Below are 108,757 nucleotides of genomic sequence, written 5' to 3'. Positions count from 1 at the left end.
GCTCGCCCCAATAGCTCAGTCGGCAGAGCGTCTCCATGGTAAGGAGAAGGTCAACGGTTCGATTCCGTTTTGGGGCTCTGGTGTGGCTGGTTCCCGTCGCGAGGCGGGGGCCCGATCACATCAAAGCGGTGTAGCTCAGTCGGTAGAGCAAGCGGCTCATAATCGCTGTGTCACCGGTTCAAGTCCGGTCACCGCTACTGACAGTAGCCGATTGTGGGGTCGGTCCTTCGATCGGCTACTCTTCTTGCGTTAAACAGTCCATCCGTTCGTCTTAGGAGCACTCACGTGGCTGCCACCGACGTCCGCCCGAAGATCACGCTGGCCTGCGTGGAGTGCAAGGAGCGGAACTACATCACCAAGAAGAACCGGCGTAACAACCCGGACCGTCTTGAGATGAAGAAGCACTGCCCGCGTTGCAACGCGCACACCGCGCACCGCGAAACGCGATAAACAGGCTCGTACACGAGGCCGTTCCCGAGTGATCGGGGGCGGCCTCGCGTCGTTGAATGACCCGTACCGTTCAGTAGCGGAACCAGGAGGTGCCGGGCCATGGCGCTCGACCAGTCCTTCGTGGGGCGGACGTACCCGCCCACCGAGCCCTACGAGGTGGGCCGGGAGAAGATCCGTGAGTTCGCCGAGGCGGTCGGGGACGCCAACCCGGCGTACACGGACGCGGAGGCCGCCAAGGCGCTCGGCCACCCCGATGTGATCGCGCCGCCGACCTTCGTCTTCTCGATCACGTTCAGGGCCGCCGGGCAGGTCGTCCAGGACCCCCAGCTCGGCCTGGACTACAGCCGGGTGGTGCACGGCGACCAGAAGTTCGCCTACCGCCGCCCGGTCCGTGCCGGCGACCGGCTCACGGTCACCTCCACCATCGAGTCGATCAAGTCCCTCGCGGGCAACGACATCCTGGACATCCGCGGCGAGGTCCACGACGAGGCCGGCGAGCACGTCGTGACCGCCTGGACCAAGCTCGTGGCCCGCGCGGCCGAGGAGGCGTGAGCGATCCCATGACGGCGAAGATCTCCTACTCCGACGTCGAGGTCGGCACCGAACTGCCCGCGCAGAGCTTCCCTGTGACCCGCGCGACCCTCGTTCAGTACGCGGGTGCCTCCGGCGACTTCAACCCGATCCACTGGAACGAGAAGTTCGCCAAGGAGGTCGGACTGCCGGACGTCATCGCGCACGGCATGTTCACCATGGCCGAGGCGATCCGCGTGGTCACCGACTGGACCGGCGACCCGGGCGCGGTCGTCGAGTACGGCGTCCGCTTCACCAAGCCCGTCGTCGTCCCGAACGACGACCAGGGCGCCGTGATCGAGGTCGCCGGCAAGGTCGCGGCCAAGCTCGACGACAACACCGTCCGCGTGGACCTCACGGCGACGAGCGCGGGGCAGAAGGTGCTCGGCATGTCGCGTGCGGTCGTGCGGCTGGCCTGAGACGGCAGACGACCGGGTAAGGGGCGCTCTCCATGGTGGGGCGCCCCTTACTCGCACCCAGTCATCGACACTCGTACGCGGCCATCGACCGCTTGACGTAGTTAGTGATTGAGTACTAACTTACTTGCATGGCCAGGATGAGCGCGGAGGAGAGGCGCGAGAGCGTCATCCGTGCGGCGACGATCGAGTTCGCCCGCGGTGGCTACCACGGCACGTCGACCGAGGCGATCGCCCGGCGGGTCGGCGTCTCGCAGCCGTATCTCTTCAGGCTCTTCCCCGGCAAGAAGGCGATCTTCCTGGCGGCGGCCGAGCGGTGCGTGGAGGACACGATCCGCACGTTCGCGGAGGCCTCCGAGGGGCTGGAGGGCGAAGAGGCCCTGCACGCCATGGGGAACGCGTACACCAAGGTCATCGCGGAGCAGCCCGAGCGGCTCATGATGCAGATGCAGATGTACGTCGCCGTGAGGGCCGCCGAGGAGGAGGGCGACCACGAGTTCGGCGAGTCGGTGCGCGCCGGCTGGATGCGGTTGTGGGACACGGTTCATCTGCCGCTGGGCGCCGACGTCAACGAGACGACGACCTTCATGGCCTACGGGATGCTCATCAACTGCCTGGCGGCCATGGGCTTCCCTCCCGAGCACCGCGTCTGGGAGGGGCTGTACCCGTCGGCGCGGCTCAAGGGCCGGCTGGAGATCTGACAGGGAAGGCGAGAGTGCCGCGCTTTTTCGTGATCTCAAAAGTTAGTGATCAATAACTAAGCAGATCGAGCGAATCACCTCTCTGGGGGAGAGATGTCACAGCAGACCGCACGCCGCGGGGGAGCCGCCTGGGCCCTCGTCATCACCAGCGTCGCCGGATTCATGGCGGCTCTCGACAACCTCGTCGTCACCACCGCCCTGCCCTCCATCCGGGAGGACCTCGGCGGCGGACTGCACGACCTGGAATGGACCGTGAGCGCCTACACGCTCACCTTCGCCGTCCTGCTGATGTTCGGCGCGGCCCTCGGCGACCGGTTCGGCCGCCGCCGGCTCTTCATCGCCGGGCTCGCCGTCTTCACCGGCGCCTCCGCCGCGGCGGCACTCGCGCCCGGAATCGACTCCCTCATCGCCGCCCGCGCGATCCAGGGCGCCGGCGCGGCGGTGATGATGCCGCTGACGCTCACCCTGCTCACCGCGGCCGTGCCCGCCGCCAAGCGGGGCATGGCCTACGGCATATGGGGAGCCGTCAACGGACTCGCCGTCGCCTCCGGGCCGCTGGTCGGCGGCACTCTCACCGAGCACATCTCCTGGCAGTGGATCTTCTGGCTGAACGTCCCGCTCGGTCTGGCCCTGCTGCCCCTCGCCCGCCTCCGCCTCGCCGAGTCCCACGGCACCGGCGCCCCGCTCGACATCCCGGGCACCCTGCTCGCCAGCGGCGGCCTCTTCGGCATCGTCTACGGCCTGGTCCGCGGCCCCGTCGACGGCTGGACCGGCTCGATGGTCCTGACGGGCCTGTTCGCGGGCTCCGCGCTCCTCACCGGCTTCGTCCTCTACAGCACGCGTGCCGCCAACCCCATGCTCCCGATGCGGCTCTTCCGCTCCCGGGCCTTCGCCGGCATCAACGCGGCGAGCCTGCTGATGTTCCTCGGCATGTTCGGCTCGATCTTCCTGCTCAGCCAGTACATGCAGGGCGTCCTCGGCTACTCGCCCACCGAGGCGGGCCTCAGGATGCTGCCCTGGACCGGCATGCCGATGCTGGTCGCCCCGATCGCCGGCATCCTCGCCGACCGCATCGGCGGCCGCCCGGTCGTCGCCGCGGGCCTGTTCCTCCAGGCACTGGGCCTCGGCTACATGTCGGTCGTGGCCACGGCGGACGCCTCCTACGCCGCCCAGCTGCCCGCCCTGATCGTCAGCGGCATCGGCATGGCCCTGTTCTTCGCCCCCGCCTCGCACCTGGTGATGTCCAGCGTCCGGCCCTCGGAGCAGGGCATCGCCTCCGGTGCGAACAACGCCCTGCGCGAGGTGGGCGGAGCGCTCGGCATCGCCGTCATGGCGTCGATCTTCGCGGCGCAGGGCGGCTACGAGACCGGCCAGACCTTCGTCGACGGCATGCGCCCCGCACTGGTGACCGGCTCCGCGGTGGTCGCCCTCGCGGGCGTCGCGGCCCTGCTGATCCCGACCCGGCGACGCGCCGAGCCGCAGGCCGCCCCGGCCGAACCGGCCCCCGTGCTGGATACCGCCTCCCGCTGACCCCGACGACCCGAAGGAGGAACGGTCATGCCCACCCTTCCCTGGACCGTCCCCAACACCCCGCCCCGCGACACCGAGGTGCACGTCTTCGCCTCCCGGTTCGAGACGCGCACCCGGTGGGGAGCGCTGAAGTTCCTCGCCGGGACGCCCGCCGTCTGGCGCCAGGTGCGCCGCAGCCCCGGCGTCTACGGGGCGACCCTGAAGGCGAAGCCCCTCCGACGGACCTTCTGGACGCTGTCCGCCTGGGAGTCCAAGGCCGCACTCCAGGACTTCGTCCGCGCGGGCGCCCACGGACCCGCTGCCCGGGGCCTCGCCCCGCAGATGAAGGACGCGAGCTTCACCACATGGCAGGCCAGCAGCGACGACCTCCCGCTCTCCTGGCCGGAGGCGATGCGTCGCCTGCCCTGACCGACACCCCGCGCGTGCGGCCCCCGCTTCCCGGACGGGGGCCGCACGCACGCGTGCCGGAGCCTGTCGGTGCCGTCTCGTACTCTTGAGCGCGTGCAGGAACTCCACGACGCCCCCCTCGCCCCGCTGACCACCTTCCGGCTGGGCGGTCCCGCGACCCGGCTGGTCACCGCGACGACGGACGACGAGGTGATTTCCGTCGTACGCGAAGCCGACGAGACGGGCACCCCGCTGCTCCTCATCGGCGGCGGCTCGAACCTGGTCATCGGCGACAAGGGCTTCGAGGGCACCGCCCTCGTCATCGCCACCAAGGGCTACTCCCTCGACGGCACGAGACTGGAACTGGCCGCCGGCGAGGTGTGGACCGACGCCGTCGCCCGCACGGTTGAAGCGGGCCTGGCCGGCATCGAGTGCCTGGCCGGCATCCCCGGATCGGCCGGCGCGACCCCCATCCAGAACGTCGGGGCGTACGGCCAGGAAGTCTCCTCGACGATCACGGAGGTCGTCGCCTACGACCGCCGGACCGGCGAGACGGTCACCCTGGCCAACGAGGACTGCGCCTTCTCCTACCGCCACAGCCGCTTCAAGTCCGACCCGGAGCGATACGTGGTCCTGCGCGTCCGCTTCTCCCTGGAGGACGCGGACGGCCTCTCCGCCCCCCTGAGGTACGCCGAGACGGCCCGCGCCCTCGGTGTCGAGGCCGGCGACCGCGTCCCGCTCGCCTCGGCCCGCGACACCGTGCTCAAGCTGCGCGCCGGCAAGGGCATGGTCCTGGACCCCGAGGACCACGACACCTGGTCGGCGGGCTCCTTCTTCACCAACCCGATCCTCACGGACGCCGATTTCGCTACGTTCCGCGCGCGGGTGCGGGAGCGCCTCGGCGAGGGGGTGGAGCCGCCCGCGTATCCCGCGGGGGAGGGTCGTACCAAGACCTCCGCGGCCTGGCTGATCGACAAGGCGGGCTTCACGAAGGGGTACGGCGACGGGCCGGCCCGCATCTCCACGAAGCACACGCTGGCGCTTACGAACCGGGGTACGGCGACCACGGAGGATCTGCTCGCCCTGGCCCGCGAGGTGGTGGCCGGGGTTCGTGAGGCCTTCGGGATCACGCTGGTGAACGAGCCGGTGACGGTGGGAGTGAGCCTGTAGGCACCCGGCCTCGGTGCTGAGGCCGGGTGGGTGCGCAGCTCGGCGCGACGAGGTGCCGCTGCGCCCACCCATGCCGCCCCAAGCGGCACGACTGCCCGCAGCGGCGGCGGTTACGGCGGCCCGCAGCGCGGCGGCCTGCGGCAGCTAAGCCACCACACGCCCGCACCCGCCTACGGCGAGAAGGGGACGTGTCGGGGGGTGTCCGCCCGCAGCGGTTGGCGTGTCAACGGGGAGTTAGTCGGTATGCAAGTCCATCGCGCCGTTCCGAGGACGGACACCCCCCGGCGCGGCCCCGACCCACCGCACCCCCACAGGCACTACGACCGCAACCAGTCGTCCACCCCGGCCAGCAGCTTCGCCTTCACGTCCTCCGGTGCCGCCGACCCCCGGACCGACTGTCGCGCCACCTCCGCCAGTTCCTCGTCCGTGAACCCGTGATGCCGCCGCGCGATCTCGTACTGCGCGGCAAGACGCGACCCGAACAGCAACGGGTCGTCCGCGCCCAGCGCCATCGGGACCCCCGCCTCGAACAGCGTCCGCAGCGGCACGTCCTCCGGCTTCTCGTACACCCCCAGCGCCACGTTCGACGCCGGGCACACCTCACAGGTCACACCCCGCTCGGCCAACCGCCGCAGCAGCCCGGGATGCTCCGCCGCCCGCACCCCGTGCCCCACCCGGTCCGCCCCCAGGTCGTCCAGACAGTCCCGCACCGACGACGCCCCGGCCAGCTCGCCCCCGTGCGGCGCCGAGAGCAGCCCGGCCTCCCGGGCGATCGCGAACGCTCGGTCGAAGTCCCGCGCCATGCCCCGCCGCTCGTCGTTCGACAGCCCGAACCCGACGACCCCCCGGTCCGCGTACCGCGCCGCCAGCCGCGCCAGGGTGCGCGCGTCCAGCGGATGCTTCATCCGGTTCGCCGCGACCAGCACCCGCATCCCGAGCCCGGTCTCCCGCGACGTCGTCTCCACCGCGTCCAGGATGATCTCCAGCGCCGGGATCAGCCCGCCCAGCCGCGGCGCGTACGACGTCGGATCGACCTGGATCTCCAGCCACCCCGACCCGTCCCGCAGATCCTCCTCCGCGGCTTCCCGCACCAGCCGCTGGATGTCCTCCGGCTCCCGCAGACACGAGCGCGCCGCGTCGTACAGCCGCTGAAAGCGGAACCAGCCCCGCTCGTCCGTCGCCCGCAGTCTCGGCGGCTCACCGCCGCTCAGCGCCTCGGTCAGCGCGTCTGGAAGACGCACCCCGTGCTTGTCGGCCAGTTCCAGCACGGTCGTGGGCCGCATCGACCCGGTGAAGTGCAGGTGCAGATGGGCTTTCGGCAGCTCAGAGACATCACGTACACGCTCCATTCCAGGATCCTGCCGTACGCCCCAGCCGTCCCGGAAGCTGTTTCCCCTTTCGTGGTCTTGCTCGCACAAACAAATGGGGGCACATACCGAATTAGGTATGTGCCCCCAGCCGGGAGGCCGGCGAGAACGGACCTCAGTCCTTGGCCTCCGCCAGCAGCTTCTGCATCCGGCTCACGCCCTCGACGAGATCCTCGTCACCCAGCGCGTACGACAGCCGCAGATACCCGGGCGTACCGAACGCCTCACCCGGCACCACCGCGACCTCGGCCTCCTCCAGGATCAGCGCGGCCAGCTCGACCGTGTCCTTGGGCCGCCGGCCCCGGATCTCCTTGCCGACCAGCGCCTTCACCGACGGGTAGGCGTAGAACGCGCCCTCCGGCTCCGGGCACACGACGCCGTCGATCTCGTTCAGCATCCGCACCATGGTCTTGCGGCGCCGGTCGAAGGCCTCCCGCATCCTCTCCACGGCGACCAGGTCACCGGAGACGGCGGCCAGCGCGGCGGCCTGGGCGACGTTGGACACGTTCGACGTGGCGTGCGACTGGAGGTTCGTCGCGGCCTTGATCACGTCCTTCGGGCCGATGATCCACCCGACCCGCCAGCCGGTCATCGCGTACGTCTTCGCGACACCGTTCACCACGACGCACTTGTCGCGCAGCTCGGGCAGCACCGCCGGCAGCGACACGGCCGAGGCGTCGCCGTAGACCAGGTGCTCGTAGATCTCGTCGGTCATCACCCACAGGCCGTGCTCGACGGCCCAGCGGCCGATCGCCTCGGTCTCCTGCTCGCCGTAGACCGCGCCGGTCGGGTTCGACGGCGAGACGAAGAGGACGACCTTCGTCTTCTCCGTACGGGCCGCCTCCAGCTGCTCGACGCTCACCCGGTAGCCGGTCGTCTCGTCGGCGACGACCTCCACCGGGACACCCCCGGCCAGCCGGATCGACTCCGGGTACGTCGTCCAGTAGGGCGCGGGCACGATGACCTCGTCGCCCGGGTCGAGGATCGCGGCGAAGGCCTCGTAGATGGCCTGCTTGCCGCCGTTGGTGACGAGGATCTGCGACGCGTCGACCTCGAGGCCCGAGTCGCGCAGCGTCTTCGCGGCGATCGCGGCCTTCAGCTCGGGCAGGCCGCCGGCCGGCGTGTAGCGGTGGAACTTCGGGTTCTTGCAGGCCTCGATCGCGGCCTCGACGATGTAGTCCGGAGTCGGGAAGTCGGGCTCACCGGCGCCGAAGCCGATCACCGGCCGCCCGGCGGCCTTGAGGGCCTTGGCCTTGGCGTCCACGGCGAGGGTGGCGGACTCGGAGATCGCGCCGACTCGGGCGGAGACCCGGCGCTCGGTGGGAGGGGTTGCAGGGCTCATGCGCCCCATCGTTTCAGACCGGAAACGTGCGCGGCACGGGGGTTTCACAGACTGAACAACGCCGGGCAAATCCCTGAACAACAGTGCGGATCGGCCGCACGGCCTGGGCGATCTTCACCCGGAGCCCTGTCGTCCGCTCCCCGCTCCACAGGCGATCTTCCGCCAACGAGGCCTTGCCGGAGCCCTTTCTGTTCGACGACCGGCCGCAGACCACGTACACTCTCACCTCGTTGGCCTCTCGCAGGCCGCGCCCGTTCGGTGCACACCAGGCATCCGGACGAATGCGGTACGTTGGGGGACACACAAAGGGTCGTAGCTCAATTGGTAGAGCACTGGTCTCCAAAACCAGCGGTTGGGGGTTCAAGTCCCTCCGGCCCTGCTACACACACCTTCGCCAGGATGTGTGCGCATGTACGTACAGCAATGCACCGCCGTGCGGCTCAGACCGGGCGCGGCACGGCCACGACCCGGAATCAGGTGAGGACGAGTGACGGACGCCGTGGGCTCCATCGACATGCCTGATGCCCAGGACGAGGCGCCGGAGTCCAAGAAGACCCGCAAGGGCGGCAAGCGCGGCAAGAAGGGCCCGCTGAAGCGGCTTGCCCTCTTCTACCGCCAGATCGTCGCGGAACTGCGCAAGGTCGTCTGGCCGACCCGCAACCAGCTGACGACGTACACGACCGTGGTGATCATCTTCGTGGTCGTCATGATCGGCCTCGTCACCGTGATTGACTATGGACTCAGCAACGCCGCCAAGTACGTGTTCGGCTGAGCCGCCCGCGAAGAGCGCCGAGGTACCCGGCGCTCCTTTCGCATGTTCCACCCCTATGTATCCAGGAAGAAGCAGCCACCGTGTCTGACCCGAACGTGAACGACGCCATCGAGCCTGTCGAGTCCGTCGAGGACGAGCTCGACACCGTCGAGGGCGCGGACAGCGAGGACACCGAGACCTCCGCCGAGGTCGAGGCTGCCGACGCCGTCGCGGACGACGCCGCCGAGGCGGAGACCGAAGACGCTGAAACGGACGCCGAAGAGGCCGCGGAAGAACTCGAGGAAGAGCCCGAGGACGACCGCGACCCGATCGAGAAGCTCCGCGAGGAACTGCGGGTCCTGCCCGGCGAGTGGTACGTCATCCACACCTACGCCGGCTACGAGAACCGCGTGAAGACCAACCTGGAGCAGCGCGCCGTCTCGCTGAACGTCGAGGACTACATCTTCCAGGCCGAGGTGCCGCAGGAAGAGGTCGTCCAGATCAAGAACGGCGACCGCAAGACGATCAAGCAGAACAAGCTCCCGGGCTACGTCCTGGTCCGCATGGACCTGACGAACGAGTCCTGGGGCGTCGTCCGCAACACCCCGGGTGTCACAGGCTTCGTGGGCAACGCCTACGACCCGTACCCGCTGACGCTGGACGAGATCGTCAAGATGCTCGCCCCGGAGGCCGAGGAGAAGGCCGCCCGCGAGGCCGCCGAGGCCGAGGGCAAGCCGGCTCCGCAGCGCAAGGTCGAGGTCCAGGTGCTGGACTTCGAGGTGGGCGACTCGGTCACCGTCACCGACGGCCCGTTCGCCACGCTCCAGGCGACCATCAACGAGATCAACCCGGACTCGAAGAAGGTCAAGGGCCTCGTGGAGATCTTCGGCCGCGAGACGCCGGTCGAGCTCTCCTTCGACCAGATCCAGAAGAACTAGCACCACCCCGGCTTCCGAGCAGGTCAGACGGGCTCCCGGAGTCCGCCTGACCTGCTCGGTTTTTGGCCGCGCATAGATACCCGTTATCGTTGTGCGGTATGCCTCCATCCGGCTGATCCGGTTCGGAGGCTGGAAAACTCTCACTAGGACCCGGAGAGAGCACATGCCTCCCAAGAAGAAGAAGGTCACGGGGCTCATCAAGCTCCAGATCCAGGCCGGTGCCGCCAACCCGGCCCCGCCGGTCGGCCCCGCGCTGGGCCAGCACGGCGTCAACATCATGGAGTTCTGCAAGGCCTACAACGCCGCGACCGAGTCGCAGCGTGGCTGGGTCGTGCCGGTGGAGATCACGGTCTACGAGGACCGTTCCTTCACCTTCATCACCAAGACCCCGCCGGCCGCGAAGATGATCCTCAAGGCCGCGGGCGTGGCGAAGGGCTCGAGCGAGCCGCACAAGACCAAGGTCGCGAAGATCACGCGTGACCAGGTCCGCGAGATCGCCACCACCAAGATGCCCGACCTCAACGTCAACGACCTGGACGCCGCCGAGAAGATCATCGCCGGCACCGCCCGTTCCATGGGCGTCACGGTCGAGGGCTGAGCCCCAACCCCATCCGCAGAAGTGGCAGGGCCTGCTCGGCCCGGACCACGACTCCTAAGAATCCACAGGAGCAGTAGTGAGCAAGCGCAGCAAGTCCCTTCGCGCTGCGGACGCCAAGATCGACCGGGAGAAGCTCTACGCCCCGCTCGAGGCCGTCCGTCTCGCCAAGGAGACCTCCACGACCAAGTTCGACGGCACCGTCGAGGTCGCCTTCCGTCTGGGTGTCGACCCGCGCAAGGCCGACCAGATGGTCCGTGGCACCGTGAACCTCCCGCACGGCACCGGTAAGACCGCCCGGGTCCTGGTCTTCGCGACCGGCGACCGTGCCGAGGCCGCGCGTGCCGCGGGCGCCGACATCGTCGGCGCCGACGAGCTGATCGACGAGGTGTCGAAGGGCCGTCTGGACTTCGACGCCGTCGTCGCCACCCCGGACCTCATGGGCAAGGTCGGCCGCCTCGGCCGCGTGCTCGGTCCGCGTGGTCTGATGCCGAACCCGAAGACCGGCACCGTGACCCCGGACGTGGCCAAGGCCGTGACCGAGATCAAGGGCGGCAAGATCGAGTTCCGTGTGGACAAGCACGCGAACCTGCACTTCATCATCGGCAAGTCGTCCTTCGACGACACCAAGCTGGTGGAGAACTACGGCGCCGCGCTGGAGGAGATCCTCCGTCTGAAGCCGTCCGCCGCCAAGGGCCGGTACATCAAGAAGGCCGCCATCACCACCACGATGGGCCCCGGCATCCCGGTCGACCCGAACCGCACCCGCAACCTCCTCGTCGAGGAGGACCCGGCCGCGGTCTGAGCCTGACGGCTCACGCAACCGGTCACGGGCCCCGCACCTCTCACAGGTGCGGGGCCCGTTCCCTTTTCCGGTACGTACGCTTACGTACGCCTTTTCGGTACGTACGCCCGTGGCCTGGGTTAACGTGCGGGAACCGGATGCGAACGGGGGAACGTATGAAGGGCACGACCGTGCGCAGCGTGGGCCTGGTGCTCGCGGTGGCGAGCGCGCTGACGGGGATGGCCGCCTGTACCTCCGCGGACTCCTCCGACGGCTCCGGCAAGGACGACCGCGCCGCCCACGGCCGGTCCGTCGCGGCCCTGCGCGCCGCCGAGCGCGCCACCCAGCGGGCCGGCTCCGCCCGGGTCGAGTCCACGACGACCATGGGCTCGATGATGTCCATGACCGCCGACGGGACCCTCGGCTGGGGCGACGGCATCACCGGCACCCTCAGCATCAGATACACCGGCGGCACCCTGGCCGACACCATGCGCAGGCTCGGCAGCACCTCCATGGAGGCCCGCTACCTGCCCGACGCCTACTACGCGCGCATGGGCCAGAAGTTCGCCGAGCAGGTCGGCGGCAAGCACTGGATCCGGTACGCCTACGAGGACCTGAAAGCCCTCGCCGGGGGCTCCGGAGCCCATCTCGGCGACCAGATGCGCAGCACCACACCGAACCAGTCGGTGAAGCTCCTGCTGGCCTCCGGGGACGTCAGGAAGGCCGGCGAGGAGTCCGTGCGCGGCCGGCCCGCCACGCACTACTCCGGCACCGTGGCCGCCGCGGACGTCACCGACGCCGCCCTGAGGAAACAGCTCACCGAGGCCGGTGTCACCACCGAGACCGTCGACATCTGGATCGACGACCGGAACCTGCTGGTCAAGAAGGTGGAGAAGGCGCGGATGAGCACGGGCCTGATGACCCAGACCGCGCACTACGGCGACTACGGCGTGCGGGTCCGGACCCAGCGGCCCCCCGTGTCCGACACCGGGGACTTCGAGGACCTGATGCGGAAGAAGGCGGGTACGCCCTGAGCTCCCCGGGAATCCCCATAGATCACTTGTGCCCTCTGGGATAGGCTCACGGCCTTGCTGTGAAGCAATCGCGTATTCCTTGGGGGGAATCAATGAAGGCATCCATACCTGTCGCCGGACTGGGCGCCCTGCTGCTCGCCGCCGGTGCGGTCGGCTGCGGTGCGGAGCAGTCGCCGGAGATGACGCCCGCGGCCGCCGTCGCCAAGGCTGCGAAGAACACCGACGACATCACGTCCGTGCGGTACCGCCTGAGCGGTACGTCACCGGAGTCCGGCAAGGTCAAGGGCGACGCGTCGATGCGCCTGAAGCCCACGATCGCCATGAGCATGAAGATGACGGGGCCGGTCGACGGAGCCGCCGAGACCGTGGAGATCCGCCTCGTCGACAAGGCCATGTACCTCGGTGGGGGAGCCGAGATGGCCAAGGAGATGGACGGCAAGACCTGGTTGAAGTTCGACCTGTCCGGCTCCGACGCCGGCAAGGAGCTGGACCGGTCGGGGTCCGCGAGCCAGGCCGAGCAGAACCCGGCGGCGGAGTCCACCTTCCTCACGAGCGCCAAAGACGTGAAGAAGGTCGGTACCGAGAAGGTCGAGGGCGTCGAGACGACCCACTACACGGGCACGTTCACCCTGGCCGATCTGCGCGCCTCCCTGAAGGGCAAGAACGCGAGCATCCGCGAGAACCGCGAGAAGAGCATCAAGCAGTACGAGAAAATGGGCGTCGAGAAGTTCACGATGGACACGTGGATCGACGGTGACGACCACACCAAGCAGTTCCGGATGAAGGGCGCGGCCGACAAGGGCCCGCTCGACATGACCATCACCTTCCTCGACTACAACAAGCCGGTGAACGTCACGGCCCCGCCGGCCAAGGACGTCGCCGACCTCGCCGACCTGTTCAAGGAACTCGACGCGAGCTGATCCGTCGTACGGGCGGATTTGCTTGACAGCCATCCGGTCCCGTACCCTCCTACAGAAGCCAAAGACCGCTGGTCGTTTACCGCGCGCTCGGACGAGGGTGCGGTGGCCGAAGGATCCGCTGAACGGCGGACGGCCCGCGCAGGTGACACTTGGAGAAGCTCCCGTAGTCCGCCCGCCTCGTGCGTGCGTACAAACGGTCGAGCTGCGCCCCGTGCCCCTGCGCCGGGGCGTTTCGTTTTCCCCAGTCCTCCTTCGGGTCCGCGCGGTCCGAATCACCCGGAAGGAGGCCGAGGCTCATGGCGAGGCCTGACAAGGTCGATGCCGTCGAGGAGATGCGGGACAAGTTCCGCGACTCCAACGGCGCTGTCGTTACTGCGTACACCGGTCTCACCGTGGCGCAGCTGCAGCAGCTGCGTCGTTCACTCGGTGAGAACGCTCATTACCGTGTGGCGAAGAACACGCTGACCAAGATTGCGGCCAACGAGGCCGGGATCACCGCGATCGACGACCTCTTCACGGGTTCGTCGGCCGTCGCCTTCGTGACCGGTGACCCGGTCGAGGCGGCGAAGGGTCTCCGTGACTTCGCCAAGGACAACCCCAACCTGGTCATCAAGGGCGGCGTCCTTGACGGCAAGGCGTTGTCCGCCGATGAGATCAAGAAGCTTGCGGACCTCGAGTCCCGCGAGGTTCTGCTCTCCAAGCTGGCCGGTGCCATGAAGGGCAAGCAGTCCCAGGCTGCCTCTGTCTTCCAGGCGCTGCCGTCGAAGCTCGTCCGCACCGTGGACGCGCTTCGTGCCAAGCAGGACGAGCAGGGCGGTGCCGAGTAACTCGGCTCGCATCCCGGCCGCCGCTGCCTGAACGCGGCGACCGTCGCGGGCCAGTAGTACGCCCGCCTCACATGTACATCCGGCACCTGCCGATTTAGTGGAAGGACCGCCAATCATGGCGAAGCTCAGCCAGGAAGACCTGCTCGCGCAGTTCGAGGAGATGACCCTCATCGAGCTCTCCGAGTTCGTGAAGGCGTTCGAGGAGAAGTTCGACGTCACCGCCGCCGCGGCCGCCCCGGTCGTCATGGCCGGTGGCGCCGGTGGCGCCGCCGCCGCCGAGGCCGAGCCGGAGAAGGACGAGTTCGACGTCATCCTCACGGGTGCCGGCGACAAGAAGATCCAGGTCATCAAGGTCGTGCGTGAGCTGACCTCCCTGGGCCTGAAGGAGGCCAAGGACCTGGTCGACGGTGCGCCGAAGCCGGTTCTGGAGAAGGTCAACAAGGAGGCCGCCGACAAGGCCAAGGAGTCCCTCGAGGGCGCCGGCGCCTCCGTCGAGGTCAAGTAAGACCTCCCGGATCCGCCAGGATCCACAACACGTCCCACTGGGCGTGTAACGCGTAAGCGCCGATGAGCGATCATCCATCCGGGTGGTCGCTCTTCGGCGTTTCCGGGGTCCGGCCACGGTTGCCTTGCACCCTCTGTGACGGGGGGTATGGTGATCTTCGTCGTGTCTCTGGGCCGGCCCCGGTTCGGGCAGGGGGGCCTTGACGAACCGCACGCAGCGCGCAATTCTCAGGACGCGTCGTCACAAGGATCCGAATCCGAGGTATGGATCGGCGACGAAGAGGGCAGTATCAACGTGCGTTGAGGGCAGCGCCTTGTCGCAGGAGTGGAACAACGAGGGTCAACACGGGTTTCACAACCCGGACTGGACATCAGTGTGCCGTGTGGCTACACTGACCCTTTGCGCTGCCTGTTAGCTGTCCCCTGCCCGTCACCAGGGGTCTGCCCTCGCCCGAGCATCGACGACAAGAGCTGTCTGACCTGGCCTTTCGGCCGGACCGACGCAGCTTGTCTCTGTGTACGGGAGAGGGGCCGGTACGCGCGTAGTGAGTCCGAGCCCTCGGAAGGACCCCCTCTTGGCCGCCTCGCGCAACGCCTCGACCGCGAATACGAACAACGCCGCCAGCACTGCCCCGCTGCGCATCTCTTTTGCAAAGATCAAGGAGCCTCTCGAGGTTCCGAACCTGCTCGCGCTGCAGACCGAGAGCTTCGACTGGCTGCTCGGCAACACCGCCTGGCAGAGTCGGGTCGAGGAGGCTCTCGAGAACGGTCAGGACGTCCCCACCAAGTCCGGGCTCGAGGAGATCTTCGAGGAGATCTCCCCGATCGAGGACTTCAGCGGGTCGATGTCGCTGACCTTCCGCGACCACCGCTTCGAGCCGCCGAAGAACTCGATCGACGAGTGCAAGGAGCGCGACTTCACGTACGCGGCCCCGCTCTTCGTCACCGCCGAGTTCACCAACAACGAGACCGGTGAGATCAAGTCCCAGACGGTCTTCATGGGCGACTTCCCGCTCATGACGAACAAGGGCACCTTCGTCATCAACGGCACCGAGCGTGTCGTGGTGTCGCAGCTCGTCCGTTCGCCCGGTGTCTACTTCGACTCCTCCATCGACAAGACGTCCGACAAGGACATCTTCTCCGCGAAGATCATCCCGTCCCGGGGTGCCTGGCTGGAGATGGAGATCGACAAGCGCGACATGGTCGGTGTCCGCATCGACCGCAAGCGCAAGCAGTCCGTCACCGTCCTGCTCAAGGCGCTCGGCTGGACCACCGAGCAGATCCTCGAGGAGTTCGGCGAGTACGAGTCCATGCGCGCCACCCTGGAGAAGGACCACACCCAGGGCCAGGACGACGCGCTGCTCGACATCTACCGCAAGCTGCGCCCGGGCGAGCCCCCCACGCGTGAGGCCGCGCAGACGCTGCTCGAGAACCTCTACTTCAACCCCAAGCGCTACGACCTGGCCAAGGTCGGCCGCTACAAGGTCAACAAGAAGCTGGGTACGGACACCCCGCTGGACGCCGGGATCCTGACCGTCGAGGACATCATCGCGACGATCAAGTACCTGGTGAAGCTGCACGCCGGCGAGACCGAGACGGTCGGTGACAACGGCACCTCCGTGGTCGTCGAGACCGACGACATCGACCACTTCGGCAACCGCCGCCTGCGCAGCGTCGGCGAGCTCATCCAGAACCAGGTCCGTACGGGTCTGGCGCGTATGGAGCGTGTCGTCCGCGAGCGGATGACGACCCAGGACGTCGAGGCGATCACGCCGCAGACCCTGATCAACATCCGGCCGGTCGTCGCCTCCATCAAGGAGTTCTTCGGCACCAGCCAGCTGTCCCAGTTCATGGACCAGAACAACCCGCTGTCGGGTCTGACGCACAAGCGGCGTCTGTCCGCGCTCGGCCCGGGTGGTCTGTCCCGTGAGCGGGCCGGCTTCGAGGTCCGTGACGTGCACCCCTCGCACTACGGCCGCATGTGCCCGATCGAGACCCCTGAAGGCCCGAACATCGGTCTGATCGGCTCGCTCGCCACCTACGGCCGTGTGAACGCGTTCGGTTTCGTCGAGACCCCGTACCGCAAGGTGTTCGAGGGCCAGGTCACCGACCAGGTCGACTACCTCACGGCCGACGAGGAGGACCGCTTCGTCATCGCGCAGGCCAACGCGCCGCTGACGGACGAACTCCGCTTCGCCGAGGCCCGCGTCCTGGTCCGCCGCAAGGGTGGCGAGGTCGACTACGTCACCGGCGAGGAAGTGGACTACATGGACGTCTCGCCGCGCCAGATGGTGTCGGTCGCGACCGCCATGATCCCCTTCCTGGAGCACGACGACGCCAACCGTGCCCTCATGGGCGCGAACATGATGCGCCAGGCCGTTCCGCTGATCCAGGCGGAGTCCCCGCTCGTCGGCACCGGCATGGAGTACCGCTCCGCGGTCGACGCCGGCGACGTGGTCAAGGCCGAGAAGGCCGGTGTGGTCCAGGAGGTCTCCGCGGACTACATCACCACCGCCAACGACGACGGCACGTACATCACGTACCGCCTGGCCAAGTTCGCCCGCTCCAACCAGGGCACCTCGGTCAACCAGAAGGTCATCGTCGCCGAGGGCGACCGGATCATCGAGGGCCAGGTCCTGGCCGACGGTCCGGCCACCCAGAACGGCGAGATGGCGCTGGGCAAGAACCTGCTCGTGGCGTTCATGCCGTGGGAGGGTCACAACTACGAGGACGCGATCATCCTGTCGCAGCGCCTCGTGCAGGACGACGTCCTCTCCTCGATCCACATCGAGGAGCACGAGGTCGACGCCCGTGACACCAAGCTCGGCCCCGAGGAGATCACCCGGGACATCCCGAACGTCTCCGAGGAGGTCCTCGCCGACCTCGACGAGCGCGGCATCATCCGTATCGGTGCCGAGGTCATCGCCGGTGACATCCTCGTCGGCAAGGTCACGCCCAAGGGTGAGACCGAGCTGACGCCCGAGGAGCGCCTGCTGCGCGCGATCTTCGGTGAGAAGGCCCGTGAGGTCCGTGACACCTCGCTGAAGGTGCCGCACGGCGAGACCGGCAAGGTCATCGGGGTGCGCGTCTTCGACCGCGAGGAGGGCGACGAGCTTCCCCCCGGTGTGAACCAGCTGGTGCGCGTCTACGTCGCGCAGAAGCGCAAGATCACCGACGGTGACAAGCTCGCCGGCCGCCACGGCAACAAGGGCGTCATCTCGAAGATCCTGCCGATCGAGGACATGCCGTTCCTGGAGGACGGCACCCCGGTCGACATCATCCTCAACCCGCTCGGTGTCCCGTCCCGAATGAACCCGGGACAGGTCCTGGAGATCCACCTCGGCTGGCTCGCCAGCCAGGGCTGGGACGTCTCCGGCCTGGCGGAGGACTGGGCGCAGCGCCTGCAGGCCATCGACGCCGACCAGGTCCCGCCGCGGACCAACGTCGCGACGCCGGTCTTCGACGGTGCCCGCGAGGACGAGCTGGCCGGCCTGCTGAACCACACCATCCCGAACCGCGACGGCGAGCGCATGGTGCTCCCGTCCGGCAAGGCGCGGCTGTTCGACGGCCGCTCCGGTGAGCCGTTCCCGGAGCCGATCTCGGTCGGCTACATGTACATCCTCAAGCTGCACCACCTGGTCGACGACAAGCTGCACGCCCGTTCGACCGGTCCGTACTCGATGATCACCCAGCAGCCGCTGGGTGGTAAGGCCCAGTTCGGTGGCCAGCGCTTCGGTGAGATGGAGGTGTGGGCGCTGGAGGCTTACGGCGCCGCGTACGCCCTCCAGGAGCTGCTGACCATCAAGTCCGACGACGTGACCGGCCGCGTGAAGGTCTACGAGGCCATCGTCAAGGGCGAGAACATTCCCGAGCCCGGCATCCCCGAGTCCTTCAAGGTGCTCATCAAGGAGATGCAGTCCCTGTGCCTCAACGTGGAGGTGCTGTCCTCGGACGGCATGTCCATCGAGATGCGCGACACCGACGAGGACGTCTTCCGCGCTGCGGAGGAGCTTGGCATCGACCTGTCCCGGCGTGAGCCGAGCAGCGTCGAAGAGGTCTGACGGGAGTCCGGCGGCCTTCGTCATGAAGGCCGCCGGCCCCAGGACCCCCGTATCAGACCCCATGACTTACAACCCTGAGAGGGATTGACGCATAGTGCTCGACGTCAACTTCTTCGACGAGCTCCGGATCGGTCTGGCTACCGCTGACGACATCCGTCAGTGGAGCCACGGCGAGGTCAAGAAGCCCGAGACGATCAACTACCGCACGCTCAAGCCCGAAAAGGACGGACTCTTCTGCGAGAAGATCTTCGGTCCGACCCGGGACTGGGAGTGCTACTGCGGCAAGTACAAGCGTGTCCGCTTCAAGGGCATCATCTGTGAGCGCTGCGGCGTCGAGGTGACGCGCGCCAAGGTGCGGCGTGAGCGGATGGGCCACATCGAGCTCGCCGCGCCCGTCACGCACATCTGGTACTTCAAGGGCGTTCCGTCGCGGCTGGGTTACCTGCTCGACCTCGCCCCGAAGGACCTGGAGAAGGTCATCTACTTCGCGGCGTACATGATCACGTACGTCGACGAGGAGCGCCGTACGCGCGACCTGCCCTCGCTGGAGGCCCACGTCTCCGTCGAGCGCCAGCAGATCGAGCAGCGCCGCGACGCCGACCTGGAGGCCCGCGCCAAGAAGCTCGAGACCGACCTGGCCGAGCTCGAGGCCGAGGGCGCCAAGGCCGACGTGCGCCGCAAGGTGCGCGAGGGTGCCGAGCGCGAGATGAAGCAGCTGCGCGACCGCGCGCAGCGCGAGATCGACCGTCTCGACGAGGTGTGGAACCGCTTCAAGAACCTCAAGGTCCAGGACCTCGAGGGCGACGAGCTGCTCTACCGCGAGCTGCGTGACCGCTTCGGCACGTACTTCGACGGTTCGATGGGTGCCGCGGCGCTGCAGAAGCGCCTGGAGTCCTTCGACCTCGACGAGGAGGCCGAGCGTCTCCGCGAGATCATCCGCACCGGCAAGGGCCAGAAGAAGACCCGTGCGCTCAAGCGCCTGAAGGTCGTCTCCGCGTTCCTGCAGACCAGCAACAGCCCCAAGGGCATGGTGCTGGACTGCGTGCCGGTCATCCCGCCGGACCTCCGCCCGATGGTGCAGCTGGACGGTGGCCGCTTCGCGACCTCCGACCTGAACGACCTGTACCGCCGTGTGATCAACCGGAACAACCGCCTGAAGCGGCTTCTCGACCTCGGTGCGCCCGAGATCATCGTGAACAACGAGAAGCGCATGCTCCAGGAGGCCGTCGACGCGCTGTTCGACAACGGCCGCCGTGGTCGCCCGGTCACCGGTCCCGGTAACCGCCCGCTGAAGTCCCTCAGCGACATGCTGAAGGGTAAGCAGGGTCGCTTCCGTCAGAACCTGCTCGGTAAGCGTGTGGACTACTCCGCGCGTTCCGTGATCGTCGTCGGTCCGCAGCTGAAGCTCCACCAGTGCGGTCTGCCGAAGGCGATGGCGCTGGAGCTCTTCAAGCCGTTCGTGATGAAGCGCCTGGTCGACCTGAACCACGCGCAGAACATCAAGAGCGCCAAGCGCATGGTCGAGCGCGGCCGCACGGTCGTGTACGACGTGCTGGAAGAGGTCATCGCGGAGCACCCGGTTCTGCTGAACCGTGCGCCCACGCTGCACCGCCTCGGCATCCAGGCCTTCGAGCCGCAGCTGGTCGAGGGCAAGGCCATCCAGATCCACCCGCTCGTCTGCACCGCGTTCAACGCGGACTTCGACGGTGACCAGATGGCCGTGCACCTGCCGCTGTCCGCGGAGGCGCAGGCCGAGGCCCGCATCCTGATGCTGTCCTCGAACAACATCCTCAAGCCCGCCGACGGCCGTCCGGTGACGATGCCGACCCAGGACATGGTCCTCGGTCTGTTCTTCCTCACCACCGACGGCGAGATGCGCGAGCTCAAGGGCGAGGGCCGTTCCTTCGCCTCGGTCGCCGAGGCGATCATGGCCTTCGACGCGGGCGAGCTGTCGCTCCAGTCGAGGATCGACGTCCGCTTCCCGGTCGGCACCATCCCGCCGCGTGGCTGGACCCCGCCGGCGCGTGAGGAGGGCGAGCCCGAGTGGCAGCAGGGTGACAGCTTCCGGCTGAACACCACGCTGGGCCGCGCGCTCTTCAACGAGCTGCTGCCCGAGGACTACCCGTTCGTCGACTACGAGGTCGGCAAGAAGCAGCTCTCCGAGATCGTCAACGACCTCGCCGAGCGCTACCCGAAGGTCATCGTGGCGGCGACGCTCGACAACCTGAAGGCGGCCGGCTTCTTCTGGGCGACCCGTTCCGGTGTCACCGTGGCCATCTCCGACGTCGTCGTTCCCGAGGCGAAGAAGGAGATCGTCAAGGGTTACGAGGCGCAGGACGAGAAGGTCCAGAAGCAGTACGAGCGCGGTCTGATCACCAAGGACGAGCGCACGCAGGAGCTCATCGCGATCTGGACCAAGGCGACCAACGAGGTCGCCGAGGCGATGAACGACAACTTCCCGAAGACCAACCCGATCTTCATGATGGTGAACTCGGGTGCACGAGGCAACATGATGCAGATGCGTCAGATCGCCGGTATGCGTGGTCTGGTGTCGAACGCGAAGAACGAGACGATCCCGCGTCCCATCAAGGCCTCCTTCCGTGAGGGTCTGTCCGTGCTGGAGTACTTCATCTCCACGCACGGTGCCCGTAAGGGTCTGGCGGACACCGCTCTGCGTACCGCCGACTCGGGTTACCTCACCCGTCGTCTGGTCGACGTCTCCCAGGACGTCATCATTCGCGAGGAGGACTGCGGCACCGAGCGCGGTCTGCGTCTGAAGATCGCGAGCCGGAACGCCGAGGGCACGCTGCTCAAGGCCGAGGACGTCGAGACGTCCGTGTACGCGCGCTGCCTCGCCGAGGACATCGTGGTCGACGGCAAGGTGCTGGCCCCGGCCGGTACCGACCTCGGCGACGTGCTCATCGACGAGCTGGTCCGCCACGGCGTCGAGGAGGTCAAGACCCGCTCGGTCCTGACCTGCGAGTCCGCCGTCGGCACCTGCGCGATGTGCTACGGCCGTTCGCTGGCCACCGGCAAGCTGGTCGACATCGGTGAGGCGGTCGGCATCATCGCCGCCCAGTCCATCGGTGAGCCCGGTACCCAGCTGACGATGCGTACCTTCCACACCGGTGGTGTGGCCGGTGACGACATCACCCAGGGTCTGCCGCGTGTCGTCGAGCTCTTCGAGGCCCGTACCCCGAAGGGTGTCGCCCCGATCTCCGAGGCCTCCGGCCGCGTGCGGATCGAGGAGACCGAGAAGACCAAGAAGATCGTCATCACGCCGGACGACGGCAGCGACGAGACGGCGTACCCGATCTCGAAGCGCGCCCGACTCCTGGTCAGCGAGGGCGAGCACGTCGAGGTGGGCCAGAAGCTCACCGTGGGTGCCACCAACCCGCACGACGTGCTGCGCATCCTGGGCCAGCGTGCCGTCCAGGTCCACCTGGTCGGCGAGGTCCAGAAGGTCTACAACTCGCAGGGTGTGTCGATCCACGACAAGCACATCGAGATCATCATCCGGCAGATGCTCCGCCGCGTGACGATCATCGAGTCCGGCGACGCCGAGCTGCTGCCCGGCGAGCTGGTCGAGCGCTCGAAGTTCGAGACCGAGAACCGTCGTGTGGTGCAGGAGGGCGGTCACCCGGCCTCCGGTCGTCCGCAGCTCATGGGTATCACCAAGGCCTCGCTGGCCACGGAGTCCTGGCTGTCGGCGGCGTCCTTCCAGGAGACGACCAGGGTCCTCACGGACGCGGCGATCAACGCCAAGTCCGACTCCCTGATCGGCCTCAAGGAGAACGTCATCATCGGTAAGCTCATCCCGGCCGGTACGGGTCTGTCCCGCTACCGCAACATCCGGGTGGAGCCGACCGAGGAGGCCAAGGCCGCGATGTACTCGGCCGTCGGCTACGACGACATCGACTACTCGCCGTTCGGCACGGGCTCCGGCCAGGCCGTGCCGCTGGAGGACTACGACTACGGTCCGTACAACCAGTAAGCGAGTCGCTTGAGCCGAGGGCGGTCATCCTTTGGGGTGACCGCCCTTTGGCGTGTCTGCGACGCCCCAAGCGGACGCACCGGTGCCGGATGCGGCGCTTCGGCGCATCATGGAAGGACTCCGGCTCCAGGAGAGGTGCTCCGTGTCGCAGCCGCCCTATCCGTCCTGGCAACCCTGGCAGGGTCCCAGCGCCCCGTCGATGCTCGCCTCGCACGCCGATCGGGAGCGGGCCGTGGACGTGCTCAGAGCGGGGTACGGCGAGGGGCGGATGGAGCACGACGAGTTCGAGAAGCGGGTGGCCCGGGCGTACGCGGCGCGGACCGTGGGGGAGCTGACGGTGCTCGTCGCGGATCTGCCGCAGGGGCCCCTGCCGCAGCCTGCCGGGGCCCTGCCCGTGCCGCGGACATTCGCGCCCGTGCCGCGGCCGCAGACGAACGGGAAGGCGGTGGCGGCCGGCGTGTGCGGGCTGCTGTGCGTGCCGACGATGGGACTGACCGGGATTCCGGCCGTGGTGCTGGGACATGTGGCGCGGGCCGAGATCCGCAGCCGGGGAGAGCTGGGGGACGGACTCGCCCTGACCGGTCTCGTACTCGGATGGTTGTCCACGGCCGGCTGGGCACTCGTCCTGGTGTTGCTGACGGTGGTGTCCCTCGCGGTCGGGTGACGCGCGGAATGCAGTGGCGCAGCCGGCAGCGAGAAAATTGGGTAAATCGGACAGCCCGTCATCGAAATGAAGATCGGGAACGGCCGGGGGGCTTGACATGTCCCGCGGGGTGATGCGGTCGGCACCCATTTGTTTTGACCGCAGCGAATGCGATAGGTACGCTCAGACCTTGTGCCTGGGGTGTGCCCTGGCTCTCGTGCGTGCCATCACCCGCACTGCGAGCTGACACCGGCCACCGCAATCTGCGCTTAATTCTGCCTGGCGGCGGGAGTCCGCGGGATTCGACACACCCGACCGCGTGGGTCGGAGATGTTCCAGGTTAGCTTCACCATTCGGCACACAGAAACCGGAGAAGTAGTGCCTACGATCCAGCAGCTGGTCCGTAAGGGCCGGCAGGACAAGGTCGAGAAGAACAAGACGCCCGCACTCGAGGGTTCGCCCCAGCGTCGTGGCGTCTGCACGCGTGTGTTCACGACCACCCCGAAGAAGCCGAACTCGGCCCTGCGTAAGGTCGCGCGTGTGCGTCTGACCAGCGGGATCGAGGTCACCGCTTACATTCCGGGTGAGGGACACAACCTGCAGGAGCACTCCATCGTGCTCGTGCGCGGCGGCCGTGTGAAGGACCTGCCGGGTGTTCGCTACAAGATCATCCGCGGCTCGCTCGACACCCAGGGTGTCAAGAACCGCAAGCAGGCCCGCAGCCGCTACGGCGCCAAGAAGGAGAAGTAAGAATGCCTCGTAAGGGCCCCGCCCCGAAGCGCCCGGTCATCATCGACCCGGTCTACGGCTCTCCTCTGGTGACCTCCCTGATCAACAAGGTGCTGCTGAACGGCAAGCGCTCCACCGCCGAGCGCATCGTCTACGGCGCCATGGAGGGCCTGCGCGAGAAGACCGGCAACGACCCGGTCATCACGCTGAAGCGCGCTCTCGAGAACATCAAGCCGACCCTCGAGGTCAAGTCCCGCCGTGTCGGTGGTGCCACCTACCAGGTCCCGGTCGAGGTCAAGCCCGGCCGTGCCAACACCCTGGCGCTGCGCTGGCTCGTCGGTTACTCCCGCGCCCGTCGCGAGAAGACCATGACCGAGCGTCTGCTCAACGAGCTCCTCGATGCCAGCAACGGCCTGGGTGCCGCTGTGAAGAAGCGCGAGGACACGCACAAGATGGCCGAGTCCAACAAGGCCTTCGCGCACTACCGCTGGTAGTCGCAGACCCCATCGAGACCGAGAGAAGACTGAAGCCTTATGGCTACCACTTCGCTTGACCTGGCCAGGGTCCGCAACATCGGGATCATGGCCCACATCGACGCGGGCAAGACGACCACCACCGAGCGGATCCTGTTCTACACCGGCGTTTCGTACAAGATCGGTGAGGTCCACGACGGCGCCGCCACCATGGACTGGATGGAGCAGGAGCAGGAGCGTGGCATCACGATCACCTCTGCTGCCACCACCTGTCACTGGCCGCTCGAGGGCAACGACTACACCATCAACATCATCGACACCCCGGGTCACGTCGACTTCACCGTCGAGGTGGAGCGCTCGCTGCGCGTGCTCGACGGTGCCGTGACGGTGTTCGACGGTGTGGCCGGCGTTGAGCCCCAGTCCGAGACCGTGTGGCGTCAGGCGGACCGCTACGGCGTTCCGCGCATCTGCTTCGTCAACAAGCTCGACCGCACCGGCGCGGAGTTCCACCGCTGCGTCGACATGATCAGCGACCGCCTGGGCGCGCAGCCGCTGGTCATGCAGCTGCCGATCGGTGCCGAGGCGGACTTCAAGGGCGTCATCGACCTCGTGACGATGAAGGCCCTGGTCTGGTCGGCCGAGGCGACCAAGGGCGAGATGTACGACACCGTCGACATCCCGGACACCCACGTCGAGGCTGCCGAGGAGTACCGCGGCAAGCTGCTCGAGGCCGTCGCCGAGAACGACGACGAGCTGATGGAGCTGTACCTGGAGGGCACCGAGCCCACCGTGGAGCAGCTCTACGCCGCGATCCGTCGCATCACCATCGCGTCCGGCAAGGGCGGCGGCACGACCGTCACCCCCGTGTTCTGCGGCACCGCGTTCAAGAACAAGGGCGTTCAGCCCCTGCTCGACGCGGTCGTGCGTTACCTGCCCACCCCGCTCGACGTCGAGGCCATCGAGGGCCACGACGTCAAGGACCCGGAGCAGATCATCGCGCGCAAGCCGTCGGACGACGAGCCGCTCGCCGCGCTGGCGTTCAAGATCATGAGCGACCCGCACCTCGGCAAGCTCACGTTCGTCCGCGTGTACTCCGGCCGCCTGCACTCCGGCACCGCCGTGCTGAACTCGGTGAAGGGCCGCAAGGAGCGCATCGGCAAGATCTACCGCATGCACGCCAACAAGCGTGAGGAGATCGAGTCGGTGGGCGCCGGCGACATCGTCGCCGTCATGGGCCTGAAGCAGACCACCACCGGTGAGACGCTGGCGGACGAGAAGAACCCGGTGATCCTGGAGTCCATGGACTTCCCGGCGCCGGTCATCGAGGTCGCCATCGAGCCCAAGTCGAAGGGCGACCAGGAGAAGCTCGGCGTCGCGATCCAGCGCCTGGCCGAGGAGGACCCCTCCTTCCAGGTGCACACCAACGAGGAGACCGGCCAGACCGTCATCGGCGGTATGGGCGAGCTTCACCTCGAGGTGCTCGTCGACCGCATGAAGCGCGAGTTCAAGGTCGAGGCCAACGTCGGCAAGCCGCAGGTCGCGTACCGTGAGACGATCCGCAAGGCCGTCGAGAAGGTCGAGTTCACCCACAAGAAGCAGACGGGTGGTACCGGCCAGTTCGCTCGCGTGATCATCGCGATCGAGCCGATCGAGGGCGGCGACGCCTCCTACGAGTTCATCAACAAGGTGACCGGTGGCCGTGTGCCGAAGGAGTACATCCCTTCGGTGGACGCCGGTGCGCAGGAAGCCATGCAGTTCGGCATCCTCGCCGGTTACGAGATGACCGGTGTGCGCGTGACGCTGCTCGACGGTGCCTACCACGAGGTCGACTCCTCCGAGCTCGCGTTCAAGATCGCCGGTTCGCAGGCCTTCAAGGAGGCCGCGCGCAAGGCCAGCCCCGTACTGCTCGAGCCGATGATGGCCGTCGAGGTCACCACGCCCGAGGACTACATGGGTGAGGTCGTCGGTGACATCAACTCCCGCCGTGGCCAGATCCAGGCCATGGAGGAGCGGGCCGGTGCCCGCGTCGTGAAGGGCCTCGTGCCCCTTTCGGAGATGTTCGGCTACGTCGGCGACCTGCGCAGCAAGACGTCCGGCCGTGCCAGCTACTCCATGCAGTTCGACTCCTACGCCGAGGTTCCCCGGAACGTCGCCGAGGAGATCATCGCGAAGGCCAAGGGCGAGTAACGCACAGCGTCTGCACGCCGTAGGCTTGACTCCGGAGCCTTGAGGGGCATTCCGCCGCAATCATGGTGAGAGTGCCCCGGGGCCCGGGCTTTCCAGCAAAGATCACCTGGCGCCGATGAGTAAGGCGTACCAGAACCACTCCACAGGAGGACCCCAGTGGCGAAGGCGAAGTTCGAGCGGACTAAGCCGCACGTCAACATCGGCACCATCGGTCACATCGACCACGGTAAGACGACCCTCACGGCCGCCATTACCAAGGTGCTGCACGACGCGTACCCGGACCTGAACGAGGCCTCGGCCTTCGACCAGATCGACAAGGCTCCTGAGGAGCGCCAGCGCGGTATCACCATCTCCATCGCGCACGTCGAGTACCAGACCGAGACGCGTCACTACGCCCACGTCGACTGCCCCGGTCACGCGGACTACATCAAGAACATGATCACGGGTGCGGCGCAGATGGACGGCGCCATCCTCGTGGTCGCCGCCACGGACGGCCCGATGCCGCAGACCAAGGAGCACGTGCTCCTGGCCCGCCAGGTCGGCGTTCCGTACATCGTCGTCGCCCTGAACAAGGCAGACATGGTGGACGACGAGGAGATCCTGGAGCTCGTCGAGCTCGAGGTCCGTGAGCTCCTCACCGAGTACGAGTTCCCGGGCGACGACGTTCCCGTCGTCAAGGTCTCCGCTCTGAAGGCCCTCGAGGGCGACAAGGAGTGGGGCAACTCCGTCCTCGAGCTCATGAACGCCGTCGACACCGCCATTCCGGAGCCGGAGCGCGACGTCGACAAGCCGTTCCTCATGCCGATCGAGGACGTCTTCACGATCACCGGTCGCGGTACGGTCGTCACCGGCCGTATCGAGCGTGGTGTCCTGAAGGTCAACGAGACCGTGGACATCATCGGCATCAAGCCGGAGAAGACCACCACCACGGTCACCGGCATCGAGATGTTCCGGAAGCTCCTCGACGAGGGCCAGGCCGGTGAGAACGTCGGTCTGCTCCTCCGTGGCATCAAGCGCGAGGACGTCGAGCGCGGCCAGGTCATCATCAAGCCGGGCTCGGTCACCCCGCACACCGAGTTCGAGGCGCAGGCCTACATCCTGTCCAAGGACGAGGGTGGCCGCCACACGCCGTTCTTCAACAACTACCGCCCGCAGTTCTACTTCCGTACGACGGACGTGACCGGCGTGGTGACCCTCCCCGAGGGCACCGAGATGGTCATGCCGGGTGACAACACCGAGATGAAGGTGGAGCTCATCCAGCCCGTCGCCATGGAGGAGGGCCTGAAGTTCGCCATCCGTGAGGGTGGCCGGACCGTGGGCGCCGGCCAGGTCACCAAGATCACCAAGTGAGTCTTCGGACTGGCTTGAGGGTCTGCTGACCTGAGTGGCTCGGAGGGGCCCGTACGACTTCGGTCGTGCGGGCCCTTCTGCTGTTCCCGACGCCCTTTCTACGACGGCTGGGGCGCGGCTTCGGCCGGTCCGAGGGCGAGGAGAACCAGGACCGTCACCCGCACGATGACGCCGCCGAGCAGGGCGGCGAGGAAGCCGTCGACGTGAAGGCCGTACTCCATGTCGGAACCGAGCCAGGACACCAGCAGCCAGATCAGGGTGTCCTGGGCGATGCCGACCACGCCCAGGAGCAGCAGGAGGACCGGGGGAGCGGTCCTGATGTCGCTCGGGTAGCTGTAGATCAGTTGGTTCACGATGAGGAAGACCGCGCCGGCGAGGACCACCTCCCACGGGGGCGAGTCGAGGATCGTGCTGATGCCGGGGAGGAGCGCGGTGGCCAGTGTGACTCCGAGAAAGGTGCCGAGTACGCGTCTTCGCTTGTCCATGGGGCGGATCATGACTTAGGGCATGTCTGGCGACAAGGTCGTGGTGTGTGCGGGTTCCGGCACCAGATCGTGAGACGCGTTTCGCCCAGTTGGTCAGAAGCCCAGGTACGTGATCTGGACGACGTAGACCCGCTCGCTACGGACGACGACCTGATACGTGAACATGCCGCCGGGGACGATGATGTCGCCGCTCTTCGGGTCGACACCGTCATGGGCCTGTCCGTGGACATGGAAGGCCTCGGCTGCCCTGACCAGTTCGTCCGCCTTGCTTTCCACCTCGGCGAGGAAGCTTGTGGGAGCGGTTCGTGCCGCTTCCTCCGCGCCGAAGGCGTACTCCCACTTCCAGCTCACCCGCGGACTGCCTTCATGGCTTCGTCGAGGACAGCGCTCAGTTCGCGCAGGGCCTCTTGGGCGATGGTGGGGTCATCATGCTCCAAGTTGCCTTTCGCCCGGGCGTAGCGGGTGGACAGATCGGGGCGCCGGGCGATCTCGATGTCCCTGGCCCAGGTCAGCACCCAGCTCTGCACCGGGCTCAGCGACTGCCACTCGACCGCCTTGGCGAAGGCTTCGTCCTTGGTGCCCTGCATCTCTTCCAGTCGGGCCGGATCGACGGCGGCGAGGGCCGCGCGCAGGGCGTCAGGAGTCTGCTGAGGGCGGGGGATCAGCTCATGTCCGTGGTCGGCCTGAGTGCTCATCGTGTCCACCTCCAGGGAGTGCCTCGGCCAGGCTATCCCGCCCGTGTTGCCGGTGAGCGTGGCGACGTGTGCGGCAGTTGCTCTTCTCATGCGGCCTCCAGAAGCTCGGCCCGCTCGGCCCGCTCGGGTCGGCAATCGCGGCAGTGGCCGGGGGCCGGTGCGCGGAAGGCTCGGTCGCAGCCGTCGCAGGTCTGGAGCGGGTGACGGACGGCCGGCGGGGGTGCGGGTGCGCGGAACGGGGGCGGGGGTGGCAGCTGGGCCGTGAGGCGGTGGGCCAGGAGGGCGGCTGGGCGGTGGAGGGCCTCGGGTGGGAGGTCGGTCGTCAGAGCGTGGCGTACGGCGGTGGGGGAGACGTCACGTTCCAACCAGGAGCGGCGACGCCGGGGGCGAGGTGGGCGACGTCGCGGGTGGAGAGGAGGAGGCGGGTGTCCTCGCGGTGGGGGCCTGTGAGGAGGTCCGTGGCCTGTTGGAGGAGGGCGGGTGCGGGGTAGGCCGGGTGCGGTACGGCCGGGAGGAGCTTGCTGCCGGGCGGCCTCGTCCGCTTCCTCGGGGCTGGGCGAGAGGCGTCCGTACGGCTGTGACCTGGCTGGTTGCAGGAGATCGTGCGGGTGATGATCCGGCCGCCGGGGACGCGTTCGCGCACGCGTCGTAGGTAGCCGTGGGGGTGCCGCCGGTTCGGGTGCTTCTTCCCCGTTACGGGGGTGTGGGCGTGCGAGGGCACGTTAGGGTTCTGCGTATCCATCAGGAAGTTGGAGCCTTCCTCGGTGGTCAGGCCCTCGCACTGGGATGCCAGTCCCGGCGAGGGCCGTCGCATGTCTGCGGTTGTTGCGCTGAGCGTAGGGCAGGCAAGGGCTCCCGGATCCAGCTGAGTTGGCGATGTTCACTCGCGTGAGTGAGCGAGCGAGTTTGTCGACGGCCTGGGCGGGAGGGGTGGGGTTTGGTGAGGTTCTTTCCTCCTCGTGGTCCTTGAGGGAGACGGCCTGCGGCACCGGAGCGCGAGGTGTTGGGACCCGGTGCCTCAGGTCAGAGGGTGAGTTCGGCCCAGACGGTCTTGCGGGGCGGGCAGGCCCGGGGTGACGCCCCAGCGGTCGGCGAGTGCGTCTACGAGGACCAGGCCGCGGCCCGACTCGGCATCGGAGGTGGGGAGTTGGGGCGTCGGCAGTCGGTCACCCCGGGTGTCCGTGACCTCGATGCGGAGGGTGTCGGCCACGAGGTAGAGGAGCAGGCGGAAGTCGCGGCCGGGGATGCGGCCGTGTTCCGCCGCGTTGGCCGACAGCTCTGCGACGACCTGCCTCGCCGGGTCCAACGGCAGTCCCCAGGAGCGCAGTTGTTCGGTGGCCAGGAGACGGGGCCAGGCGGGCGCCGCGTGGGGTTGGGAGACAGCTGGACGCTGAAGTTGCGGATAGGGGTGGTGAGTTCAGGGGGTTGCTGCTTCACGTCACTCAGAGTGGCCGTCCGTGCTTACAGTGAACAGTGACTCAGCGGGTGCGTACGGTAACTGTCCGGAGCTTGTCCGGTCGTGTCCGGGCTGTCGGGGCCGGGCGTACGGGTAGGGCGCTGGGCACGGTCGTACGACGGAATGGTGCGGGATGACGGCGGTCGAGGCGGACGCGGGTCGGCTCAAGGACGAGGCGGCCGAACCGGGTTGGGAGGTGGATCCGGACGACGAGTGGGGTGTCGCCGTCATCGCGACCGTCGGGCGACAGCTGAAGCTCCGGCGGGAGGCGGTGGGGATGAGGGCCGCCGAGTTCGGGACTGCCGTCGGGTACGGCGAGGACATGGTCTACAAGATCGAGGGCGGGAAGCGGATTCCCCGGCAGGACTATCTGGTCAGGGCGGATGAGGTGCTGGGGGCGGGTGGGCTGATTGCGGCGACGTGGGAGGACGTGAAGAGGGTCCGGTATCCCAAGAAGGTGCGGGAGCTGGCCAAGTTGGAGGGGCAGGCGGTTGAGATCGGGGTGTACGAGAGCATCAGCATCAACGGCCTGTTGCAGACCCCGGAGCACGCGCGATCCCTCTTCGAGTCCTGGCAGCCCGCGTACTCGCCGGACGAGGTGGAGCGTCTGGTGGCGGCGCGGACGGCCCGGCAGTCCGTGTTCGAGCGGTCGCCGGCGCCGTCGCTCAGCTTCGTCCAGGAGGAGGCGACGCTGCGGCGCCCGGTTGGGGGCACAATGGTCTGGCGTCAGCAGCTTGAGCACCTGCTGGAGGTGGGGCGGTTGCGAAACGTCAGGCTTCAGGTGATGCCGACGAGCAGCGAGGCCCATCCCGGTCTGAACGGGAGGATCGAGGTGCTGAAGTTCGGGGACGGTACTGCGGTGGGCCGGTCCGACGGCGCCTTCAACGGGCGACCGACCACTGATCCGAAGCAGATCCGAATCCTCGAACTGCGGTATGGCACCATCCGAGCTCAGGCCCTTCCCCCACGGGAGTCGCTGGCCTTCATTGAGCAACTGCTGGGAGAGACATGATCCGCAAGTCCTCGATCGGGGCCGCCTCCGAACTGGCGTGGTTCAAGAGCAGCTACAGCAGTGGCCCTGACGGCGACTCCTGCGTGGAGATCGCGACCACTCCGGAGGTGATCCACGTCCGCGACTCAAAGCAGGCCGCCGGCCCCCGGCTCACCCTCGCGCCGGAGGCCTGGTCGGACTTCGTGGCGTCCGTCTAGGCCGTGTGCCGGGGCTGAGGTCCGCGCAGTGCTGCTTCGTACGCCTCGCGGATGGGTCCAGGGATACGACCGTGGTCATGGACGAGGTAGCCGTTCGCACGGGCCCAGAGGCGTATTGCCTCGTCCTCCGGACCGCGAGGGGACATACGGCGCTGGGCGGTCGCCCCTGCGTTGCCCGAGGAGACCCCTTCCAGCCGGTCCGCCACATCCTGGAAGAAGGCGAACAGCGAGGTGTATTCGCCATCCGTGGGGGAGGACCCTTCCGACCAAGACCCGATGCTTCCCGTGCGCGCGTTCAGGAACGTCCCGTAGAAGCCGTCTGCTTCCGCGGTGATCGGCACCCATTCCCGGCGCCAGGACGGGTGGTCAGGGTCTTCGGACGGTTCCATTTCCTCCATGGCCGTCTTGTAGAGGTAGACACGCTCTATGTCCTTGAGGCCGAGGAGGAGTCCCCTGCTGGGGATGACTCCCGGGCACCCGGCATCGATGTCGTTCGTCAGAAGCCACTGCCGCATCTCCCTCGGTAGTTCGAGGCCCATGCGCGTTTCAGCTTCACTGATGGCCGTCGGGTTACCCGGCCCGCCGAGGGCAGCGAAAGCGTCAGGGGCGTGCTGCTCAAGCCACGCGGTCACCCGGCCCCAGGCCTGTCGTACATCTCCTTCCTCGTGCATCGGAGGAAGCGGCGACTGCTGATCATCCATGGACGGACCGTACGCGGGACCACTGACAACTTGCCCTAACAATGGAGCATGACTTCAGAACCGGCTCACCAGGACCTCGACCTGGAGGCGATCGAGGAACTGTGTGCGGCCACGACCCCGGACGCCGTTTTCGCCACCGAGGCCAGGGAAGCGGTGCCGCGACTTGTGGCGGAGGTCAGGCGCTTGCGCTGGCTCGTCGAGTACGGGGCGTGTCCCACGGCCGGCACGACGGGCACGGAGTTCGTGCTCGCGCTCGACGAGGAGATACTCGCGTACTTCCGTGAGATGGCGGACGTGCTGGTGGAGCGGGTCGGTATCTCCCGGGCGGAGGCGGTTGCGAGGATCAACGCCTCGTACGGGACGCGGGAGTCGGCCGCCTTGGGTGTGGAGTTGATGGGCCACGAACTGCCGGAGTACTGGGCGTACGGGACGTACTACAGCCCGGATCACCGATACCGCCTTCCGGTCGGAGACCCACTCGCCGACGCGGACATCGACTTCAGCACGCTCCCCGTGCGACCGGCCCCGCCGAAGGACTCACCGTTCTGGACGCTGGAGGAGTAGTGGCACGATGTGCGCACGAGTGATCGAGTGATCGTGTAGTCGAGCGAACGGGGAGGCCGGCGTCATGGCCCGCTACATGGAGGCACTGACCGTCGAGAGGGGCGGGTTCCGGATCAAGGTGCCGGAGTCGTGGTGGGAGTTCGACGTACGGCCGGAGTCGCGGGACGACTCGATCCGCCGGATGGTGAATGACCGGGTGCGCCAGCGGCCGGAGTTGGAGCAGTACAGGGACACGTACGTCGACTTCCTCAAGAAGGCCGCCGCGGACGCGTGGAAGTCGGGCGCGTTGTACTGCGGCTGCATGGCGGAGAGCTTCGGCGGTGACACGCCGATCACGGGCTCGGTGACCGTCTCCCTGGTCGGCGGCCGCAACGAGCGCGGCGAGCCGCTGTCGAACGACCCGGCCGTCATCGCGAGCCAGCTCGCAGTGAAGGAGGCCAAGCGGGAGGGGGACTCCTGGCGGAAGGTGACGACCGTCGACATTCCCGGAGTCGGCCCGGCGGCACGGACGTTCGGCATCGAGGACATCGCCGTACCCGGCGACGCGCTCAACCGCACGATCCGGGCCGTGCTGATGCAGACGTACATCCCCGTGCCGGGTCAGGAGGGCAAGGTGGCCCTGGTGGCGGGCAGCAGCCAGGTCCTCGACCTCGCGGACTCCTTCTTCGACATCTTCGACGCGATCACGTCGACGTTCCGGTTCACGAGCTGACCTCTCGATGTCCCGGCCGTCCTCGTGGCGCGAGCTCGTCGAAGCGTTCCCCTCGGCGGAACTCCGTGACCCCGTGGACCCCGGCACCCTCGACCGCATCGAATCGATCCTTGGCCAACGGCTCCCGGATGACCTCCGCTCCTTTCTCCTGGGGAGCGATGGGCTGGCCGATGAATACGGCACCGACGTCATCTGGTCTGCCGAGCGGATCCTCGGCGACAATCTCTCGTTCCGCAACGACGAGCGGTACAAGTCCCTGTACAGGGAGTTCGATTCGCTCATGTTCTTCGGAGACAACGGCGGCGGAGACCAGTTCGCCTTCGTCCGGCGACCCGAGCGCCACGAGGTGTTCGTCTGGGACCACGAGACGGACAGCAGAACCCTCGTGGCGCCGAGCCTGGAGCGCTATGTGCGCGGTGCGTTGGCGAGCGACGGCGAGGATTGGTATCGGTAGGGATCCTGCTCATGGCGTCCGAATGGGACTGGGAAAGCGGCAAGGGCCTGCTGGGCATCGACGACCCCGCAGAGTGGGATGCCGCGTGGGAGCGCGGGGAGAGCCATCTCGGCACAGCGGCGATCGGGTTGGCGCTCCAGTGTTCGCTGGAGGAGGCCTCGCATCGGATCGTGAGGGCGACGCAGTTGCCGCACCCTGATCAGCGGGGGTACGCCTTCATTGCCGCGGGTACCGCAGCGCGACTCAACCGGGAGCTGACGCCGGAGTTGTACGCGGTGCTGCGCGCGGAGGGGCCCAAGGGCCTGGCCGAGGACGCCATCAACGACACGCTGACCTTCGTGCAGTTCCGCAAGCTGCCGCCGTGGTTCAAATGGCGGTGGGTGCATGCGACGGTGCGGAACACGCTGGAGGGCTGGTGGCTGCGGTCCGCGGACGCCGTCGGGGAGGCGTGGCGGGCTACCGCCGAGCGAACCAGGTGGCCGTGACGTCATTGGTGAACGACCGGCGTTCCGTCACAGTGAAGAGCGTGGGGTCGAACGCCCCGTCGAACGCCGGGATACCGGCCCCGGCCACTACCGGATAGCTCTTGATGACCAGTCTGTCGACCGCCTCCGCACAGCCAGATGTCCTTCCCTTCTTCCGCCTTGGGCTTGCGGACGAGGTCGAGTGGGCTGTCGTCGACCACGGTCACCTCCGGGTCGGGGCCGGCCCCGAGCGTGCTCGACACCACGTATTGACGCAGGTGTGCGTACGGGCTGGTGATGCCCGCGTCCAGCACGGCGCGGTAGGTGCCCAGCCCCATCAGCACGGTGTCGAAGTGGAGGTTGGGCGCCTCGGCTAAGCCGTGCGCGGCGCGCAGTGCGGTGGGGACGGTCTCGGGATAGCGCTCATTCATCCAGGCGCTGTAGGCGGCTGCCTGCTCATCGTCGCCTGCCGGGTAGAAGTCGAACTCTCCGCCGGGGCCGGCGATCCGGCCGTCGAGGGAGACGGCGACGTAATAGACGAGCTCTCGCATCGATGCAACTCCATCCGCAGTACTCTACTCGGAGTGCTGTGAACGTAGTACTACGTCTGGAGTGGTATCAATGGTGCGCAGGAATGACGAACGAAGGGCGGCCCTCGTGGACGGCGCCATCGAGGTCCTGGCCAGGGAGGGCGCGCGCGGTCTGACGTTCCGGGCGGTGGACGCCGAGGCCGGTGTGCCCGCCGGCACGGCCTCCAACTACTTCGCCAACCGCGACGACCTGCTCACCCAGGCCGGCGCCCGTGTCTACGAGCGGCTCCAGCCCGACGAGGCGACCGTCGCCCGGCAGCGGGCGAGCACTCGGGACCGGGAGACCTACGCGGCCCTGATGCGCGAACTCGTCGGCCGGATCAGCGACTTCCGCACCGGCTACCTCGCCCTCCTCGAACTGCGCCTGGAGGCCACCCGGCGGCCACAGCTCCGCAAGGTGCTGACCGAACAGGTACGTGCCGACCTCTGGGCCAACGTGGCCTACCACGAGGAATCCGGCCTGCCCGGCGACGCCACCGCCGTCCAGTTGCTGTACCTCACGCTCAACTGGCTGATCGTCGAGCAGCTCACGCTCCCGGATGTGCTCTCGGAGGCCGAGCGTGAACGGCTTGTGACGGCAGCGGTCGAACGGCTGACGACGAGCCTTCCCCATCCAGGCTGACAGGCACCGTTCGTGATGTGGAAGCTCACGTTTACCTCGAATGGTTGTGCCCGGTAAGTTCACGTGCGCATACGGTTGTTGACGCAGATGTGCGCGTGACGGGGGTTGGGGTATGGCGGGGCACAGGCCTGCGGACTGGCATGTCCTGGACTTGGACAAGGATCCGACCCCTGGTGATCCGCAGCGGGTGCGCACGCTTGCGAAGCAGTTGCACGACTTCGCCGATGACGTCTCCGAGGCGCTGCGTCTGGTCAAGGGCATGGCGGGGGAGGGCACGCTCCTTGAGTGGGCCGGCAAGTCGGCGGATGTGTTCAAGGAGGACTTCGCCGACGTCCCGAAGAACCTCAAGAAGCTGAAGAAGTCCTATGAGATGTGCGGGGACGCGCTGGCGGACTTCTGGCCGAAGCTGGAGCGGGCGCAGTCGCTGGCGGACAAGGCGCTGCGCAAGGGCCGTGAGGCCCGGGACAACCTCTCCTCCGCCCAGTCGCGCCTGGCATCAGCCGACTCCTGGGTCACCCGCGCCGGCAAGGAGGCGGACAAGTACAAGGACGACCCGACCGGCAGGAAGTCCGACGCGGACAAGCCGGACGAGGCCAAGGTCCGCGCCGCCACCCGGGATGTGCAGCACGCCAAGTCGGCCCAGTCCAAGGCTCAGTCGGACGTCTCCGACGCGCAGGACGCGCTGGCCGCGGCGAAGAAGATGGCCGAGGACGCGCGCAAGATGCGCGAGGAGGCCGCGCGGGAGGCGAAGTCGAAGATCGACGAGGCCTCGGACGCGGGCATTCAGAACCGGTCGTGGTGGGAAGAGGTCGGCGACTGGTTCACGGACAACTGGGACAACATCGTCGCGGTGTGCAAGGTCGTCGTGACCGTCCTCGGGATCGTCGCGATGATCATCGGCGGCCCGATCCTGGGCGCGATCGTGCTGATCGCGGCGGCGGTCGTGCTCGCCGACACCCTCTATAAGTACTCAAAAGGACAAGCATCCCTATGGGATGTCGGGTTCGCTGCGCTGGACTGCATACCGGGCATGAAGGGCCTGACCACCCTGGGCGGCCTCGCCAAGGGGCTGAAGGCCTTCGGGAAGGTCGGCCTCAAGGGCATGGCCCAGGGCGTCAAGGGGCTGGGCAGGTCCCTGAGAGGCGGGGCGGGTGACCTCGCCAAGCGGGCCAAGGCGCTTGCGGGACGATGCCCCGGCGGTGACCCCATCGACATGGTCACCGGTGAAATGCTGATGTACGACACGGACGTCGAACTGCCCGGGATCCTGTCGCTGGTGCTGAAGCGCACCCACATCTCCACATACCGAGAAGGCCGGTGGTTCGGCAGGTCCTGGACGTCCACACTGGACGAGCGAGTCGAACTCGACAGTCAGGGTGTGCTGTTCGCCGCCGAGGACGGCATGATCCTCGCGTACCCCGTGCCTCACCCCGGCGAGCCGACCATGCCTCTGGAAGGTCTGCGGTGGCCCCTGGAATGGGACGGACCGCAACACGGCACCCTGCGCATCCAGGACCCGGCCCTCGGCGTCACACGTCACTTCGCAGCGGTCCGCGAGCCGCTGCCGGGCATGCCGTACACCCTGGCGCTCTCCGCCATCACGGACCGCAACGACAACCGGATCGACATCGACCGGAGTGCTGACGGCACCCCGACCGCGGTCCGGCACTCAGGCGGGTACCACGTCGAGGTCGAGACGACGGACGGCCTGGTGACGTGTCTTCGCCTGCGGGGCAGCACCGCTGACGACAGCACCACAACGCTGCTGCGCTACGCGTACTCATCCGACCGGAACCTCACCGAGATCTACAACTCCTCCGGGCTGCCCTTCCGCTTCGAGTACGACGACCACGCGCGCATCCTCTCCTGGACCGACCGCAACGGCAGCTGGTACAGGTTCACGTACGACAGCGAGGACCGCTGCGTGGCGGGTCAGGGCGCCGACGGGTTCCTGAACTGCGTCATCGCCTACGACCCCGGGCAGCGCCGCACGACGTACACGAACTCGCTCGGGCACGCCCTTCGGTACGAGTACAACGAGTTCCTGCAACTCGTGCGGGTGACCGACCCCCTGGGGCGGCAGGAGAGCCTCGAATGGGACCGCCACGGCCGGCTGCTCAAGCAGATCGACCCGGTGGGGCGCGAGACGACGTACACCTATGACGAAGCCGGGAACGTCACCTCGATCACCGGTCCCGACGGCCGCCGGGCCACCGCCGAGTACAACCAGTGGCACCTCCCCGTCGTGACCGTCGGTGGCGACGGAGCCGTGCGCACCTACACCTACGACGAGCGCGGGAACCGTACGTCCGTGGTGGAGCCGCAGGGCGCGGAGACCCGTTTCGGCTACGGCCCGGGCGGTGCTCTCACCGCGATCACCGACCCTCTGGGCTCGACCATGTCCATGGTCACGAACGCCGCCGGACTTCCGGTGCGGGTCACGAGCGCCACCGGTGCGGTCGTCGAGTATTCCCGGGACGCGTTCGGCCGCATCGACACCGTGACGGATCCGCTGGCCGGCGTCACCCGTATCTCCTGGACCCCTGAAGGCAGGAGGAGCGAGCGGGTCGCAGCCGACGGGAGTGTGGAGTCCTGGACCTGGGACCCGGAGGGAAACCTCCTCGTGCACACCGACGCCGCGGGGGCGACCACCAGGTCGGCGTACACGCACTTCGACCTCTTGGTGAGCAGAACCGATCCCGCGGGCGCGACTCTCCGCTTCGACCACGACACCGAGTTGCGGCTCACCGCAGTCACCAACACGTATGGCATGACCTGGAGCTACACCTATGACGCGGCCGGTCAGCTCGTCGCCGAACAGGATTTCGACGGGCGCTCGCTCACCTACGTCCACGACGAGGTGGGCCGCCTGATCCGGCAGGTCAACGGTGCAGGAGAGACGGTCGAATACCTGCGCGACGTGATCGGCAACGTCGTCGAGAAGCGAGTCGGAGACTCGACCACCGTATTCCGCTACGACGAAGCCGGGCTGCTGAAGGAAGCGCTGTCGCCCGGCGCCCGCCTCGCCTTCAAGCATGACGACTACGGCCGTGTCACGGAGGAAACAGTCAACGGGCGGACCACCACCTTCCGTTACGACCTCGCCGGTCGTCGCACGACGCGCCTCACGCCGTCCGGAGCACTGAGCAGCTGGTCCTACGCTCCGGATGGGCTGCCCCAGGAGTTGGCGGCCTTCGATCACTCCCTGCGCTTCGCGCACGACGCCGCGGGCAGGGAGACGGAGGTCCGGCTGGACGAGGCACTGTCGGTGCGGCAGGCGTGGGACGCGATGCACCGGATGCGCGAGCAGACGGTACTGCGGGTCGGCACCGCGGACCACGTCGTCCCGCGGACGACGTCCGTGGACCGCCGGTACGTCCACGGTTCGGCCGGTCCCGTCGAGACGATCGACGCTCAGGAGGGCAGTAAGCACTACGAGCTGGACACGAAGGGCCGGGTCACCGGAATTCGCGCGGAGTCGTGGACCGAGAGCTACGCGTACGACTCCGGCGGACGGCTGGTCTCCTCCCACCGGGAGCAGGGAGAAGGTCCCGGGGACGAGTCCTCACGACGCTACGAGTACTCCGGAAACCGCCTGGCGAGGGCCGGCCGCACCAGCTACGCGTACGACGCCCAGGGCCGGGTGGTCCGGCGGACGCGGAGGACCCTCTCAGGCCTCCGGAAGAGCTGGACCTACACCTGGAACGCCGACGACCGACTGACCAGCCTCGTCACCCCCGACGGAACGACCTGGCGCTACACCTACGACCCCCTTGGACGCCGAATATCCAAGGAGCGCCTGGACTCGTCCGGAGAAGTTGTAGAGGCCGTCTTCTTCGTCTGGGACGGCACCCGACTGGCGGAGGAGATACGCGACTCCGGGTCCGGTAACCGCACCACCATCACCTGGGAGTACTCGCCCGACAGTCACCGCGCGATAGCCCAAAGCCGTAGTGAGTGGCTTCGCGATGCGCCGCAGGACGAGGTCGACCGGAGATTCCGGCTCATAGTGAGCGATCTCGCGGGAAGCCCGCTGGAGATGCTCTCGCCGGACGGCGGGACGACCTGGAAGAACAGACCGCAGCTGTGGGGCGCGCAAGAAAGTGCGCAGACGCCGGAAGAAGACTGCCGTCTTCGATTTCCCGGCCAGTACTTCGATGCCGAGAGCGAACTCCACTACAACTTCTTCCGCTATTACGATCCGCACTCGGCCCGGTACATCTCGCCCGACCCTCTGGGGCTCACGGCCGGTCCGGACCACTACGCGTACGTGGTCAACCCACTGGTCTGGTCCGACCCCCTGGGGCTCCAGTCCTGTCCCACCTTCAAGGGGCTCGCCTGGCTGACCGACAAGATGCTGAAGCGTCCCTCGTTCAAGTATCAGCGCGTCGTGTCCGGCGTGGACTACGAACAGATCTGGAAGCTCTCCGACGGCCGGGCGGTGCACATGGACGGCGGCCCCACGAACGGCTGGATCATGGAAGCCAAGTTCACCGGGGGACGTGAGAGCGAGTGGGCCAAGTCCGCCTACAATCCAGAGAGCTCCCTCTACAACGAGAAGAAAATCACCGACCAGGCCGCCAAGCTTCTGCAAATGAATGAGGAGCTGGGTGGAAAGGGTGTGCGTTACGCTATTTCGAATGAGGCAGGCGCGGCCCATTTCCGCGAAGTGCTCGGCACTCATTTCCCGGAAGCAATGGCAAATGGTACGCTGGCGGTCTTTCATGTGCCCGGCAATGGTATGAGCGGAATGAGTAAATGGTTGACGTAAGCGCGGAATTGGGTCAGCTGTCCGAACTCGACGAACTCACCGGTCCGGCGGCGGCCGCCGTCCTCGACGCCTCGGGCTGGGAAGGCGAGCGCAGGAATCCGGCGAAGGAATGGGCGACAACGTGGCGTCGCGACGACGCGCACGCCTGGATCCAGGGCGACGGTCCGGTGGAGGTGGAGTTCACGCTCTGGTACCGGGAGGTCGAGGACGAGTGGCCGGACCCGGACACCTACATCGACGACTTGTACGACGCCGCTTCCGCTGAGCTCCCTCGTGTCGTCGCCCAGTTGGAATCCGGAGCGCTCGGGGCGCGACTCGAGACCGTCGACGAGGACCTTACGGGCGGGGCGGACTACATCGACCACACCGCGTGGCGGATCTCGGACAAGGTCCTCCTGGCAGGCGTCAAGCATGACGACACCGAGACGCCCGTTCAGCTGGTGGTCGTCGTGCGTGAATACGGCGCGGGCGAGCAGGACGACGAGGGGGAGTGGCTCTGACGCACCCCGTGGGCGTCATACGGCGGATCCGCAGTGGGCGAAGGCCACACACGGGGCTGGTCCCCGCGGACCGAAGAAGTGCTGCGCCGCGCGGGCTGGCGGCCAGGCCGTTCGGTGCCGACGGACACCTGGGAGTCGATCCTGCGTGAGCGTGGGTCCTTCGTGGACCACGATGCCGCGCGCCGGTTCCTCTCCGAGTTCGGCGGTCTGATGACATACGGCTGGCCCGCCGATCCGATCACCACCTCGTCGGCCGTCCGGTTCGACCCTTCCGTGGCCGGATGGCACGGCGAGCGGTTCGGGAGGGCGAGCCGGGAAGCGGGGGCACCCCTCTACGCCGTGTGGACGGCACCATGACGAACCGTGCCGACAGAACGACGGACAAGGATGGTGACGCGATGACCGACCTGCCTGGTGAGACGCTGGCGGTGTACCGGCTCCTGCCGAGCCTCGGTGAGTGCCAGCAGCTGCACCTCGACAGCGTTGGTGTGCGTCAGCTCATGCGCTGGCAGAGTGCCGACGCCGAGCCGCCCGCCCTGCTGAGCGCGGAGTGGATGGGTGAGCGGCGCTGGGCCAGGAGCGAGTTCCCCTCCGGCAGGCCGGGCGCTCCCGTACTCAGCCGGCGTCTCGCCGACGGCCTGGGGGACGCGTTGTTGTCCGCCGGTCGTCTGGTGCCGGTTGACATCAAGGGCGGCAAGGGCCAGGAGTACTTCCTCTATCTGGTGGAACAGGTGGTCGACTGCCTTGACCTGCGCAGGTCGTCGAAGCCGAAGAGGCTGGACGGGGAAGTCAAGAAGCCCGTGTACCGGGTCGAGGCGCTGCCGACGAATCTTCCGGCCTTCCGTCTGCCGCAGTTTCCCGGTGCGGTCCAGTGGAACGGCTGGGCGGCCGACCGGCTCGTCGACCTCACCGGGGACCAGATCGAGAAGCGTCTGACCTGGTCCCAGGACCCGGCAGCCAAGCTGCACCCCGACCCCTGGGGTTTCTGATCAAGCGCAGGGGGCTTCCGCCGGAGAGGCTGGTGGGCGGAACGCCCGGGGGTGTCCCCAGGGTTTGATCTACGTCACCCCCGGGGTATTCTCCTCGGCTCGATTGGCGTCGCCCCTGCCCCGTATGGCAGACTGTCCGAGTTGCTCGGTCGAGTGTTGATGCTGCGCGCCTCCCGCCGGGGGGACCGGAAGCGAGTCCCACAGTACTCGTCGCCCTAACTGCCACACGGCAGCGCTGGGGCGGACGTACGGGAATCTTTCGGGAAGTGTCAGTGCGGCGCCGGCCAGGCACCCGGTGGGCTTTCGCCTCCGGCTCGCGGTACCGGAAGGGCCGTGTGCAATCCCGCAGGGATGTTCGAACAAGGGACATCTGTGTCAGCGGGAGCGCGACACGCCCGACCGCGTGGGTCGGAGAGGGAAGAGAAACGGAACACCGGGTTCCAGAGCGTTACGAGAGACAGGACTACTGAGTAGCCATGGCGGGACAGAAGATCCGCATCCGGCTCAAGGCCTACGACCACGAGGTCATCGACAGCTCGGCGAAGAAGATCGTCGAGACGGTGACGCGTACTGGTGCGTCGGTCGCGGGCCCGGTGCCGCTGCCCACTGAGAAGAACGTGTACTGCGTCATCAAGTCGCCGCACAAGTACAAGGACTCGCGCGAGCACTTCGAGATGCGCACGCACAAGCGCCTGATCGACATCCTCGACCCCACCCCCAAGACCGTTGACTCTCTGATGCGACTCGACCTCCCGGCCGGTGTCGACATCGAGATCAAGCTCTGAGGCCGGTGATCTGAGAGATGGCTAAGCAGATCAAGGGCATCCTGGGCGAGAAGCTCGGCATGACGCAGGTGTGGGACGCGAACAACCGCGTCGTCCCGGTCACCGTCGTCAAGGCCGGCCCCAACGTCGTCACCCAGGTCCGTACGAACGATGTCGACGGCTACGAGTCCGTCCAGATCGCTTTCGGCGAGATCGACCCGCGCAAGGTGAACAAGCCCCTCAAGGGCCACTTCGCCAAGGCCGACGTCACCCCCCGTCGCCACCTCGTCGAGATCCGCACCGCGGACGCCTCCGAGTACACGCTGGGCCAGGAGATCACCGCTGAGGTGTTCGAGGCCGGCGTGAAGGTCGACGTGACCGGCAAGAGCAAGGGCAAGGGCTTCGCCGGTGTCATGAAGCGTCACAACTTCAAGGGCCTCGGCGCCGGACACGGCACCCAGCGCAAGCACCGCTCTCCCGGTTCCATCGGTGGCTGCGCCACCCCGGGCCGCGTGTTCAAGGGCCTCCGCATGGCGGGTCGCATGGGCAACGAGCGGGTCACCACCCAGAACCTGACCGTCCACGCCGTTGACGCGGAGAAGGGTCTGCTGCTCATCAAGGGCGCGGTTCCCGGTCCGAACGGCGGCCTCGTCCTGGTCCGCACCGCGGCCAAGGGGGCCTGAGGTAATGAGCACTGTTGACATCCTTTCGCCGGCGGGCGACAAGGCCGGTTCCGTCGAGCTCCCCGCGGAGATCTTCGACGTCGAGAAGATCAGCATTCCGCTGATCCACCAGGTCGTCGTCGCACAGCTGGCCGCTGCCCGCCAGGGCACGCACAAGACCAAGACCCGTGGCGAGGTCCGCGGCGGTGGCAAGAAGCCGTACCGCCAGAAGGGCACCGGTCGCGCCCGTCAGGGTTCGACCCGCGCGCCGCAGTTCGCCGGTGGTGGCGTCGTGCACGGTCCCGTGCCGCGTGACTACTCGCAGCGGACGCCCAAGAAGATGAAGGCTGCCGCGCTGCGTCACGCCCTCACGGACCGGGCCCGTCACAACCGCATCCACGTCGTCTCCGGCGTGGTCGAGGGCGAGACCCCCTCCACGAAGGCCGCCAAGAGCCTGTTCGGCAAGATCAGCGAGCGCAAGAACCTGCTCCTGGTCGTCGACCGCGCCGACGAGGCCGCGTGGCTGTCCGCCCGCAACCTGCCCCAGGTCCACATCCTGGAGCCGGGCCAGCTGAACACGTACGACGTTCTCGTCTCGGACGACGTGGTCTTCACCAAGGCCGCTTTCGAGTCCTTCGTCGCCGGCCCGAAGGCCAACGACACCGAAGGGAGCGAGGTCTGATGGCCATCCGTCACCCCGCTATCGCCTCGAAGGCCGCGAAGAAGGCCAAGGAGGCTCGCGTCAAGAAGGCGCGCCGCCACGCCACCGAGGGCAAGAACACCGTCGAGACCCCGCTGAGCAAGTCCTTCACGGACCCCCGTGACGTGCTGCTCAAGCCGGTCGTCTCGGAGAAGAGCTACGCGCTCCTCGACGAGGGCAAGTACACGTTCATCGTCGACCCGAGCGCCAACAAGACCCAGATCAAGCAGGCCGTTCAGTCGGTCTTCTCGGTCAAGGTCACCGGGGTCAACACGATCAACCGCCAGGGCAAGCGCAAGCGGACCCGCACGGGCTTCGGCCAGCGCGCGTCCACCAAGCGCGCGATCGTGACCCTCGCCGAGGGCGACCGTATCGACATCTTCGGCGGTCCGACCGCGTAAGCGGTCAGGATCGTCCGGAATCGGACGAGGACTGAGAAATGGGTATCCGCAAGTACAAGCCGACGACTCCTGGCCGTCGTGGCGCCAGCGTCGCCGACTTCGTCGAGGTCACGCGGTCCACGCCGGAGAAGTCGTTGGTCCGCCCCCTGCACAGCAAGGGTGGCCGTAACAACTCCGGTCGTGTGACCGTCCGCCACCAGGGTGGTGGCCACAAGCGCGCCTACCGCGTGATCGACTTCCGTCGTCACGACAAGGACGGCGTGCCGGCGAAGGTCGCGCACATCGAGTACGACCCCAACCGCACCGCGCGCATCGCGCTGCTGCACTACGCGGACGGCGAGAAGCGCTACATCCTCGCGCCGCGTGGCCTGTCGCAGGGCGACCGCGTCGAGAACGGTCCCGGGGCCGACATCAAGCCGGGCAACAACCTGGCCCTGCGCAACATCCCGGTCGGTACCACGCTGCACGCCATCGAGCTGCGTCCGGGCGGCGGCGCGAAGTTCGCCCGCTCCGCCGGCGCCTCGGTGCAGCTGCTCGCGAAGGAGGGCTCCATGGCCCACCTGCGCATGCCGTCGGGTGAGATCCGCCTGGTCGACGTCCGCTGCCGCGCCACTGTCGGCGAGGTCGGCAACGCCGAGCAGAGCAACATCAACTGGGGCAAGGCCGGCCGCAAGCGCTGGCTGGGCGTCCGCCCGACCGTGCGTGGTGTGGTCATGAACCCGGTTGACCACCCGCACGGTGGTGGTGAGGGCCGTACCTCCGGTGGTCGCCACCCGGTGTCCCCGTGGGGCAAGAAGGAAGGCCGTACTCGTTCGCCCAAGAAGGCGTCGAACAAGTACATCGTCCGCCGCCGCAAGACGAACAAGAAGCGCTAGGAGCGGGTTTAGATGCCGCGCAGTCTCAAGAAGGGGCCCTTCGTCGACGACCACCTGATCAAGAAGGTGGACGCCCAGAACGAAGCCGGCACCAAGAACGTCATCAAGACCTGGTCCCGTCGCTCGATGATCGTCCCGGCCATGCTCGGCCACACGATCGCGGTGCACAACGGCAAGACCCACATCCCGGTGTTTGTCACCGAGTCGATGGTCGGCCACAAGCTCGGCGAGTTCTCGCCGACGCGCACCTTCCGGGGTCACGTCAAGGACGACCGGAAGTCGAAGCGCCGCTAGCCAGCGGGGTGTGAATGATCATGACAGACACTGAAGGGACAACCATGGAAGCCAGGGCCCAGGCGCGGTACATCCGCGTCACGCCCATGAAGGCCCGCCGAGTGGTGGACCTCATCCGTGGCCTGAACGCCACGGAGGCTCAGGCGGTCCTGCGTTTCGCCCCGCAGGCCGCGAGCGTGCCGGTCGGCAAGGTGCTGGACAGCGCCATCGCCAACGCCGCGCACAACTACGACCACACCGATGTCGACAGCCTCTACATCTCCGAGGCCTACGTCGACGAGGGCCCGACCCTGAAGCGGTTCCGTCCGCGTGCCCAGGGCCGTGCCTACCGGATCCGCAAGCGGACCAGCCACATCACCGTGGTCGTCAGCAGCAAGGAAGGAACCCGGTAATGGGCCAGAAGGTAAACCCGCACGGGTTCCGGCTCGGCGTTACGACCGACTTCAAGTCGCGCTGGTACGCCGACAAGCTGTACAAGGACTACGTCAAGGAAGACGTCGCCATCCGTCGGATGATGACGTCCGGCATGGAGCGCGCCGGCATCTCCAAGGTCGAGATCGAGCGCACCCGTGACCGTGTGCGTGTGGACATCCACACCGCGCGTCCGGGCATCGTGATCGGCCGCCGCGGCGCCGAGGCCGACCGCATCCGCGGTGACCTCGAGAAGCTCACCGGCAAGCAGGTCCAGCTGAACATCCTCGAGGTCAAGAACCCCGAGACCGACGCTCAGCTGGTCGCCCAGGCCGTCGCCGAGCAGCTCTCCTCCCGCGTCTCCTTCCGTCGGGCCATGCGCAAGAGCATGCAGTCCGCCATGAAGGCCGGCGCCAAGGGCATCAAGATCCAGTGCGGTGGCCGCCTCGGTGGCGCCGAGATGTCCCGCTCGGAGTTCTACCGCGAGGGCCGTGTGCCCCTGCACACGCTCCGCGCGAACGTGGACTACGGCTTCTTCGAGGCCAAGACGACCTTCGGCCGCATCGGTGTGAAGGTCTGGATCTACAAGGGCGACGTCAAGAACATCGCCGAGGTCCGCGCCGAGAACGCCGCTGCCCGTGCGGGTAACCGCCCGGCCCGCGGTGGCGCCGACCGCCCGGCCCGTGGTGGCCGCGGTGGCGAGCGTGGCGGGCGCGGTCGCAAGCCGCAGCAGGCTGCCGGCGCCGAGGCCCCCAAGGCCGAGGCTCCCGCTGCCGCCGCTCCGGCTGAGAGCACCGGAACGGAGGCCTGACCGACATGCTGATCCCCCGTAGGGTCAAGCACCGCAAGCAGCACCACCCCAAGCGCAGTGGTATGGCCAAGGGTGGCACTGAGGTCGCATTCGGCGAGTACGGTATCCAGGCGCTGACCCCGGCGTATGTGACGAACCGTCAGATCGAGGCCGCTCGTATCGCCATGACGCGTCACATCAAGCGTGGTGGCAAGGTCTGGATCAACATCTACCCGGACCGCCCCCTCACCAAGAAGCCGGCCGAGACCCGCATGGGTTCCGGTAAGGGCTCGCCGGAGTGGTGGGTGGCCAACGTCAAGCCCGGACGCGTGATGTTCGAGCTGTCGTACCCCAACGAGAAGATCGCGCGCGAGGCCCTGACCCGTGCGGCTCACAAGCTGCCGATGAAGTGCAAGATCGTCAAGCGCGAGGCAGGTGAAGCGTGATGTCGGCCGGTACCAAGGCGTCCGAGCTGCGCGAGCTGGGCAACGAGGAGCTGCTCAACAAGCTCCGCGAGGCCAAGGAAGAGCTGTTCAACCTCCGCTTCCAGGCGGCGACTGGCCAGCTCGAGAACCACGGTCGGCTCAAGGCCGTCCGCAAGGACATCGCGCGGATCTACACCCTGATGCGTGAGCGCGAGCTGGGCATCGAGACGGTGGAGAGCGCCTGATGAGCGAGAGCAACGTGACTGAAGAGACCAAGACGGACCGCGGATTCCGCAAGACCCGTGAGGGTCTGGTCGTCAGCGACAAGATGGACAAGACCGTCGTCGTCGCCGTCGAGGACCGCGTCAAGCACGCGCTGTACGGCAAGGTCATCCGCCGTACGAACAAGCTCAAGGCGCACGACGAGCAGAACGCCGCCGGCGTGGGCGACCGGGTTCTCCTGATGGAGACCCGCCCGCTCTCGGCGACGAAGCGCTGGCGCGTCGTGGAGATCCTCGAGAAGGCGAAGTAACCAAGCGGGGACGCGAGTCCCCTGCTGACCCCCGCCGGGGGCAGCCATGCGGCCCCCGGCGTGGGTTTTCGCCCGCAGAGGCTTAAGTAATTCCTTCGGGGGCTACCCCGCAGGACAGTTCCGCCAGGCTCGCAGGTGCGTCCCGAAAGGGCCCTGCGGGAACCGGCAGACAACCAGGAGATAGACGTGATCCAGCAGGAGTCGCGACTGCGTGTCGCCGACAACACGGGTGCGAAGGAGATCCTCTGCATCCGTGTGCTCGGCGGCTCCGGTCGCCGCTACGCGGGTATCGGTGACGTCATCGTCGCCACCGTCAAGGACGCGATCCCCGGTGGCAACGTGAAGAAGGGTGACGTCGTCAAGGCGGTCATCGTTCGCACCGTCAAGGAGCGCCGCCGTCCGGACGGCTCGTACATCCGCTTCGACGAGAACGCCGCCGTCATTCTGAAGAACGACGGCGACCCTCGTGGCACCCGTATCTTCGGCCCGGTCGGCCGTGAGCTGCGCGAGAAGAAGTTCATGAAGATCATCTCCCTCGCGCCGGAGGTGCTGTGAGCATGAAGATCAAGAAGGGCGACCTGGTCCAGGTCATCACCGGTAAGGACAAGGGCAAGCAGGGCAAGGTCATCGCGGCCTTCCCCCGCGAGGACCGTGTCCTGGTCGAGGGTGTCAACCGGGTCAAGAAGCACACCAAGGCCGGTCCGACGGCTCGCGGTTCGCAGGCCGGCGGCATCGTCACCACCGAGGCGCCGATCCACGTCTCCAACGTCCAGCTGGTCGTGGAGAAGGACGGCAAGAAGGTCGTGACCCGCGTCGGTTACCGCTTCGACGACGAAGGCAACAAGATCCGCGTTGCCAAGCGGACGGGTGAGGACATCTGATGACGACCACCACCACTCCGCGACTGAAGCAGAAGTACCGTGAGGAGATCACGGGCAAGCTGCGTGACGAGTTCAAGTACGAGAACGTCATGCAGATCCCCGGTCTCGTCAAGATCGTGGTCAACATGGGTGTGGGCGACGCCGCCCGCGACTCCAAGCTGATCGAGGGCGCCATCCGCGACCTCACCACGATCACCGGTCAGAAGCCGGCCGTCACCAAGGCCCGTAAGTCCATCGCGCAGTTCAAGCTGCGTGAGGGTCAGCCGATCGGTGCTCACGTCACGCTCCGTGGCGACCGCATGTGGGAGTTCCTGGACCGCACCCTGTCGCTGGCGCTCCCGCGCATCCGCGACTTCCGCGGCCTGTCCCCCAAGCAGTTCGACGGCCGTGGCAACTACACCTTCGGTCTCACGGAGCAGGTCATGTTCCACGAGATCGACCAGGACAAGATCGACCGCGTCCGGGGTATGGACATCACCGTGGTCACCACGGCGACCAACGACGCTGAGGGCCGCGCGCTCCTTCGTCACCTCGGCTTCCCCTTCAAGGAGGCGTGAGCGAGATGGCGAAGAAGGCTCTGATTGCCAAGGCTGCTCGCAAGCCCAAGTTCGGTGTGCGTGGCTACACCCGCTGCCAGCGCTGCGGCCGCCCGCACTCCGTGTACCGCAAGTTCGGCCTGTGCCGCGTGTGCCTTCGTGAGATGGCTCACCGTGGCGAGCTGCCGGGCGTGACCAAGAGCTCCTGGTAATCCCCCCAATCAGGGATTAGCAGGGCTCTCGGTAAGCATCTGGGGCGGCAGGACGTCCAGCTCGCATGCCTTAGGCTTGTGGGGTTGGGCGTCTGCCGCCGCCCTTACGACTTACTACGCCGTAGGTCCACCGCGCCGCACCCGTCCCGTCTCGGATCGGGGAGAGGGATGGCGCACCAGGAAACCCCGGCGAGAGAGGCCGAAGGCCAATTCATGACCATGACTGATCCGATCGCAGACATGCTGACGCGTCTGCGGAACGCGAACTCGGCGTACCACGACTCCGTGGCGATGCCGCACTCGAAGATCAAGTCGCACATCGCGGAGATCCTCCAGCAGGAGGGCTTCATCACGGGCTGGAAGGTCGAGGACGCCGAGGTCGGCAAGAACCTCGTCCTGGAGCTGAAGTTCGGCCCCAACCGTGAGCGCTCCATCGCGGGCATCAAGCGGATCTCCAAGCCCGGTCTCCGGGTGTACGCGAAGTCCACCAACCTGCCGAAGGTGCTGGGCGGCCTGGGCGTGGCGATCATCTCCACGTCCCACGGTCTCCTGACCGACAAGCAGGCGCAGAAGAAGGGCGTGGGTGGGGAAGTCCTCGCCTACGTCTGGTAGTTCGGGAACGGAGGAGAGACAACATGTCGCGTATCGGCAAGCTCCCCATCCCGGTTCCCGCCGGCGTGGACGTCACCATCGACGGCCGTACGGTCGCGGTCAAGGGCCCCAAGGGCGAATTGACCCACACCGTCATCGCGCCGATCGACATCGCCAAGGCCGAGGACGGCACCCTTCAGGTGCTGCGGCCCAACGACGAGCGGCAGAGCAAGGCCCTGCACGGCCTGTCCCGCACGCTGGTGGCGAACATGATCACCGGTGTGACCCAGGGATACGTCAAGAAGCTCGAAATCAGCGGTGTCGGCTACCGCGTCGTGGCGAAGGGCTCCAACCTGGAGTTCTCCCTCGGCTACAGCCACCCGATCCTGGTCGAGGCCCCCGAGGGCATCACCTTCAAGGTGGAGTCCCCGACCCGTTTCTCGGTCGAGGGCATCGACAAGCAGAAGGTCGGCGAGGTCGCGGCCAACATCCGCAAGCTCCGCAGGCCCGACCCGTACAAGGCCAAGGGCGTCAAGTACGAGGGCGAAGTCATCCGCCGCAAGGTCGGAAAGGCGGGTAAGTAAGCCATGGCATACGGGCAGAAGATCCTTAAGGGCGACGCCTACAAGCGCGCCGCGATCAAGCGCCGCCACATCCGGATCCGTAAGCACATCAACGGTACGGCGGAGCGTCCGCGTCTGGTCGTTACCCGCTCGAACCGCCACATCGTGGCCCAGGTGATCGACGACATCAAGGGTCACACCCTGGCGTCGGCGTCCACCCTGGACAGCTCGATCCGCGGTGGCGAGGGCGACAAGTCCGCGCAGGCCAAGCAGGTCGGCGCCCTGGTCGCCGAGCGTGCCAAGGCCGCCGGTGTCGAGGCCGTCGTGTTCGACCGTGGTGGTAACCAGTACGCGGGGCGCATCGCCGCCCTGGCGGACGCCGCCCGCGAGGCCGGACTCAAGTTCTGAGTCCTGGTTCCGTAGCTAGCGGAGACAGAGAGAGGTAATTCCAATGGCTGGACCCCAGCGCCGCGGTGGCGGTGCCGGTGGCGGCGAGCGGCGGGACCGGAAGGGCCGTGACGGCGGCGCAGCTGCCGCCGAGAAGACCGCGTACGTTGAGCGCGTTGTCGCGATCAACCGCGTCGCCAAGGTTGTGAAGGGTGGTCGTCGCTTCAGCTTCACCGCGCTGGTCGTGGTGGGCGACGGTGACGGCACCGTGGGTGTCGGATACGGCAAGGCCAAGGAGGTGCCGGCCGCCATCGCCAAGGGCGTTGAGGAGGCCAAGAAGCACTTCTTCAAGGTCCCGCGTATCCAGGGCACCATCCCGCACCCGATCACGGGTGAGAAGGCTGCCGGCGTCGTGCTGCTCAAGCCGGCGTCCCCGGGTACCGGTGTTATCGCCGGTGGTCCGGTGCGTGCCGTGCTCGAGTGCGCCGGTATCCACGACGTGCTGTCGAAGTCGCTCGGCTCGTCGAACGCGATCAACATCGTGCACGCGACCGTGGAGGCCCTGAAGGGTCTGCAGCGTCCCGAGGAGATCGCGGCCCGCCGTGGTCTGCCGCTCGAGGACGTCGCCCCCGCGGCTCTGCTGCGTGCGCGTGCCGGGGCGGGTGCTGCGTGATGGCTCAGCTCAAGATCACGCAGGTGAAGTCCTACATCGGCAGCAAGCAGAACCACCGTGACACCCTGCGTTCCCTTGGTCTCAAGGGGATCAACACGCAGGTCGTCAAGGAGGACCGCCCCGAGTTCCGCGGCATGGTGCACACCGTCCGCCACCTCGTGACGGTCGAGGAGGTCGACTGATCATGGCGGAGAACAACCCGCTCAAGATCCACAACCTCCGTCCCGCCCCGGGCGCCAAGACCGCCAAGACCCGTGTCGGTCGTGGTGAGGCGTCGAAGGGTAAGACGGCCGGTCGTGGTACCAAGGGTACGAAGGCCCGCTACCAGGTTCCGGAGCGCTTCGAGGGTGGGCAGATGCCCCTCCACATGCGCCTTCCGAAGCTGAAGGGCTTCAAGAACCCGTTCAAGACCGAGTACCAGGTCGTGAACCTCGACAAGCTGGCCGCCCTTTACCCCGAGGGTGGCGAGGTCACCGTCGAGTCGCTGGTGGCCAAGGGCGCTGTTCGCAAGAACAGCCTCGTCAAGGTCCTCGGCCAGGGCGAGATCTCCGTGGCGCTGCAGGTGACGGTCGACGCCGTCTCCGGCTCCGCCAAGGAGAAGATCACCGCCGCCGGCGGTTCCGTCACCGAGCTCGTCTGAACACCACAGGCGTCTCGATGACCTGAGCGATCCCGACCGGGGATACCCCACAAATGGGGTATCCCCGGTTGGTCGTTCCTAGGGCGGCAGTCCCGCCGGTAAGGTGGCCTGCACTGCCCTCTTTTCACGGGGTGCTGTACTTCCGGCACTCTGAGCGGCAGTTGCCCGTTACCTATTCGTCGAACCTCAAGACCGTCACCCTTGACGCAGTTGCGCGGGGGTCGCAGGAGGCACCGTGCTCACCGCGTTCGCCCGGGCGTTCAAGACGCCCGACCTGCGCAAGAAGCTGCTCTTCACGCTCGGCATCATCGTGGTCTACCGGGTCGGTACGCATGTCCCGATCCCAGGCGTCGACTACCGGAACGTCCAGACCTGTATCGACAACGCTCAGGCCAACCAGGGCCTGTTCGGCCTGGTCAACATGTTCAGCGGCGGCGCGCTGCTGCAGATCACGATCTTCGCGCTGGGCATCATGCCGTACATCACGGCGAGCATCATTCTGCAGCTGCTGACCGTGGTGATCCCGCGCCTGGAAGCCCTGAAGAAGGAGGGCCAGGCCGGTACGGCGAAGATCACGCAGTACACCCGTTACCTGACGGTGGCCCTGGCCATCCTTCAGGGCACCGGCCTCGTCGCCACCGCCCGCAGCGGCGCCCTGTTCTCGGGCTGCCCGGTGGCCAGCCAGATCGTCCCTGACCAGTCGATCTTCGTCACCATCACCATGGTCATCACCATGACCGCCGGTACGGCGTTCGTGATGTGGCTCGGCGAGCTCATCACGGACCGCGGCATCGGCAACGGCATGTCGATCCTGATGTTCATCTCGATCGCCGCCACCTTCCCGTCCGCCCTGTGGGCCATCAAGGAGCAGGGCGACCTGGCCGGCGGCTGGATCGAGTTCGGCACCGTCATCGCGGTCGGCCTCGTCATGGTCGGCCTGGTGGTCTTCGTCGAGCAGGCTCAGCGCCGCATCCCGGTTCAGTACGCCAAGCGCATGATCGGCCGCCGTTCCTACGGTGGTACGTCGACGTACATCCCGCTGAAGGTGAACCAGGCGGGTGTGATTCCCGTCATCTTCGCCTCGTCGCTGCTCTACATCCCGGCACTGATCGCCCAGTTCTCCGGAGGCAAGTCGGACTGGAAGATCTGGATCGAGCAGAACCTCGCGGACCCGAAAGCCCCGTCGCACCTTGTCCTGTACTTCCTCCTGATCGTCTTCTTCGCGTTCTTCTACGTGGCGATCTCCTTCAACCCCGAGGAAGTCGCCGACAACATGAAGAAGTATGGTGGCTTCATCCCGGGCATTCGGGCTGGCCGACCGACCGCTGAGTACCTGAGCTACGTACTCAACCGGATCACCTGGCCGGGTTCGCTGTATCTGGGTCTGATCGCTCTCGTCCCGACAATGGCGTTGGTTGGTTTCGATGCAAACCAGAACTTCCCGTTCGGTGGGACCAGCATCCTGATCATCGTGGGTGTCGGTCTCGAAACGGTGAAGCAGATCGAGAGCCAGCTCCAGCAGCGCAATTACGAAGGGTTCCTCCGCTGATGCGTATCGTCCTCGTCGGGCCGCCGGGTGCCGGTAAGGGAACGCAGGCCGCGTTCCTGGCCAAGAACCTGTCGATCCCGCACATCTCCACGGGCGACCTGTTCCGGGCCAACATCAGCCAGCAGACGGAACTCGGCAAACTGGCGAAGTCCTACATGGACGCGGGCAATCTCGTGCCCGACGAGGTCACCATCGCCATGGCGAAGGACCGCATGGAGCAGGCGGACGCCGAGAACGGCTTCCTGCTGGACGGCTTCCCCCGCAACGTCTCCCAGGCCGAGGCGCTCGACGAGCTGCTCGAGACCGAGAGCATGCAGCTCGACGCGGTGCTGGACCTTGAGGTCCCCGAGGACGAGGTGGTCAAGCGCATCGCCGGCCGCCGCATCTGCCGTAACGACTCCGCGCACGTCTTCCACGTGACGTACAAGCAGCCGGCCGAGGAGGGCGTCTGCGACGTCTGCGGCGGCGAGCTGTACCAGCGGGACGACGACTCCGAGGAGACCGTCCGCAAGCGGCTGGAGGTCTACCACACGCAGACCGAGCCGATCATCGACTACTACAAGGCGCAGGGGCTGGTCGTGACCATCTCCGCGCTCGGCAAGGTCGAGGAGGTCACGGCTCGCGCCATGGAGGCGCTGCAGCGTGACGAGGACGGTCAGTAGAAGCGTTCGCGATTCCGTAAGGAAGCCCCCGTCGTCCCCTGGTGGACGACGGGGGCTTCTTTGTTTAGTGAGCGTGGCGCCCTGGTGGGTGCGGCTGCCGCGATGGCGATCGGTTTCACGGCGGTCCGGCTGCGGCCACCGATGTCGGCATTTCGCTGCCGAGCGGCCGTGGCACGATGAAGTTCATCGACGACGGGGGCGTGAGGCAGCTCCGCGCCGACGGGCGCATCGTCACCATGCTGACCATCGACGACGGTGGCGACGCCGGCTGCGACGAGAAGGAGACCGACCTCATCGGCAGGACTCCCCACGACATGCTGCTGTGCTGGCACGGCGGCGGCTGCGTGGTCTCCCCGGTCATCCGGGAGAGCTGAGCCCCGTCCTCCGCTTCGGCGTACGCCTGTACGTACGCGTATCCTGGACCGTCGCGATACCAGTGGCCAGGAGGCGCAACCCATCATGGTGCAGATCAAGACCCCCGAGCAGATCGCCAAGATGCGTGAGGCGGGGCTGGTCGTCGCCGCCATTCACGCGGCGACCCGCGAAGCCGCCGTGCCGGGGGCCACGACGAAGGATCTGGACCAGGTCGCCCGCAAGGTGCTCGCCGAGCACAACGCCAAGCCGAACTTCCTCGGCTACGGCGGGTTCCCCGCGACCATCTGCACCTCGGTGAACGAGGTCGTCGTCCACGGCATCCCCTCCGACGACGTGGTCCTCAAGGACGGGGACGTGATCTCCATCGACTGCGGCGCGATCATCGACGGCTGGCACGGCGACGCCGCGTACACGGCCTTCGTGGGCTCCGGCCACTCCCCGGAGCTGATCGAGCTGTCCCGGGTGACCGAGGAGTCGATGTGGGCCGGTATCGCGGCCATGAAGCAGGGCAGCCGGCTGGTCGACGTCTCCCGGGCGATCGAGACGTACATCCGCCGCCAGCCGAAGCCCGGCGGCGGCCGGTACGGGATCATCGAGGACTACGGCGGTCACGGCATCGGCACCGAGATGCACATGGACCCGCACCTGCTGAACTACGTGGACCGCCGGCGCGGCAAGGGTCCGAAGCTGGTGCCGGGCTTCTGCCTCGCGATCGAGCCGATGGTGTCCCTGGGGACGGCGAAGACCGAGGTCCTCGAGGACGACTGGACGGTCATTACGACGGACGGCACGTGGTCGTCGCACTGGGAGCACTCCGTCGCGCTTACGGAGGAGGGGCCGCTCGTGCTGACGGCTCCCGACGGGGGTAAGGCGAAGCTCGCCGAGCTCGGTGTTGTCGCTGCTCCGGATCCGCTGGGCTGAGCGCCTTCCGGGGAGGGTGGTGCGGATCGTCGGCGACTGCGGGGGCGTGGGGGTTGTTCGCGCAGTTCCCCGCGCCCCTTTCGGGGCGCTTAAAGATCTGTCCGCTGGGGCAGGCTTTCTCGATTCGTGTTTCCGAGGGCCCTGTCGTAGACTGACTCGTCGGCTCTTGTGCATCCGCATGTCTGCATGCGCTCGCACTGAGTCGATCAAGGTAGTCGATTCGAAGGGCGAAGCGTGGCCAAGAAGCAAGGTGCCATCGAGATCGAGGGCACTGTCGTCGAGTCTCTTCCGAACGCCATGTTCAAGGTCGAGCTCCAGAACGGCCACCAGGTCCTGGCACACATCAGCGGCAAGATGCGTATGCACTACATCCGCATTCTCCCTGACGACCGGGTCGTGGTGGAGCTGTCTCCGTACGACCTGACGCGTGGCCGGATCGTCTACCGCTACAAGTAGATCTTGCCCGCGCCCCGGCTTCCGGGGTGGTGGCACTGACCCGGAGAACCTCACCCATGAAGGTCAAGCCGAGCGTCAAGAAGATCTGCGACAAGTGCAGGGTGATCCGCCGTCACGGCCGGGTCATGGTCATCTGCGACAACCCGCGCCACAAGCAGCGCCAGGGCTGACGCACGACCGATCCCTCTGCCTTCCTCGCAGGGATTCGCGCGACGCAAGCTGAATTGTTCATACGCAGGACCCGGACCCTCGTGGTCTGACACCCCCGGTCGGAGGCCGGGGACCCAGTTCGTACCTCATACGGCGGCTGGGAGTCGGTTCTGTGGAAGACCTCCGTCAAGCAACTGGAGCCATTGAATGGCACGCGTTTCCGGTGTTGACATCCCGCGCGACAAGCGCGTGGAGATCGCCCTCACCTACGTGTTCGGCATCGGCCGGACCCTCTCGCAGCAGACGCTGGCCGCCACCGGCGTCGACCCGAACACCCGCGTTCGCGACCTCTCCGAGGAGCAGCTCGTCGCGATCCGCGAGTTCGTCGACAACAACATCAAGACCGAGGGTGACCTCCGTCGCGAGATCCAGGCCGACATCCGCCGCAAGGTCGAGATCGGTACCTACCAGGGTCTGCGTCACCGCCGGGGTCTGCCCGTCCGCGGTCAGCGCACCAGCACCAACGCCCGCACCCGCAAGGGCCCGCGTCGCGCCATCGCCGGCAAGAAGAAGCCGGGCAAGAAGTAGTCCTCAGCGGACGCTCGTCAGCGGTCTTCGCTGCAGGACCGACCACCTCCCGTAGGAGTTATAGATGCCCCCCAAGGGTCGTCAGGGCGCTGCCAAGAAGGTGCGCCGCAAGGAAAAGAAGAACGTCGCTCACGGCCACGCGCACATCAAGAGCACGTTCAACAACACCATCGTCTCGATCACGGACCCGTCCGGCAACGTGATCTCCTGGGCCTCCGCCGGCCACGTCGGCTTCAAGGGCTCCCGGAAGTCCACGCCGTTCGCCGCGCAGATGGCCGCCGAGTCGGCTGCCCGCCGCGCCCAGGAGCACGGCATGCGCAAGGTCGACGTGTTCGTCAAGGGCCCGGGTTCCGGTCGTGAGACCGCCATCCGTTCGCTCCAGGCGACGGGTCTCGAGGTCGGCTCCATCCAGGACGTCACCCCGACCCCGCACAACGGTTGCCGTCCGCCGAAGCGCCGCCGCGTCTGACGCTCCGGCTCAGGCGGACTGGCCTCCGGCTGGGGGTGTGGGGGTTATCCCCCACATGTCGCAGCACGGTTGCCGTCCGCCGAAGCGCCGCCGCGTCTGACGCGAGGCCTTCGGGTTCAGGTTTTCGGGCGGTACGGCTCCTTCGGGCCGTATCGCCCGTACCCTTGCAGTACCCGTCCCTTTTCGTCGGGGACGGTCGAGTCGGGCGTCATATAGCGGGCGCCCCCGACTGAAGGATCTGATCCACACATGCTGATCGCTCAGCGTCCCTCGTTGACCGAAGAGGTCGTCGACGAGTTCCGCTCCCGGTTCGTGATCGAGCCGCTGGAGCCGGGCTTCGGTTACACCCTCGGCAACTCCCTGCGCCGTACGCTCCTGTCCTCGATCCCCGGCGCTGCTGTCACCAGCATCCGGATCGACGGTGTCCTGCACGAGTTCACCACCGTGCCGGGCGTCAAGGAGGACGTCACCGACCTGATCCTCAACATCAAGCAGCTGGTCGTCTCCTCGGAGCACGACGAGCCGGTCGTGATGTACCTGCGCAAGCAGGGCCCGGGTCTGGTCACCGCCGCCGACATCGCGCCGCCGGCCGGTGTCGAGGTGCACAACCCCGACCTCGTCCTGGCCACGCTCAACGGCAAGGGCAAGCTGGAGATGGAGCTGACGGTCGAGCGCGGCCGCGGTTACGTCTCCGCCGTGCAGAACAAGCAGGTCGGCCAGGAGATCGGCCGGATCCCGGTCGACTCGATCTACTCGCCGGTGCTCAAGGTCACGTACAAGGTCGAGGCCACGCGTGTCGAGCAGCGGACCGACTTCGACAAGCTGATCGTCGACGTCGAGACCAAGCAGGCCATGCGTCCGCGTGACGCCATGGCGTCGGCCGGCAAGACCCTGGTCGAGCTGTTCGGTCTGGCCCGTGAGCTCAACATCGACGCCGAGGGCATCGACATGGGCCCGTCCCCGACGGACGCCGCCCTCGCCGCCGACCTGGCGCTGCCGATCGAGGAGCTGGAGCTCACCGTCCGGTCGTACAACTGCCTCAAGCGTGAGGGCATCCACTCCGTGGGTGAGCTCGTGGCGCGTTCCGAGGCCGACCTGCTCGACATCCGCAACTTCGGTGCGAAGTCGATCGACGAGGTCAAGGCGAAGCTGGCCGGCATGGGCCTGGCCCTGAAGGACAGCCCGCCCGGATTCGACCCGACCGCCGCGGCGGACGCCTTCGGTGCGGACGACGACGCGGACGCCGGGTTCGTCGAGACCGAGCAGTATTGAGAGCTCGGGCCTTCCGGTCCGTACTCGGGCGCGGGTGCGCTGTGCTTGATCGCGCCCGCGCGGCGGAGCCGCATAATGTCGCGGCCCCGCGTCCCTTCCGGGGAGCACCCCGGATCTCCGACGGGCAACCGCTCGCTCGGATACTGACCCCGGTACCTGATACGGCCGGGGCAGACACCTAGGAGAAACACCATGCCGAAGCCCACCAAGGGTGCCCGTATGGGCGGCAGCGCCGCGCACGAGAAGCTGCTCCTCGCGAACCTCGCGAAGGCGCTGTTCGAGCACGGTCGCATCACCACCACCGAGGCGAAGGCGCGCAAGCTGCGTCCGTACGCCGAGCGTCTGGTCACCAAGGCGAAGAAGGGCGACCTTCACAACCGCCGTCAGGTGCTCCAGGTCATCACGGACAAGAGCATCGTCCACACGCTCTTCACCGAGATCGGCCCGCGCTACGAGAACCGTCCGGGTGGCTACACCCGCATCACCAAGATCGGTAACCGCCGTGGCGACAACGCGCCCATGGCTGTCATCGAGCTGGTCGAGGCGCTGACGGTGGCGCAGGAGGCGACGGGTGAGGCCGAGGCCGCGACCAAGCGTGCCGCGAAGGACGCCGAGGCCTCCGAGGCTCAGGTCGATGTGACCAAGGCCGAGGACGCCGAGGAGTCCAAGGACGCCTGAGCGTCTGCCGGGGGCTGTTTGCTGGCGGCTGCGGGTTCGTTGTGGCTTGTCGCGCAGTTCCCCGCGCCCCTTGAGGGCGTTGGCGGGTCCGTTCCTTTTCAGGGGCGGGCCCGCTTTTGTGTTCTGAGAGGATCTGCGTGTGAGTGATGAAGTGGCACCCGGGTTTGTGCGTGTGCGTCTTGATCTGTCGTACGACGGGAGTGAGTTCTCCGGGTGGGCCAAGCAGGCCGGGGGGCGGCGGACCGTGCAGGGGGAGATCGAGGACGCCCTGCGGACCGTGACGCGGTCGGGGCAGACGTACGAGCTGACCGTGGCGGGGCGTACCGATGCCGGGGTGCACGCCCGGGGGCAGGTGGCGCATGTCGATCTGCCGCGTGAGGTGTGGGCCGAGCACAGCCAGAAGCTGCTGAAGCGGCTCGCGGGGCGGCTGCCCAGGGACGTGCGGGTGTGGGCCCTCAGGGAGGCGCCCAGTGGCTTCAACGCGCGGTTCTCGGCGGTCTGGCGGCGGTACGCGTACCGGGTCACCGACAATCCCGGGGGCGTCGATCCGCTGCTGCGCAACCATGTGCTGTGGCACGACTGGCCCTTGGACGTCGACTCCATGAACGAGGCCGCCCGGCGGCTGCTCGGGGAGCACGACTTCGCCGCCTACTGCAAGAAGCGGGAGGGGGCCACCACCATCCGTACGCTCCAGGAGCTGAGCCTGGACAAGGGTGCCGACGGGATCATCACGGCGACCGTGCGGGCCGACGCCTTCTGCCACAACATGGTGCGCTCGCTCATCGGGGCGCTGCTGTTCGTGGGCGACGGGCACCGGCCGCCGGACTGGCCCGCGAAGGTGCTGGCGGCCGGCGTGCGGGACTCGGCCGTGCACGTCGTACGGCCGCACGGGCTGACGCTGGAGGAGGTCGGCTACCCGGCCGACGAGTTGCTGGCCGCGCGCAACAAGGAGGCGCGCAACAAGCGGTCGTTGCCGTCGGCGTTGCCGTCGGCGGGGTGCTGCTGACCGGCTTTCCACCGTTCGTCACCGGTGGGCGGAGTTCCAGGTCCTGACCAGACCGGAAAGGGCCCTGGTGGCGGCGTCGGCGTCGGAGCCGTCGCCGCGTGCCTTGGGGGAGAGCTCCACGTGGAGGAACCTGGCGTGGTGGCGTTCCGCGGCCTTGCCCTGCACGTTCGTGGTGCCTTCCAGGGGGCAGCGAGCCGCCCAGCCCCGGCAGACCCGCAGCCCGTCGGCCTGCATGCCGTCGGCCAGGGCGGCGGCCTCGGTGAGGGTGCTGCGCGCGGCTCCGGTGGAGAGGACCGCCTCGTAGGGGCGGTCCGAGTCCTTGGCGAAGCCGTGCAGTTGCACGCCCGGGACGTCGCGTTTCTGGAGCTCCACGACGATGGAGTGGAAGAGGCTGTCCTCCTCGTGGGCGACGTCGGCGGCGTCGCCCCGTCCCGCCTCGCGGTGCGCGCCGGCGAGGACCAGCGCGCCGCCGGGGTTGTCCTCCAGGAGCCGCACGCCGAGGCGTTCGGTGTCCCGGTCGGAGACCGGGTGCGGCACCTGGGCGTTCCAGCGGACGTCGGAGTCGGCGGTGAGGTAGAGGCGCCCCCAGCGTTCGGCCCGGCCCGGGCGGGCGGCGGCGATCTCGTCGTACCTGCGGCCGGACTCGGTGTCGGTGAGGCGGGTGAGCTTCAGGCCGAGGGGGGCGAGCAGTCGTTCCGCCTGCGTGGCGTCGCCGTCCAGGAGGTGGCCGACGCCCTCGGCGACGCGCTCGCGCTGGGTGTCGCCCGGCGGGGTGTACGCCGCGTCGGGTTCCAGATCCGCCGTGTACGCGAGGATCCTGCTGCGGAGGTCCACCAGTTCCCGGGCGCCCGGAGTGGAGTCGTCCGTTGACCGGTCCGGTGCCGATTGACAGCCGAACAAGGCAAGGACGAGTCCGAATTGGACCAAAACACGAGTCAAATGTGACTGTCTTGTGACGGTAACTTCCGTGGTGCTTGTGTGCTTCATGTGAATATGATGCGGTGACACTTCGTAATCCTCTCCGGATCGCTCGGGCGGCAACCGCTTTCGTTGCCACCGTCGCCGTCGCGACCGCGTGCAGCTCCGCGGCCTCCGCGCCGCAGGTGAAGCCGGGCGGCCGCTCGTTCACCGTCGCCGCCGCCGGTGATGTGCTGATCCACCCCGAGCTGGTCGACCAGGCCGCCAAGGATGCCAAGAAGACCGGCGAGGGCGAGGCCGGGCTGGACTTCAAGCCCTTGCTCGCCGGGATCAAGCCGGTCATCAGCAAGGCAGACCTGGCGATCTGTCACATGGAGACGCCCGTCGGAAATCCGCAGGGCCCCTTCGAGGGGTACCCGGAGTTCCTCGTGCCGCCGCAGATCCTGACGACGCTCAAGGATGTGGGCTACGACACCTGCTCCACGGCCTCCAACCACACCTACGACCACGGTCTGGGCGCTGTACGGCGCACCTTGAACGCCATGGACAAGGCCGGCCTCGGCCACACGGGCTCGGCTCGCACGCCCAAGGAAGCGGAACGGATCAACATCCGTGACGTCAACGGCGTCAAGGTCGCCCACCTCTCGTTCTCCTGGATGTCGTTCCTGAACCCGACACCGGAGAAGGAGAAATGGGCGTTCAACCAGATCGACACGGACGCGATCAAGGACGCCGAGGCCCGCGCCCGCGAGAAGGGCGCCGAGGTCGTCATCCTCTCGGTCCACTGGGGCCTTGAGCACTACAACGAACCGAGTGTTCCCCAGCTGCAGCTGGCGGAGCGGCTCACCGAGGAGACCGGGGTCGACCTGGTGATCGGGCACCACGCCCACGTGGTGCAGCCGATCCAGAAGGTGAACGGCACCTGGATCGCCTACAGCCTGGGCAACCAGGTCGCAAGGCACTCCTCGCCCACCGGGCTCACCGAGGAGGGCGCGATCGGCTGGTTCGAGTTCCGCGAGACGACCGACGGCTGGGACGTCGCGGCCCGCTACGCCACGACGCTGGTGGACATCCCGCCCGAGGTGGAGGCCGGTGAGAAGCCGCCCGCCGGCGCGGTCGAGGACCACCGGGTGGTGGACGTACGGCGGGCACTCGAGACGCCGGGCGACCTCTCCGAGGAGCGGCTCGCCCGCTACCGGCTGGCGGCCGACCGCACCCGCGGCTTCCTGTACAACCGCGGGGCGCCGGGAGGCGACGGCCTGAAGGAGCTCACGCTGGAGCGTGACTAGCGCCACAGCGCCTCCGGGGCGACCGGCACAACTTCGTCGCTCCCCAACAGTCTTGTATACGGCGGTCCCTTGCCTCTCCCGCGGGAGCGGTGTTCTGAGCGGCCGTTCTTCACCCAGAGAGGCCGGAGGAGACCACCGGTGACACCCACCCGCGCCGTGCGCCCCGTGAAGGGAGGACGGCGGCGCAGCCGGAGACGCGCGGACATGCCGCTGCTGGGCGGCGTCCGTCCACCGATCGCGCTGCTGTGCGTGCTGGTGCTCGCACTCGCGGGCCTGACCGCCCAGGTGCTCGGCCCCGCCGGCGAGCAGTCCGTACCGCAGGCGGTGCTCTCCTCGCAGCAGCACTTCGCGGAGGACGGTGCCATCGCCCTGCGTGCCTCCATCGACGAGCGGGTCACCGACCTGAACCGCACCGCCGCCGCGCTGAACGCGGGGCCGCCGGTCAAGCCCGAGCGCGTCCTGTCCGACCTGGGGAAGACCTACCAGAAGTGGACGGGCACCACGGTCTTGGACCTGGAGAGCGGCAAGGTGCTGGCCGCCAGGGGTGAAACGATTCCCCTCGGGTGGCTGGACAAGGAGGTCCTCACCGGGGACAAGGCCCTCAAGCCCCGCATGGTGCGGCTGGAGACCGGCGACGTACGCCTGATGACGATGGCGGTCCTGGACTTCGAGGATGGGCCGCAGCAGCTGCTGCTCGCCTCCAACAGCCTGTCCGTGCCCGCCATCAACCTGGGCCAGTTCCGCTCCATGGCGGTCGTCGCCACCGGCGGGGAGATCCTGGCCACGGCGGGCTTCGAGCAGTCCGAGGCGCTCAACTCCGACCAGGAGCGCAAGGAGCTGGGCTTCCTCCAGAAGCAGATGAGCGGGCTGTCCGCCCAGGCGGCACGGGAGACCGAGCAGGACCCGGTCAGCGCCAGGGAGCCGGGCTCCCGCGGCTACCCAGGTGTCAGCGGGACCCTGGTCGGCGGGAGCTACAACGGCCGTGTCGCCACAGCCGGTTACGCCTCCCTCTCGTCCGCCGACCCGGAGGAGAAGAAGAGCGTCGGCGCGGGCCTCGGACTCACCGTCGTCGCCCTGCTGCCCGTGGTCCAGCAGCAGGGCGCCGCCGCGGACCGGGAGCTGTACGGGCTGCTGGCGGCCGGGGCCCTGGTGGTGCTCGGACTGCTCGCCGCGGCCGTGCTGTGGGCGACCGTGCAGCGGCCGCTGCTGCGGCTGTTCCTCGAGTCCCGCCGACTGGCCCGGGGCGACCTGACCCGCCCGGTGGACGTGCCCCGCTGGGGCGAGGCCGCGCGCATCGGGTCCGCACTGGAGAGGCTGCGCGCGCAGCTGGGCGGCCCGAGCGACGATCCCGGCGGGCGCCAGCGCGTCAAGGGGCGGTTCGGGGTGCGCGGGCCGCTCGCACTGACCGCCGTCCTGCTGTTGCTGTGGTGTCTGCCCGTCGGCCTCCTGCTGAACCGCACCGACGACTCCGTCAGCATTCCGGCCAGCATGGTCGCGGACCAGCGTGACCGCACCGACCTGGTCGCCGACCGGGTGCGCCGGGCGCTCAACGAGGCGCAGGCGGACCTGGTGTCCACGTCCCGGCTGATCGACCCGGACGACGCCGACGCCGGCCGCACGCTGCTGGAGGAGACGCTGCGCGAGCACACCCGCTACGAGGCGCTGTACCTCCTCGACGAGGACGGCGAGGTCGTCGCCCGCGCGGGCGAGGAGCCGCGCGCCGACTTCGCCGACGGGGACGACCTGCCGCTGGTCCGGGTCGCCGGCAAGGGCGGGAAGAAGCCGGTCGTCCAGGCCGCCGCGCCCCTGCCGGGCGACAAGGGCATGACTCTGGTCGGCGAGGTCCGGGTCGAGTTCCTCAACTCGCTGCTGAAGCGGCCGGGGCTCGGTGAGGTCCGCGTGGTCGACTCCAAGACGCAGACCATCGCCGCCAGTGACGGGTTCCTGGCCTTCGAGGACCTGCCACGCGACGCGCTCACCGACCTCGTCCGGGCCGGCAGCGTCCACGCCGGCGCCGGGCCCGTCGAGAACGGCCTGCTGATCCGCGAGGGACGCGGGACGACGGTCGCCGCGGCCGCCCCGTTCTCCGGTGGAGGCGTGGCGGCCGACATCGGCTGGACCGTGGTCAGCTGGCAGAACGCCAAGGACTTCCAGATCACCCCGTACGAACGCGAGGACCGCAGCGTCCTGGCCGGGCTGCTCGGCCTGGCCCTGATCGTCGTCTGTCTCGGCTGGGTGTACCTGGTCGTGGCCCGGCCGATGCGAGCGCTGGCGGCCAGTGCGGAGAAGCTGGCCGACGGCGACCTCAAGTCCGTGCTCTACCCCCGCTACCAGGACGAGGTCGGCGCCGTCGTGCGCAGCCTCGAACTGCTGCGCCAGCAACTCCACGCCCGTAAGCAGACCCAGGCGCGCCGGCTCGCGGAGCCGGAAGCCGGCGTTCGGGGAAGGTGACCCAGCCGTGCTCTATCTGTACTTCGTCCTGCTCACCGGCAGCGCGCTGCTGCTCGTGGCGGGCATCGTCGAACAGCGCCGGCACTACGCCAGCCTGCACAGCATCCCGTCGCGCGTGCTCGTGAACGGCATCCGCGGCAAGTCCTCCATCACCCGGCTGTGCGCCGGGGCCCTGCGCGGCGGCGACCTGGTCACCGTGGCGAAGACCACGGGCACGGCGGCCCGGTTCATCCACCCGGACGCCACCGAGGAGCCGGTCTACCGCAAGTTCGGCATCGCCAACGTGGTGGAGCAGATCGGCATCGTGCGCCGGGCCGCCACCTACCGGCCCGACGCCCTCGTCATCGAGTGCATGGCCGTCATGCCGGCCCTGCAGGAGGTGAACCAGAGCAAGCTGATCCGCTCCACGATCGGCGTGCTGTGCAACGTCCGCGAGGACCACCTCGCCGAGATGGGGCCCACCCTCGACGACGTGGCGCGGTCGCTGTGCCGCTCCATGCCGGAGGACGGCATCTGCGTCACCGCCGAGAAGGAACGCTTCCACATCCTCCAGGAGGAGGCCGACGCCCGTAACTGCCAGTTGATCTACGCCGACCCGGAGACCGTCACCGACGAGGAGCTGCGCGGCTTCAGCTGGTTCACCTTCAAGGAGAACGTCGCCATCGCCCTCGTCGTGGCCGAACTGCTCGGAGTGGAACGGCGGGTCGCCCTGCAGGGCATGTACGACGCCCCGCCGGACCCGGGCGTGCTGTCCGTCGAGCGCTACGCGACCCCCGAGGGCAAGCGGCTCGCCTTCGCCAACGTCTTCGCGGCCAACGACCCCGAGTCGACGCTGATGAACATCAATCAGCTGCTCGACCTCGGAGCCATCCACCGGCCGCTGAACGTCGTGATCAACTGCCGGCCCGACCGCGTGGAGCGCAACGGCCAGATGGGCGAGATCATCCCCGACCTCCAGCCGGACCACGTCTTCGTCATCGGGCACCCCGCCAAGAGCGCGATCGACGCCATCCCCGCCGAGTGGCGCGACCGCGCGATCGACCTCGGGGGTGAGCGCCGGTCGGCCGAGGAGTTCATGCCCGCCCTGCTGGAGCGCCTGGCCGCCGACTCCTCCCTGGTCGCCATCGGCAACATCCACGGCCAGGGCGAGGAACTGCTGGAGTACCTGGCCGAACTCCCGGCGGACGAGTCCGCCCCAGCCGACACCGCGCGGCCCTCGGCCACGGCCGCACCGGCCCAGCCGGCCCGCCTGGACCCCTACGCCTCGTACCCCATGGCCTACGAGGAGCGTTACCAGGCCTCCCAGACCCAGGAGATCCCGGTGATCCGCATCCCCGCCCAGCCGTCGGGGCCGTACGCCGGCACCGGGTACCCCGAGCCGGCCCCCTACCAGCAGGGGCCGTACGCCGCTCCGCAGGAGGGCCGGCAGTACGCCGACGAGCCCTACGGCTACGGGTACGTCCCGGCCGACGAGGGGGGACAGCCTCCCCGTCCCTGACGTCCACGGGCGGGACCCCACGACTCACGCCCACCGCTCGCCCGCACCCGCACCCGTGCCCGGAGACTTCGTTGACCACCGCCGCCCTGACCCCCGAGATGGCCGCCCTCGGCATCGCCATCGGCCTGTTCTTCTCGCTGCTGTGCTACCTGACCACCAACCTGTCGCCCGGCGGCATGATCACGCCCGGCTGGCTCGCCCTGACCCTCATCGAGGACCTCCAGCGGGCGGCCATGGTGGTCGGCGTCACCGCCCTCACCTACGCGGGCACCAAGGTCATGCAGCGGCTGGTGATCCTCTACGGCAAGCGGCTGTTCGCCGCGGTCGTCCTGCTGGGCGTGCTGCTCCAGGCCACCGTGATGATCGTGCTGTCGATCGAGTTCCCGCTGCTCTACGGCAACCAGACCCTCGGCTTCATCGTGCCCGGCCTGATCGCCTACCAGATGGTCCGCCAGCCCAAGGGGGCGACGCTGCTGGCGACCGGCACCGTCTCGCTCATGGCCTACATCGTCGTCGCCGCCGGACTGCTGCTCGGCATCATGCCCACCGTCTGAGACCGGCGTCCCGGCGACTGAGAACCCAGGAGAGAACACATGGCAGGGAAGAAGAAATCGAGGCCGGTCCTGTCCGGCCTCGTGGTGCTGGGGCTCGTCGCGACCTCCGGCTACCTCACCGTGGAGCTCCGCAAGCAGGAGGAGAAGGGCGTCCCGGAGATCACGAACGTCGGCGTGCTGGACGGCTCGGACCGGGCCGGCGGCGCGGCCAAGACCCGCGACAAGGGCGGGGAGACCTGGTCCCGGCTGGAGAACCCGGCCCGCTCCGTGCTGCGCGGCTCCGACGGCCAGGTCAAGGCGGTGTTCACCGACGGGGCGCGCACCGCGACCCTGACCGGACCGGCCCGCACCTTCACCGAGCCCTCCTCGACGAGCTCCAAGGTCTCCACGACGGACTGGGTCCGCCTCATGCCCGAGCCCTGGAAGAAGGGCGCGGACAAGGAGAAGTGGTTCAAGGACTGGTACAAGGAGTACGAGTCCAGCAAGGAAGACGACCTCCTGGCGATCTCCTTCCAGTACGTCGCGGGCGCCAAGCAGAAGAAGGACGAGCGGGGCACCGTCTACGCCGGTGACGCCAACTTCGGGCCCCTCAACACGAACGGGGCGGAGGGCGGCGACCTGCGCCTTGAGCAGTCCGACTTCTACGACTACCTCGGCGTCCAGTACCCCTTCCGCGACGGCGTGATCGGCCAGCCGGAGACCGCGCGCGCCCGGTCGGTCGACTGCTCGGGCTACATGCGGATGGTGTTCGGCTACCGCGCCCGCTACCCGCTGATGTCCTCGGACGAGTCGGGCGACGGCCTGCCGCGCACCGCCAACGGCATGGCCCGCTCCGACCAGGGTGCCGACATCCTGCCGCTCACCGGCATCTCGCCCAAGGACCGGCCCACCGGCATCGACCAGCTCCAGCCCGGGGACCTCGTCTTCTTCAAGCTCGACACCCGGACCAAGCAGCGCCTGGACCACGTCGGCATGGTGCTCGGCTACGACACCGAGGGCCACCTGCTCTTCGTCTCCAGCCGCGAGGAGGTCAACGGACCGACCATCGGCGACGTCGGCGGAGTGTCCCGGCTGGACGGCAACGGCTACTACGCCAAGACGCTGCGCAGCGCGAAGAGGCTGTGACCGGGCGCGCCGCGGCCGGTCACCCGTCGGCCGCGGCCGACGCCTGCGCCTGGCCGCGGCGGTGGATCTGACGGAACGTGAACAACTGCAGGTTGTCGCCCGTGGCGAACACCTTCGTGTCCTTCGTCGTCACGTCCTTGCCGCTGGTGAAGCCGGCGTTGGTGAAGTAGGCGTAGCGGCCGTAGGAGTTGCTGGTCGTACGGCAGAACCCGGACTCGCAGAAGGGCTTCACGCCGCCGCCGGAGAGCGACTTGACGAAGCTCTTCTTGTTGGTCTGGCCCTTGGCCCTGGCGGCCTGCGCCTCGGTGTCGAAGACCGCCACGCCGACCGTAACGGCAATGCCGTCCACGGAGTAGGTGGCGCGTATCAGGCGCGTGCAGTCGTTCGCCGTGAGGATCTTCGGCAGCGTGCCGCCCGAGGCCGAGGCGCAGTTCTTCGTGTCGGCCGTGGGGCCCTTCTTGTACGTCGTCTCGCCCATGGTCAGCTGCGTGCCGGGGAACAGGGTGTCCGGGCTGAGCGGAGCCGTGTCTTTCTTCGCGCTGGCGATGAAGTCCTTCGGGTCCAGCGGGGGCGGGGCGCTGGTCGGGGCGAAGGACGGGGCCGAGGCGGACTCGCTCGGGATGTCGGCCGAGGGCACCTGGGAGGTCGGGCTGCCCGCCTGGCTGTCGCCGCCCGCGGAGACCACGGCCACGGCGACGGCGGCACCGATCGCGACGGTGGCGAGCGCGCCGCCGCCGACCAGGAACAGCCGGCGTCGTTTGTTACGCGCCTCGGACGCCTCGGCGAGCGCGGCCCAGTCCGGAGACTGGCCGCCCCCGCTGCTCCAGGGCTGCTGCGACTGCGGTTTCCATGGATCCCACTGGGACTGGGGTCCCCCCTGCCCAAAGCTCATGGGGCGCATCTTAGACGGGACATCTGGCGTGCTGGTCCGCCTGGTTGGACCCTCGAACCCCTAGCGTTCCTCCCATGCGGACGGGCAAAGGCGACATCTGCGGGTGGTTGGGGCGACTGCTGCCGGCTGTGGTGCTACTGGTGTGCCTGTGGTCCTGGCCGTCGGCCGCGGCCGCGATCGGGGTGTGGCCGTCGGTCGGGTTCGGGGTGCTGCGGGCGCTGCGCGGGCCGCGCGGCGGCGGCTCCCTGCCGCGCCGGTGCGCCACGGTGCTCGCCGATGTGCTGCTGCCGGCGGTGTTTCCCTACGTGCGGCCGGTCCGGCGCCGGACACTGCGCAGGGCCGTGACTCTCTGTGCCGTCCTGTGCGTCTCCGTAGCCGATCGTCGGCGATGATCCCGCGTTTTGACCCGTGTCGTGAGCCCCGGTATTCTGCTCTTTCGTTGTGTATTGGCTTGCTCATTCTCACGGGACGGGCCCTTACACCGGTCCACCGGGCCGATGACCAGCGACCAGCACGCGGTTTGCGTCACCGCAGTGCGGTCAAGGCTGTCGTGATCGTTTCGGTGACCTGTTCAGGACCATTCACTCGAAGCGAAGGCTACGAACCGTGCGTACGTACAGCCCCAAGCCCGGCGATGTGACGCGCCAGTGGCACGTCATCGACGCCCAGGACGTTGTCCTGGGTCGTCTCGCCACCACCGCAGCGACCCTCCTCCGGGGCAAGCACAAGCCGATCTATGCGCCCCACGTCGACGCTGGTGACTTCGTCATCATCATCAACGCGGACAAGGTGCACCTGTCCGGCAACAAGCGGACCCAGAAGATGGCGTACCGCCACTCCGGCTACCCGGGTGGTCTGCGCTCCGTCCGTTACGACGAGCTGCTCGACAAGAACCCCGAGAAGGCCATCGAGAAGGCCGTCAAGGGCATGCTCCCCAAGAACACTCTGGGCCGTCAGATGCTCTCGAAGCTGAAGGTCTACAAGGGTGACCAGCACCCGCACGGCGCGCAGCAGCCGCAGCCGTACGAGATCACCCAGGTCGCGCAGTAAGTCCGGCCACCCCCTAAGACTGAAGAGAATCTGAGGAGAATCGTGGCCGAGACCACTGCCGAGCAGCCGCTCGAAGAGCTTGACATCGACAGCTACACCACCGAGTCCGAGGTGCCCGTCGAGGGCGAGTACACCTCGGAGTCCATGGCCTCCCGCTTCGGCGAGCCCCAGCCGGCCGCCGGCCTGGGCCGTCGCAAGAACGCCATCGCCCGCGTCCGGATCATCCCGGGCACCGGCAAGTGGAAGATCAACGGTCGCACCCTCGAGGACTACTTCCCGAACAAGGTGCACCAGCAGGAAGTCAACGAGCCCTTCAAGGTGCTCGAGCTCGAGGGCCGCTACGACGTCGTCGCCCGCATCGCCGGTGGCGGTGTCTCCGGCCAGGCCGGTGCGCTCCGTCTCGGTGTCGCCCGCGCGCTGAACGAGGCGGACGTCGACAACAACCGCGGCGCTCTCAAGAAGGCCGGCTTCCTCCGCCGCGACGACCGTGCGGTCGAGCGCAAGAAGGCCGGTCTGAAGAAGGCCCGCAAGGCCCCGCAGTACAGCAAGCGCTAATCGCGTCGCTGTCGTTGCGACTGTCTTCGCAACGTTGCGCCTGATTTCGCAACGATCGCCCCGGCGGCACGTTCTGTGCCGCCGGGGCGTTCCCGTACACACCCCTGCGGATGTCGGACCGTCCCCGGGGATGTACTGGAGCCGCACTCTCTCGCAATTCGGAGGACACCACAGTGGGACGACTCTTCGGCACGGACGGCGTGCGCGGTGTCGCCAACGCGGATCTGACGGCGGAGATGGCCCTCGGCCTCTCCGTGGCCGCGGCGCACGTACTGGCCGAGGCGGGCACGTTCGAGGGACACCGGCCGACCGCGGTGGTCGGGCGTGATCCGCGTGCGTCCGGGGAGTTCCTGGAGGCCGCCGTGGTCGCGGGCCTCGCCAGCGCCGGCGTGGACGTCCTGCGGGTCGGCGTGCTGCCGACGCCGGCGGTGGCGTACCTGACCGGTGAGCTCGGCGCCGACCTCGGTGTGATGCTCTCCGCGAGCCACAACGCCATGCCCGACAACGGCATCAAGTTCTTCGCCCGCGGCGGGCACAAGCTCGCCGACGAGCTGGAGGACCGGATCGAGTCCGTCTACGAGGAGCACCGCACCGGCGCCCCGTGGGACCGGCCGACCGGGGCCGGAGTGGGCCGCGTGCGCGACTCCGAGGAGGGCGCCGGCCGGTACGTCGAGCATCTGCTGCGCGTCCTGCCGAACCGGCTCGACGGGCTGAAGGTCGTCCTCGACGAGGCGCACGGCGCCGCCCACCGGGTCTCGCCCGAGGTGTTCCAGCGGGCCGGTGCCGAGGTCGTCACGATCGGGGCCGAGCCCGACGGGCTCAACATCAACGACGGGTGCGGCTCCACGCACCTGGACAAGATCAAGGCCGCCGTCGTCGAGCACGGGGCCGACCTGGGCATCGCGCACGACGGGGACGCCGACCGGTGCCTCGCCGTGGACCACACCGGCGAGGAGGTGGACGGCGACCAGATCCTGGCCGTGCTCGCCCTGGCCATGCGGGAGGCGTCCACGCTGCGGTCCGACACGGTCGTGGCGACGGTGATGTCCAACCTGGGCTTCAAGCTGGCCATGGAGCGCGAGGGCATCCGGCTCGTGCAGACCGCCGTGGGCGACCGGTACGTGCTGGAGGAGATGAAGGAGCACGGGTTCGCCCTCGGGGGCGAGCAGTCCGGGCACGTGATCATCCTCGACCACGCGACGACGGGCGACGGCACGCTGACGGGGCTGCTGCTGGCGGCGCGGGTCGCGCAGAGCGGGCGTCCGCTGCGGGAGCTGGCGTCGGTGATGGAGCGGCTGCCGCAGGTGCTGATCAATGTGCGGGACGTCGACAAGTCCCGGGTGACGACGTCGGTCGAGCTGTCCTCGGCGGTTGCCGACGCGGAGCGGGAGCTTGGCGCTACCGGGCGGGTGCTCTTGCGGTCCTCGGGGACCGAGCCGCTGGTTCGGGTGATGGTGGAGGCGGCTGACATCGAGCAGGCTCGGGCTGTGGCCGGGCGGTTGGCCGATGTGGTGAAGTCCGCGCTCGGTTAGGGAGCGGGCCGGGGGTGGGCGGTTCTGTTGTGGGCGGGCCGCGGGTCGTGTGTGGCCTGTCGCGCAGTTCCCCGCGCCCCTGAGGAAGCTGCCCCTACGGTGTGTTCTTGCGCTGCTTGGCCCAGAACCACTTCTGGGCAAGCAAGGTCAGCGTGCCGGCGACGATGATGCCCAGTAGGTTCAGCAGGAGTTGTTCCGTGGAGCCCCAGGTCTGGTTCGTGTCGCCGTAGCTCAGGGCCACGGCGGCGTTCGCGGCGGCCGGGACCGTGGTCACCGAGATGGCCACGCCCACCAGGGCGCCCGACTTGGCGGAGGTCAGGGAGAGCGTGCCGGCGATGCCGGCCAGGACCGCCACGACGAAGGAGAACCAGTCGGGGGCGTAGATGAAGTGCGTGTTGGGGCGGTCGGCATCCAACTGGGCCTGGGTGAACAGGCCGACGCCGTCCATGAAGAGGCTGAAGCCGACCGTCACCGCCATCGCCACCGCGAAGCCCACCAGGAGGGCGATCACCGAGCGCAGGGCCAGGCGTCCCCTGCGGCGGACGATCGCGGTGCAGATGCCGGCGAGCGGGCCGAACTCCGGGCCCACCGCCATGGCGCCCACGATCAGGATCGCGTTGTCCAGGACCACGCCGCAGGCCGCGATCATCGTGGCGAGGGTGATGAACGCCAGGTACGTGGCGGAGAGGGTCGACTCCTCGTGTGTCGCTTCGGTCAGCTGCTCCCACAGGACCGCGTCGGCGCCCTCGCCGGGTGCGTCGGCCTCGGCCTGGTCGGCCCGGTCGGACAGCGACAGGTCGATGGTCTCGACGGCGATGGAACCGCTGGTGTCGAGGCCGAGTTCCCGCAGGCCGGTGAGCAGTTCGTCGCCCGCCTCCCGCGCCACGTCGCACATCACGACGTCCCCGGCGGGGTCGCGGGCGGCGTCCGGCAGGACGACGAGGTGGGTCGTGCCGACCGTCTTGTCGATCAGCCGCACCACGTCGTCGGTCTTGTCGGACGGTGTGATCAGGCGCAAGTGGAGCATGGCGGCTATCTAACCGGTCTTTCCGCCGGGCGTCACAGCTTGCGCAGGCTGAGGCGCTGCACCTTGTGGTCCGGGCCCTTGCGCAGGACGAGGGTGGCGCGGCCGCGGGTGGGGGCGATGTTCTCGACCAGGTTGGGCTGGTTGATCGTGCGCCACATCGTCCGGGCGTAGTCGAGGGCCTCCTCCTCCGAGACCTGGGTGTACCTGCGGAAGTACGAGGACGGGTTCTGGAAGGCGGTCGCGCGCAGCTTGCGGAAGCGGTTGAGGTACCAGCGCTCGATGTCCTCGACGCGGGCGTCGACGTACACGCTGAAGTCGAAGTAGTCGGCGAGACCGACCCGGGTGCGGCCGTCCTTGCCCGGGAGGGCGGGCTGGAGGACGTTGAGGCCCTCGACGATCAGGATGTCGGGGCGGCGGACCGTGAGCTTCTTGTCGGGGACGATGTCGTAGATGAGGTGGGAGTAGACGGGGGCCGTGACCTCGTCCTTGCCGGCCTTGATGTCGGCGACGAAGCGGGTCAGCGCGCGGCGGTCGAAGGACTCGGGGAATCCTTTCCGCGACATCAGGCCGCGGGCCTGGAGCTCCTTGGTGGGCAGCAGGAAGCCGTCGGTGGTGACCAGTTCGACGCGCGGGTGTTCCGGCCAGCGCGAGAGCAGGGCCTGGAGGAGCCGGGCGACCGTCGACTTGCCCACGGCGACCGACCCGGCGACTCCTATGACGAACGGGGTGCCGGACTGGGAGCCCTGCTCGCCCAGGAACGTGTTGAGCGCGCCTCTGAGGCCGTCCGTGGCACCGACGTAGAGGTTGAGGAGTCTGGACAGCGGGAGGTAGATGTCCCGCACCTCGTCGAGGTCGATGACATCGCCGAGGCCGCGCAGCTTCTCGACCTCCTCGGCCGTCAGCGGCAGCGGCGTCTTGTCGCGCAACGCGCTCCACTCGGCTCGGGTGAGGTCGACGTAGGGAGTCGCCTCCGGCCGCTGCCGGTGGGCGCTCCGGGGCATCGAGGAAGCCGGAGAGATCACAGTCCATTGTTACGGGCGTACGAACGGACGGTGAGGTGGGATCCGTCACGCAGCGTCCCCGGGCTCTCCCGTTTGGGAGAAAAGTGGCCAAAGGGAGGAATGTCAGTGGCGTGCGTCACAGTTGTGGGAGAAATGGGCCCGGGCCGGGGTCCAGGAACGCCGAGGGGTGACCCATGACGTATGCGATAGAAGCGGAAGGACTGGTCAAACGGTTCAAGGAGACCGAGGCGCTGGCCGGTGTCGACCTGGCGGCCCGCAAGGGCACGGTGCTCGGACTGCTGGGGCCCAACGGCGCCGGGAAGACGACCGCGGTGCGGATCTTCGCGACGCTGCTGCGCCCGGACGGGGGCACGGCCCGGGTGGCCGGTCACGACGTGGTCCGGGAGGCCGGGGTCGTACGCGCCACGGTCGGGCTGACCGGGCAGTACGCGGCGGTCGACGAGAACCTGACCGGCACGGAGAATCTGCTGCTCATCGGCAGACTGCTGGGCCTGCCGAGACGGGAGGCGAAGGCGCGGGCGGGGGAGCTGCTGGAGCGTTTCCAGCTGACGCACGCGGCCGGCCGGGCCGTGAAGACGTTCTCGGGAGGCATGCGCCGGCGCCTGGACCTCGCGGCCAGCCTGGTGGGACGGCCCCGCATCCTCTTCCTCGACGAGCCGACCACGGGCCTCGACCCGCACAGCCGTGGTGAGCTGTGGGACATGCTGCGCGCCCTGGTCGCGGACGGTGCGACCGCCCTGCTGACCACGCAGTACCTGAACGAGGCCGATGTGCTCGCCGACGACATCGTGGTGATCGACAAGGGCCGGGTGATCGCCGAGGGCGCGCCGGACCAGCTGAAGGCCCAGGTCGGCGGTCAGGTGCTGGAGCTGCGTCCGATCCTCGGGCAGGACCTCGCGCGGGCGCACGCGCTAGTGGCCGGGGCCGCCGGCCCGGAGACGCGGATCGAGGGCGAGATGATCACCGCGCCGGTGAAGGACCCCGAGCTGATGCCGGCCGTCGTGCGCGCCCTGGACCGGGAGGGGATCGCGGTGGGCGAGCTGGCCCTGCGCCGCTCCTCGCTCGACGAGGTCTTCCTCGCCCTGACCGGCCACCGCGCCGAACCGGGCGAGCCCGAGCAGGACGGTGGCACGGCCGTCCGGGACGAGGGCGAGGGCGAGCTGGAGAAGGCGGTGAGCCGCTCATGACCGCCACCACCATCACCGCGCCGGTCACCGCGTCGGGCCGCGTGCCGCCCCTGGCCGGGGTGCGGCAGACCTTCACGATGGCCTGGCGGAGCCTGGTCGCCGTCAAGCACAACCCGCTCGAACTGGTCGACTACAGCATCACGCCGATCATGTTCGTCTTCCTGTTCACCTACGTGCTGGGCGGGCAGATGGCAGGATCGCCCGAGGCGTATCTGAAGTACGCGCTGCCCGGGATCATCGTGCAGAACACGCTGTTCATGACGATGTACACGGCCATGGCGCTCAACACCGACCTCACCAAGGGCGTCTTCGACTGGCTGCGCAGCCTGCCCATCGCGCGCTCCGCCCCGCTGATCGGGCGGATCACCGCCGACCTCGCCAAGCATGTGTGGGCGATGCTGCTGATGATCGGCCTCGGACTGGCCCTCGGCTTCCGCGTCACCGGCGGCTTCGGCGGGTTCCTGCTCGGCGCGCTGCTGCTGGTGGTGTTCGCCGCGGCCGTGTCGTGGAGCGCCGTACTGATCGGGATGCTGGCCGGTGACGCGGAGAAGGTGCAGGCCTTCGCCTTCACCCTCATCTTCCCGATCACCTTCACCAGCAGCGCCTTCGTCGTCGTCGACACCATGCCGGGCTGGCTCCAGGCGTGGAGCGACGTCAACCCGGTCACGCACCTGTCCGACGCCTTCCGCGGGCTGCTGCTCGGCGGGGCGGTGGCGGAGCCGGTGCTGTGGTCGCTGGTGTGGGCGGCGGGGATCGCGCTCGTGTTCTATCCGCTGGCGATGAGGGCGTATCGCGCGAAGGTGTGAGAGCCGAGGGACTTCGTACCCCGGTGGGAATTTCCGATTTCGGGCACGCTGCGGCAGGTTCGGCGCGGGAATCGACCCTAAGCTGCGGCCCATGTGTGGAATCGTGGGATACGTGGGGCCGCAGGCGGCGCTCGAGGTCGTGACGGCCGGGCTGAAGCGGCTGGAGTACCGGGGGTACGACTCGGCGGGCGTCGCCGTACTGGCCGACGGTGGGCTGGCGACGGCCAAGAAGGCAGGCAAGCTCCTCAACCTGGAGAAGGAACTGGACGGCAGGCCGCTGCCGACGGGCACGACGGGCATCGGCCACACCCGGTGGGCCACACACGGCGGCCCGACCGACGCCAACGCCCACCCGCACATCGACAACGCGGGGCGGGTCGCGGTCGTCCACAACGGCATCATCGAGAACTTCGCCCTGCTGCGGGCCGAGTTGGAGGAGCGCGGGCACGAGCTGACCTCCGAGACCGACACCGAGGTCGTCGCGCATCTGCTCGCCGAGGAGTTCTCGTCGTGCGCGGACCTCGCCGAGGCGATGCGGCTGGTGTGCCGGCGGCTGGAGGGCGCGTTCACGCTGGTCGCGGTGCACGCCGACGAGCCGGACGTGGTCGTGGGCGCGCGGCGGAACTCGCCGCTGGTGGTGGGCGTCGGAGAGGGCGAGGCCTTTCTCGCCTCGGACGTCGCCGCGTTCATCGCCCACACGCGGTCGGCGATCGAGCTGGGACAGGACCAGGTGGTGGAGCTGCGCCGGGACGGCGTGACGGTGACGGGCTTCGACGGCCGCCCCGCCGACGTCCGCTCGTACCACGTGGACTGGGACGCGTCGGCCGCGGAAAAGGGGGGCTATGACTACTTCATGCTCAAGGAGATCGCCGAGCAGCCCAAGGCGGTCGCCGATACGCTGCTGGGCCGGATCGACGGCTCCGGTTCGCTGAGCCTGGACGAGGTGCGGATCCCCGCGGGCGTGCTGCGGGAGATCGACAAGGTCGTCATCGTCGCCTGCGGTACGGCCTTCCACGCCGGAATGATCGCCAAGTACGCCATCGAGCACTGGACGCGTCTGCCGTGCGAGGTGGAACTGGCCAGTGAGTTCCGGTACCGGGACCCGATCCTGGACGCGCAGACCCTCGTCATCGCCATCTCCCAGTCCGGCGAGACCATGGACACGCTCATGGCGCTGCGGCACGCCCGCGAGCAGGGCTCCAAGGTGCTGGCGATCTGCAACACCAACGGCTCGACGATCCCGCGCGAGTCGGACGCGGTGCTGTACACACACGCCGGTCCCGAGGTGGCCGTCGCCTCCACCAAGGCGTTCCTGACGCAGCTCGTCGCCTGCTACCTGGTCGCCCTGTATCTGGGTCAGGTGCGGGGCACCAAGTGGGGGGACGAGATCCGGGCGGTGATCCGCGACCTGTCCTCGATCGCCGGTGCGGTGGAGCAGGTGCTGGGCACGATGGAGCCGGTGCGGGAGCTGGCGCGCACGCTCGCCTCGAAGAACACGGTGCTGTTCCTCGGCCGGCATGTGGGGTATCCGGTGGCGCTGGAGGGCGCCCTGAAGCTCAAGGAACTGGCCTACATGCACGCCGAGGGGTTCGCGGCGGGGGAGTTGAAGCACGGGCCGATCGCCCTGATCGAGGAGGATCTGCCCGTGGTCGTCGTGGTGCCGTCGCCGCGCGGGCGGTCCGTGCTGCACGACAAGATGGTGTCCAACATCCAGGAGATCCGGGCGCGGGGCGCGCGGACCATCGTCATCGCGGAGGACGGGGACGAGGCGGTGGCGCCGTACGCGGACCACTTGATCCGGGTGCCGGCCACGCCGACCCTGCTCCAGCCGCTCGTGGCGGCGGTGCCGCTTCAGGTGTTCGCGTGCGAGCTGGCGACGGCTCGCGGGAACGAGGTGGACCAGCCTCGGAATCTGGCGAAGTCGGTGACGGTGGAGTAGCGGAGCGACAGAAAAGGGGCGAACGGCCGCTCGCCGTTCGCCCCTGTGCAGCCGGTGACTACCAGTTGATGCAGGTCTTCGGGACCCAGCCGTTCACCTTGTCGCCGCCGTAGTACCACATGTTGCTCTTCTTGCCGCAGGCCGTGTACGAACCGCCCTTGTAGGCCTTGCCGTCGTTGCAGATCCCGCCGCGCTTGCCCTTGCCCCAGATGCCGAGGGCGGTGGCGGACGTCTTCGGCGAGGTGCGGACCTTGACGGTCTCCTTGGCCTTGACGTTGACGATCGCCTTGCTGCAGTCCTTCGGCGGGGCCGCCGCGGCGGTGCCGGCGGTCGCGACGGTGCCGGTGAGGGCCGTGGCGAAGAGGGCTATCGAAGTGGCCGCGGTTCCCAGCGACTTGAACTTCATGGTGGTGCGTTCCTCCCGTTGTGTGCGATGCCGTTTGCACATCGCGGTCATCGCGAACTGTACAAGGAGGAGGGGGAGTTCAAGATCGGGGGTTCAGTACGGGTAGTTCCAGGGCGGCGGCGGCTTGGGGCTGTAGGGGAGCTTGGTCCAGCCGTCGGGGGTCACCTGGTAGAAGTCCCCGTTGTCGCCGTCCATCCGCGAGCTGCCGTGCACGTGCACGACGTCCGCGCGGAGGCGGTAGTGGAAGCCGCCCATCATGCCGACCACCCGGAAGAAGATCCGTACGTCCAGACCCTCCGTCAGGGGGGACAGCGGTGGCAGGAGGTGCTCGATCTCGTCGAAGCAGCTGCCGGTGCGCTCCCGCAGCATCGCGTGGAAGTGACGCTCCAACGCCTCGGAGGGAGTGGGGAGTTGCCGCACCGCGACCGGCTCCAGGAGCTCCAGCAGATGCGTGTGGCCCCGCTCCCGCGCGATGTCCACCGGGCGCCGTCCGTCCCGGGTGCGCTGCGTGCGCCAGGCGCCGTGCGCGATCAGGCGGGAGACGACCGCGATCGTGGCGCCGTGCCAGGCGGCCTGGTGCAGCGGGGCGAACCCGCTGCGGTTCCCGGGGCGGGCGAGATTGACCCGCTCGGGATTCTTCACCAGCTCATCGAACAGGCCGTCCCAGTCGGCGTCCCGGGCCAGGTCCGAGAACCGGTCCCGCTCCTTCAGGTACCAGTCCCCGTAGCGCTCGCGATCGGTGAGGCCGTCCCATTCCATGCCGATCATGCTAGGGGGTGTCCGCAGAGTCCCGCCTGCCTCGCGGCGTCCGGCACGCTCCCCGACCGCCTCAAGGGCGTGGGAGCTGCCCCCACTTGCCGCGCCGGGCGACCACCCGCGTACAACCAGTACGCGGGCGTCCGCCCGGCACTCCCCCAGCCTTCGGCCGGGGGACCCCCAGAGCACGCACCGGACGGCGCGAGGCCCGCCCTCCGGGCGGACGGGACTTCCCGGACACACCCCTAGTCGCCGCCGTCGAGGCCGAAGGAGGGGGAGTCTCACCGTAGGGTGCTGCGCATGAGCATCATCGGGGTCGGGATCGACGTCGCCGAGATCGATCGGTTCGCGGCGTCGCTGGAGCGTACGCCCGCGTTGGCCGGACGGCTGTTCGTGGAGCGGGAGTTGTTGCTGCCCAGTGGGGAGCGCCGGGGGGTCGCCTCCCTGGCCGCGCGGTTCGCCGCCAAGGAGGCCCTGGCCAAGGCGCTCGGTGCGCCGCCCGGGCTGCTCTGGACCGATGCCGAGGTGTGTGTCGAGGACAGTGGGCAGCCCTGGCTGCGGGTGACCGGGACCGTGGCCGCGCGGGCCGCCGAGCTCGGCGTGCGGTCCTGGCACGTGTCCCTGAGCCATGACGCGGGTGTCGCCTCGGCCGTTGTGATCGCCGAGGGCTGACAGGGGCCGCGTCCCCGTACAGGAGGCGTCCGGAAGGGAAGGGCATGACCACGGTGAAGGGCGTCGACCCCCGCGGTACGCAGCACTGCGAGACGTCGGCTCTGGGTGTGCTGCTGCGGCATCAGGGGATCGACCTGTCCGAGCCCATGCTCTTCGGCCTCGGGTCCGGGCTGTCCTTCATCTACTGGGACAGCAAGAAGATGGACTTCCCCTTCCTCGGCGGGCGCGTCAAGCCCTTCGAACTCACCAGGAACCTGGCCGCCCGGCTGGGGCTGGAACTCGCGGTCCAGGAGACCGGCTCCGCCCGTAAGGCGTGGGAGAACGTGGCGACCGCCGTCGACGCCGGGCTGCCCGTCGGGCTCCAGCTCGACAGCTACCACCTGGACTACTTCACCTCGAAGGTGCACTTCGGCGGTCATGTCGTCGCCCTGTACGGCTACGACGAGCACGACGCCTACCTGGTGGACACCGACCAGCAGGGCGGCGTGGTGTCCACCAGCCTGAGCAGCCTCGCCCGGGCCCGGGCCGAGCGCGGGCCGATGACGGCCAGGCAGCGGTCCTTCACGCTCACCGCCGGCGGGAAGGCGCCCTCCTTGGAGAGTCGGATCATCCCGGCCGTCGCCGCATGCGCCGACGCCTTCCTGAACCCGCCGATCGCCAACCTCGGTCATCGGGGCATCGAGAAGGCCGGCAGGCTCGTACCCGGCTGGCTCCGGCGCACCGACGACCCGCGGCGAGACCTGCCGCAGGCGGCCCTGCTGATGGAGAAGGCCGGCACCGGCGGCGCCCTGTTCCGGAACCTGTACCGCGACTTCCTCGCCGAATGCGCCCAGGTGGTCGACAGCGGCCATCTGCGCACCGGACACAGGCTGTACTCGGAAGCGGCCGGTTTGTGGACGGACGTTGCCGCGCTCCTCACGAACGCCGGTGAGTCGGGGGATGAGCAGTGCCTCGTGGAGGCGGGTGCTGTTCTCGCCGATATCGCCCGGATCGAACGCGAAGCCATGGAGGCGCTGAGCCACCTGCGTGCGGGAGCCCCCGCCGGGTGAGGGCGAGGGCTCCACGGGCCAGGGCTTCGAAGGCCAGGGCTTCGCCGGCGCGGGCCGTCAGCAGATCGTCTGGCTGCTGTTCACCCGCGTGATGTTGCGGAACGTCGTGTTCTCACCGCACGGGCTCTCCCTGATGGCCGAGTTGGTGACCGTCAGGTTCTGGATGGTGATGTCCTTGTTGTTCGGGAACTCCGAGCGGGCGGCCAGGCGCAGTTCGCCGCCGCCCGAGATCGTGCCGCTCTGCGCCGCGAGGTTGACGTTGTAACAGTTCTCGATCAGGACCGAGTTGTTGCCGGTGTTGGAGATCGTCACCTTGTTGATCGTCGCCCCGCCGCTCTCCGAGACGCAGAACACCCCGCGTCCGCCGCCGCGCGCGATGACCTCGCCGACCCGGATGTTGGTCGGGTAGCCGCTGCCGACCCGGCCGTTGCGGTTGGCCATGCGGAAGGCGGCGTAGCCGGTGCCGGTGCCGGCGTTCTCCGCGTCCACCTTGGTGACGTTGGCGTTGACGGTCTGGTTGAGCAGCAGGCCGGACTCGCCCACGTTGCGGGCGGTGACGGTGCCGATGGTGATGCCGTCGACCCCGTAGGTCTCGACCGCGTGGCTGGACGCGCCGGAGACGTAGACGTTGTCGATGCGGACGTTGCGCGTCCACTGGCTGGTGTCGCCGCGGTTGTCGATGCGGACGCCCAGGCCGCGGGAGAGGCGCATGTCTATCTGGCCGAGCACGACGTTCTGGACGTTGCGCAGGAAGATGCCGTAGAGCGGGGTGCCGGTGAGCTTGAGGTTCTGGACCTCCACGTCGCGGGTGCCGCGGGAGTAGACCGGCGCCTGGTCGCCGGAGCCGCTGCCGGTGACGTTGATGGTGCCGCAGACGTCGAGGACGGTGTAGCTCGGCAGCGAGATGCGTGAGCCCGCCGAGATCGAGCCCGAGCCGCGGACCACGACCCGTTCCTTCGAGGTGCGTCCGGAGCTGAGGCTGTTGACGGCCGCTTGGACGGCCGCGCGCATGTCGGTTCCGGTGTAGACGGTGCTGCCGCCGCGCCGGGCGGTCCAGTTGCTGCCGTTCTGCACGGCCTCGGCCTGGAAGGAGCCGTCTCCGCAGGCAGCCGCTCGTGTGGGGGCGGCGGTGGCGGGGGCGGTCAGGGTGCCGGCGGCGGTGAGGACGGCGGTGGCACCGGCGGCGGCGAGGAATGCGGCTCTGCGTCCCATGGTGGCCTCGGATTCGTCGAATGTGGGGGGTGTGCAAGCGCTTTCTGCGCGGCCGGTGAGTCTGGCAAAGGGCAGGCAAAGCGTCAATGGATCCGACACGGTCCGCAGTTGCGCGAGATACGGGGGAGTGGCCGGGCGGTCCTACGGGAAACTCGACCGCATGCGTAGTGCGTACAGCGTGGAGACGGTCAGGACCGCCGAACGGGAGCTGATGGCGCGGCTGCCGGAGGGGGCGCTGATGCAACGCGCCGCCGCCGGACTAGCCGCGGCCTGCGCCGACCTGCTGGGGCGGGTGTACGGGAGCAGGGTCGTGCTGCTGGTCGGGAGCGGGGACAACGGTGGTGACGCGCTGTACGCCGGGGCCCGGCTGGCCCGGCGCGGGGCCGGTGTCACGGCGGTGCTGCTCGCGCCGGAGCGGGCTCACGCCGGGGGGCTCGCGGCGCTGCGGCGTGCCGGGGGGCGGGTCGTGAGCGCCGGTGGTGCCGAAGGTGCCGGTGCGGGCGCGCAGGGTGTCGAGGGGCTGGTCGAGCGGGCGGACCTCGTCGTGGACGGGATCGTCGGGATCGGTGGGAAGGGCGGGCTGCGGCCGGACGCGGTGCCGTTGGCCGCCGCCGCCGAGCGGTCGCGGGGCGCCGTGGTCGCCGTCGATCTGCCGAGCGGGGTCGACGCCGACACCGGGGAGGTGCGCGGCGTCGCCGTCCGGGCCGATCTGACGGTGACCTTCGGCACGCACAAGCCGGGGCTGCTGATCGATCCGGCACGGGAGTACGCGGGGTCGGTGCGGCTGGTCGACATCGGTCTCGAACTGCCGGCCGAGCCGGAGCTGGAGGCGTTGCAGCACGCGGACGTGGCCCGGCTGCTGCCGGTGCCGCGGGCCGAGAGCGACAAGTACCGGCGGGGTGTCGTCGGTATCGCCGCCGGGTCCGCGCGCTACCCCGGGGCCGCCGTGCTCGCCGTCGCCGGGGCGCTGCGGGGCGGGGCCGGGGCCGTGCGGTACGTCGGGCCGGCCGGGGACGCCGTCCTCACGCGGTTCCCCGAGACGCTCGTGTCTGACCAGGGGCCGAAGCACGCCGGGCGGGTGCAGGCATGGGTCGTCGGACCGGGGGCCGGGGACGACGCGGCGACGGTCGGGGAGGTGCTGGCGGCGGACGTCCCGGTGCTGGTCGACGCGGACGGGCTGCGGTTGGCCGAGGCGGGGGTCGTACGGGCGCGGCGGGCGCCGACGCTGATGACGCCGCACGCCGGGGAGGCGGCGGCGCTACTCGGGGTCGACCGGGAGGAGGTCGAAGGCGGGCGGCTGGCCGCGGTGCGGGAGCTGGCCGGGCGGTACGGGGCGACCGTGCTGCTGAAGGGGTCAACGACCTTGGTCGCCTCCTCGGAGGGCGGTGTGGTGCGGGTGAATCCGACGGGGACGTCCTGGCTGGCCACGGCGGGGAGCGGGGACGTGCTGTCGGGGCTCGCGGGGTCGCTGCTGGCGGCGGGGCTTTCGGCGGTGGACGCGGGGAGTGTGGGGGCGTATGTGCACGGGCTGGCCGGGAGGCTGGCGGCGGACGGGGCGCCGGTGGGGGCGCATGACGTGGCGGAGGCGGTTCCGGGGGCTTGGCGGAATGTTCTGGGATGAGGGAGAGGGGGGAGGCCGGGGGCCGGTGGGGATTGCCGTGGGGGTGGATCGCCCCCTCCTCCCCTTCCCGTCCCGAGTCCGGGGGCTGCCGCCCCCGGGCCCCGCTTCGGCCTGGACGGCCTCGTCCTCAAGCGCCGGACGGGCTGGTAGTGGCCGAGGGTCGCTGTTCGGTGCGGGCCGTTCGGGGGCTGGCGTCCTGGGGCCTCCGCTTTGGCGTGACGGTTTCGTCTTCAAGTGCCGGATGGGTTGGGAGTGGCTGAGCGCCGTCGTCAGGTGCGGGCCGTTCGGGGGACCCGGCCGCGCGGCAACGCCGGGCCGCCCCGGCGCCCCGTTTCTTGATCACATGACCAGCAGATGTACCGCCGGGCGCGTCATCGCCCTCCTGCTCTTCCCGTGCCGCCCGCTCCGGGGCCCCTGGGCGAGCTGGCACACGCCACGGGGTGGCTCCGCACCGGGCACCGACCGGCGGCATTGGGGTTCCGGCGCGCCGACAGGTACTGCATCCGGCCCCACGTCACGGGCCCGGCGAACCCGATGGCCGGTTTGATGCCTCACCTGGAACGCCCGGATGACCCGGCAGCCGGCCGCCGACTGCACCCCGTCCACCCTGAGCCCCAGCCACCGCTCGACCTGCCGCTGATACGGCCTGTGGCCGTTGGGGGAGGCGGTCGCGCGGGCGAGCTGCACCGGGAAACCGCCTATCACCGTGTCACCACTGTCACCGCGATGCCCGTCGGTGTCGCCGGTGCCGCTCGGATCTCAGCCGGCAGCTGACCTGGGTGCAGAAGGGGCGGAAGGTCGTGTTCGGGGCGGTGCCGATCCGCAGCGGGCGGGCCGCGTACCGGACCCGCGCCGGGTGGCGTTCTTCAGCGGCGGACAGGCCTCCCACGGCGTCTACGGCAGCCTCAACACCGCCGTCGGCTCCAGGGGCTGCGTCAATCGCTCCGTCCCCGACGCGCGGAGGCCGTGGAGCGTGCTGAAGAAGGGGGATCGCATGTTCGTGTGGGGGCGCAGGCCCGGGACGTAGGCATTGCCGTCGGGGCCGCTGCCTCGGGCGGGTCGGGCCCCTCTGAGACACTGGGCGCGATGAGCGAGAGAACAGCCCCGCGGACCGCGCCCCTGCGGGCCCGCGCGGAGATCGACCTGGCCGCCCTGCGGGCCAATGTGCGGGTGCTGCGTGCCCACGCGCCGGGCGCTGCCCTGATGGCCGTGGTGAAGTCCGAGGCGTACGGCCACGGGGCCGTGCCGTGTGCCCGCGCGGCCGTCGCCGCGGGAGCGGACTGGCTGGGCACGGCGACGCCCGAGGAGGCCCTCGCCCTGCGGGCCGCCGGGCTCCCGGGCCGCATCATGTGCTGGCTGTGGACGCCGGGCGGGCCCTGGCGCGAGGCGATCGAGGCGGACGTCGACGTGTCCGTCAGCGGGATGTGGGCCCTGGCGGAGGTCACCGAGGCCGCCCGGCGGGCGGACCGGCCCGCGCGGGTGCAGCTCAAGGCCGACACCGGGCTCGGACGGGGCGGCTGCCAGCCCGGGGACGACTGGGCCGATCTGGTCCGGGAGGCGCTGCGCGCCGAGGCCGAGGGGCTCCTGCGCGTCACGGGGCTGTGGTCGCACTTCGCCTGCGCCGACGAGCCCGGCCACCCCTCCATCGCCGCCCAGCTCGGCCGCTTCCGGGAGATGGTCGCGTACGCCGAGGAGCGGGGCGTCCGCCCCGAGGTGCGGCACATCGCCAACTCGCCGGCCACGCTCACGCTGCCCGAGAGCCACTTCGACCTGGTCCGCACCGGCATCGCCACCTACGGCATCTCGCCCAGCCCGGAGCTGGGCACCCCGGCCGACTTCGGGCTGCGCCCGGTGATGACGCTGTCCGCCTCGCTCGCCCTGGTCAAGCACGTGCCGGGCGGGCACGGCGTCAGCTACGGCCACCGGTATGTGACGCCGGGGGCGACCACCCTCGGCCTCGTCCCGCTGGGCTACGCCGACGGCATCCCGCGGCACGCCTCCTCGGCCGGGCCGGTCCTGGTCGAGGGCAAGTGGCGCACGATCGCGGGGCGGGTCGCCATGGACCAGTTCGTGGTCGACCTGGGCGGCGACGAGCCCGCGCCGGGCGCCGAGGCGGTGCTCTTCGGTCCCGGGGACCGCGGCGAGCCCACCGCCGAGGACTGGGCGCAGGCGGCCGGAACCATCGCCTACGAGATCGTGACCCGGATCGGAACGCGCGTTCCTCGCGTCTATGTGAATGAGGAACAGGACGGGTAACTCGCCCAGAGGACCGGTCACGCGCAGAACAACAGGGACCCTGACAACACCAGCACCATCGCCACCAGCATCATTGGCAGGACCACCACCAGCAGCATCGGCAGCAGCCCCGGCGAAGAGGAGCGGTACGTGAGCGAGAGCAGTGCGGAGGTCGTCGCGAACGCCGCCACCGCGGCCGTCGCGGCCTCCGCCGCGGGGGCGGCGGGAGGCTGGCGCCGGGCGACCGGCATCGCCGGTGTCGCGATAGGCGTGGTGGCCGCGGGCGCGGCCGCCGGCGTCGCCCTGGAGCGGATGACGGTCGGCCGGGGCATACGCCAGAAGGCCCGGCTCGCCCTCGACTCCGCGGGGCCCTACGGCTCGCTGCGCGGCATGCCCGGCAAGGCGTTCGCCGACGACGGCACGGAGCTGTACTACGAGGTCGACGAACTCGACCCCGAGGCCGCCCCCGCCGCCATCGGCCCCCGCCGCCGCAGGCTCTTCGGCCGGAAGGCCCCCGCCCCCGTCACCGTCGTCTTCAGCCACGGCTACTGCCTCAGCCAGGACTCCTGGCACTTCCAGCGGGCGGCGCTCAGAGGCGTCGTACGGACCGTGCACTGGGACCAGCGCAGCCACGGCCGGTCCGGGCGGGGCGTGGCCCAGGGGCGGGACGAGCCGGTCACCATCGAGCAGCTGGGCCGCGACCTGAAGGCCGTCATCGACGCGGCCGCGCCCGAAGGGCCGCTCGTGCTGGTCGGGCACTCGATGGGCGGTATGACGGTGATGGCGCTGGCCGACCAGTACCCCGAGCTGGTCCGGGAGCGGGTCGTCGGGGTGGCCTTCGTCGGGACGTCGTCGGGGCGGCTCGGCGAGGTCAACTACGGGCTTCCGGTGGCCGGCGTCAACGCGGTGCGGCGGGTGCTGCCCGGCGTGCTGAAGGTGATGGGGCAGCGGGCCGAGCTGGTGGAGAAGGGGCGCCGGGCCACCGCGGACCTGTTCGCCGGGGTCATCAAGCGGTACTCGTTCGCGTCCCGGGACGTCGACCCGGCCGTCGCCCGGTTCGCCGAGCGGATGATCGAGAGCACGCCCATCGACGTGGTCGCCGAGTACTACCCGGCGTTCAACGACCACGACAAGACGGAGGCGCTCGGGTGTTTCGCGGACATGCCGGTACTCGTCCTGGCCGGGGTGCGGGACCTGGTCACGCCGAGTGAGCACAGCGAGGCCATCGCCGATCTGCTGCCGGACGCGGAGCTGGTGCTGGTGCCGGACGCGGGGCACCTGGTGATGCTGGAACACCCGGAAGTGGTCACCGACCGCCTCGCCGACCTGCTCACCCGCACGGGTGCCGTGCCCGCAGGAGCTACCGTGAAGGGCTATGGAAGCACCAGCAGCACCGCACAACCCGGCTGAGCCCGGATCCGTCCAGATCGTCGTCACGTCCCCCGAGCAGATGCGGGAGCTGGGCCGCCGGCTCGCGAAACTGCTGCGGGCGGGTGACCTGGTGATGCTCAGCGGGGAGCTCGGGGCGGGCAAGACGACGCTGACGCGTGGGCTGGGCGAGGGGCTCGGCGTGCGCGGGGCCGTCACCTCGCCGACGTTCGTGATCGCCCGGGTGCACCCCTCGCTGGGCGACGGCCCACCGCTCGTCCACGTCGACGCCTACCGGCTCTCCGGCGGTCTGGACGAGATGGAAGACCTCGATCTCGACGTCTCGCTGCCCGAGTCCGTGGTCGTCGTGGAGTGGGGCGAGGGCAAGGTCGAGGAGCTGACCGAGGACCGGCTCCAGGTGGTGATCCACCGCGCGGTGGGCGACACGACCGACGAGGTCAGGCAGATGACGATCACCGGTGTGGGGGAACGCTGGGCCTCGGCGGACCTGAGCGTGCTCGCGGCGTAGCTCCCGGCGCGTGGTGTTTTGATGAACGTTCCGACAAGGCGTCGGCAAAATGTTGCGTTCGGCGTCTTGTGCGTGGTCACATGGTATCCAGTCCGTAGTTAGGTCTACCTAACTACGTCCGCCCCGCCTTCGGGAGGCGTCCATGTCGGCTACAGAGAGCAAGGGGCAGCCGCTGCCGTACGCGGTCGCCGGGGTGTCCATGCGCGACCTGCTGGCGGCGGGCGAGGCAGCGGCCCTGATCTCCACGCCCCCACGGGCACCCGAGCCGGACCTCACGAAGCCGGCGCCAGCCCACCGCGAAGCGGCGTAGCGCCCCGGCTGAGGCCACGGCCCGGCGGCCCTGCGGCCCGGTGGCCCGGCGGCCCTGCGGCCCGGTGGTCCGATGGCCTAGGGGTCCGATGGGCCCCTAGGCCCAGTGACCCTGCGGCCTGTGACCCTGCGGCCTGTGACCCTGCGGCCTGTGGCCCAGCGGCCTAGCGGCCCAGCCGGCCTGGCGATCTGCGGCCTGCGGCCCCAGCGGCTGGCGCCCCAGTGACCCAATGGCCCATCGCCCCGACGCCCGGCGGACCACGACCTTGCGACCGATCGTCGCGAACGTTCACATCACCTCATGGTCCGCGCGGGACTCTGGCCGTCAGGCGATCGTGACCTTGCGGCCCGGCGGCCTGCGGCCCGGCGGCCTGCGGCCCGGCGTGACCTTGCGGCCTGGCGGCCTGCGGCCCTGTGGCCTAGCGGCCTAGCGGCCTAGCGGCCCGGCGGCCTAGCGGCCCGGCGGCCTAGCGGCCCGGCGGCCTAGCGGCCTAGCGACTCTGCGGCCTGCGGCCCATTGGCCCGGCGGCCCACCGCCCGGCCGCCCGGCAGCCCCGCTCACGGCCGCCCGGCTAACGGTCGCCCCGGCCGCCCGGCTCCCGGCCGCCTAGCGGACCACCACCACCTTGCGGCCGATCGTCGCGAACGTCCACATCGCCTCGCCGTCCGCGCGGGACTCGCGGATGCCGCCCGTGCGGGCCTTCGGGGCCCGGGCGGGGGGCGAGGCGTTCACGGCTGCGCTGAAGCCGATGACCACGCCGTCCACGTTGGTGAAGCGCACGACGTGTTCGACGGGGACGCCGTCGGAGCCGGTGACCGCGTTCGAGCGGGACGTGACCGAGTAGGAGCCCAGGGACGGGTCCACCGTGCTCGGGGCGACCTTGAACGTGCGGGTGACCGCCTCGTCCCCGCCGACCAGCCACACCCGGTCGCCGCGCAGGGAGTACACGACCCGTGCGCCCTTGCCGGAGCCGTCCGGCAGCGCGGCGGGGTCCTTCCTGGCCTGGGGCGGCGGCTTCGAGACACCGGCCGCCGGAGCGGCGCCGCCCGCCTGTGACCGGCCCAGGCCGGCCGGGAGGGTCTGTGACGCCTGGTGGGCGAGGTAGCCGACCGTCGCCAGGGCCGCGGCGGTGAGCGCGGCCACGATCCCCGAGCTGCTGACTGCCACCGGCTGCCACCTCCGTGTCGTACGTCCCTGTCGCGCACGGTGCGTACGCGGCACCGTGACGGAAGGTGACGGTAGCAGCAGGTGACGGCCCGACAGGTACGTCCGACACGGGCCCCGGGGAGCCGTAGGCTGTTTGCGTGCTCTTGCTCGCTCTGGATACCGCCACCCCCGCCGTCACCGTCGCGCTGCACGACGGCCGGGACGTCATCGCCTCGTCGAGTCAGGTGGACGCGCGCCGGCACGGGGAACTGCTGCTGCCGGCGATCGACCGGGTGCTCGCCGAGGCCGGTCTGAAGCTCGACGCCGTCACCGGTGTCGTCGCCGGCATCGGGCCGGGTCCGTACACCGGACTGCGTGTCGGTCTGATGACCGCCGAGACCTTCGGGCTCGCGCTCGGCGTCCCCGTGCACGGCGTGTGCACGCTGGACGGCCTCGCCTACGCCGCCGACCTGGAGGGCCCGTTCGTCGTGGCGACCGACGCCCGCCGCAAGGAGGTGTACTGGGCCCGCTACGCCGACTCCCGCACCCGCCTCACCGACCCGGCCGTCGACCGGCCCGCCGACATCGCCGAGCAGGTCGCGGGCCTGCCCGCGGTCGGCGCGGGCGCGCTTCTGTACCCGGACACCTTCCCCCAGGTGTACGAGCCCGAGCACGTGTCCGCCGCCGCCCTCGCCCGGCTGGCCGCACAGCGGCTCGCGGCGGGCGAGGAACTCCCCGCGCCTCGGCCGCTGTATCTGCGCCGCCCCGACGCCCAGGTCCCCAAGAACTACAAGGTGGTCACCCCCAAGTGACCGGGTCCGAGACGTCCGAGACGTGTGTGCTGCGCGAGATGCGCTGGTGGGACATCGACTCCGTGCTGGAGCTGGAGCGGGACCTGTTCCCGGACGACGCCTGGTCGCGGGGCATGTTCTGGTCCGAGCTGGCCCATGCGCGCGGGCCGGAGGCGACCCGGAAGTACCTCGTGGCCGAGGCGGGGGAGCGGATCGTCGGGTACGCCGGTGTCGCCTCCTCCGGCGAGCAGGCCGACATCCAGACCATCGCCGTCACCCGGGAGTACTGGGGGACGGGACTGGGCGGCCGGCTCCTCTCCGAGCTGCTGCGGGCCGCGACCGCCTTCGAGTGCGCCGAGGTGATGCTGGAGTGCCGGGTGGACAACGTCCGCGCGCAGAAGCTCTACGAGCGCTTCGGCTTCGAGGCCATCGGCTTCCGGCGCGGCTACTACCAGCCGGGGAACGTGGACGCCCTGGTGATGCGACTGACCACGAAACCCGACAGCGGCTCCGCCGCGGGTTCGGCTCCCGTACAAGGAACCCAGACCAATGACTGACTCACGCGACGAGCCGCTCGTCCTCGGCATCGAGACCTCCTGCGACGAGACCGGCGTAGGCATCGTCCGCGGCACCACCCTGCTCGCCGACGCCGTCGCCTCCAGCGTCGACGAGCACGCCCGCTTCGGCGGTGTCGTGCCCGAGGTCGCCTCGCGGGCGCATCTGGAGGCGATGGTCCCCACCATCGACCGCGCGCTGAAGGAGGCGGGCGTCAGCGCCCGCGACCTCGACGGCATCGCCGTCACCGCCGGTCCCGGCCTCGCCGGTGCCCTGCTGGTCGGCGTCTCGGCGGCGAAGGCGTACGCGTACGCGCTCGGCAAGCCCCTGTACGGCGTCAACCACCTCGCCTCGCACATCTGCGTCGACCAGCTGGAGCACGGCCCGCTGCCCGAGCCGACCATGGCGCTGCTGGTGTCCGGCGGCCACTCCTCGCTGCTGCTGTCCGCGGACATCACCTCCGACGTCCGCCCGATGGGCGCGACCATCGACGACGCGGCCGGTGAGGCCTTCGACAAGATCGCCCGCGTGCTGAACCTGGGCTTCCCGGGCGGCCCGGTCATCGACCGGTACGCACGCGAGGGCGACCCGGACGCGATCGCCTTCCCGCGCGGCCTGACCGGTCCGCGCGACCCGGCCTACGACTTCTCCTTCTCCGGGCTGAAGACGGCCGTGGCGCGCTGGATCGAGGCCAAGCGGGCGGCGGGGGAGGAGGTCCCGGTGCGGGACGTGGCGGCCTCCTTCCAGGAGGCGGTCGTGGACGTGCTGACCCGCAAGGCCGTCCGGGCCTGCAAGGACGAGGGCGTCGACCACCTGATGATCGGCGGCGGGGTGGCCGCCAACTCCCGGCTGCGCGCCCTGGCCCAGGAGCGCTGCGAGGCGGCCGGGATCCGGCTGCGGGTGCCGCGGCCCAAGCTGTGCACGGACAACGGCGCGATGGTCGCCGCGCTCGGCGCGGAGATGGTGGCCCGAGACCGGGCCGCGTCGGACTGGGACCTGCCGGCGGACTCGTCCCTGCCGGTGACGGAACCGCATGTCCCGGGCCACCGCCACGACCACGACCATGTGCACGAGGTCAGCAAGGAGAACCTGTACTCGTGACGGTCGCCCTGATGTGGGAGGCGCGGGCCGTGCCCGGCCGGGGCGAGGACCTGCTGGCCTGGGCACGGGCGCAGGAACTGCCCCGCGCACCCCTGCGCAGGGAGACCCTGCGCGCCCCCCAGGACCGGGTCCTCGTCATCACCTGGTGGGACGCCCCCTACGACGCCGAGCTGCCGGAACTGCCGGAGCCGGACGGGGAGTTGGTCACACGGGCCGTGCACCGGTGGCGGTTCGAGTCGGTGGGCGCCGACTGACCCGCACCGTCACCCGGCGTCCGTCACCTCCGTCTCGCACCGCAGCCGCCGGTCGGGGCCGAGGACCCGGACCGGGCCGGTGAGCGTGAGGTGGGCCGTGTGGCGTACGTCCGCGCTGGACGCCGCCAACCGTAGTTCCAGGGCGCCCGGTTCGACCACCCTGCGGCCTGAACGGTCGGTGAACGCCGACAGGTCCGTGTGGAAACGGAACAGCACCCGGGCCGCCTCCCCCGGCGCCAGCCGCACGCGCTGGTAGCCGACCAGCCGTACGTCGGGCCGGGTCACCGACGCCACCGGGTCGTGGAGGTACAGCTGCACGACCTCCGCGCCCTCGCGGTCGCCGGTGTTGCGGACGGTCACCGAGACGTCGTACGTCCCGTCCGTGCCGATCTCCGCCGGCTCCGCGCCGCCCGTGCCGTCCTCCCACGCGAACGTCGTGTACGAGCGGCCGTGACCGAACGCGTACAGCGGGGTCGGGTCGAGGTTGCTGACCTCGCCCGCGAGGCCGAGGGGCGGCTGGAGGTAGGTCCAGGGCTGGCCGCCGGGGACCTGCGGGACGCTCACGGGGAGGCGGCCCGACGGGTTCACGCGGCCCGACAGCACTCCCGCCACCGCCGGGCCGCCCTCCTCCCCCGGGAAGAACGCCTGGACGACCGCGCCCAGGCGGCCGTGCCAGCGGCCGAGTGCGTAGGGGCGGCCGGTCAGCAGCACCAGCACCACGGGGACGCCCGTGGCCACCAGCGCGTCCAGCAGCTCGCCCTGGGCGCCCGGCAGGGCGAGGTCCGTCGCGTCGCAGCCCTCGCCCGAGGTGCCGCGGCCGAACAGGCCCGCCCGGTCGCCGAGGACCGCCACGCACACGTCCGCCTCGGCGGTGCGGGCGACGGCCTCCTCGAAGCCGGAGGTGTCCGGGTCCGTCACGTCGCAGCCCGGCGCGAACGTCACCTTCGCGTCGGGCAGTTCGGTGCGCAGGGCGTCGAGGACGGTCGGGATCTCGATGCCGGTCGGGACGCCGGGGTGGTGGGTGAGGACGTGGGAGGGGAAGGAGTAGCAGCCCAGCATGGCCAGGGCGTCGGCCGCCCGGGGGCCGATCACCGCGATCCGGGTGTCGGGGGCGAGCGGGAGTAGGCCGTCGGGGTTGTCGAGCAGGACGACGGACTCCTCGGCCATGCGGCGGGCCAGGATCCGGTTGCCCGTCGAGTCGAGCTCGACCGTGCCGGCCGGCTCGGGGGTCCAGTCCTCGTCCAGCAGGCCCAGTTCGCACTTCTGGAGCAGGACGCGCCGGGCCGCGCGGTCCACGAGGTCCTCGGGGATCTCGCCCGAGCGGACCGCGTCCACCAGCGGATCGCCGTAGCACTTCAGGCTCGGCAGTTCGACGTCGATGCCGGCCTCCAGGGCCGCGTGGGCCGCCTCGGCCGGGGTGCCGGCGACCCGGTGGAGAGTCTGGAGGAAGCCGATGCCGAAGTAGTCCGCGACGACCGTGCCGGAGAAGCCCCACTCCTCGCGCAGGAGCCCGGTCAGCAACTCGGGGTCCGCCGAGGCCGGAACGCCGTCCCGCTCCGTGTAGGCGGCCATCACCGAGCGGGCCCCGCCCTCGCGCAGCGCCATCTCGAACGGCGGGAGGGTGACGTCCGCGAACTCTCGGGTGCCGGCCCGTACGGGCGCCAGGTTGCGGGCGCCGGCCGAGGAGGCGTACCCGGCGAAGTGCTTCAGCGTGGCGACGACCCCGGCCGACTCCAGGCCCCGCACATAGGCCGTACCGACCGTGCCGACCAGATACGGGTCCTCGCCGATCGTCTCCTCCACGCGGCCCCAGCGCGGATCGCGTACGACGTCCAGGACCGGCGCGAGCCCCTGGTGCACACCGGCCGAGCGCAGGTCGGCGCCGATGCGGCGGGCCATCTCCTCGACCAGCGGGGGATCCCAGGTCGCGCCCCAGGCCAGCGGAACGGGGTAGGCCGTGGCCTGCCAGGCGGTGAAGCCGGCCAGGCACTCCTCGTGCGCGACCGCCGGGATGCCGAAGCGGCCGGCCTCGGTGATACGGCGCTGGGCGCGGGCCAGTGCCTGCGCGCCCAGCGCCGGGTCCACGGGGGCGGTGCCGAAGGAGCGCGTGAGCTGGCCCAGGCCGCGGGTGATCAGCTCGGCCCATGCCTCGTCGGAGTACTCGACCGTCATGTCGTGCTGATGCGGAGCGACTCCGTCGCCGTCCGTCGCGGCGCCCACCCACACGCCGTACAGCTGGGCGGCCTTCTCCTCCAGGGTCATCCGGGAGAGCAGATCGTCGACGCGGGCGGCGGCGGGCAGGGCGGGGTCACGCCAGGGCGCGGTGGTCATGAAGCTCCTGTCGGGTGGACGGACGGCCCTCTCACGAACGGTGCTCACGAGCGTTCTCACGCCCGCTTCAGCGAATGTTTCGGTAACTATGTCGAATGTTCCGGGAACCTATGGCGCCACGGGGACTTCGTCAAGGGGGCCCGCAGGGATACGATCGCCGCCATGACATCCCCGGAGCCGGTTGAAAGCCGGACGCAAACCCGGACGCAGGGGCGCAGCGCGCAGACCGCGACCCTCGCCGAGATCGCCCGTGAGGCCGGTGTGTCGGCACCGACTGTTTCGAAGGTGCTGAACGGGCGGGCCGACGTCGCCCCTGCCACGCGGGCCCGCGTCGAGGACCTGCTGCGGGCCCACGGCTACCGGCGCCGCCGTGCCGAGGCGACCCGCTCACCCCTCATCGACCTGGTCTTTCACGAGCTGGAGAGCGCCTGGGCGCTGGAGGTCATCCGGGGCGTGGAGAACGTCGCCCGGGACGCGGGGCTCAGCGTGGTGCTGTCCGAGAGCGCGGGGCGGCTCACCCCGGGGCGGACCTGGGCCGACCAGGTCGCCGCGCGCCGCCCGCACGGCGTGATCCTGGTCCTGTCCGGGCTCGACGAGTCCCAGCGGGCACTGCTGACCAGCCGCGCCATCCCGTTCGTGGTGATGGACCCGGCCGGTGACCCGGGGGCCGACGTGCCCTCGATCGGCGCGACCAACTGGCAGGGCGGTCTCGCCGCCACCCGGCATCTGGTGGAGCTGGGGCACCGCAGGATCGGCGCGATCAGCGGGCCGACGCAGATGATGTGCAGCCGCGCCCGGGTCGACGGCTACCGGGCCGCGCTGGAGACGGCCGGGCTGCCGGTCGACCCCGCGCTGATCGCGAACGGCGACTTCCATCACGAGGCCGGCTACCGGCTGGGTCTGGAGCTGCTGCGCCGCCCGGACCGGCCGACCGCCGTCTTCGCCGGGAACGACCTCCAGGCGCTCGGGTTGTACGAGGCCGCGCGCGAGCTGGGGCTGCGCATCCCGGAGGACCTGAGCGTCGTCGGGTTCGACGATCTGCCGGTGGCGCCCCTGGTCGGGCCGCCGCTGACGACCGTACGGCAGCCGCTGACGGAGATGGCGGAGGCGGCGGCCAAGCTGGTCCTCGACCTCGGCCGCGAGGCCGGCACCCCGGCGGCCACCCGGGTGGAGCTGGCGACGAGCCTGGTCGTGCGCAGCAGTACGGCGGCGGCGCCCGCGGGCGGCTGACCACTGATGCTGTATTGACGGGTGTTCCGGGCGCCTCCACACTGCACCGAAGCCAATCGGTTGCACAACCGAAACTTTCGGAGGCACCCGCAATGAGATCGCTGAGATCGGGTTTACTCACCTCCCTGCTGGCCGGAGTCGTCACGGCCGGTTCGCTGCTGCTCGCGGCCCCCGCGTCCCACGCCGCCGACGCCCCGCTGCGCGACCTGGCCGAGGCCAAGGGCAGGGCCATGGGCACGGCGGTCACCGGTTCGAAACTCACCGGCACCTACGGCGAGATCGCAGGCCGCGAGTTCAACTGGCTCACCCCCGGCAACGCCATGAAGTGGGGCTCCGTCGAGCCGAGCCGGGGCAGTTACGACTGGGCCGAGGCCGACCGCATCGTGGACTTCGCCGAGGCCCACGGCCAGCGGGTGCGCGGCCACACGTTGCTCTGGCACCAGCAGAACCCGGGGTGGCTGACGAACGGCAGCTGGACCCGGGAGCAGCTCGGCGCCGTGGTCCAGGACCACATCGCCACCGAGGTCGGCCGCTACAAGGGCCGGCTGGCCGCCTGGGACGTGGTGAACGAGCCGTTCAACGAGGACGGCACCTACCGCCGGACCCTCTTCCACGACACCCTCGGCCAGGATTACATCGCGCAGGCCCTCACCTGGGCGCGGGCCGCCGACCCGGGTGCCAAGCTGTACATCAACGACTACAACGTCGAGGGCGTCAACGCGAAGAGCACCGCCCTGTACAACCTGGTCAAGTCCCTGAAGGAGCGCGGCGTCCCGATCGACGGAGTCGGGCTCCAGGCCCATCTCATCGTCGGCCAGGTGCCCTCCACGCTGCAGCAGAACATCCAGCGCTTCGCCGACCTGGGCGTCGACGTGGCCGTCACCGAGCTGGACATACGGATGCAGCTGCCGGCGACGCAGGCGAAGCTGACCCAGCAGGCCGCCGACTACAAGGCGGTCATGAACGCCTGCGTGGCGGTCGCGCGCTGTACGGGTGTCACCGTCTGGGGCTTCACCGACTCCGACTCCTGGATCCCGGACACCTTCCCGGGCGAGGGCGCGGCGACCCCGTACGACGAGAACTACCAGCCGAAACCGGCGTACCACGCCATCGCGGAGGCCCTCGGCGGGACGACGACCCCGCCCACGGGGGCCTGCTCGGCGACGTACAGCGTCACCAGCCAGTGGAACACGGGCTATACGGGCCAGGTGCGGATCGCCTGCTCGGGGGCCTCGCTGTCGTCGTGGAAGGCGGACTGGACGTTCGGCGCCGGGCAGCGGATCACGCAGGCCTGGAACGCGAACTGCACGCAGTCGGGCGCGAAGGTCAGCTGTACGAACGCCCCCTACAACGGGTCGGTGCCGGACGGCGGTTCGGTCACCTTCGGCTTCAACGGCTCGTGGAGCGGGAGCAATCCGGTGCCCGTGGTGACACTGGGGTGAGACCGGACGGGGAAGTCTGAGAATTTCCGAAGAAAAAGCGCCTTGGGGTCCCTGCTCGTCATAATTCGGACGTACGTTCCTGCCCGTGACGGGACATGACGGACACGGGGACGGGGACGCGGGCAGAGCGGTGGGCCGGCGATCGAGAGCGCTGCGGATCGCCGGCCTCGCCCTGGCGGGTGCGCTGGTGCTCGGCGCCGGCTCGGCGGGCTGGGCCTACTGGCATCTCAACGACAACATCAAGAGCGTCGACATCGACAACGCGCTCGGCGACAACCGCCCGCTCAAGCCGGTGGTCACGCCGTCCCCCTCGGCATCGGCGGCCCTGCCCGGCGAGGCCCTCAACATCCTGGTCCTGGGGTCCGACTCGCGCAGCGGCGAGGAGAACCAGCGGCTCGGCGGAGGCGACAGCTCCGGTGCCCGCTCCGACACGGCGATGGTCGTCCACCTCGACGCCGGGCGCACCAGCGCGACGGCGGTGAGCATCCCGCGCGACACGCTGGTCACCCGCCCCTCCTGTCCGCGCCCGGCCGGCGGGTCGACGGCCGTCGCCCACAACTCCATGTTCAACGACGCGTACGCCGTAGGCGGACCGGCCTGCGCGGTGAAGACGGTCGAGTCGATGACCGACGTCCGCATGGACCACTACATCGAGATCGACTTCTCCGGTTTCGCCAAGCTCGTCGACGCGCTCGGCGGCGTCACCGTCACCACGGACGAGGACATCGCCGACGACGACAGCCATCTGCACCTGAAGGCGGGCACCCACCACCTGGACGGCACGCGGGCCCTCGCCCTGGCCCGCACCCGGCACGGCATAGGCGACGGCAGCGACCTGGGGCGGATAGGCCTCCAGCAGAAGCTGGTGAAGGCCCTGCTGGACCAGATCGCCGCGCAGGACCTGCTCACCGACCCGGCGAAGCTGTACCGGGTCGCGGACGCCGTGACCGCCGGCCTCACCACCGACACCGGCCTGGACTCCCTCGGCGAGCTGACCCGGCTCGGGCAGAGCGTGCAGGGTCTGTCGGCGAGCGCGGTGCGGACGGTGACGATGCCGGTCGTGCGGGCGCCGTCGGATCCCAACCGGGTGGTGGCCGAGGAGCCGGAGGCCCGGAAGCTGTGGGAGTCACTGCGCTGACCTGCGCGGACGCGCTGCGCGAAAAATCCGTGAGAAAAATCCGGTGAGCGTGTCGATCCGGAGGTCTCCCGATCGACGCAGGGGTGAGAGCGAGGAAGGACCTCGCTCCGCACAGCCCCGAGGAGTCACCATGCCGCGCTTTCTCACCCTGATCCGCATCGACGAGAAGAACGCCCCCGCCGAGGGCCCGAGCCCCGAACTCCAGGAGCGCATGGGCAAGCTCCTGGAGGAGATCACCAAGGCCGGGGTCATGCTCGACACGGCCGGTCTCACCCCGACCGCGGACGGCAGCCGGGTGACCTGGGAGGACGGGAAGCTCTCCGTCACCGACGGGCCGTTCACCGAGTCCAAGGAGGTCATCGGCGGCTACTCGATCAGCCAGTGCAAGGACAAGGCCGAGGCGATCGAGTGGACCAAGCGGTTCCTGTCCCTGCACGAGGACTACTGGACGATCACCGCCGAGGTCCGGCAGATCGCCGAGGGCTGACCGGTTCTCCTTGGCCGGGCGGCGCCGGGGGTGTCTGATGGTGGGCTGTGACCCCGCAGCCCACCGCCGACCCGAGCGGTACCGTGGCCGGTCCGAGCGGCACCACGGCCGGTCCGAGCCGCGACACGGCCGGTCCGAGCCGCGACACGGCCGGTCCGAGCGGCACCGTGGCCGATCCGAGCGGCACCACTGCCGGTCCGAGCGGTACCACGGCCGGTCCGAGCCGCGTCATGGCCGGTCCGAGCGGTACCACGGCCGGTCCGAGCGGCACCACGGCCGGTCCGAGCGGCACCGTGGCCGGTCCGAGCGGCATCACCGCCGCTTCGAGAGGCATCGCGGCCGGTCCAAGCGCTACCACCGCCGACCCGAGCGGCGCCACGGCCGATCCGAGCGGCGCCACGGCCGATCCGAGCGGCACCCACACAGCCATCGAGACGGTCTTCCGTATCGAGTCGCCCCGCATCGTCGCCGGCGTCGCCCGGGTCGTCCGGGACGTCGGTATCGCCGAGGAACTCGCGCAGGACGCGCTGGTCGCCGCGCTGGAGCGGTGGCCGCGGGACGGGGTGCCCGACAACCCGGGCGCCTGGCTCATGGCCACCGCCCGCAACCGCGCTGTCGACCTGGTCCGCCGCCGCGAGAACTACGCCCGCAAGCTGGCGGAGATCGGCCGGGACCCGTCGGCGGTGGCTCCCCCGGAGGAGCCCGCCGACCCGGACGACATCGACGACGACCTGCTCCGCCTGGTCTTCACCGCCTGCCACCCGGTCCTGTCCACCGAGGCCCGCACCGCCCTCACCCTGCGCCTCCTCGGCGGCCTGACCACGGCCGAGATCGCCCGCGCTTTCCTGGTCCCCGAGCCGACCGTCGCACAGCGCATCGTCCGTGCGAAACGCACCCTGGCGACGCGGAACATCGCCTTCGAGGTGCCCTACGGCCCCGACCGCGAGGCCCGCCTCGGCTCGGTCCTCGACGTCATCTACCTCGTCTTCAACGAGGGGTACGCCGCCACGGCCGGCGACGACTGGCTCCGCCCGTCCCTGTGCGAGGACGCCCTGCGCCTGGCCCGCGTGCTCTCGGCCCTGATGCCGAAGGAACCCGAAGTGCACGGCCTGACCGCGCTCCTGGAGTTCCAGGCGTCCCGCACGGCGGCGCGCACGGGCCCCTCCGGCGAACCCGTCCTCCTCAAGGACCAGAACCCCGCCCGCTGGAACCGCATGCTCATCGCCCGCGGCGTCGCCGCGCTGGGCAGGGCCGAGGCCACCTCCTCCGGCGCCCCGGGCCCGTACCTCCTGCAGGCCGCGATCGCCGCCTGCCACGCGCACGCCCACACGTACGAGGAGACCGACTGGCCCCGCATCGCCACGCTGTACGGCCTGCTGGCCACCCGTACCCCGTCCCCGGTCGTGGAACTGAACCGCGCGGTGGCCGTCTCGATGGCCGAGGGCCCGGAGGCCGCCCTGCCCCTCGTGGACGCTCTGCGCGGCGACCCCGCCCTGCGGGACTACCACCTGCTGCCCAGCGTCCGCGGCGACGTCCTCGCCCGCCTCGGCCGTACGGCGGAGGCCCGGGCGGAGTTCGAACGGGCGGCGTCGCTGACGCGGAACGAGCGGGAGCGGGACCTGCTGCTGCGGCGGGCGGCGGAGCAGTCCTGAAGGTCAGGCCGGGTGCCCGATGAGCATCGCCGGCGCCCCCGCCACCCGGGTCAGGAACACCGTCGCCGCGTGCGGCCCCTGGGGCTTGACCTTCCTGCGGAGTTCCTCCGGCTCGACCGCCGAGCCGCGCTTCTTCACGGTGAGGTTCCCGACCTCCCGCTCCCGCAGCAGCGCCTTCAGCTTCTTGACGTTGAAGGGGAGATGGTCGGTGATCTCGTAGGCGGTGGCGTACGGGGTCGGGCGCAGCTCGTCCGCGGTGACGTAGGCGATCGTCGCGTCCAGCAGCCCGCCGTCGAGCTCCTCGGCCACCTCGGCGACCAGGTGGGCCCGGATGACGGCGCCGTCGGGCTCGTACAGGTAGCGGCCCGGCGGGCGGACCGCCGGGTCGGGCAGGCCGCGGGAGAGCAGGGTGCGCGGGCCCGGCAGCAGCGTGGCCCGTACCGCCCCCGGCTCGGTGCCGAACCACAGCACCGCCTCCTTCACGTCACCGCCGTCGGAGATCCACTCGGACTCGGCGTCCTCGGGGACCGCCTCGTGCGGGATGCCGGGGGCGATCTTCAGCGCGGCGGCGCGAGGGGCGCGGCGGGCCGCGGAGACCGCCCAGGACAGCGGCGGCGAGTACGCCTCGGGGTCGAAGATCCGGCCCCGGCCGCCGCGCCTGGCCGGGTCGACGAACACGGCGTCGTAACCGGCCGTGTCCACCTCCGTGACATCCGCCTCCCGCACCTCGATCAGTCCGGCCAGCCCCAGCGCCTCGGCGTTCGCCCGGGCCGCCGCGGCCGTCGCCGGGTCACGGTCGACGGCCAGGACCCGGATCCCGGCCCGGGCCAGCGCGATCGCGTCACCGCCGATGCCGCAGCACAGGTCGGCGACCGAGGCCACGCCCGACTCCGCGAGCCGCCGCGCCCGGTAGGCCGCCACGCTCGCCCGGGTCGACTGCTCCACCCCGTTCGGCGTGAAGAACATCCGTCCCGCGTCCTCGGCCCCGAACTTCACCACCGCCCGCTGCCGCAGCCGCGCCTGCCCCAGCGCCGCCGACACCAGCTGGGCGGGGTGCTCACGGCGCAACCGGGTCGCGACGGCCAGCTCCCGCGCCGGATCGGTGTCCCGCACCTCGTCGAGGAGGGCGCGGCCTTCGGGGGTGAGGAGGAGGGCGAGGTCGTTCACCGGATCATTGTGGGCCACGGGGCGGTGTGGGCGGCCGTCCAGCCCGACCCGGACCGTATGTGGGCCACTCGGTGGATGCTGCGCTGTCCGTCGCGGTGTCGGGGCCGGTCCGGGGAGGACGGCTGCGAGGATCCCGCATCATGCGAGCAGTCGTACAAAATGACAAAAGGCGGGCATCTGGCGGTGTGCGGATCGGCCTCGCCGTGCTCACCCTCGCCGCCATCGCCTCGGGCTGCGCGCAGGGCGACAACGGCCGGATCACCGCGGCCGGCGGCCAGCAGCCTCTCGACGCGCCCCCGGCCCGCGCGCTCGACTCCTACGCCTCCAAACTGCGCACCGCGCACGCCGCCCGGGTCGCCGCCGCGCAGCGCTGGGGGCTGCGGACGGTCCCGCTGACCGCCCCGCCGGCCCCCGCGAAGAAGCCGACGATCAGGACCCGCGAGGGTTTCGAGGTGAAGGGCCACCGGAGACTGAACCTCCCGCCCGTCTTCACCACCGTCCCCACCCGGGACAAGGTCGTCTTCCTCACCATCGACGACGGCGCCGAGAAGGACCCGGCGTTCCTGCGGATGATGAGCGACCTGAAGGTCCCGTACAGCGCCTTCCTCAGCGGCTACCTGATCCGGAACGACTACGGCTACTTCGAGAAGATGCAGGACCGGGGCGTCGTCCTGAACAACCACACCCTCCGCCACCGCCTCATGCGGGGCCTGCCCTACCGCACGCAGAAGCGGGAGATCTGCGGCATGCAGCGCCTCATCGAGAAGCGCTACGGCACGCGCCCCACCCTCTTCCGTCCGCCCTACGGCAGCTACGACAGGGCGACCCTGCGCGCCGCCAAGGCCTGCGGCATCGAGTACGCCCCCCTCTGGAACGAGGAGGTCTTCGCCGACCACTGGGAGTACCGCGAGTGGGACCGGCGACTGCACCCGGGCGACATCGTCCTCACCCACTTCCGCGGCCGCGACCACTGGCAGGGCACGATGCCCGACATGATCCGCCGCTTCCTGAACAAGGTCACGGCCGAGGGGTACGCGGTGGGCCGGCTGGAGGACTACCTGTGAGGCGGCGGTCGCCGGCCGCCGTGGTGTGCGCGGGCGCGATCCTGCTGGCCGGCTGCGCCGGGGCCGCGGGGGAGCACACAGGTGCGGACGGCCGGGGCCAGTCCCCGGCGCACGCGTCGAGCGACGTCCGCGGGCCGGACCGGGGCGGCCGCGACGATCTCCCGCCCGTCGTGGACCACGTCCGCACCCGCGACCGGGTGGTCTTCCTGACCTACGACGACGGCGCCGAGCGCGACCCCGGCTTCGTCACCCTCGTCCGCGAACGGCGGCTTCCGGTCAGCATGTTCCTCACGGACAGCGTCGTGGGTCCCGGCTACGGCCACTTCGCCCGCCTGCGCGCGGTCGGCGCGTCCATCCAGAACCACACCCTCGACCACCCCGCCCTGCGCGGCCTGCCCTACGCCGGCCAGCGCGCCGAGATCTGCGGCCAGCAGCACAAACTCCGCTCCCGCTTCGGCATCCGCCCCCGCCTCTTCCGCCCGCCCTACGGCACGTACGACACGACGACCCTGCGCGCCGCCGCCGACTGCGGCATCACGGCGGTCGTCCTGTGGCGGGCGTCGGCGAACGCCGAGGGCGAGCTGACGTACACCCGCGGCCGCCCCGGGCTGCGGCCCGGCGACATCGTCTCGGTGCCGTCGGGCGAGACGGCCTCCCCGACCCTGACGGAACGGACGGAGCGGCTGTTGCGGGAGATCGAGAGGAGGGGGCTTCGCGTGGGGCGGCTGGAGGACTACCTGTAAAGAGCACCTGGCCGACGCGCCGCGGCGAATTAGCAGTCCGCTTGACCGAGTGCTAATCGCAGTCATAGTCTCGGCTCTGGCACTCCCCACTGGAGAGTGCCAACACAGCGACGGGCAGGTCCGGCACCCGCGACGACGGATCCACCTGGTCGCCACCTCAGACAGTTAACCCCGTGAGATCTCCGAAGGGGGAGGTCGGATCGTGACGACCACCAGCTCCAAGGTTGCCATCAAGCCGCTCGAGGACCGCATCGTGGTCCAGCCGCTCGACGCCGAGCAGACCACCGCCTCTGGCCTGGTCATCCCGGACACCGCCAAGGAGAAGCCCCAGGAGGGCGTCGTCCTGGCCGTGGGCCCGGGCCGCTTCGAGGACGGCAACCGTCTTCCGCTCGACGTCTCCGTCGGCGACGTCGTGCTCTACAGCAAGTACGGCGGCACCGAGGTGAAGTACAACGGCGAGGAGTACCTCGTCCTCTCGGCCCGCGACGTGCTCGCGATCGTCGAGAAGTAATTCACCCCAAGCACATTGCTTTGAGCTGCGCCCCTGGCCCCCCGCGATCGATAAGAAGCCGGGCGCCCGGGGCGCAGTGCCGTTAACCCTGATTCCGGAAGAGGGCTCACGCTCCCATGGCGAAGATCCTGAAGTTCGACGAGGACGCCCGTCGCGCCCTCGAGCGCGGCGTCAACAAGCTTGCCGACACGGTCAAGGTGACGATCGGCCCCAAGGGCCGCAACGTCGTCATCGACAAGAAGTTCGGCGCCCCCACCATCACCAACGACGGTGTCACGATCGCCCGCGAGGTCGAGATCGAGGACCCGTACGAGAACCTCGGTGCCCAGCTGGTCAAGGAGGTGGCGACCAAGACCAACGACATCGCGGGTGACGGTACGACCACCGCGACCGTGCTCGCCCAGGCGCTCGTGCGCGAGGGCCTGAGGAACGTCGCCGCCGGTGCCTCCCCGGCCGCCCTGAAGAAGGGCATCGACGCCGCCGTCGCCGCGATCTCCGAGGACCTGCTCGCCTCGGCCCGCCCGATCGACGAGAAGTCCGACATCGCCGCCGTCGCCGCGCTGTCCGCCCAGGACCAGCAGGTCGGCGAGCTCATCGCCGAGGCGATGGACAAGGTCGGCAAGGACGGTGTCATCACCGTCGAGGAGTCCAACACCTTCGGTCTGGAGCTGGACTTCACCGAGGGCATGGCCTTCGACAAGGGCTACCTGTCGCCGTACTTCGTGACGGACCAGGAGCGCATGGAAGCCGTCCTGGACGACCCGTACATCCTCATCACGCAGGGCAAGATCTCCGCCATCGCGGACCTCCTGCCGCTGCTGGAGAAGGTCATCCAGTCCAACTCCTCCAAGCCGCTGCTGATCATCGCCGAGGACGTCGAGGGCGAGGCCCTGTCGACCCTCGTCGTGAACAAGATCCGCGGCACCTTCAACGCCGTCGCGGTGAAGGCCCCCGGCTTCGGCGACCGCCGCAAGGCGATGCTGCAGGACCTGGCGGTCCTCACCGGCGCCACGGTCGTCTCCGAGGAGGTCGGCCTCAAGCTCGACCAGGTCGGCCTGGACGTGCTCGGCTCCGCCCGCCGCGTGACCGTCACCAAGGACGACACCACGGTCGTCGACGGCGCCGGCAACAAGGACGACGTGCAGGGCCGTGTCGCCCAGATCAAGGCCGAGATCGAGACCACCGACTCCGACTGGGACCGCGAGAAGCTCCAGGAGCGCCTCGCGAAGCTGGCCGGCGGCGTGTGCGTCATCCGTGTGGGTGCCGCCACCGAGGTCGAGCTCAAGGAGCGCAAGCACCGTCTGGAGGACGCCATCTCCGCGACCCGCGCCGCGGTCGAGGAGGGCATCGTCTCCGGTGGTGGCTCCGCTCTGGTCCACGCCGCCAAGGTCCTCGAGGGCAGCCTCGGCAAGACCGGCGACGAGGCCACCGGTGTGGCGGTCGTCCGCCGCGCGGTCGTCGAGCCGCTGCGCTGGATCGCCGAGAACGCCGGCCTGGAGGGCTACGTCATCACCTCCAAGGTCGCCGAGCTCGACAAGGGCCAGGGCTTCAACGCCGCCACCGGCGAGTACGGCGACCTGGTCAAGGCCGGCGTCATCGACCCGGTCAAGGTCACCCGCTCCGCCCTGGAGAACGCCGCCTCCATCGCCTCCCTCCTGCTCACGACCGAGACCCTGGTCGTCGAGAAGAAGGAAGAGGAGGAGCCGGCCGGCGCGGGCCACGGCCACGGCCACGGCCACGCCCACTGAGGCACCGACCTCTGCGAGAAGCCCCCGCCCCGCCTCGCGCGGAACGGGGGCTTCTCCCGTGTGCGGGTCCCGTCACAACTCCAGCGGGTCCAGCGCCCCGAGCTGCTGCATCAGCCCCAGCCGGTCGTACTGCCACCAGCCCTCGGCGAGCTTCCCGTCCGGCGTGCAGCGGTGGATGGTCGTCCCGGTCATGGTGACGTCCTTCCCGGTCGGCGGAATCCCGAGGAAATCCCCCTTGTGGTGCCCCTTCCAGGCCCACCGCGTGCACACCCGGTCGCCCTGGGCGATCTGGTCCTCGATCGTGAACGAGAAGTCGAACCCGCCCCGCCACACCTCCACCTCGCGCCGGAACGCGTCCAGCCCGATGACGTCCTGCACATTGGCCGGATCATGGTCGTGGTAGCCCTCGATGAACACGTCGTTGAACGGGGGCGCCGCACCCTGCCCGGGCGCCAGCTCGAAGAACCTGCGCGCCGTGGCCGCGTTCAGCTGCTCGTCCCGCACCACGTCCAGGTCCGTGAACGTCGGCGCCTCCTCGCAGAGCGCCACCATGTCCTGGAAGATCCGGTCGGTCTCCGGAAGCCCGGAGTTGCGCATCGCGTCCTCGTACGACGGGAACTCCACGATCTCGACGATGTGCGAGGAGTCCGCCCGGTCCTTCGCCACGACACTGTGCGTAGCGGTCCGTTTCCCCTTGGTCTGCTCGACCCACCTGTCCATCAGCCGGTTCATCTCGTCGAGCCGGCTGGTCCTGCATTCGATGAGCTGTACGAAGGTCATGGCCTCGCCTCCGGCCCCCCTGGGTCCGGCTGAACAGCTCCATTGTCCCCACGAGAGCCGCTCGTCGCCTCCCGGCCCTTCGGCATCATGACGGCATGTGGTGGCGCGGTCAGGGACCACCACCGCCGGGATGGTCGTACGGGCGATGGTCGAGGCGGCCTGGTACGACCGGTACGAGCACTTGGTCGCCGAGCTGGGCGGAAAGAAGGAGGCGGACACTCTCGTCGAGGAGCTGGTCGCCGCCGGCCGGCACGATCATGCGGCCAGGGTGGCCGGTCTGGACGAGGAGCCGGACCGGGTCAGTGCACGCGCGGCAGCCGCCCTGGCTCCCGTGGTGGCACCGCCGCTCGGCCGCACACTGGCCGTGCGTCTCCTGGTCACCGACGGCTGGTGGCCGGCCGCCCTGCCCGCCGTGGCCCGTCTGGAACCCGGCGCCGCCCCCTGGGTCGTCGAGGCCCTGCGGGGAACGGCCGGGCCGGCCGGAGCGGCGCCACCGGCACCCGGCCCGGCCGCCGACAGCCTTACTGAGGCCCGTACTTCCGCCCCGTCCTGGACGACACCGCCCCGAGCACCCCCCGCGGCACCAGCTTCGCCGCCCCCATCAGCGCCTTGTAGCGCGGGTCCGGGATGGACAGCGTCTTGCCGCGGGCCAGGTCGTGCAGTGCCGCCGCCACCAGCTTGTCCGCGTCGAGCCACATCCAGGCCGGGATGTTGTCCGTGCCCATGCCGGCCCGCTCGTGGAACTCGGTGCGCACGAAGCCGGGGCAGAGCGCCATCAGCCGTACGCCGCTGCCGGCCAGGTCGCGCGCGGCGCCCTGGGTGAACTGCACGACCCAGGCCTTGGACGCGCCGTAGGTGCCCCGCGGGACGAACGCGGCCACCGACGCGACGTTCACGACGCCGCCGCGGCCGCGCTCCCGCATGGCCTCCGTCGCCGCGGACGTCAGCCGCAGCACCGCCTCGCAGTGCACCTTCAGCATCCGCAGCTCGTCGGTCATGGGCACGTCGAGATAGCGGCCCTTGTTGCCGAATCCGGCGTTGTTGACCAGCAGGTCGATGGGGTTCTTGCGGTCGCCCAGCCGACCGGCCACCGACTCGATGCCCTTGTCCTCGGCGAGGTCGGCCGTCAGCACCTCCGCCTCGATGCCGTGCCGGTCGTGCAGCTCGGTCGCCTGCTCCCGGAGCCGCTTGGTGTCGCGGGCCACCAGCACGAGGTTGTGCCCGTCCGCCGCCAGTCGCCGCGCGAACGCGGCCCCGATGCCTGCCGTCGATCCCGTAATCAGAGCCGTTGTCATGGCAGCAGGTTAGTGACCTGGACTATATGCATCCGCTTGCGTGCGGGGGTCCCGCCGGTGAAGGGTCGGTGGAGACCCTCACGGCGAGCGGCGTCAGACCCCGTGCTTCTGTGCGTACTCCCGCGCCAGCCTCAGGGCCTCCGGGTGCAGCGCCCCGCCCGCCGGCAGCAGCCGCGGCAGCAGCGTCCGCTCGGTGGTCACCGCCCGGAACTGGAGGGCCACGGTCACGTCGTGCTCCGGCCGGTTCACGATCTCCACGGGGTCGCCGGCCCGTATCTCGCCGGGCTCGATCACCCGCAGATACGCCCCGGGCGCGCCCCGCTGCGTGAACCGCTTCACCCACTGCTTCTCGTCCAGATGGCCCTGGAACGTGCGGCACGGGATCCGGCCGGAGGTGACCTCCAGCACCACCTCGGGCCCGACGCGCCAGCGCTCGCCGATCAGCGCGCCGGACACGTCGAGACCCTGTGTCGTGAGGTTCTCGCCGAACGACCCGTCGGGCAGCGTCCGGCCCAGCTCGCGTTCCCACGCGTCCAGGTCCTCGCGCGCCATCGCGTAGACCGCCTGGTCGTCGCCGCCGTGGTGCTCCAGCGTGCACACCGCGTCCCCGGCCAGCCCGCTCCCGCCGACGCCCTTGGGCCCGGGCGCCGAGACCCGCACCGGCCCGTCCACCGGCCGCTTGTCGATTCCGGTCACACCCTCCGGGTGGTCCGTGTACGGCACGGGCTTGGCGCGGCCCAGATTCACAGACAGAAGCTTCATGCCCGCACGGTAGGGGAACCGGGCCCAAAGGGTCGACGCATTATTCGGAGCGGCTTCAAAGGGTCGCTTATCCTCGAGGGGTGATCGAAGCCCGTCATCTCCGCGTCCTGCGCGCCGTCGCGGCCACCGGCTCCTTCTCCGCCGCGGGCCGCGAACTGG

The 108,757-nt window shown here is 69.3% G+C and carries 118 protein-coding genes, 3 tRNA genes and 5 pseudogenes (1 of these 126 only partly in view); 102 read left to right on the top strand and 24 right to left on the bottom strand.

Features of this window, described 5'->3' with window-relative positions:
• Positions 1–4 precede the first annotated feature (4 nt).
• From ACIBL4_RS08430 to ACIBL4_RS08390, 9 genes are all read left to right on the top strand, one after another.
• Positions 5–77 (top strand) — tRNA-Thr (locus tag ACIBL4_RS08430).
• A 47-nt stretch (positions 78–124) separates the two neighbouring features.
• A tRNA-Met gene (locus tag ACIBL4_RS08425) sits at positions 125–197 on the top strand.
• A gap of 88 nt (positions 198–285) precedes the next feature.
• Entirely contained in the window at positions 286–450 is a 165-nt protein-coding gene (rpmG, locus tag ACIBL4_RS08420) for a 50S ribosomal protein L33 (protein WP_003948671.1), read from the top strand.
• 99 nt (positions 451–549) lie between these two features.
• Positions 550–1,002, top strand: a complete 453-nt coding sequence (locus ACIBL4_RS08415) for a MaoC family dehydratase N-terminal domain-containing protein (protein WP_399407678.1) — start codon at positions 550–552, stop codon at positions 1,000–1,002.
• 8 nt (positions 1,003–1,010) lie between these two features.
• Positions 1,011–1,439 (top strand): MaoC family dehydratase, encoded by a 429-nt coding sequence (locus ACIBL4_RS08410; protein WP_356929884.1) that lies wholly within the window; start codon positions 1,011–1,013, stop codon positions 1,437–1,439.
• Between the two features lie 128 nt (positions 1,440–1,567).
• Positions 1,568–2,137 carry a TetR/AcrR family transcriptional regulator gene (locus ACIBL4_RS08405; protein ID WP_399407676.1) on the top strand — a complete coding sequence of 190 codons (570 nt, stop codon included), beginning with the start codon at positions 1,568–1,570 and terminating at the stop codon, positions 2,135–2,137.
• A gap of 93 nt (positions 2,138–2,230) precedes the next feature.
• On the top strand, positions 2,231–3,667 hold the full coding sequence (locus ACIBL4_RS08400; RefSeq protein ID WP_399407674.1) for an MFS transporter: 1,437 nt from the start codon (positions 2,231–2,233) through the stop codon (positions 3,665–3,667).
• A gap of 27 nt (positions 3,668–3,694) precedes the next feature.
• Entirely contained in the window at positions 3,695–4,075 is a 381-nt protein-coding gene (locus ACIBL4_RS08395; protein WP_399407672.1) for a DUF3291 domain-containing protein, read from the top strand.
• Between the two features lie 69 nt (positions 4,076–4,144).
• Positions 4,145–5,224: a UDP-N-acetylmuramate dehydrogenase gene (locus ACIBL4_RS08390; protein WP_399407670.1), complete on the top strand. Its 1,080-nt coding sequence runs from the start codon at positions 4,145–4,147 to the stop codon at positions 5,222–5,224.
• A 317-nt stretch (positions 5,225–5,541) separates the two neighbouring features.
• Here the strand turns inward: ACIBL4_RS08390 and ACIBL4_RS08385 are convergent, their stop codons facing one another.
• Both ACIBL4_RS08385 and ACIBL4_RS08380 read right to left on the bottom strand, forming a co-directional pair.
• Positions 5,542–6,573: an adenosine deaminase gene (locus ACIBL4_RS08385; protein WP_399407668.1), complete on the bottom strand. Its 1,032-nt coding sequence runs from the start codon at positions 6,571–6,573 to the stop codon at positions 5,542–5,544.
• Between the two features lie 133 nt (positions 6,574–6,706).
• A complete protein-coding gene (locus tag ACIBL4_RS08380; RefSeq protein ID WP_399407666.1) occupies positions 6,707–7,933 on the bottom strand; it encodes a pyridoxal phosphate-dependent aminotransferase in 1,227 nt (408 codons plus the stop codon).
• Positions 7,934–8,239: 306 nt separating this feature from the next.
• Here ACIBL4_RS08380 and ACIBL4_RS08375 point away from each other — a divergent pair.
• From ACIBL4_RS08375 to tuf, 16 genes are all read left to right on the top strand, one after another.
• Positions 8,240–8,312 (top strand) — tRNA-Trp (locus ACIBL4_RS08375).
• A 108-nt stretch (positions 8,313–8,420) separates the two neighbouring features.
• Complete coding sequence (gene secE / locus ACIBL4_RS08370; protein WP_356925171.1) at positions 8,421–8,705, top strand: preprotein translocase subunit SecE; 285 nt, start codon at positions 8,421–8,423, stop codon at positions 8,703–8,705.
• Between the two features lie 80 nt (positions 8,706–8,785).
• The gene (gene nusG, locus ACIBL4_RS08365; RefSeq protein WP_356925170.1) at positions 8,786–9,622 is read left to right on the top strand and encodes a transcription termination/antitermination protein NusG; all 837 of its coding nucleotides are present in this window, start codon (positions 8,786–8,788) and stop codon (positions 9,620–9,622) included.
• 163 nt (positions 9,623–9,785) lie between these two features.
• On the top strand, positions 9,786–10,220 hold the full coding sequence (rplK, locus tag ACIBL4_RS08360; protein ID WP_010036796.1) for a 50S ribosomal protein L11: 435 nt from the start codon (positions 9,786–9,788) through the stop codon (positions 10,218–10,220).
• Positions 10,221–10,296: 76 nt separating this feature from the next.
• A complete protein-coding gene (rplA, locus tag ACIBL4_RS08355) occupies positions 10,297–11,022 on the top strand; it encodes a 50S ribosomal protein L1 (protein ID WP_010036794.1) in 726 nt (241 codons plus the stop codon).
• Between the two features lie 155 nt (positions 11,023–11,177).
• Entirely contained in the window at positions 11,178–12,035 is an 858-nt protein-coding gene (locus ACIBL4_RS08350) for a hypothetical protein (protein ID WP_399407662.1), read from the top strand.
• A 92-nt stretch (positions 12,036–12,127) separates the two neighbouring features.
• Positions 12,128–12,955 carry a DUF1396 domain-containing protein gene (locus tag ACIBL4_RS08345; RefSeq protein WP_399407660.1) on the top strand — a complete coding sequence of 276 codons (828 nt, stop codon included), beginning with the start codon at positions 12,128–12,130 and terminating at the stop codon, positions 12,953–12,955.
• A 296-nt stretch (positions 12,956–13,251) separates the two neighbouring features.
• A complete protein-coding gene (gene rplJ / locus ACIBL4_RS08340) occupies positions 13,252–13,782 on the top strand; it encodes a 50S ribosomal protein L10 (protein WP_010036787.1) in 531 nt (176 codons plus the stop codon).
• 115 nt (positions 13,783–13,897) lie between these two features.
• Positions 13,898–14,287, top strand: coding sequence for a 50S ribosomal protein L7/L12 (gene rplL, locus ACIBL4_RS08335; protein WP_020274897.1), 390 nt, complete (start codon positions 13,898–13,900; stop codon positions 14,285–14,287).
• Between the two features lie 574 nt (positions 14,288–14,861).
• Positions 14,862–18,347: a DNA-directed RNA polymerase subunit beta gene (rpoB, locus tag ACIBL4_RS08330; RefSeq protein WP_399407658.1), complete on the top strand. Its 3,486-nt coding sequence runs from the start codon at positions 14,862–14,864 to the stop codon at positions 18,345–18,347.
• A 94-nt stretch (positions 18,348–18,441) separates the two neighbouring features.
• Positions 18,442–22,341 carry a DNA-directed RNA polymerase subunit beta' gene (locus tag ACIBL4_RS08325; protein ID WP_338782529.1) on the top strand — a complete coding sequence of 1,300 codons (3,900 nt, stop codon included), beginning with the start codon at positions 18,442–18,444 and terminating at the stop codon, positions 22,339–22,341.
• Positions 22,342–22,483: 142 nt separating this feature from the next.
• The gene (locus ACIBL4_RS08320; RefSeq protein WP_399407655.1) at positions 22,484–23,005 is read left to right on the top strand and encodes a DUF1707 and DUF4190 domain-containing protein; all 522 of its coding nucleotides are present in this window, start codon (positions 22,484–22,486) and stop codon (positions 23,003–23,005) included.
• A gap of 357 nt (positions 23,006–23,362) precedes the next feature.
• A complete protein-coding gene (rpsL, locus tag ACIBL4_RS08315) occupies positions 23,363–23,734 on the top strand; it encodes a 30S ribosomal protein S12 (protein WP_003948652.1) in 372 nt (123 codons plus the stop codon).
• 2 nt (positions 23,735–23,736) lie between these two features.
• Positions 23,737–24,207: a 30S ribosomal protein S7 gene (gene rpsG, locus ACIBL4_RS08310; RefSeq protein WP_003998848.1), complete on the top strand. Its 471-nt coding sequence runs from the start codon at positions 23,737–23,739 to the stop codon at positions 24,205–24,207.
• A gap of 39 nt (positions 24,208–24,246) precedes the next feature.
• Positions 24,247–26,373, top strand: a complete 2,127-nt coding sequence (gene fusA / locus ACIBL4_RS08305; protein ID WP_399407653.1) for an elongation factor G — start codon at positions 24,247–24,249, stop codon at positions 26,371–26,373.
• A 156-nt stretch (positions 26,374–26,529) separates the two neighbouring features.
• On the top strand, positions 26,530–27,723 hold the full coding sequence (gene tuf / locus ACIBL4_RS08300; RefSeq protein WP_399407651.1) for an elongation factor Tu: 1,194 nt from the start codon (positions 26,530–26,532) through the stop codon (positions 27,721–27,723).
• Between the two features lie 98 nt (positions 27,724–27,821).
• Here tuf and ACIBL4_RS08295 read toward each other — a convergent pair whose 3' ends face one another.
• The 5 genes and pseudogenes from ACIBL4_RS08295 to ACIBL4_RS08275 all read right to left on the bottom strand — a co-directional run.
• A complete protein-coding gene (locus ACIBL4_RS08295) occupies positions 27,822–28,208 on the bottom strand; it encodes a phage holin family protein (RefSeq protein WP_399407649.1) in 387 nt (128 codons plus the stop codon).
• Between the two features lie 93 nt (positions 28,209–28,301).
• Positions 28,302–28,559 (bottom strand): hypothetical protein, encoded by a 258-nt coding sequence (locus tag ACIBL4_RS08290; protein ID WP_399407647.1) that lies wholly within the window; start codon positions 28,557–28,559, stop codon positions 28,302–28,304.
• The gene (locus ACIBL4_RS08285) at positions 28,556–28,993 is read right to left on the bottom strand and encodes a hypothetical protein (protein WP_399407645.1); all 438 of its coding nucleotides are present in this window, start codon (positions 28,991–28,993) and stop codon (positions 28,556–28,558) included. The genes ACIBL4_RS08290 and ACIBL4_RS08285 overlap by 4 nt, the downstream gene beginning before the upstream one ends.
• Positions 28,990–29,564, bottom strand: a pseudogene (locus ACIBL4_RS08280) (helix-turn-helix domain-containing protein); the annotation flags it as partial. The gene ACIBL4_RS08285 and the pseudogene ACIBL4_RS08280, both read right to left, overlap by 4 nt.
• A 371-nt stretch (positions 29,565–29,935) precedes the next feature.
• Positions 29,936–30,349, bottom strand: a pseudogene (locus tag ACIBL4_RS08275) (ATP-binding protein); the annotation flags it as partial.
• 143 nt (positions 30,350–30,492) lie between these two features.
• Between ACIBL4_RS08275 and ACIBL4_RS08270 the strand changes: the two are divergent.
• Entirely contained in the window at positions 30,493–31,371 is an 879-nt protein-coding gene (locus ACIBL4_RS08270; protein WP_399407643.1) for a helix-turn-helix domain-containing protein, read from the top strand.
• The gene (locus ACIBL4_RS08265; RefSeq protein ID WP_399407641.1) at positions 31,368–31,568 is read left to right on the top strand and encodes a DUF397 domain-containing protein; all 201 of its coding nucleotides are present in this window, start codon (positions 31,368–31,370) and stop codon (positions 31,566–31,568) included. Before ACIBL4_RS08270 ends, ACIBL4_RS08265 begins: the two co-directional genes overlap by 4 nt.
• Here ACIBL4_RS08265 and ACIBL4_RS08260 read toward each other — a convergent pair.
• Positions 31,565–32,269, bottom strand: a complete 705-nt coding sequence (locus ACIBL4_RS08260; RefSeq protein ID WP_399407639.1) for a histone-like nucleoid-structuring protein Lsr2 — start codon at positions 32,267–32,269, stop codon at positions 31,565–31,567. The two genes, ACIBL4_RS08265 and ACIBL4_RS08260, sit on opposite strands and share 4 nt — an antisense overlap.
• Before the next feature lie 48 nt (positions 32,270–32,317).
• On the opposite strand from ACIBL4_RS08260, the gene ACIBL4_RS08255 reads away from it, so the two are divergent.
• The 4 genes from ACIBL4_RS08255 (at position 32,318) to ACIBL4_RS08240 (ending at position 34,484) form a co-directional block, all read left to right on the top strand.
• On the top strand, positions 32,318–32,833 hold the full coding sequence (locus ACIBL4_RS08255; RefSeq protein ID WP_399407637.1) for a hypothetical protein: 516 nt from the start codon (positions 32,318–32,320) through the stop codon (positions 32,831–32,833).
• Positions 32,834–32,897: 64 nt separating this feature from the next.
• Complete coding sequence (locus tag ACIBL4_RS08250; RefSeq protein ID WP_399407635.1) at positions 32,898–33,545, top strand: hypothetical protein; 648 nt, start codon at positions 32,898–32,900, stop codon at positions 33,543–33,545.
• A 7-nt stretch (positions 33,546–33,552) separates the two neighbouring features.
• A complete protein-coding gene (locus ACIBL4_RS08245) occupies positions 33,553–33,999 on the top strand; it encodes an SMI1/KNR4 family protein (RefSeq protein WP_399407633.1) in 447 nt (148 codons plus the stop codon).
• A gap of 11 nt (positions 34,000–34,010) precedes the next feature.
• Entirely contained in the window at positions 34,011–34,484 is a 474-nt protein-coding gene (locus tag ACIBL4_RS08240; RefSeq protein ID WP_399407631.1) for a hypothetical protein, read from the top strand.
• Here the strand turns inward: ACIBL4_RS08240 and ACIBL4_RS08235 are convergent.
• Positions 34,456–35,014, bottom strand: a pseudogene (locus ACIBL4_RS08235) (dihydrofolate reductase family protein). The gene ACIBL4_RS08240 and the pseudogene ACIBL4_RS08235 sit on opposite strands and share 29 nt — an antisense overlap.
• A 70-nt stretch (positions 35,015–35,084) precedes the next feature.
• Between ACIBL4_RS08235 and ACIBL4_RS08230 the strand changes: the two are divergent.
• The 37 genes from ACIBL4_RS08230 (at position 35,085) to truA (ending at position 60,398) form a co-directional block, all read left to right on the top strand.
• Positions 35,085–35,675: a TetR/AcrR family transcriptional regulator gene (locus tag ACIBL4_RS08230; RefSeq protein ID WP_399407629.1), complete on the top strand. Its 591-nt coding sequence runs from the start codon at positions 35,085–35,087 to the stop codon at positions 35,673–35,675.
• 112 nt (positions 35,676–35,787) lie between these two features.
• Positions 35,788–40,446: an RHS repeat-associated core domain-containing protein gene (locus ACIBL4_RS08225; protein ID WP_399407627.1), complete on the top strand. Its 4,659-nt coding sequence runs from the start codon at positions 35,788–35,790 to the stop codon at positions 40,444–40,446.
• The gene (locus ACIBL4_RS08220) at positions 40,434–40,946 is read left to right on the top strand and encodes a hypothetical protein (protein WP_399407625.1); all 513 of its coding nucleotides are present in this window, start codon (positions 40,434–40,436) and stop codon (positions 40,944–40,946) included. The genes ACIBL4_RS08225 and ACIBL4_RS08220 overlap by 13 nt, the downstream gene beginning before the upstream one ends.
• A gap of 33 nt (positions 40,947–40,979) precedes the next feature.
• Positions 40,980–41,303: an SUKH-3 domain-containing protein gene (locus tag ACIBL4_RS08215; protein ID WP_399407623.1), complete on the top strand. Its 324-nt coding sequence runs from the start codon at positions 40,980–40,982 to the stop codon at positions 41,301–41,303.
• A gap of 41 nt (positions 41,304–41,344) precedes the next feature.
• A complete protein-coding gene (locus tag ACIBL4_RS08210) occupies positions 41,345–41,935 on the top strand; it encodes a hypothetical protein (protein ID WP_399407621.1) in 591 nt (196 codons plus the stop codon).
• A gap of 476 nt (positions 41,936–42,411) precedes the next feature.
• Positions 42,412–42,720, top strand: a complete 309-nt coding sequence (gene rpsJ, locus ACIBL4_RS08205) for a 30S ribosomal protein S10 (RefSeq protein WP_003948644.1) — start codon at positions 42,412–42,414, stop codon at positions 42,718–42,720.
• Positions 42,721–42,737: 17 nt separating this feature from the next.
• Positions 42,738–43,382, top strand: a complete 645-nt coding sequence (rplC, locus tag ACIBL4_RS08200) for a 50S ribosomal protein L3 (protein ID WP_086601018.1) — start codon at positions 42,738–42,740, stop codon at positions 43,380–43,382.
• Positions 43,383–43,386: 4 nt separating this feature from the next.
• Positions 43,387–44,043 carry a 50S ribosomal protein L4 gene (gene rplD, locus ACIBL4_RS08195; RefSeq protein WP_356925159.1) on the top strand — a complete coding sequence of 219 codons (657 nt, stop codon included), beginning with the start codon at positions 43,387–43,389 and terminating at the stop codon, positions 44,041–44,043.
• Positions 44,043–44,462: a 50S ribosomal protein L23 gene (gene rplW, locus ACIBL4_RS08190; protein WP_338782539.1), complete on the top strand. Its 420-nt coding sequence runs from the start codon at positions 44,043–44,045 to the stop codon at positions 44,460–44,462. The genes rplD and rplW overlap by 1 nt, the downstream gene beginning before the upstream one ends.
• Positions 44,463–44,500: 38 nt before the next feature.
• Positions 44,501–45,337 carry a 50S ribosomal protein L2 gene (gene rplB, locus ACIBL4_RS08185; RefSeq protein ID WP_006140909.1) on the top strand — a complete coding sequence of 279 codons (837 nt, stop codon included), beginning with the start codon at positions 44,501–44,503 and terminating at the stop codon, positions 45,335–45,337.
• Between the two features lie 12 nt (positions 45,338–45,349).
• Positions 45,350–45,631: a 30S ribosomal protein S19 gene (gene rpsS, locus ACIBL4_RS08180; protein ID WP_010036728.1), complete on the top strand. Its 282-nt coding sequence runs from the start codon at positions 45,350–45,352 to the stop codon at positions 45,629–45,631.
• Positions 45,632–45,675: 44 nt separating this feature from the next.
• Complete coding sequence (gene rplV, locus ACIBL4_RS08175; RefSeq protein WP_010036727.1) at positions 45,676–46,023, top strand: 50S ribosomal protein L22; 348 nt, start codon at positions 45,676–45,678, stop codon at positions 46,021–46,023.
• The gene (gene rpsC / locus ACIBL4_RS08170) at positions 46,023–46,853 is read left to right on the top strand and encodes a 30S ribosomal protein S3 (protein WP_030317320.1); all 831 of its coding nucleotides are present in this window, start codon (positions 46,023–46,025) and stop codon (positions 46,851–46,853) included. The genes rplV and rpsC overlap by 1 nt, the downstream gene beginning before the upstream one ends.
• A 5-nt stretch (positions 46,854–46,858) precedes the next feature.
• Positions 46,859–47,278, top strand: a complete 420-nt coding sequence (rplP, locus tag ACIBL4_RS08165) for a 50S ribosomal protein L16 (RefSeq protein WP_086601013.1) — start codon at positions 46,859–46,861, stop codon at positions 47,276–47,278.
• On the top strand, positions 47,278–47,502 hold the full coding sequence (rpmC, locus tag ACIBL4_RS08160; RefSeq protein WP_010036720.1) for a 50S ribosomal protein L29: 225 nt from the start codon (positions 47,278–47,280) through the stop codon (positions 47,500–47,502). The genes rplP and rpmC overlap by 1 nt, the downstream gene beginning before the upstream one ends.
• Entirely contained in the window at positions 47,502–47,789 is a 288-nt protein-coding gene (rpsQ, locus tag ACIBL4_RS08155) for a 30S ribosomal protein S17 (RefSeq protein ID WP_010036717.1), read from the top strand. Before rpmC ends, rpsQ begins: the two co-directional genes overlap by 1 nt.
• Positions 47,790–47,975: 186 nt before the next feature.
• Positions 47,976–48,344: a 50S ribosomal protein L14 gene (rplN, locus tag ACIBL4_RS08150; RefSeq protein ID WP_003998823.1), complete on the top strand. Its 369-nt coding sequence runs from the start codon at positions 47,976–47,978 to the stop codon at positions 48,342–48,344.
• Positions 48,345–48,346: 2 nt separating this feature from the next.
• Complete coding sequence (rplX, locus tag ACIBL4_RS08145) at positions 48,347–48,670, top strand: 50S ribosomal protein L24 (RefSeq protein ID WP_010036713.1); 324 nt, start codon at positions 48,347–48,349, stop codon at positions 48,668–48,670.
• A complete protein-coding gene (gene rplE / locus ACIBL4_RS08140) occupies positions 48,670–49,227 on the top strand; it encodes a 50S ribosomal protein L5 (protein ID WP_010036711.1) in 558 nt (185 codons plus the stop codon). Before rplX ends, rplE begins: the two co-directional genes overlap by 1 nt.
• A gap of 5 nt (positions 49,228–49,232) precedes the next feature.
• Positions 49,233–49,418 (top strand): type Z 30S ribosomal protein S14, encoded by a 186-nt coding sequence (locus ACIBL4_RS08135; RefSeq protein WP_003948630.1) that lies wholly within the window; start codon positions 49,233–49,235, stop codon positions 49,416–49,418.
• Positions 49,419–49,631: 213 nt separating this feature from the next.
• Entirely contained in the window at positions 49,632–50,030 is a 399-nt protein-coding gene (gene rpsH / locus ACIBL4_RS08130) for a 30S ribosomal protein S8 (protein ID WP_003992367.1), read from the top strand.
• 23 nt (positions 50,031–50,053) lie between these two features.
• Positions 50,054–50,593, top strand: a complete 540-nt coding sequence (gene rplF, locus ACIBL4_RS08125) for a 50S ribosomal protein L6 (protein WP_010036705.1) — start codon at positions 50,054–50,056, stop codon at positions 50,591–50,593.
• Positions 50,594–50,596: 3 nt separating this feature from the next.
• Positions 50,597–50,980: a 50S ribosomal protein L18 gene (rplR, locus tag ACIBL4_RS08120; RefSeq protein WP_003992369.1), complete on the top strand. Its 384-nt coding sequence runs from the start codon at positions 50,597–50,599 to the stop codon at positions 50,978–50,980.
• Positions 50,981–51,023: 43 nt separating this feature from the next.
• Positions 51,024–51,632, top strand: coding sequence for a 30S ribosomal protein S5 (gene rpsE / locus ACIBL4_RS08115; protein WP_030671799.1), 609 nt, complete (start codon positions 51,024–51,026; stop codon positions 51,630–51,632).
• A complete protein-coding gene (gene rpmD / locus ACIBL4_RS08110) occupies positions 51,632–51,814 on the top strand; it encodes a 50S ribosomal protein L30 (RefSeq protein ID WP_003974250.1) in 183 nt (60 codons plus the stop codon). The genes rpsE and rpmD overlap by 1 nt, the downstream gene beginning before the upstream one ends.
• Positions 51,815–51,816: 2 nt before the next feature.
• Positions 51,817–52,272 (top strand): 50S ribosomal protein L15, encoded by a 456-nt coding sequence (gene rplO, locus ACIBL4_RS08105; protein WP_338782542.1) that lies wholly within the window; start codon positions 51,817–51,819, stop codon positions 52,270–52,272.
• A gap of 235 nt (positions 52,273–52,507) precedes the next feature.
• The gene (gene secY / locus ACIBL4_RS08100; RefSeq protein WP_399407615.1) at positions 52,508–53,821 is read left to right on the top strand and encodes a preprotein translocase subunit SecY; all 1,314 of its coding nucleotides are present in this window, start codon (positions 52,508–52,510) and stop codon (positions 53,819–53,821) included.
• Positions 53,821–54,483, top strand: a complete 663-nt coding sequence (locus ACIBL4_RS08095; protein ID WP_399407613.1) for an adenylate kinase — start codon at positions 53,821–53,823, stop codon at positions 54,481–54,483. The genes secY and ACIBL4_RS08095 overlap by 1 nt, the downstream gene beginning before the upstream one ends.
• A gap of 176 nt (positions 54,484–54,659) precedes the next feature.
• Positions 54,660–54,857, top strand: a complete 198-nt coding sequence (locus ACIBL4_RS08090) for a hypothetical protein (protein ID WP_399407611.1) — start codon at positions 54,660–54,662, stop codon at positions 54,855–54,857.
• Between the two features lie 85 nt (positions 54,858–54,942).
• The gene (map, locus tag ACIBL4_RS08085) at positions 54,943–55,779 is read left to right on the top strand and encodes a type I methionyl aminopeptidase (RefSeq protein WP_399407609.1); all 837 of its coding nucleotides are present in this window, start codon (positions 54,943–54,945) and stop codon (positions 55,777–55,779) included.
• 234 nt (positions 55,780–56,013) lie between these two features.
• Positions 56,014–56,235 carry a translation initiation factor IF-1 gene (gene infA / locus ACIBL4_RS08080; protein ID WP_003948620.1) on the top strand — a complete coding sequence of 74 codons (222 nt, stop codon included), beginning with the start codon at positions 56,014–56,016 and terminating at the stop codon, positions 56,233–56,235.
• A gap of 56 nt (positions 56,236–56,291) precedes the next feature.
• The gene (gene rpmJ, locus ACIBL4_RS08075; protein ID WP_003974245.1) at positions 56,292–56,405 is read left to right on the top strand and encodes a 50S ribosomal protein L36; all 114 of its coding nucleotides are present in this window, start codon (positions 56,292–56,294) and stop codon (positions 56,403–56,405) included.
• Between the two features lie 187 nt (positions 56,406–56,592).
• Positions 56,593–56,973 (top strand): 30S ribosomal protein S13, encoded by a 381-nt coding sequence (gene rpsM / locus ACIBL4_RS08070; RefSeq protein ID WP_003992375.1) that lies wholly within the window; start codon positions 56,593–56,595, stop codon positions 56,971–56,973.
• Between the two features lie 64 nt (positions 56,974–57,037).
• Positions 57,038–57,442, top strand: a complete 405-nt coding sequence (gene rpsK, locus ACIBL4_RS08065; protein WP_003956432.1) for a 30S ribosomal protein S11 — start codon at positions 57,038–57,040, stop codon at positions 57,440–57,442.
• A 249-nt stretch (positions 57,443–57,691) separates the two neighbouring features.
• The gene (locus ACIBL4_RS08060) at positions 57,692–58,714 is read left to right on the top strand and encodes a DNA-directed RNA polymerase subunit alpha (protein ID WP_003966937.1); all 1,023 of its coding nucleotides are present in this window, start codon (positions 57,692–57,694) and stop codon (positions 58,712–58,714) included.
• 192 nt (positions 58,715–58,906) lie between these two features.
• The gene (gene rplQ, locus ACIBL4_RS08055) at positions 58,907–59,392 is read left to right on the top strand and encodes a 50S ribosomal protein L17 (protein WP_399407606.1); all 486 of its coding nucleotides are present in this window, start codon (positions 58,907–58,909) and stop codon (positions 59,390–59,392) included.
• Between the two features lie 139 nt (positions 59,393–59,531).
• Positions 59,532–60,398, top strand: a complete 867-nt coding sequence (gene truA, locus ACIBL4_RS08050) for a tRNA pseudouridine(38-40) synthase TruA (RefSeq protein WP_399407604.1) — start codon at positions 59,532–59,534, stop codon at positions 60,396–60,398.
• Between the two features lie 18 nt (positions 60,399–60,416).
• On the opposite strand, the gene ACIBL4_RS08045 is transcribed toward truA, so the two are convergent.
• On the bottom strand, positions 60,417–61,232 hold the full coding sequence (locus tag ACIBL4_RS08045; RefSeq protein WP_399407602.1) for a hypothetical protein: 816 nt from the start codon (positions 61,230–61,232) through the stop codon (positions 60,417–60,419).
• Positions 61,233–61,399: 167 nt separating this feature from the next.
• Here ACIBL4_RS08045 and ACIBL4_RS08040 point away from each other — a divergent pair, with 167 nt between their 5' ends.
• From ACIBL4_RS08040 to ACIBL4_RS08020, 5 genes are all read left to right on the top strand, one after another.
• Positions 61,400–62,605, top strand: a complete 1,206-nt coding sequence (locus tag ACIBL4_RS08040; protein WP_399407600.1) for a CapA family protein — start codon at positions 61,400–61,402, stop codon at positions 62,603–62,605.
• A 204-nt stretch (positions 62,606–62,809) separates the two neighbouring features.
• Positions 62,810–65,056, top strand: a complete 2,247-nt coding sequence (locus tag ACIBL4_RS08035) for a HAMP domain-containing protein (RefSeq protein ID WP_399408132.1) — start codon at positions 62,810–62,812, stop codon at positions 65,054–65,056.
• A 7-nt stretch (positions 65,057–65,063) separates the two neighbouring features.
• Complete coding sequence (pgsB, locus tag ACIBL4_RS08030; protein ID WP_399407598.1) at positions 65,064–66,554, top strand: poly-gamma-glutamate synthase PgsB; 1,491 nt, start codon at positions 65,064–65,066, stop codon at positions 66,552–66,554.
• 71 nt (positions 66,555–66,625) lie between these two features.
• Entirely contained in the window at positions 66,626–67,108 is a 483-nt protein-coding gene (locus ACIBL4_RS08025) for a poly-gamma-glutamate biosynthesis protein PgsC/CapC (RefSeq protein WP_020276280.1), read from the top strand.
• A 39-nt stretch (positions 67,109–67,147) separates the two neighbouring features.
• Positions 67,148–68,233, top strand: a complete 1,086-nt coding sequence (locus tag ACIBL4_RS08020; RefSeq protein ID WP_399407596.1) for an NlpC/P60 family protein — start codon at positions 67,148–67,150, stop codon at positions 68,231–68,233.
• A gap of 19 nt (positions 68,234–68,252) precedes the next feature.
• Here ACIBL4_RS08020 and ACIBL4_RS08015 read toward each other — a convergent pair whose 3' ends face one another.
• A complete protein-coding gene (locus ACIBL4_RS08015) occupies positions 68,253–69,125 on the bottom strand; it encodes a hypothetical protein (protein ID WP_399407594.1) in 873 nt (290 codons plus the stop codon).
• A 74-nt stretch (positions 69,126–69,199) separates the two neighbouring features.
• Between ACIBL4_RS08015 and ACIBL4_RS08010 the strand changes: the two genes are divergently transcribed.
• From ACIBL4_RS08010 to glmM, 4 genes are all read left to right on the top strand, one after another.
• A complete protein-coding gene (locus ACIBL4_RS08010) occupies positions 69,200–69,517 on the top strand; it encodes a hypothetical protein (RefSeq protein WP_399407592.1) in 318 nt (105 codons plus the stop codon).
• A 214-nt stretch (positions 69,518–69,731) separates the two neighbouring features.
• On the top strand, positions 69,732–70,175 hold the full coding sequence (gene rplM / locus ACIBL4_RS08005; RefSeq protein ID WP_010036634.1) for a 50S ribosomal protein L13: 444 nt from the start codon (positions 69,732–69,734) through the stop codon (positions 70,173–70,175).
• Between the two features lie 42 nt (positions 70,176–70,217).
• Positions 70,218–70,730 (top strand): 30S ribosomal protein S9, encoded by a 513-nt coding sequence (rpsI, locus tag ACIBL4_RS08000; protein WP_356925149.1) that lies wholly within the window; start codon positions 70,218–70,220, stop codon positions 70,728–70,730.
• Between the two features lie 173 nt (positions 70,731–70,903).
• A complete protein-coding gene (glmM, locus tag ACIBL4_RS07995) occupies positions 70,904–72,262 on the top strand; it encodes a phosphoglucosamine mutase (protein WP_399407589.1) in 1,359 nt (452 codons plus the stop codon).
• 94 nt (positions 72,263–72,356) lie between these two features.
• On the opposite strand, the gene ACIBL4_RS07990 is transcribed toward glmM, so the two are convergent.
• Both ACIBL4_RS07990 and coaA read right to left on the bottom strand, forming a co-directional pair.
• Positions 72,357–73,289: a DUF389 domain-containing protein gene (locus ACIBL4_RS07990; protein ID WP_399407587.1), complete on the bottom strand. Its 933-nt coding sequence runs from the start codon at positions 73,287–73,289 to the stop codon at positions 72,357–72,359.
• A gap of 32 nt (positions 73,290–73,321) precedes the next feature.
• Positions 73,322–74,290, bottom strand: a complete 969-nt coding sequence (gene coaA, locus ACIBL4_RS07985; protein WP_399408130.1) for a type I pantothenate kinase — start codon at positions 74,288–74,290, stop codon at positions 73,322–73,324.
• A gap of 194 nt (positions 74,291–74,484) precedes the next feature.
• On the opposite strand from coaA, the gene ACIBL4_RS07980 reads away from it, so the two are divergent.
• The 3 genes from ACIBL4_RS07980 (at position 74,485) to glmS (ending at position 78,243) form a co-directional block, all read left to right on the top strand.
• The gene (locus ACIBL4_RS07980; protein WP_399407585.1) at positions 74,485–75,498 is read left to right on the top strand and encodes an ATP-binding cassette domain-containing protein; all 1,014 of its coding nucleotides are present in this window, start codon (positions 74,485–74,487) and stop codon (positions 75,496–75,498) included.
• Positions 75,495–76,304: an ABC transporter permease gene (locus tag ACIBL4_RS07975; protein ID WP_399407583.1), complete on the top strand. Its 810-nt coding sequence runs from the start codon at positions 75,495–75,497 to the stop codon at positions 76,302–76,304. The genes ACIBL4_RS07980 and ACIBL4_RS07975 overlap by 4 nt, the downstream gene beginning before the upstream one ends.
• A gap of 91 nt (positions 76,305–76,395) precedes the next feature.
• On the top strand, positions 76,396–78,243 hold the full coding sequence (glmS, locus tag ACIBL4_RS07970) for a glutamine--fructose-6-phosphate transaminase (isomerizing) (protein ID WP_399407581.1): 1,848 nt from the start codon (positions 76,396–76,398) through the stop codon (positions 78,241–78,243).
• A 58-nt stretch (positions 78,244–78,301) separates the two neighbouring features.
• Here glmS and ACIBL4_RS07965 read toward each other — a convergent pair whose 3' ends face one another.
• On the bottom strand, positions 78,302–78,649 hold the full coding sequence (locus tag ACIBL4_RS07965; RefSeq protein WP_086565406.1) for a hypothetical protein: 348 nt from the start codon (positions 78,647–78,649) through the stop codon (positions 78,302–78,304).
• A 93-nt stretch (positions 78,650–78,742) separates the two neighbouring features.
• A complete protein-coding gene (locus tag ACIBL4_RS07960; protein ID WP_399407579.1) occupies positions 78,743–79,417 on the bottom strand; it encodes an ankyrin repeat domain-containing protein in 675 nt (224 codons plus the stop codon).
• Positions 79,418–79,705: 288 nt separating this feature from the next.
• Here ACIBL4_RS07960 and ACIBL4_RS07955 point away from each other — a divergent pair, with 288 nt between their 5' ends.
• On the top strand, positions 79,706–80,077 hold the full coding sequence (locus tag ACIBL4_RS07955; RefSeq protein ID WP_086565408.1) for a holo-ACP synthase: 372 nt from the start codon (positions 79,706–79,708) through the stop codon (positions 80,075–80,077).
• A 44-nt stretch (positions 80,078–80,121) separates the two neighbouring features.
• Positions 80,122–81,126, top strand: a complete 1,005-nt coding sequence (locus ACIBL4_RS07950) for a BtrH N-terminal domain-containing protein (protein WP_399407577.1) — start codon at positions 80,122–80,124, stop codon at positions 81,124–81,126.
• A 57-nt stretch (positions 81,127–81,183) separates the two neighbouring features.
• Here the strand turns inward: ACIBL4_RS07950 and ACIBL4_RS07945 are convergent, their stop codons facing one another.
• Positions 81,184–82,338, bottom strand: a complete 1,155-nt coding sequence (locus tag ACIBL4_RS07945; protein WP_399407575.1) for a hypothetical protein — start codon at positions 82,336–82,338, stop codon at positions 81,184–81,186.
• Between the two features lie 160 nt (positions 82,339–82,498).
• Between ACIBL4_RS07945 and ACIBL4_RS07940 the strand changes: the two genes are divergently transcribed.
• Positions 82,499–83,959, top strand: coding sequence for an NAD(P)H-hydrate dehydratase (locus tag ACIBL4_RS07940; protein ID WP_399407573.1), 1,461 nt, complete (start codon positions 82,499–82,501; stop codon positions 83,957–83,959).
• Positions 83,960–84,372: 413 nt separating this feature from the next.
• On the opposite strand, the pseudogene ACIBL4_RS07935 reads toward ACIBL4_RS07940, so the two are convergent.
• Positions 84,373–84,604: pseudogene (locus ACIBL4_RS07935) on the bottom strand (murein L,D-transpeptidase); the annotation flags it as partial.
• A gap of 110 nt (positions 84,605–84,714) precedes the next feature.
• Here ACIBL4_RS07935 and ACIBL4_RS07930 point away from each other — a divergent pair.
• The 5 genes and pseudogenes from ACIBL4_RS07930 to ACIBL4_RS07910 all read left to right on the top strand — a co-directional run.
• Positions 84,715–84,986: pseudogene (locus tag ACIBL4_RS07930) on the top strand (murein L,D-transpeptidase); the annotation flags it as partial.
• Positions 84,987–85,045: 59 nt separating this feature from the next.
• Complete coding sequence (alr, locus tag ACIBL4_RS07925) at positions 85,046–86,215, top strand: alanine racemase (protein WP_399407571.1); 1,170 nt, start codon at positions 85,046–85,048, stop codon at positions 86,213–86,215.
• Between the two features lie 129 nt (positions 86,216–86,344).
• Positions 86,345–87,604: an alpha/beta fold hydrolase gene (locus ACIBL4_RS07920; protein ID WP_399407569.1), complete on the top strand. Its 1,260-nt coding sequence runs from the start codon at positions 86,345–86,347 to the stop codon at positions 87,602–87,604.
• Complete coding sequence (tsaE, locus tag ACIBL4_RS07915) at positions 87,570–88,091, top strand: tRNA (adenosine(37)-N6)-threonylcarbamoyltransferase complex ATPase subunit type 1 TsaE (RefSeq protein WP_399407567.1); 522 nt, start codon at positions 87,570–87,572, stop codon at positions 88,089–88,091. Before ACIBL4_RS07920 ends, tsaE begins: the two co-directional genes overlap by 35 nt.
• 142 nt (positions 88,092–88,233) lie before the next feature.
• Positions 88,234–88,401, top strand: coding sequence for a hypothetical protein (locus ACIBL4_RS07910; RefSeq protein WP_399407565.1), 168 nt, complete (start codon positions 88,234–88,236; stop codon positions 88,399–88,401).
• 606 nt (positions 88,402–89,007) lie between these two features.
• Here the strand turns inward: ACIBL4_RS07910 and ACIBL4_RS07905 are convergent.
• Positions 89,008–89,568 (bottom strand): hypothetical protein, encoded by a 561-nt coding sequence (locus tag ACIBL4_RS07905; protein WP_399407563.1) that lies wholly within the window; start codon positions 89,566–89,568, stop codon positions 89,008–89,010.
• Positions 89,569–89,705: 137 nt separating this feature from the next.
• On the opposite strand from ACIBL4_RS07905, the gene tsaB reads away from it, so the two are divergent.
• Genes tsaB through ACIBL4_RS07885 form a run of 4 tightly spaced genes read left to right on the top strand, consistent with a single transcriptional unit; the run spans position 89,706 to position 92,248 of the window.
• On the top strand, positions 89,706–90,359 hold the full coding sequence (tsaB, locus tag ACIBL4_RS07900; RefSeq protein WP_399407561.1) for a tRNA (adenosine(37)-N6)-threonylcarbamoyltransferase complex dimerization subunit type 1 TsaB: 654 nt from the start codon (positions 89,706–89,708) through the stop codon (positions 90,357–90,359).
• Positions 90,360–90,397: 38 nt separating this feature from the next.
• Positions 90,398–90,895: a ribosomal protein S18-alanine N-acetyltransferase gene (rimI, locus tag ACIBL4_RS07895; RefSeq protein ID WP_399408128.1), complete on the top strand. Its 498-nt coding sequence runs from the start codon at positions 90,398–90,400 to the stop codon at positions 90,893–90,895.
• Positions 90,888–91,994 carry a tRNA (adenosine(37)-N6)-threonylcarbamoyltransferase complex transferase subunit TsaD gene (tsaD, locus tag ACIBL4_RS07890; protein ID WP_399407559.1) on the top strand — a complete coding sequence of 369 codons (1,107 nt, stop codon included), beginning with the start codon at positions 90,888–90,890 and terminating at the stop codon, positions 91,992–91,994. Before rimI ends, tsaD begins: the two co-directional genes overlap by 8 nt.
• Positions 91,991–92,248: a hypothetical protein gene (locus ACIBL4_RS07885; protein WP_399407557.1), complete on the top strand. Its 258-nt coding sequence runs from the start codon at positions 91,991–91,993 to the stop codon at positions 92,246–92,248. The genes tsaD and ACIBL4_RS07885 overlap by 4 nt, the downstream gene beginning before the upstream one ends.
• Before the next feature lie 9 nt (positions 92,249–92,257).
• Here ACIBL4_RS07885 and ACIBL4_RS07880 read toward each other — a convergent pair whose 3' ends face one another.
• A complete protein-coding gene (locus tag ACIBL4_RS07880) occupies positions 92,258–94,579 on the bottom strand; it encodes a glycoside hydrolase family 3 N-terminal domain-containing protein (RefSeq protein ID WP_399407555.1) in 2,322 nt (773 codons plus the stop codon).
• A 162-nt stretch (positions 94,580–94,741) separates the two neighbouring features.
• Between ACIBL4_RS07880 and ACIBL4_RS07875 the strand changes: the two genes are divergently transcribed.
• From ACIBL4_RS07875 to ACIBL4_RS07855, 5 genes are all read left to right on the top strand, one after another.
• On the top strand, positions 94,742–95,809 hold the full coding sequence (locus ACIBL4_RS07875) for a LacI family DNA-binding transcriptional regulator (RefSeq protein WP_356925129.1): 1,068 nt from the start codon (positions 94,742–94,744) through the stop codon (positions 95,807–95,809).
• Between the two features lie 92 nt (positions 95,810–95,901).
• Entirely contained in the window at positions 95,902–97,251 is a 1,350-nt protein-coding gene (locus ACIBL4_RS07870; RefSeq protein ID WP_399407553.1) for an endo-1,4-beta-xylanase, read from the top strand.
• A gap of 85 nt (positions 97,252–97,336) precedes the next feature.
• Entirely contained in the window at positions 97,337–98,389 is a 1,053-nt protein-coding gene (locus ACIBL4_RS07865) for an LCP family protein (RefSeq protein ID WP_399407551.1), read from the top strand.
• A 130-nt stretch (positions 98,390–98,519) separates the two neighbouring features.
• Positions 98,520–98,876 carry a YciI family protein gene (locus tag ACIBL4_RS07860; RefSeq protein WP_086600897.1) on the top strand — a complete coding sequence of 119 codons (357 nt, stop codon included), beginning with the start codon at positions 98,520–98,522 and terminating at the stop codon, positions 98,874–98,876.
• 230 nt (positions 98,877–99,106) lie between these two features.
• A complete protein-coding gene (locus tag ACIBL4_RS07855) occupies positions 99,107–100,528 on the top strand; it encodes an RNA polymerase sigma factor (protein WP_399408126.1) in 1,422 nt (473 codons plus the stop codon).
• Between the two features lie 3 nt (positions 100,529–100,531).
• On the opposite strand, the gene ACIBL4_RS07850 is transcribed toward ACIBL4_RS07855, so the two are convergent.
• On the bottom strand, positions 100,532–101,695 hold the full coding sequence (locus tag ACIBL4_RS07850) for a methyltransferase domain-containing protein (RefSeq protein ID WP_399407549.1): 1,164 nt from the start codon (positions 101,693–101,695) through the stop codon (positions 100,532–100,534).
• A gap of 185 nt (positions 101,696–101,880) precedes the next feature.
• Here ACIBL4_RS07850 and ACIBL4_RS07845 point away from each other — a divergent pair, with 185 nt between their 5' ends.
• From ACIBL4_RS07845 to groL, 4 genes are all read left to right on the top strand, one after another.
• Positions 101,881–102,759: a polysaccharide deacetylase family protein gene (locus ACIBL4_RS07845; RefSeq protein ID WP_399407547.1), complete on the top strand. Its 879-nt coding sequence runs from the start codon at positions 101,881–101,883 to the stop codon at positions 102,757–102,759.
• Entirely contained in the window at positions 102,756–103,502 is a 747-nt protein-coding gene (locus tag ACIBL4_RS07840) for a polysaccharide deacetylase family protein (RefSeq protein ID WP_399407545.1), read from the top strand. The genes ACIBL4_RS07845 and ACIBL4_RS07840 overlap by 4 nt, the downstream gene beginning before the upstream one ends.
• A 202-nt stretch (positions 103,503–103,704) precedes the next feature.
• Positions 103,705–104,013 carry a co-chaperone GroES gene (groES, locus tag ACIBL4_RS07835; RefSeq protein ID WP_003974211.1) on the top strand — a complete coding sequence of 103 codons (309 nt, stop codon included), beginning with the start codon at positions 103,705–103,707 and terminating at the stop codon, positions 104,011–104,013.
• A gap of 116 nt (positions 104,014–104,129) precedes the next feature.
• Complete coding sequence (gene groL / locus ACIBL4_RS07830) at positions 104,130–105,761, top strand: chaperonin GroEL (protein ID WP_399407543.1); 1,632 nt, start codon at positions 104,130–104,132, stop codon at positions 105,759–105,761.
• A 72-nt stretch (positions 105,762–105,833) separates the two neighbouring features.
• Here groL and ACIBL4_RS07825 read toward each other — a convergent pair whose 3' ends face one another.
• The 4 genes from ACIBL4_RS07825 to ACIBL4_RS07810 all read right to left on the bottom strand — a co-directional run bounded on the left by ACIBL4_RS07825 (position 105,834) and on the right by ACIBL4_RS07810 (position 108,598).
• Entirely contained in the window at positions 105,834–106,541 is a 708-nt protein-coding gene (locus ACIBL4_RS07825; protein WP_399407541.1) for an ester cyclase, read from the bottom strand.
• Positions 106,542–106,650: 109 nt separating this feature from the next.
• Positions 106,651–106,800, bottom strand: coding sequence for a hypothetical protein (locus ACIBL4_RS07820; protein ID WP_399407539.1), 150 nt, complete (start codon positions 106,798–106,800; stop codon positions 106,651–106,653).
• Positions 106,801–107,062: 262 nt separating this feature from the next.
• Positions 107,063–107,836, bottom strand: a complete 774-nt coding sequence (locus ACIBL4_RS07815; RefSeq protein WP_399407537.1) for an SDR family NAD(P)-dependent oxidoreductase — start codon at positions 107,834–107,836, stop codon at positions 107,063–107,065.
• A gap of 93 nt (positions 107,837–107,929) precedes the next feature.
• Positions 107,930–108,598, bottom strand: a complete 669-nt coding sequence (locus ACIBL4_RS07810) for an MOSC domain-containing protein (RefSeq protein WP_399407535.1) — start codon at positions 108,596–108,598, stop codon at positions 107,930–107,932.
• Between the two features lie 80 nt (positions 108,599–108,678).
• Here ACIBL4_RS07810 and ACIBL4_RS07805 point away from each other — a divergent pair, with 80 nt between their 5' ends.
• Positions 108,679–108,757, top strand: the beginning of a protein-coding gene (locus ACIBL4_RS07805) for a LysR family transcriptional regulator (protein WP_399407533.1). The gene runs 818 nt beyond the window's last position; only the first 79 of its 897 coding nucleotides appear in the window; the start codon lies at positions 108,679–108,681; its stop codon lies beyond the right edge, outside the window.

The organism is Streptomyces sp. NPDC050416 (genome assembly GCF_044458845.1).
Lineage (GTDB): Bacteria > Actinomycetota > Actinomycetes > Streptomycetales > Streptomycetaceae > Streptomyces.
The sequence above is the reverse complement of the archived record's forward strand: the minus strand, read 5'-3'. Positions and strand labels throughout refer to the sequence as shown.

What these genes read in the sequence shown, in the direction of transcription:
- ACIBL4_RS08415 (WP_399407678.1), top strand. Translation starts at nt 550, where the DNA reads ATGGCGCTCGACCAGTCCTTCGTGGGGCGGACGTACCCGCCCACCGAG.
- ACIBL4_RS08410 (WP_356929884.1), top strand. Translation starts at nt 1,011, where the DNA reads ATGACGGCGAAGATCTCCTACTCCGACGTCGAGGTCGGCACCGAACTG.
- ACIBL4_RS08405 (WP_399407676.1), top strand. Translation starts at nt 1,568, where the DNA reads ATGGCCAGGATGAGCGCGGAGGAGAGGCGCGAGAGCGTCATCCGTGCG.
- ACIBL4_RS08400 (WP_399407674.1), top strand. Translation starts at nt 2,231, where the DNA reads ATGTCACAGCAGACCGCACGCCGCGGGGGAGCCGCCTGGGCCCTCGTC.
- ACIBL4_RS08395 (WP_399407672.1), top strand. Translation starts at nt 3,695, where the DNA reads ATGCCCACCCTTCCCTGGACCGTCCCCAACACCCCGCCCCGCGACACC.
- ACIBL4_RS08385 (WP_399407668.1), bottom strand. Translation starts at nt 6,573, where the DNA reads ATGGAGCGTGTACGTGATGTCTCTGAGCTGCCGAAAGCCCATCTGCAC.
- ACIBL4_RS08380 (WP_399407666.1), bottom strand. Translation starts at nt 7,933, where the DNA reads ATGAGCCCTGCAACCCCTCCCACCGAGCGCCGGGTCTCCGCCCGAGTC.
- rplK (WP_010036796.1), top strand. Translation starts at nt 9,786, where the DNA reads ATGCCTCCCAAGAAGAAGAAGGTCACGGGGCTCATCAAGCTCCAGATC.
- ACIBL4_RS08350 (WP_399407662.1), top strand. Translation starts at nt 11,178, where the DNA reads ATGAAGGGCACGACCGTGCGCAGCGTGGGCCTGGTGCTCGCGGTGGCG.
- ACIBL4_RS08345 (WP_399407660.1), top strand. Translation starts at nt 12,128, where the DNA reads ATGAAGGCATCCATACCTGTCGCCGGACTGGGCGCCCTGCTGCTCGCC.
- rplJ (WP_010036787.1), top strand. Translation starts at nt 13,252, where the DNA reads ATGGCGAGGCCTGACAAGGTCGATGCCGTCGAGGAGATGCGGGACAAG.
- rplL (WP_020274897.1), top strand. Translation starts at nt 13,898, where the DNA reads ATGGCGAAGCTCAGCCAGGAAGACCTGCTCGCGCAGTTCGAGGAGATG.
- rpsG (WP_003998848.1), top strand. Translation starts at nt 23,737, where the DNA reads ATGCCTCGTAAGGGCCCCGCCCCGAAGCGCCCGGTCATCATCGACCCG.
- fusA (WP_399407653.1), top strand. Translation starts at nt 24,247, where the DNA reads ATGGCTACCACTTCGCTTGACCTGGCCAGGGTCCGCAACATCGGGATC.
- ACIBL4_RS08295 (WP_399407649.1), bottom strand. Translation starts at nt 28,208, where the DNA reads ATGGACAAGCGAAGACGCGTACTCGGCACCTTTCTCGGAGTCACACTG.
- ACIBL4_RS08285 (WP_399407645.1), bottom strand. Translation starts at nt 28,993, where the DNA reads ATGAGAAGAGCAACTGCCGCACACGTCGCCACGCTCACCGGCAACACG.
- ACIBL4_RS08270 (WP_399407643.1), top strand. Translation starts at nt 30,493, where the DNA reads ATGACGGCGGTCGAGGCGGACGCGGGTCGGCTCAAGGACGAGGCGGCC.
- ACIBL4_RS08265 (WP_399407641.1), top strand. Translation starts at nt 31,368, where the DNA reads ATGATCCGCAAGTCCTCGATCGGGGCCGCCTCCGAACTGGCGTGGTTC.
- ACIBL4_RS08260 (WP_399407639.1), bottom strand. Translation starts at nt 32,269, where the DNA reads ATGGATGATCAGCAGTCGCCGCTTCCTCCGATGCACGAGGAAGGAGAT.
- ACIBL4_RS08255 (WP_399407637.1), top strand. Translation starts at nt 32,318, where the DNA reads ATGACTTCAGAACCGGCTCACCAGGACCTCGACCTGGAGGCGATCGAG.
- ACIBL4_RS08250 (WP_399407635.1), top strand. Translation starts at nt 32,898, where the DNA reads ATGGCCCGCTACATGGAGGCACTGACCGTCGAGAGGGGCGGGTTCCGG.
- ACIBL4_RS08245 (WP_399407633.1), top strand. Translation starts at nt 33,553, where the DNA reads ATGTCCCGGCCGTCCTCGTGGCGCGAGCTCGTCGAAGCGTTCCCCTCG.
- ACIBL4_RS08240 (WP_399407631.1), top strand. Translation starts at nt 34,011, where the DNA reads ATGGCGTCCGAATGGGACTGGGAAAGCGGCAAGGGCCTGCTGGGCATC.
- ACIBL4_RS08230 (WP_399407629.1), top strand. Translation starts at nt 35,085, where the DNA reads ATGGTGCGCAGGAATGACGAACGAAGGGCGGCCCTCGTGGACGGCGCC.
- ACIBL4_RS08225 (WP_399407627.1), top strand. Translation starts at nt 35,788, where the DNA reads ATGGCGGGGCACAGGCCTGCGGACTGGCATGTCCTGGACTTGGACAAG.
- ACIBL4_RS08220 (WP_399407625.1), top strand. Translation starts at nt 40,434, where the DNA reads ATGGTTGACGTAAGCGCGGAATTGGGTCAGCTGTCCGAACTCGACGAA.
- ACIBL4_RS08210 (WP_399407621.1), top strand. Translation starts at nt 41,345, where the DNA reads ATGACCGACCTGCCTGGTGAGACGCTGGCGGTGTACCGGCTCCTGCCG.
- rpsJ (WP_003948644.1), top strand. Translation starts at nt 42,412, where the DNA reads ATGGCGGGACAGAAGATCCGCATCCGGCTCAAGGCCTACGACCACGAG.
- rplC (WP_086601018.1), top strand. Translation starts at nt 42,738, where the DNA reads ATGGCTAAGCAGATCAAGGGCATCCTGGGCGAGAAGCTCGGCATGACG.
- rplD (WP_356925159.1), top strand. Translation starts at nt 43,387, where the DNA reads ATGAGCACTGTTGACATCCTTTCGCCGGCGGGCGACAAGGCCGGTTCC.
- rplW (WP_338782539.1), top strand. Translation starts at nt 44,043, where the DNA reads ATGGCCATCCGTCACCCCGCTATCGCCTCGAAGGCCGCGAAGAAGGCC.
- rplB (WP_006140909.1), top strand. Translation starts at nt 44,501, where the DNA reads ATGGGTATCCGCAAGTACAAGCCGACGACTCCTGGCCGTCGTGGCGCC.
- rpsS (WP_010036728.1), top strand. Translation starts at nt 45,350, where the DNA reads ATGCCGCGCAGTCTCAAGAAGGGGCCCTTCGTCGACGACCACCTGATC.
- rplV (WP_010036727.1), top strand. Translation starts at nt 45,676, where the DNA reads ATGGAAGCCAGGGCCCAGGCGCGGTACATCCGCGTCACGCCCATGAAG.
- rpsC (WP_030317320.1), top strand. Translation starts at nt 46,023, where the DNA reads ATGGGCCAGAAGGTAAACCCGCACGGGTTCCGGCTCGGCGTTACGACC.
- rplP (WP_086601013.1), top strand. Translation starts at nt 46,859, where the DNA reads ATGCTGATCCCCCGTAGGGTCAAGCACCGCAAGCAGCACCACCCCAAG.
- rpmC (WP_010036720.1), top strand. Translation starts at nt 47,278, where the DNA reads ATGTCGGCCGGTACCAAGGCGTCCGAGCTGCGCGAGCTGGGCAACGAG.
- rpsQ (WP_010036717.1), top strand. Translation starts at nt 47,502, where the DNA reads ATGAGCGAGAGCAACGTGACTGAAGAGACCAAGACGGACCGCGGATTC.
- rplX (WP_010036713.1), top strand. Translation starts at nt 48,347, where the DNA reads ATGAAGATCAAGAAGGGCGACCTGGTCCAGGTCATCACCGGTAAGGAC.
- rplE (WP_010036711.1), top strand. Translation starts at nt 48,670, where the DNA reads ATGACGACCACCACCACTCCGCGACTGAAGCAGAAGTACCGTGAGGAG.
- ACIBL4_RS08135 (WP_003948630.1), top strand. Translation starts at nt 49,233, where the DNA reads ATGGCGAAGAAGGCTCTGATTGCCAAGGCTGCTCGCAAGCCCAAGTTC.
- rpsH (WP_003992367.1), top strand. Translation starts at nt 49,632, where the DNA reads ATGACCATGACTGATCCGATCGCAGACATGCTGACGCGTCTGCGGAAC.
- rplF (WP_010036705.1), top strand. Translation starts at nt 50,054, where the DNA reads ATGTCGCGTATCGGCAAGCTCCCCATCCCGGTTCCCGCCGGCGTGGAC.
- rplR (WP_003992369.1), top strand. Translation starts at nt 50,597, where the DNA reads ATGGCATACGGGCAGAAGATCCTTAAGGGCGACGCCTACAAGCGCGCC.
- rpsE (WP_030671799.1), top strand. Translation starts at nt 51,024, where the DNA reads ATGGCTGGACCCCAGCGCCGCGGTGGCGGTGCCGGTGGCGGCGAGCGG.
- rpmD (WP_003974250.1), top strand. Translation starts at nt 51,632, where the DNA reads ATGGCTCAGCTCAAGATCACGCAGGTGAAGTCCTACATCGGCAGCAAG.
- rplO (WP_338782542.1), top strand. Translation starts at nt 51,817, where the DNA reads ATGGCGGAGAACAACCCGCTCAAGATCCACAACCTCCGTCCCGCCCCG.
- ACIBL4_RS08095 (WP_399407613.1), top strand. Translation starts at nt 53,821, where the DNA reads ATGCGTATCGTCCTCGTCGGGCCGCCGGGTGCCGGTAAGGGAACGCAG.
- ACIBL4_RS08090 (WP_399407611.1), top strand. Translation starts at nt 54,660, where the DNA reads ATGAAGTTCATCGACGACGGGGGCGTGAGGCAGCTCCGCGCCGACGGG.
- map (WP_399407609.1), top strand. Translation starts at nt 54,943, where the DNA reads ATGGTGCAGATCAAGACCCCCGAGCAGATCGCCAAGATGCGTGAGGCG.
- rpmJ (WP_003974245.1), top strand. Translation starts at nt 56,292, where the DNA reads ATGAAGGTCAAGCCGAGCGTCAAGAAGATCTGCGACAAGTGCAGGGTG.
- rpsM (WP_003992375.1), top strand. Translation starts at nt 56,593, where the DNA reads ATGGCACGCGTTTCCGGTGTTGACATCCCGCGCGACAAGCGCGTGGAG.
- rpsK (WP_003956432.1), top strand. Translation starts at nt 57,038, where the DNA reads ATGCCCCCCAAGGGTCGTCAGGGCGCTGCCAAGAAGGTGCGCCGCAAG.
- ACIBL4_RS08060 (WP_003966937.1), top strand. Translation starts at nt 57,692, where the DNA reads ATGCTGATCGCTCAGCGTCCCTCGTTGACCGAAGAGGTCGTCGACGAG.
- rplQ (WP_399407606.1), top strand. Translation starts at nt 58,907, where the DNA reads ATGCCGAAGCCCACCAAGGGTGCCCGTATGGGCGGCAGCGCCGCGCAC.
- ACIBL4_RS08035 (WP_399408132.1), top strand. Translation starts at nt 62,810, where the DNA reads ATGCCGCTGCTGGGCGGCGTCCGTCCACCGATCGCGCTGCTGTGCGTG.
- ACIBL4_RS08020 (WP_399407596.1), top strand. Translation starts at nt 67,148, where the DNA reads ATGGCAGGGAAGAAGAAATCGAGGCCGGTCCTGTCCGGCCTCGTGGTG.
- ACIBL4_RS08015 (WP_399407594.1), bottom strand. Translation starts at nt 69,125, where the DNA reads ATGAGCTTTGGGCAGGGGGGACCCCAGTCCCAGTGGGATCCATGGAAA.
- ACIBL4_RS08010 (WP_399407592.1), top strand. Translation starts at nt 69,200, where the DNA reads ATGCGGACGGGCAAAGGCGACATCTGCGGGTGGTTGGGGCGACTGCTG.
- ACIBL4_RS07990 (WP_399407587.1), bottom strand. Translation starts at nt 73,289, where the DNA reads ATGCTCCACTTGCGCCTGATCACACCGTCCGACAAGACCGACGACGTG.
- coaA (WP_399408130.1), bottom strand. Translation starts at nt 74,290, where the DNA reads ATGCCCCGGAGCGCCCACCGGCAGCGGCCGGAGGCGACTCCCTACGTC.
- ACIBL4_RS07980 (WP_399407585.1), top strand. Translation starts at nt 74,485, where the DNA reads ATGACGTATGCGATAGAAGCGGAAGGACTGGTCAAACGGTTCAAGGAG.
- ACIBL4_RS07975 (WP_399407583.1), top strand. Translation starts at nt 75,495, where the DNA reads ATGACCGCCACCACCATCACCGCGCCGGTCACCGCGTCGGGCCGCGTG.
- glmS (WP_399407581.1), top strand. Translation starts at nt 76,396, where the DNA reads ATGTGTGGAATCGTGGGATACGTGGGGCCGCAGGCGGCGCTCGAGGTC.
- ACIBL4_RS07965 (WP_086565406.1), bottom strand. Translation starts at nt 78,649, where the DNA reads ATGAAGTTCAAGTCGCTGGGAACCGCGGCCACTTCGATAGCCCTCTTC.
- ACIBL4_RS07960 (WP_399407579.1), bottom strand. Translation starts at nt 79,417, where the DNA reads ATGATCGGCATGGAATGGGACGGCCTCACCGATCGCGAGCGCTACGGG.
- ACIBL4_RS07955 (WP_086565408.1), top strand. Translation starts at nt 79,706, where the DNA reads ATGAGCATCATCGGGGTCGGGATCGACGTCGCCGAGATCGATCGGTTC.
- ACIBL4_RS07950 (WP_399407577.1), top strand. Translation starts at nt 80,122, where the DNA reads ATGACCACGGTGAAGGGCGTCGACCCCCGCGGTACGCAGCACTGCGAG.
- ACIBL4_RS07945 (WP_399407575.1), bottom strand. Translation starts at nt 82,338, where the DNA reads ATGGGACGCAGAGCCGCATTCCTCGCCGCCGCCGGTGCCACCGCCGTC.
- ACIBL4_RS07940 (WP_399407573.1), top strand. Translation starts at nt 82,499, where the DNA reads ATGCGTAGTGCGTACAGCGTGGAGACGGTCAGGACCGCCGAACGGGAG.
- alr (WP_399407571.1), top strand. Translation starts at nt 85,046, where the DNA reads ATGAGCGAGAGAACAGCCCCGCGGACCGCGCCCCTGCGGGCCCGCGCG.
- tsaE (WP_399407567.1), top strand. Translation starts at nt 87,570, where the DNA reads ATGGAAGCACCAGCAGCACCGCACAACCCGGCTGAGCCCGGATCCGTC.
- ACIBL4_RS07910 (WP_399407565.1), top strand. Translation starts at nt 88,234, where the DNA reads ATGTCGGCTACAGAGAGCAAGGGGCAGCCGCTGCCGTACGCGGTCGCC.
- rimI (WP_399408128.1), top strand. Translation starts at nt 90,398, where the DNA reads ATGCGCTGGTGGGACATCGACTCCGTGCTGGAGCTGGAGCGGGACCTG.
- tsaD (WP_399407559.1), top strand. Translation starts at nt 90,888, where the DNA reads ATGACTGACTCACGCGACGAGCCGCTCGTCCTCGGCATCGAGACCTCC.
- ACIBL4_RS07880 (WP_399407555.1), bottom strand. Translation starts at nt 94,579, where the DNA reads ATGACCACCGCGCCCTGGCGTGACCCCGCCCTGCCCGCCGCCGCCCGC.
- ACIBL4_RS07875 (WP_356925129.1), top strand. Translation starts at nt 94,742, where the DNA reads ATGACATCCCCGGAGCCGGTTGAAAGCCGGACGCAAACCCGGACGCAG.
- ACIBL4_RS07870 (WP_399407553.1), top strand. Translation starts at nt 95,902, where the DNA reads ATGAGATCGCTGAGATCGGGTTTACTCACCTCCCTGCTGGCCGGAGTC.
- ACIBL4_RS07860 (WP_086600897.1), top strand. Translation starts at nt 98,520, where the DNA reads ATGCCGCGCTTTCTCACCCTGATCCGCATCGACGAGAAGAACGCCCCC.
- ACIBL4_RS07855 (WP_399408126.1), top strand. Translation starts at nt 99,107, where the DNA reads ATGGCCGGTCCGAGCGGTACCACGGCCGGTCCGAGCGGCACCACGGCC.
- groL (WP_399407543.1), top strand. Translation starts at nt 104,130, where the DNA reads ATGGCGAAGATCCTGAAGTTCGACGAGGACGCCCGTCGCGCCCTCGAG.
- ACIBL4_RS07825 (WP_399407541.1), bottom strand. Translation starts at nt 106,541, where the DNA reads ATGACCTTCGTACAGCTCATCGAATGCAGGACCAGCCGGCTCGACGAG.
- ACIBL4_RS07820 (WP_399407539.1), bottom strand. Translation starts at nt 106,800, where the DNA reads ATGATCGTGCCGGCCGGCGGCGACCAGCTCCTCGACGAGAGTGTCCGC.
- ACIBL4_RS07815 (WP_399407537.1), bottom strand. Translation starts at nt 107,836, where the DNA reads ATGACAACGGCTCTGATTACGGGATCGACGGCAGGCATCGGGGCCGCG.
- ACIBL4_RS07810 (WP_399407535.1), bottom strand. Translation starts at nt 108,598, where the DNA reads ATGAAGCTTCTGTCTGTGAATCTGGGCCGCGCCAAGCCCGTGCCGTAC.